79 protein-coding genes, 4 pseudogenes and 1 riboswitch are annotated in these 83,401 nt (G+C 36.7%); of the genes and pseudogenes, 40 read left to right on the forward strand and 43 right to left on the reverse strand.

Features of this window, described 5'->3' with window-relative positions; translation table 11 throughout:
- Window positions 1-376: 376 nt before the first annotated feature.
- On the reverse strand, window positions 377-2,023 hold the full coding sequence (locus F6K18_RS23070) for a radical SAM protein (protein WP_287524488.1): 1,647 nt from the start codon (window positions 2,021-2,023) through the stop codon (window positions 377-379).
- 514 nt (window positions 2,024-2,537) lie between these two features.
- The gene (locus tag F6K18_RS23075) at window positions 2,538-2,750 is read right to left on the reverse strand and encodes a hypothetical protein (protein ID WP_287524490.1); all 213 of its coding nucleotides are present in this window, start codon (window positions 2,748-2,750) and stop codon (window positions 2,538-2,540) included.
- Between the two features lie 357 nt (window positions 2,751-3,107).
- Here F6K18_RS23075 and F6K18_RS23080 point away from each other — a divergent pair, with 357 nt between their 5' ends.
- Window positions 3,108-3,242: a hypothetical protein gene (locus F6K18_RS23080; RefSeq protein WP_287308824.1), complete on the forward strand. Its 135-nt coding sequence runs from the start codon at window positions 3,108-3,110 to the stop codon at window positions 3,240-3,242.
- 656 nt (window positions 3,243-3,898) lie between these two features.
- On the opposite strand, the gene F6K18_RS23085 is transcribed toward F6K18_RS23080, so the two are convergent.
- The 11 genes from F6K18_RS23085 to F6K18_RS23135 all read right to left on the reverse strand — a co-directional run bounded on the left by F6K18_RS23085 (window position 3,899) and on the right by F6K18_RS23135 (window position 10,109).
- A complete protein-coding gene (locus F6K18_RS23085; RefSeq protein ID WP_287524493.1) occupies window positions 3,899-4,153 on the reverse strand; it encodes a SemiSWEET transporter in 255 nt (84 codons plus the stop codon).
- Window positions 4,154-4,614: 461 nt separating this feature from the next.
- On the reverse strand, window positions 4,615-5,262 hold the full coding sequence (locus F6K18_RS23090) for a fumarylacetoacetate hydrolase family protein (protein WP_287524495.1): 648 nt from the start codon (window positions 5,260-5,262) through the stop codon (window positions 4,615-4,617).
- Window positions 5,263-5,317: 55 nt separating this feature from the next.
- On the reverse strand, window positions 5,318-5,740 hold the full coding sequence (locus F6K18_RS23095; RefSeq protein WP_287524497.1) for a hypothetical protein: 423 nt from the start codon (window positions 5,738-5,740) through the stop codon (window positions 5,318-5,320).
- On the reverse strand, window positions 5,715-6,335 hold the full coding sequence (locus tag F6K18_RS23100) for a hypothetical protein (RefSeq protein WP_287524500.1): 621 nt from the start codon (window positions 6,333-6,335) through the stop codon (window positions 5,715-5,717). Before F6K18_RS23100 ends, F6K18_RS23095 begins: the two co-directional genes overlap by 26 nt.
- Complete coding sequence (locus F6K18_RS23105) at window positions 6,332-7,057, reverse strand: class I SAM-dependent methyltransferase (RefSeq protein ID WP_287524502.1); 726 nt, start codon at window positions 7,055-7,057, stop codon at window positions 6,332-6,334. The genes F6K18_RS23100 and F6K18_RS23105 overlap by 4 nt, the downstream gene beginning before the upstream one ends.
- Before the next feature lie 406 nt (window positions 7,058-7,463).
- A complete protein-coding gene (locus F6K18_RS23110; RefSeq protein ID WP_124147169.1) occupies window positions 7,464-7,586 on the reverse strand; it encodes a photosystem II reaction center protein J in 123 nt (40 codons plus the stop codon).
- A gap of 166 nt (window positions 7,587-7,752) precedes the next feature.
- Window positions 7,753-7,878 (reverse strand): photosystem II reaction center protein L, encoded by a 126-nt coding sequence (locus F6K18_RS23115; protein WP_124147170.1) that lies wholly within the window; start codon window positions 7,876-7,878, stop codon window positions 7,753-7,755.
- Between the two features lie 9 nt (window positions 7,879-7,887).
- On the reverse strand, window positions 7,888-8,022 hold the full coding sequence (gene psbF / locus F6K18_RS23120; protein WP_094677274.1) for a cytochrome b559 subunit beta: 135 nt from the start codon (window positions 8,020-8,022) through the stop codon (window positions 7,888-7,890).
- A gap of 24 nt (window positions 8,023-8,046) precedes the next feature.
- Window positions 8,047-8,298, reverse strand: coding sequence for a cytochrome b559 subunit alpha (gene psbE, locus F6K18_RS23125; protein ID WP_287524506.1), 252 nt, complete (start codon window positions 8,296-8,298; stop codon window positions 8,047-8,049).
- A gap of 422 nt (window positions 8,299-8,720) precedes the next feature.
- The gene (locus tag F6K18_RS23130) at window positions 8,721-9,737 is read right to left on the reverse strand and encodes a photosynthesis system II assembly factor Ycf48 (RefSeq protein WP_287524508.1); all 1,017 of its coding nucleotides are present in this window, start codon (window positions 9,735-9,737) and stop codon (window positions 8,721-8,723) included.
- Between the two features lie 33 nt (window positions 9,738-9,770).
- Complete coding sequence (locus F6K18_RS23135) at window positions 9,771-10,109, reverse strand: rubredoxin (protein WP_287524511.1); 339 nt, start codon at window positions 10,107-10,109, stop codon at window positions 9,771-9,773.
- Between the two features lie 941 nt (window positions 10,110-11,050).
- Between F6K18_RS23135 and ndhC the strand changes: the two genes are divergently transcribed.
- The 4 genes from ndhC (at window position 11,051) to F6K18_RS23155 (ending at window position 18,230) form a co-directional block, all read left to right on the forward strand.
- Window positions 11,051-11,413, forward strand: a complete 363-nt coding sequence (gene ndhC, locus F6K18_RS23140) for a photosynthetic/respiratory NAD(P)H-quinone oxidoreductase subunit C (RefSeq protein WP_287243474.1) — start codon at window positions 11,051-11,053, stop codon at window positions 11,411-11,413.
- On the forward strand, window positions 11,404-12,126 hold the full coding sequence (gene ndhK, locus F6K18_RS23145; protein ID WP_287524513.1) for a photosynthetic/respiratory NAD(P)H-quinone oxidoreductase subunit K: 723 nt from the start codon (window positions 11,404-11,406) through the stop codon (window positions 12,124-12,126). The genes ndhC and ndhK overlap by 10 nt, the downstream gene beginning before the upstream one ends.
- The gene (locus F6K18_RS23150; RefSeq protein WP_124143450.1) at window positions 12,119-12,622 is read left to right on the forward strand and encodes an NAD(P)H-quinone oxidoreductase subunit J; all 504 of its coding nucleotides are present in this window, start codon (window positions 12,119-12,121) and stop codon (window positions 12,620-12,622) included. The genes ndhK and F6K18_RS23150 overlap by 8 nt, the downstream gene beginning before the upstream one ends.
- Before the next feature lie 808 nt (window positions 12,623-13,430).
- A complete protein-coding gene (locus F6K18_RS23155) occupies window positions 13,431-18,230 on the forward strand; it encodes an SdrD B-like domain-containing protein (protein ID WP_287524515.1) in 4,800 nt (1,599 codons plus the stop codon).
- Window positions 18,231-19,316: 1,086 nt separating this feature from the next.
- On the opposite strand, the gene F6K18_RS23160 is transcribed toward F6K18_RS23155, so the two are convergent.
- Entirely contained in the window at window positions 19,317-19,442 is a 126-nt protein-coding gene (locus tag F6K18_RS23160) for a hypothetical protein (RefSeq protein WP_287524517.1), read from the reverse strand.
- Between the two features lie 177 nt (window positions 19,443-19,619).
- Here F6K18_RS23160 and F6K18_RS23165 point away from each other — a divergent pair, with 177 nt between their 5' ends.
- Window positions 19,620-20,888 carry a pitrilysin family protein gene (locus F6K18_RS23165; RefSeq protein WP_287524520.1) on the forward strand — a complete coding sequence of 423 codons (1,269 nt, stop codon included), beginning with the start codon at window positions 19,620-19,622 and terminating at the stop codon, window positions 20,886-20,888.
- 209 nt (window positions 20,889-21,097) lie between these two features.
- Window positions 21,098-21,733: a hypothetical protein gene (locus tag F6K18_RS23170; RefSeq protein ID WP_287524522.1), complete on the forward strand. Its 636-nt coding sequence runs from the start codon at window positions 21,098-21,100 to the stop codon at window positions 21,731-21,733.
- Between the two features lie 190 nt (window positions 21,734-21,923).
- Here the strand turns inward: F6K18_RS23170 and F6K18_RS23175 are convergent, their stop codons facing one another.
- The 3 genes from F6K18_RS23175 to F6K18_RS36785 all read right to left on the reverse strand — a co-directional run bounded on the left by F6K18_RS23175 (window position 21,924) and on the right by F6K18_RS36785 (window position 22,754).
- The gene (locus F6K18_RS23175) at window positions 21,924-22,259 is read right to left on the reverse strand and encodes a XisI protein (RefSeq protein ID WP_287524524.1); all 336 of its coding nucleotides are present in this window, start codon (window positions 22,257-22,259) and stop codon (window positions 21,924-21,926) included.
- Window positions 22,247-22,528, reverse strand: a complete 282-nt coding sequence (locus F6K18_RS36780; protein WP_353735144.1) for an element excision factor XisH family protein — start codon at window positions 22,526-22,528, stop codon at window positions 22,247-22,249. The genes F6K18_RS23175 and F6K18_RS36780 overlap by 13 nt, the downstream gene beginning before the upstream one ends.
- A gap of 115 nt (window positions 22,529-22,643) precedes the next feature.
- Complete coding sequence (locus F6K18_RS36785) at window positions 22,644-22,754, reverse strand: element excision factor XisH family protein (RefSeq protein ID WP_353735142.1); 111 nt, start codon at window positions 22,752-22,754, stop codon at window positions 22,644-22,646.
- A 137-nt stretch (window positions 22,755-22,891) separates the two neighbouring features.
- On the opposite strand from F6K18_RS36785, the gene F6K18_RS23185 reads away from it, so the two are divergent.
- The 4 genes and pseudogenes from F6K18_RS23185 to F6K18_RS23200 all read left to right on the forward strand — a co-directional run bounded on the left by F6K18_RS23185 (window position 22,892) and on the right by F6K18_RS23200 (window position 25,118).
- A complete protein-coding gene (locus F6K18_RS23185; RefSeq protein ID WP_287524527.1) occupies window positions 22,892-23,794 on the forward strand; it encodes a MoxR family ATPase in 903 nt (300 codons plus the stop codon).
- Between the two features lie 60 nt (window positions 23,795-23,854).
- A pseudogene (locus tag F6K18_RS23190) lies at window positions 23,855-24,640 on the forward strand (IS1 family transposase).
- Complete coding sequence (locus F6K18_RS23195; RefSeq protein WP_287524530.1) at window positions 24,637-24,957, forward strand: hypothetical protein; 321 nt, start codon at window positions 24,637-24,639, stop codon at window positions 24,955-24,957. The pseudogene F6K18_RS23190 and the gene F6K18_RS23195 overlap by 4 nt, the downstream one beginning before the upstream one ends.
- Window positions 24,954-25,118: a hypothetical protein gene (locus F6K18_RS23200; RefSeq protein WP_287524533.1), complete on the forward strand. Its 165-nt coding sequence runs from the start codon at window positions 24,954-24,956 to the stop codon at window positions 25,116-25,118. The genes F6K18_RS23195 and F6K18_RS23200 overlap by 4 nt, the downstream gene beginning before the upstream one ends.
- A gap of 86 nt (window positions 25,119-25,204) precedes the next feature.
- Here F6K18_RS23200 and F6K18_RS23205 read toward each other — a convergent pair whose 3' ends face one another.
- Together F6K18_RS23205 and F6K18_RS23210 are read right to left on the reverse strand one after the other, a co-directional pair.
- Window positions 25,205-26,743, reverse strand: a complete 1,539-nt coding sequence (locus F6K18_RS23205) for an AbgT family transporter (RefSeq protein WP_287524535.1) — start codon at window positions 26,741-26,743, stop codon at window positions 25,205-25,207.
- A 224-nt stretch (window positions 26,744-26,967) separates the two neighbouring features.
- A complete protein-coding gene (locus tag F6K18_RS23210; RefSeq protein ID WP_287524538.1) occupies window positions 26,968-27,120 on the reverse strand; it encodes a hypothetical protein in 153 nt (50 codons plus the stop codon).
- Between the two features lie 347 nt (window positions 27,121-27,467).
- Between F6K18_RS23210 and F6K18_RS23215 the strand changes: the two genes are divergently transcribed.
- On the forward strand, window positions 27,468-27,989 hold the full coding sequence (locus tag F6K18_RS23215; protein WP_287524541.1) for a pentapeptide repeat-containing protein: 522 nt from the start codon (window positions 27,468-27,470) through the stop codon (window positions 27,987-27,989).
- 84 nt (window positions 27,990-28,073) lie between these two features.
- Here F6K18_RS23215 and F6K18_RS23220 read toward each other — a convergent pair whose 3' ends face one another.
- Window positions 28,074-28,310 carry a hypothetical protein gene (locus F6K18_RS23220; RefSeq protein WP_124146874.1) on the reverse strand — a complete coding sequence of 79 codons (237 nt, stop codon included), beginning with the start codon at window positions 28,308-28,310 and terminating at the stop codon, window positions 28,074-28,076.
- A 396-nt stretch (window positions 28,311-28,706) separates the two neighbouring features.
- A riboswitch (cyclic di-AMP (ydaO/yuaA leader) is annotated at window positions 28,707-28,889 on the forward strand.
- Between the two features lie 108 nt (window positions 28,890-28,997).
- Between F6K18_RS23220 and F6K18_RS23225 the strand changes: the two genes are divergently transcribed.
- The 11 genes and pseudogenes from F6K18_RS23225 to F6K18_RS23275 all read left to right on the forward strand — a co-directional run bounded on the left by F6K18_RS23225 (window position 28,998) and on the right by F6K18_RS23275 (window position 37,603).
- Entirely contained in the window at window positions 28,998-29,360 is a 363-nt protein-coding gene (locus F6K18_RS23225) for a hypothetical protein (RefSeq protein ID WP_124155865.1), read from the forward strand.
- Between the two features lie 434 nt (window positions 29,361-29,794).
- Window positions 29,795-29,983, forward strand: a pseudogene (locus F6K18_RS23230) (element excision factor XisI family protein); the annotation flags it as partial.
- Window positions 29,984-30,080: 97 nt separating this feature from the next.
- Window positions 30,081-30,398 carry a hypothetical protein gene (locus F6K18_RS23235; RefSeq protein ID WP_287275827.1) on the forward strand — a complete coding sequence of 106 codons (318 nt, stop codon included), beginning with the start codon at window positions 30,081-30,083 and terminating at the stop codon, window positions 30,396-30,398.
- Window positions 30,399-30,773 carry an aspartyl protease gene (locus tag F6K18_RS23240; protein WP_287275828.1) on the forward strand — a complete coding sequence of 125 codons (375 nt, stop codon included), beginning with the start codon at window positions 30,399-30,401 and terminating at the stop codon, window positions 30,771-30,773.
- A 262-nt stretch (window positions 30,774-31,035) separates the two neighbouring features.
- The gene (locus tag F6K18_RS23245; protein WP_375341342.1) at window positions 31,036-34,590 is read left to right on the forward strand and encodes a tetratricopeptide repeat protein; all 3,555 of its coding nucleotides are present in this window, start codon (window positions 31,036-31,038) and stop codon (window positions 34,588-34,590) included.
- A 515-nt stretch (window positions 34,591-35,105) separates the two neighbouring features.
- Window positions 35,106-35,330 (forward strand): hypothetical protein, encoded by a 225-nt coding sequence (locus F6K18_RS23250; RefSeq protein WP_287524547.1) that lies wholly within the window; start codon window positions 35,106-35,108, stop codon window positions 35,328-35,330.
- Entirely contained in the window at window positions 35,327-35,590 is a 264-nt protein-coding gene (locus F6K18_RS23255; RefSeq protein WP_287524549.1) for a hypothetical protein, read from the forward strand. The genes F6K18_RS23250 and F6K18_RS23255 overlap by 4 nt, the downstream gene beginning before the upstream one ends.
- A gap of 95 nt (window positions 35,591-35,685) precedes the next feature.
- Complete coding sequence (locus F6K18_RS23260) at window positions 35,686-35,919, forward strand: hypothetical protein (RefSeq protein ID WP_287524552.1); 234 nt, start codon at window positions 35,686-35,688, stop codon at window positions 35,917-35,919.
- The gene (locus F6K18_RS23265) at window positions 35,919-36,050 is read left to right on the forward strand and encodes a hypothetical protein (RefSeq protein ID WP_287524554.1); all 132 of its coding nucleotides are present in this window, start codon (window positions 35,919-35,921) and stop codon (window positions 36,048-36,050) included. The genes F6K18_RS23260 and F6K18_RS23265 overlap by 1 nt, the downstream gene beginning before the upstream one ends.
- A 111-nt stretch (window positions 36,051-36,161) precedes the next feature.
- A complete protein-coding gene (locus F6K18_RS23270; RefSeq protein WP_287524558.1) occupies window positions 36,162-36,455 on the forward strand; it encodes a type II toxin-antitoxin system death-on-curing family toxin in 294 nt (97 codons plus the stop codon).
- Between the two features lie 71 nt (window positions 36,456-36,526).
- A complete protein-coding gene (locus F6K18_RS23275; RefSeq protein ID WP_287524561.1) occupies window positions 36,527-37,603 on the forward strand; it encodes a caspase family protein in 1,077 nt (358 codons plus the stop codon).
- Between the two features lie 732 nt (window positions 37,604-38,335).
- Here F6K18_RS23275 and acs read toward each other — a convergent pair.
- Window positions 38,336-40,303, reverse strand: coding sequence for an acetate--CoA ligase (gene acs, locus F6K18_RS23280; protein WP_287524563.1), 1,968 nt, complete (start codon window positions 40,301-40,303; stop codon window positions 38,336-38,338).
- Between the two features lie 682 nt (window positions 40,304-40,985).
- On the opposite strand from acs, the gene F6K18_RS23285 reads away from it, so the two are divergent.
- From F6K18_RS23285 to F6K18_RS23295, 3 genes are all read left to right on the forward strand, one after another.
- On the forward strand, window positions 40,986-41,681 hold the full coding sequence (locus F6K18_RS23285) for a hypothetical protein (protein ID WP_287524565.1): 696 nt from the start codon (window positions 40,986-40,988) through the stop codon (window positions 41,679-41,681).
- 70 nt (window positions 41,682-41,751) lie between these two features.
- Window positions 41,752-41,961, forward strand: coding sequence for a hypothetical protein (locus F6K18_RS23290; RefSeq protein WP_287524567.1), 210 nt, complete (start codon window positions 41,752-41,754; stop codon window positions 41,959-41,961).
- A 748-nt stretch (window positions 41,962-42,709) separates the two neighbouring features.
- The gene (locus F6K18_RS23295) at window positions 42,710-43,270 is read left to right on the forward strand and encodes a peroxiredoxin (RefSeq protein ID WP_287524568.1); all 561 of its coding nucleotides are present in this window, start codon (window positions 42,710-42,712) and stop codon (window positions 43,268-43,270) included.
- A gap of 582 nt (window positions 43,271-43,852) precedes the next feature.
- Here the strand turns inward: F6K18_RS23295 and F6K18_RS23300 are convergent.
- Window positions 43,853-44,710 (reverse strand): alpha/beta hydrolase, encoded by an 858-nt coding sequence (locus F6K18_RS23300; RefSeq protein ID WP_287524570.1) that lies wholly within the window; start codon window positions 44,708-44,710, stop codon window positions 43,853-43,855.
- A gap of 1,368 nt (window positions 44,711-46,078) precedes the next feature.
- Between F6K18_RS23300 and F6K18_RS23305 the strand changes: the two genes are divergently transcribed.
- Window positions 46,079-47,557, forward strand: a complete 1,479-nt coding sequence (locus tag F6K18_RS23305) for an ATP-dependent DNA helicase RecQ (RefSeq protein WP_287524572.1) — start codon at window positions 46,079-46,081, stop codon at window positions 47,555-47,557.
- Between the two features lie 251 nt (window positions 47,558-47,808).
- On the opposite strand, the gene F6K18_RS23310 is transcribed toward F6K18_RS23305, so the two are convergent.
- The 4 genes from F6K18_RS23310 to F6K18_RS23325 all read right to left on the reverse strand — a co-directional run bounded on the left by F6K18_RS23310 (window position 47,809) and on the right by F6K18_RS23325 (window position 50,960).
- Complete coding sequence (locus F6K18_RS23310; RefSeq protein ID WP_287524575.1) at window positions 47,809-47,946, reverse strand: hypothetical protein; 138 nt, start codon at window positions 47,944-47,946, stop codon at window positions 47,809-47,811.
- 38 nt (window positions 47,947-47,984) lie between these two features.
- Entirely contained in the window at window positions 47,985-48,680 is a 696-nt protein-coding gene (locus F6K18_RS23315; RefSeq protein WP_287524577.1) for a YdcF family protein, read from the reverse strand.
- Window positions 48,681-48,943: 263 nt separating this feature from the next.
- Window positions 48,944-49,666, reverse strand: coding sequence for a Uma2 family endonuclease (locus tag F6K18_RS23320; RefSeq protein ID WP_287524579.1), 723 nt, complete (start codon window positions 49,664-49,666; stop codon window positions 48,944-48,946).
- A 487-nt stretch (window positions 49,667-50,153) separates the two neighbouring features.
- Entirely contained in the window at window positions 50,154-50,960 is an 807-nt protein-coding gene (locus F6K18_RS23325; RefSeq protein WP_287524582.1) for a hypothetical protein, read from the reverse strand.
- Window positions 50,961-51,668: 708 nt separating this feature from the next.
- On the opposite strand from F6K18_RS23325, the gene ctpB reads away from it, so the two are divergent.
- Entirely contained in the window at window positions 51,669-52,976 is a 1,308-nt protein-coding gene (gene ctpB / locus F6K18_RS23330) for a carboxyl-terminal processing protease CtpB (protein ID WP_287524585.1), read from the forward strand.
- Between the two features lie 74 nt (window positions 52,977-53,050).
- On the opposite strand, the gene F6K18_RS23335 is transcribed toward ctpB, so the two are convergent.
- Window positions 53,051-53,977: a transposase gene (locus F6K18_RS23335; protein WP_287524587.1), complete on the reverse strand. Its 927-nt coding sequence runs from the start codon at window positions 53,975-53,977 to the stop codon at window positions 53,051-53,053.
- Between the two features lie 148 nt (window positions 53,978-54,125).
- Here F6K18_RS23335 and F6K18_RS23340 point away from each other — a divergent pair.
- A pseudogene (locus F6K18_RS23340) lies at window positions 54,126-54,221 on the forward strand (transposase); the annotation flags it as partial.
- Window positions 54,222-54,361: 140 nt separating this feature from the next.
- Here the strand turns inward: F6K18_RS23340 and F6K18_RS23345 are convergent.
- The 4 genes from F6K18_RS23345 to F6K18_RS23360 all read right to left on the reverse strand — a co-directional run bounded on the left by F6K18_RS23345 (window position 54,362) and on the right by F6K18_RS23360 (window position 57,867).
- Window positions 54,362-54,883 carry a MogA/MoaB family molybdenum cofactor biosynthesis protein gene (locus tag F6K18_RS23345; protein WP_287524589.1) on the reverse strand — a complete coding sequence of 174 codons (522 nt, stop codon included), beginning with the start codon at window positions 54,881-54,883 and terminating at the stop codon, window positions 54,362-54,364.
- A gap of 100 nt (window positions 54,884-54,983) precedes the next feature.
- On the reverse strand, window positions 54,984-55,634 hold the full coding sequence (locus tag F6K18_RS23350) for a hypothetical protein (RefSeq protein WP_287524591.1): 651 nt from the start codon (window positions 55,632-55,634) through the stop codon (window positions 54,984-54,986).
- Between the two features lie 93 nt (window positions 55,635-55,727).
- Window positions 55,728-56,063: a photosystem II reaction center protein Psb28 gene (psb28, locus tag F6K18_RS23355; protein ID WP_287524593.1), complete on the reverse strand. Its 336-nt coding sequence runs from the start codon at window positions 56,061-56,063 to the stop codon at window positions 55,728-55,730.
- Between the two features lie 787 nt (window positions 56,064-56,850).
- Window positions 56,851-57,867: a M48 family metallopeptidase gene (locus tag F6K18_RS23360; RefSeq protein ID WP_287524595.1), complete on the reverse strand. Its 1,017-nt coding sequence runs from the start codon at window positions 57,865-57,867 to the stop codon at window positions 56,851-56,853.
- A 280-nt stretch (window positions 57,868-58,147) separates the two neighbouring features.
- On the opposite strand from F6K18_RS23360, the gene F6K18_RS23365 reads away from it, so the two are divergent.
- Together F6K18_RS23365 and F6K18_RS23370 are read left to right on the forward strand one after the other, a co-directional pair.
- The gene (locus F6K18_RS23365; protein ID WP_287524598.1) at window positions 58,148-59,245 is read left to right on the forward strand and encodes an ABC transporter ATP-binding protein; all 1,098 of its coding nucleotides are present in this window, start codon (window positions 58,148-58,150) and stop codon (window positions 59,243-59,245) included.
- 549 nt (window positions 59,246-59,794) lie between these two features.
- Window positions 59,795-60,595, forward strand: a complete 801-nt coding sequence (locus F6K18_RS23370) for an ABC transporter permease (protein ID WP_124144457.1) — start codon at window positions 59,795-59,797, stop codon at window positions 60,593-60,595.
- Window positions 60,596-60,756: 161 nt separating this feature from the next.
- Here the strand turns inward: F6K18_RS23370 and F6K18_RS23375 are convergent, their stop codons facing one another.
- The 5 genes from F6K18_RS23375 to F6K18_RS23395 form a co-directional block, all read right to left on the reverse strand.
- A complete protein-coding gene (locus tag F6K18_RS23375) occupies window positions 60,757-60,966 on the reverse strand; it encodes a hypothetical protein (RefSeq protein WP_124144456.1) in 210 nt (69 codons plus the stop codon).
- Window positions 60,967-61,155: 189 nt separating this feature from the next.
- On the reverse strand, window positions 61,156-61,353 hold the full coding sequence (locus tag F6K18_RS23380) for a hypothetical protein (protein WP_287524603.1): 198 nt from the start codon (window positions 61,351-61,353) through the stop codon (window positions 61,156-61,158).
- Between the two features lie 81 nt (window positions 61,354-61,434).
- Window positions 61,435-61,653, reverse strand: a complete 219-nt coding sequence (locus F6K18_RS23385; protein WP_287524606.1) for a hypothetical protein — start codon at window positions 61,651-61,653, stop codon at window positions 61,435-61,437.
- Between the two features lie 436 nt (window positions 61,654-62,089).
- On the reverse strand, window positions 62,090-62,260 hold the full coding sequence (locus tag F6K18_RS23390; protein ID WP_161564459.1) for a hypothetical protein: 171 nt from the start codon (window positions 62,258-62,260) through the stop codon (window positions 62,090-62,092).
- An 840-nt stretch (window positions 62,261-63,100) separates the two neighbouring features.
- Window positions 63,101-63,559, reverse strand: coding sequence for a hypothetical protein (locus tag F6K18_RS23395; RefSeq protein ID WP_287524609.1), 459 nt, complete (start codon window positions 63,557-63,559; stop codon window positions 63,101-63,103).
- Between the two features lie 496 nt (window positions 63,560-64,055).
- Here F6K18_RS23395 and F6K18_RS23400 point away from each other — a divergent pair, with 496 nt between their 5' ends.
- On the forward strand, window positions 64,056-65,798 hold the full coding sequence (locus F6K18_RS23400) for a Gldg family protein (RefSeq protein WP_287524611.1): 1,743 nt from the start codon (window positions 64,056-64,058) through the stop codon (window positions 65,796-65,798).
- A 432-nt stretch (window positions 65,799-66,230) separates the two neighbouring features.
- Here F6K18_RS23400 and F6K18_RS23405 read toward each other — a convergent pair whose 3' ends face one another.
- Window positions 66,231-67,562, reverse strand: a complete 1,332-nt coding sequence (locus tag F6K18_RS23405; RefSeq protein WP_287524613.1) for a cytochrome P450 — start codon at window positions 67,560-67,562, stop codon at window positions 66,231-66,233.
- 572 nt (window positions 67,563-68,134) lie between these two features.
- On the opposite strand from F6K18_RS23405, the gene F6K18_RS23410 reads away from it, so the two are divergent.
- From F6K18_RS23410 to F6K18_RS36795, 3 genes are all read left to right on the forward strand, one after another.
- Window positions 68,135-68,896, forward strand: a complete 762-nt coding sequence (locus F6K18_RS23410; RefSeq protein WP_287524615.1) for a DUF4340 domain-containing protein — start codon at window positions 68,135-68,137, stop codon at window positions 68,894-68,896.
- A gap of 362 nt (window positions 68,897-69,258) precedes the next feature.
- Complete coding sequence (locus F6K18_RS36790; RefSeq protein WP_353735143.1) at window positions 69,259-69,585, forward strand: hypothetical protein; 327 nt, start codon at window positions 69,259-69,261, stop codon at window positions 69,583-69,585.
- A gap of 100 nt (window positions 69,586-69,685) precedes the next feature.
- Window positions 69,686-69,874, forward strand: a complete 189-nt coding sequence (locus F6K18_RS36795; protein WP_353735145.1) for a hypothetical protein — start codon at window positions 69,686-69,688, stop codon at window positions 69,872-69,874.
- A gap of 354 nt (window positions 69,875-70,228) precedes the next feature.
- Here F6K18_RS36795 and F6K18_RS23420 read toward each other — a convergent pair whose 3' ends face one another.
- Window positions 70,229-70,351, reverse strand: a complete 123-nt coding sequence (locus F6K18_RS23420; RefSeq protein WP_287524617.1) for a hypothetical protein — start codon at window positions 70,349-70,351, stop codon at window positions 70,229-70,231.
- A gap of 142 nt (window positions 70,352-70,493) precedes the next feature.
- On the opposite strand from F6K18_RS23420, the gene F6K18_RS23425 reads away from it, so the two are divergent.
- The 5 genes and pseudogenes from F6K18_RS23425 to F6K18_RS23445 form a co-directional block, all read left to right on the forward strand.
- A complete protein-coding gene (locus tag F6K18_RS23425) occupies window positions 70,494-71,642 on the forward strand; it encodes an ABC transporter ATP-binding protein (RefSeq protein WP_287524620.1) in 1,149 nt (382 codons plus the stop codon).
- A gap of 212 nt (window positions 71,643-71,854) precedes the next feature.
- Window positions 71,855-72,961 carry a spermidine/putrescine ABC transporter substrate-binding protein gene (locus F6K18_RS23430; RefSeq protein ID WP_287524634.1) on the forward strand — a complete coding sequence of 369 codons (1,107 nt, stop codon included), beginning with the start codon at window positions 71,855-71,857 and terminating at the stop codon, window positions 72,959-72,961.
- A gap of 373 nt (window positions 72,962-73,334) precedes the next feature.
- Window positions 73,335-74,249: an ABC transporter permease gene (locus F6K18_RS23435; RefSeq protein WP_124144447.1), complete on the forward strand. Its 915-nt coding sequence runs from the start codon at window positions 73,335-73,337 to the stop codon at window positions 74,247-74,249.
- Between the two features lie 299 nt (window positions 74,250-74,548).
- Entirely contained in the window at window positions 74,549-75,352 is an 804-nt protein-coding gene (locus F6K18_RS23440; RefSeq protein ID WP_375341343.1) for an ABC transporter permease, read from the forward strand.
- 161 nt (window positions 75,353-75,513) lie between these two features.
- Window positions 75,514-76,017 (forward strand): annotated as a pseudogene (locus tag F6K18_RS23445) (Rpn family recombination-promoting nuclease/putative transposase); the annotation flags it as partial.
- A 345-nt stretch (window positions 76,018-76,362) separates the two neighbouring features.
- Here F6K18_RS23445 and F6K18_RS23450 read toward each other — a convergent pair.
- From F6K18_RS23450 to F6K18_RS23470, 5 genes are all read right to left on the reverse strand, one after another.
- Entirely contained in the window at window positions 76,363-76,725 is a 363-nt protein-coding gene (locus F6K18_RS23450; RefSeq protein ID WP_124144442.1) for an STAS/SEC14 domain-containing protein, read from the reverse strand.
- 381 nt (window positions 76,726-77,106) lie between these two features.
- Window positions 77,107-78,735 (reverse strand): response regulator, encoded by a 1,629-nt coding sequence (locus F6K18_RS23455; protein ID WP_287524624.1) that lies wholly within the window; start codon window positions 78,733-78,735, stop codon window positions 77,107-77,109.
- Window positions 78,736-78,964: 229 nt separating this feature from the next.
- A complete protein-coding gene (locus F6K18_RS23460) occupies window positions 78,965-82,108 on the reverse strand; it encodes a hybrid sensor histidine kinase/response regulator (RefSeq protein ID WP_287524626.1) in 3,144 nt (1,047 codons plus the stop codon).
- A gap of 415 nt (window positions 82,109-82,523) precedes the next feature.
- Window positions 82,524-82,835 (reverse strand): hypothetical protein, encoded by a 312-nt coding sequence (locus F6K18_RS23465; RefSeq protein ID WP_287524628.1) that lies wholly within the window; start codon window positions 82,833-82,835, stop codon window positions 82,524-82,526.
- Window positions 82,836-82,878: 43 nt separating this feature from the next.
- The coding region (locus F6K18_RS23470; RefSeq protein ID WP_287524630.1) for a HEAT repeat domain-containing protein at window positions 82,879-83,401 on the reverse strand (523 nt) is incomplete at its 5' end.

Below are 83,401 nucleotides of genomic sequence, written 5' to 3' on the forward strand. Positions count from 1 at the left end.
ATTGACAAAGACTTAAATGTAAGTATAGAGTGTAGAGATGCGGTTGGCTTGACCGTTAATGCCTGTGGATGAGTAACCGCCGACGGCCTCAGCAGTTTGCGTAGCATTCCGTAGGAAAGCAGGAAGTCAACATCAATTTGTCACGTTATGTGACGCTTTGTATCAGTTTTATGAAGCAGTCTTGTTACGCTCAAGCTGACAGCTAATAGCTGAATTATCATTTTCTTTGTGGGTTTAATACTCCACCGTCTACACGGTGTTCAAAATTACTTGGGGGAGCGAATCCCCATGTAATTTTCCTCCTGTCTCCTGTCTCCTGTCTCCTGTCTCCTTCTTCAATACAACTCAGTCAGGGATTACTTCTAACTTCTGACTTCTAACTTCTAACTTCTAACTTCTGACTTCTGACTTCCCCTATTGCCTCTGCCAAATGTTTCTTTAAAGTTGTTATTGGTAGAGGACCTTGAATATGATTCCAAGGCAAAATTTGCTCTAACTTCCAATCATCAAAAACATAAAAATCCAACTCTGGTAACTCCCCACGCAACTCCTTAAAAGCTCTCTTATAACTGCCCAAAGAATCCCCATAATTTCTTACTAATTCTAATAAATTAGATAACCTTCTATCTCCCCTAGAAATTAATCCCTGTATCACCGACCATTTATAACTTTCTGGGCGAAAATCTATCCCTTTTGACCGTAGTTGTTTCTCCAAAAACTTCAGCCTTTTTTCTGATTGAGAGTTGACTCCAAACCATTGAAAAGGTGTGTGAGATTTCGGTACAAAAGTGCTACATCCCAAACTTAATCTTAAACCAGGAGCAGCTTTTTTCAAAGCCAACATCATTTCTATCGTAGCATCCAAATCTTCTACTTCCTCTCCAGGTAAACCCACCATTCCATAAAACTTAATAGCTTTTAAACCACCAGCTTTAGCATTAACAGCAGCTTCAATAATTTCCTCATTTTCCAACTTTTTATTTATAATTTTTCGCAGGCGATCGCTCCCACTTTCTACAGCAATAGTAATTGATTTTGTATCCCTATTACTTAAAATTTTTGCTAATTTTTCCGTCACCGTATTTGTTCTAACCGATGCAATACTCAATCGCACATCATCATATTTTGGCTGATTCAAATAATTCAATAAACTATCAAATTCAGGATGTTGAGTTACCGAAGCTCCCAATAAACCCAAACGTTTTGTAACAGTTAATCCCTTTTCAATAGCAGGAATTAGAGACCCTTCTAAACTAGCACTTCTAAATGGTAAAGTCAGATAACTTGCCAAACAAAAACGACACATTTCCGGGCAACTTCTCACCACTTCTACCATAAAAATATTTTCCCAAGCTGCCTTTTCAGTCACTACGGTAGAAGCAGATAAAGTATTACCCCGATAAGTTTGTTTTTGCACCACAGGCGGAATATCTTTATCTATAGGTTCAATAGATTTAATAGCACCATCAGCACTTTCATAAGTTACTTCATAAAGACTCGGAATATAAATTCCTGGCACTTGAGATAAATGTCTCAATTGTACTTGTTTATCCGCTCCTCTAACTTCTTGATAAGCATCAATAAAATCTCCTAATAAATTCTCCCCATCTCCCAATAAAATTACATCAAAAAAATCAGCAAAAGGTTCAGGATTTGCCGTTAAAACAGGTCCGCCACCAAATATTATTGGATAATTTTTTCCCAAACGATTTTTAGCTCTAATAGGAATTTCTAAAGACTCCAGAATCTGGAAAATATTCACATAATCAAGTTCCCAAGAAACAGAAAAACCAAATAATTCTGTTTGCTGTGGAAGAGGTTCATTAATATCAGTAAATAAACGACTAACTTGTAGATCGGAACGCATTACCAAAGTTGCCCAAACAATCTGATAACCAAGGCTAGTTATTCCTACAGTATATTCATTAGGAAAAGCAAAAATAATTGGTATGGCACTAGATTCCGGTATTGCTGGAGTGAAGAGTAAACGTTCAGTATTAAATATATTAGTATTAGTAGACATATTTTAGATTATAAATAAGTAGGTAGGCGATAAAAATTACCGTTATGGTTCAACAATCAATAATTAACAATTAATAATTAATAATTACCTCTTTTTATAAAGAAGAGAATTGCCTCAAAGGATTTTTTTCTTTTTTCTCCATGAATGGAGAGGCTTTATACTTTAATTTTTCGGTAAGGAGAAAGCAGAAGGAAAAAGGTTATTGATTTATATATTTTTGTGGGCACAACTCTGATATACCTGTGAAACAAGCAATGCCTGCTAAAGGGAGTTTTTCCAAAAATAGCAGATCGAGTATTGTAAAGTTTAAACATACATAAATATATAGCCATCCTAGTATAGATATGAACATTAGCTTTAGGGTTAGTGTTTACTGATGCTGGAATTAATATGGTTTCTAACGTGTTAGACTTTGGACAAAAACGGAGTAGTTAGCGTAATATTTATTTACGCTAACTACTGGGATTAGGGTTTAGAAACAGAATCAAATCTGGAATTATCTTCGTTTCTCACATTATTGATTATCCTGAAGAGCATAGGATGGGTCTGGTTCAATTTCTCCACCGAAACAAATATCTAAATAACTTTCTAGAAGAGAATAAATAACCCTCTCCAACTCATCAATAATATCCCTTCGAGTCATTTTTTCAACTGCATCAATATCAGCTTCACTTCCTGGTTTTCCTAAATATTTATATTGAGTTTTTTTCTGACTATCAGTAGCCATAGGAAAAATCGGTGAAGCAGATTGTAATCTATAATAATAGTACAGTTTCTGATTTCTATCTCGTCATCAAGTTATCACAAAAGGGAACAAAAATTCTCAAAAATAACTAAAAGTTGGCATTTGAGTCGGCGACAACTCTTAATTATTTCTATTTTTCAGTGATTATAGCGGTTTTCATTAACATAGAATACAGCTATTAGATCTGTAATTATTAAACTTCAAACATACTTATATTTTGTCTGTAGTCTACCTTTGTGAAAACCGCTATAAATTCACTGGGGACAGAGGGATATTGCCCTGTTTAGTTAGCGTAATTATTACGCTAACTATTTTTTCGTTTTGTCCAAAGTCCAAAACGTGGGAAAGGGTAGTTCATTTGACAAATTTAATTATGATGGTAAAGCCACTCAAATGAATGTTTTGTCTCGTTATAAAGCTTTTTTAGACCACCCAGTGATTTTAAAGATACTTGCCAACAAAGAATTAAATTAACTCTCTCAAGAAATATTTGGCTTAGTTATCTAGTGTAATGTAGAACACTAATACCAGTAAATAATTGCTAAAGTTTCCTAAACAATCTGATAACCAAGGCTAGTTATTCCTACAGTATATTTATTAGGAAAAGCAAAAATAATTGGTATGAAATTAGATTCAGGTATTGCTGGAGTGAAGAGTAAGGATTCAGTATTAAATATGTTATATCATGTCCGGATAATTGGTGATGAAAAAAACTTCCTCATTCTTCCTTCTTCCTTCTTCTTTCTTCCCTCCTGACCCCTCCGTCGTTTATTTATAAGTATTCAACTGGACATGATATTAGTAGGAATTACACAAAATAGAAGTATAAAATAGGCTCAAATATAGACAGGAAAAGACTTTTACCTCAAAAAGACATAAATCCTTAATTACCAAGGGTTCTAGGCATTTTTAGGGCATTGACCTAATTTCCTGATCTAGACTGACTCTTAGTCATTTTTCAACCATAAAATGTTTAAATCCCATTAGTAGATATATTAAGTTATAAGTAATCATAGAATATAGTATTTCTCAAGAAGTGTAAGATAGATTTACACTGATATATTTTATGTTATCTGTTACCTAAAAACTCCAATTTTGTATCTCATTGAAGCTAAAATTACTATATTGAGTTATTTATACTTTAATTTAAACCACAAAATCGGGGAAGCTAAAGTCAGTGTAGCAACGTTAGTAAAAATAACTGGTGTATCTTTAACCAGAATGCCATAAATTATCCAGATCAATACACCAGAACAAAAAATAGCAAACATTTCTAGGGAGATATCTTTTGTGGAGCGAGTGCGCCAAGTTTTGATAACTTGAGGTAAAAATGAAATAGTTGTTAAACTGCCTGCTAGTAATCCTAAAACTGTTACTAAGTTCATAATAGATGCTGATAATTTTAATACTTGTGCTTGAAACTTATCGGTTTTTTTGTTAACTACAAGACTTATGTCGCACTGCTATATATAGCGTATAATTTCCCGATTATTTTGGTATTGTAACTATAATTATTGCCGTTACCTAAGTCCTGAATTCATATAGTATTAATTACTTAAATTCAACTAAATTTATCTTGATATCTTCAACATAAATATCTCGTATTTGAAATTTGTGGTATCGATCGATATGTAGCCTTCGTTCAATTTATCTAATTTTTTAATGCTGAAAATATCGTCAACTTATTAAATATTATACCAATCAACAAAATTATTCATAATCAGACAATTTAACTTAAAATTCAACTATAGTAACTGCCAAGGCGGTTAGAACTTATGCGGATAACGAACCTCAGACAGGAAAATGTTTTTCCTTCTGTTCCCTGTTCCTTGTTCCCTACTATACATCAATTTCTAATAATCTCAGCCTCCGCAATAACTTCCCCATTTAGAAAAGCAACTAAATAATCATTATTATTGAGAGGCCCAACATTAGGTGGAGTCCCAGTTAAAATAACATCCCCCGAACGTAGCGGTATCTGCTGACTAATGAAACAGAGCAGGTCTTGAATGGAAAATAACATTTGTTTGGTAGACCCTTGTTGGCGAACTTCACCGTTGATTTCAAGTCTGATTTCAAGTTCTTCTATTTCTGTAACATCATTCAACTTCCTAAACTGTGACAACGGACAAGCATTGACAAAACTTTTGGCTAGATCCCAAGGATACTTTTTGGCCCTCAACTCATTTTGTCGATCGCGAAGAGTCAAATCTAGAGCAATACCAACACTACTAATTGCCTGTAAAACCTGATTTAGATCCGCCTGATACAAATCAGTGCCAAGTTGGATAGCAATCTCTGTTTCATAATCGCATCGTCCTAAATTAAGTGGTAAAAATATCTTTCCTTCAAATGGTACAACACAACCAGGGGACTTTGTGAAAATTATCGGTTCTTTCGGAACTGGGTTGTTTAGCTCTTTTGCATGATCGGCATAATTACGACCTACACAATAAATTGAACCAATTGTTTTAGCTAAAGTAAAAGAGTTCATTGTTAAAAATTTAGGACTCGCTACCTAATCATATCATACAGAAATAGCAAAAGTATCATCCAATGCTAAACATTTCGATGTTTTTTCTGAGCTGTGACAGGAACTTGTTCGAGGTGATTCTCACTAGAATTGAGGCAACCGTGTCTCGATGTACTGTTTTCTCTTTAGCATAGAGCATCGTCTTACATTTTTTATGCTCATGCTTAAGGTAAGTCAGACAGTCAGCATATACACCCTTGTTGACCAGTATCTCTAGAATTTCGCGATAGGAATTATCATCAATAGTATTAGACCTTAATTCTTCGAGTCGCTCCCGCTCTTGCTCGTTGGATCTTTGGGTCATCAGATACACTGCCAACGTTAGTTTTCCATTTATGAAGTCCGAAAATTGATCCTGATAAGGTTTCTCCAGCTTTGATAGACGCTCGACAGGCAATGCAAAATCACCAAAATCAAGCCGCCTGAGTAGCTGCACCATAGATAGCACCCATCTCATACAGCAATTTGTCAGGTTGCTCTGCAACAATCGAACCTGCAAAGAAGCAACTTCCATAGAACACACCTGAAAGCAATCTACATCGCTGCTGATACGCTGCTAGGAACTGGTCGTAGTCTGGATAATCACTCACTCTAGAAACCTGTAGATCGTGAATGTCCATCCTCTGACCAAGATAGACTTGGTGGTTGATTTTGCTGAGGAGTGTTAAGAGCGAAGTCATGCCATAATCCTCTAAGATTTGTTGAGCAATTTCTCTCAGTTGAAAGCCTGCGATGACTAGCTTTCGCTTACTATCGGTACTATCATACCCATTTTTCTCATCAAGAAACCAGTTGATAACATAAGTCGAGCAGTTTAGGATCTCAAAGCTTGCACAGACGGGAATAATCTCCTTCCAGTTTTGACCTCCATTAATCTCATAACCTGTTCGGATCTGGAGGTCTCGTAATCGAGGATGACCATGACGTTTCATCGGAAGCTGCTGCACTTCTGGGCTTAACTTCTCTGTATAGTCAGCGCTCAGTACATCCGTTGCTTGGGATGTCTCTTTCATAAGATTGAAGTACTCACTCATTCGGAAACCTCTTTTTGATAGATATGATACTGGTTATCTCGAACGGAGACAAAACGCAAATTTGCCAATTTCAGCATTTCTTCGATAAGATCGGTCTCGAGTAATCGCATTCGCAGCTTTTGCTGTCCGAGAAGACTCCCTTGCTGATGACAAGTGTAATCAATGGTAATATATTGCTCTCCATCAATCCAATTCTTGGTAACGGTTCTCTGGAATGATACTTCCTCATCCAAATTCTCACATTTGCTATGATTAGAATTTGATGAGATGATAATCAATCTCCCTCTGTCTCGTAAGTGTGCGGCAATACGTTCAAAGCTCCTCTCAATAGCATCAAACTCAAGGATGTGGCTGGCAAGTAAAATGGTATGGCCATCATTCACAAAAGCCCATGCACCACCACGAGAATAGGCCAGGTCGAACATCTTGTTGAGCTGCATATCGACGACATCTTGGCAGTAGAGATCGACTCGAGTCCCTAAGCATTCTTGAGCTTGAGCAAGTAGAGACGCACTCGTGTCCACCCCGGATATCTGGAGTTCAGGTCGCAACAGAAGAATTTGCTCTACAAGCAAACCAGTCCCAATTCCTACATCCAAGATGTCCTTCTGATCGCCGAAAATTTCGATCAGCTCCGTGGCAATTGCTTTGTAATCCCGATTCTTTTGCACAAAGCTATTATAGAAATCGGACATACCTTTATACAAATCCATAGATATCATTAATGTTTATCAATCTTTAAATAATTGCCTAAATATAGCGCTGTGCGCAGGCAACAGGCAACAGTTCCGGAAGGGGGAATAAAAAACCGATAATATCAGACTTTTAGCTATTGGACAGTTCTTATAATATCATCCGGATAGGAACTGCCAGGTTGTTGTTTGACAATTAGTGCGAGCATCTTGCTCGCGTCATAAATCATCATAATTACCTGATGTCCTAACTATATAATTACCCGATGTCCTAACTATAGTTATAGTGGCGACTGCCATACCTAACTATCCTAAAAAGTGGGTAACTTGTCACTAATGATTGTGAAATTTAACTTCATCTATGAACCTCAAAAAAAAATAATCCCACTTTCAAAGATAGTGAGATTATTCAAAAAAATCAAACTTCAAGTCTTTCTTATAAAGAAGAACCTACACCAACATAGGCACCATAAAAGAAAAGACCCACAACTACAAGTACGCCAGTTCCGGCAACAGTAGCAACCAACCATAAAGGAATTCTACCTGGTTCGGACATCATAATATTTCACCTCATTATTTCAAAACTATTTCGTACTAAAAAAATTTTACCTACTAGGTAATTAAGTCAACTATATACTTGTTAACTTTCTACTCAATATTACTAGCAATAGGTCACCCCTATAGGGTGACTTAATATTAGTAATTTCTCTGTTTTATTTCCCGAATTAATTAAAGAAATAACTGGAAAACAGAATACCAAGAACAAACACTAATAACAAACCAAGGTAGAGTGAAGTTCGGTTTAATTCTACTGGTTGTTTATTAGTATTTTCGCTACGATCTAAAGGCATAATATACTCCTATCTTTGAATAAACTGCATAGCTGCGATCGCACCTAAAAAGAAAACTGTAGGCACGCCAAGGGTATGAACTGCTAACCATCTAACTGTAAAAATTGGATAGCTAACTGGTTGATTTGGATTTCCGCTAGTCATAATAAAAATCTCCTAAACTTTCAACTATTCACCAATAAATTCATCAATTTGTTTTTTAGCTTCAAAACGGTCTGATACAACTGGTAATTCTTGTCTTTGCTCAGTATAATACTCGTTAGGTCTAGGTGTACCAAAAACGTCGTAAGCCAAACCTGTACTTACAAATAGCCAACCTGCAACAAACAGAGCTGGAATAGTGATACTGTGTATTACCCAATAACGAATACTTGTGATGATATCTCCAAAAGGACGCTCACCTGTACTGCCACCAGCCATCTAATTTTATCCTCCAAATTTATTTCTAACCATCATCTCAATATGATAGTTTTAAAACCTTTCTAAACACCTCATCCCATCACTAATTAATGGTTTGAGTTTTTTGTCTTTGTTAACAACTAAAGATAGACTAACTTTTTGCCTTCTTTAAAATCTGTTATTTTTATCTGTTAGTTAGACGGGATCAATTCTAACACATTCAGTCTAAATTTTCAGTAACTCAAACAACATCAAGAAATTACCTTTTCCCATCTGAGTAATACTACCCAATTCTTATTATTAGGAATATTTCTCCAATATTGTATAGCAAGGAAAGAGTTGGTGTTTGATAGAGATTGATGATGAACCTAAGACAGAGAAAAGCTTTTGCCACTGTTCCCTGTTCCCTGTTCCCTGTTCCCTGTTCCCTGCTATAGTAAATTTCAAGCTGCTTCTGAAACTGCTGAACTATTGTATTTCAACACAGTTCCTCTTTGACCAAGAATAAAACCTTTTTCTTGGTTAATAAAAACAATTTTGTAGAAATTTTCTGGAACATTCTCTACATCACGGTCCTTTTCCCAAGTCTGACCGCCATCAACACTGCGAAGTAAATTACCACTACCACCAGAAACCCAAATTTCATCAGGAGTTCGATAAGCCAAATCTAATAAACCCCAACTTGTGGCATATTCTGGGGCAATAGCTTCTCCCCACTCTTCAGGATTTTCTGGATCGCTAAACCGCAGTTGGCCTCCTCGTGCTAATAGCCATAAACCACCATCATCACTGAACCCCATATTTTCCAAACGGCGAGAGTCTTGACGATTATGAGGAGTCCAAGCTCTTTGGCCTGGTTCCCAACTAGAGTAAAAATTACCCTTAGCCGAAACAGCAATATACTTACCATCAGGAGAACGGGAAATATTTCTCACTACTCCCACAGCATCCTCTACTTGAGCGCGCCAATGTTGGCCAACATCTTCTGTGCGATAGATAGCTCCCACATCAGTAGTCATCTCCGCAGAATTTGGCCCAAGAGCAATAATAGAATTAGGAGCACCTGGTAATTTAGAGCTTAGAGAAATCTTAGTCCAAGACTCTCCTTCATCATCTGTGTGTAGAAGTAAAGAAGGCTGTCCTAAAATCCACCCTTCCTTACCATTAAAACTTACTGAAGTCAAGCGATCTTTTTCTTCTACTATATCAATACTTTTAGGTTGCCAAATATTACCACCATCAGTAGTTTCTAAAAGAGTAGCATTACCACCGACAATCCAACCATGGTCAGGATTGCCTGTAAATCCGATATCAAACAACTTAGCCTCAGTTGGTAGTTGAATTACTTCCCAGGGATTGTAACTCATTGCAGGTAAAAAGGCATTTTTGCAGCCACTACAAAGTATAACTGCTGCTAGTATGATGAAAATTTGTTTCCAGGACTTTACTATTGAGTGCATCACATTAAATCATTAATAAGCCTTTAGGCCATCTTATCGTAAACCATATAAGCTCAAGAAAAACAAAAATCCTGCGGCTAAAGCGCCGAAAATTAGAATATTTTTCTGGCTTGGTGTGAGTGTATTAACACCAAAACCATATCCAAGGTTTTCTTTGAATCCGGAAGGACCTTCAGCTGGTCCAACATTCACAAATTGAACCTTAATCGCTCCACAAACAGGGCAGCGCCAACCAGGGGGCAAATCTGAAAAAGCAGTTCCGGGCGGAATATTACCAGTAGAACTTCCCTTCTTCGGTTCATATATATATCCACAGGCTCGACATTCATACCGATCCTGTTCATCTTTGGCCTCAGTGGCTTCCTCGCTCATAGTTCCAAAAAATTGAATAGCTATTATGAGAACATCTTTAATTATTATTACAGAATTGTTGTGATTCGAGGAGATGGGTATTGAAAAATGATTGTAACCCGACTGGTTCGAGCTACTTTTAGCTCTTTTATTTTGACATTTGACTTAAAAATTCGACTGGCAAAAGCTTGTCGATCTGGTCTGATGAGGGTGATAGTTAGGGTTTGCGTATGGAAAGTCTTTTTGCTGGGGTAAGAGACAGGAGACAGGAGACAACCCACCCCTCGCCCCTCCCCCTCCCAGGAGGGGAGAAATAGGAATTTAGAAGAGGTAGGAGTAAGAATTGTCAGAATGAGATTTTTCTGCCCAACTATGAGCCTAAAATACTAACTTTTTGAGCGTGAAGAGCTGAAAACCAGGTACTTTTTTTGAACGAAAAAAGGCTAAAGTCTTTATATTTCAATGCTTTTAGATTAGTTCGGTAAGCCCTAGTTACGTATTAATTTGTGATTTATTCCTACTGGACTAACACAACTAAAACTGTGTATTAGATTATTGGGTTGGGGGCGGGTTCATCTGAAATAATTTGCAGGACCATTAACTTAACACGGAACTCGCCTCTACTATTAAACATCTCCAATCATAAAAAAGAAAATTAATTTATGAAATTGGTATTAAACAGCACAGTTGTAACAACCGCTAAAAAAATAATCTCTCGTTATAATCTGTAATCTAACTAGGGGTGCATCTCATATTTTATTTGCAAGAATACTTTTTTTCTTATTTATTCCCTCACAGGAGTGCGCATTCCCTTGCATCTGTCGCCGAGGCGAGTTCGCACCGCTGTTTCCTAAAAGCGATAAATTTTTGGCTTTATTCAAAATTGAGATGCACCCTTAACAAGAAAGTGTCAAAATGTTCACAGATAAAAGTCCTAGTTACTTAGGAAATGTAGGTTAATTGTGTTTACTCTTAGTGGTTACGAATATTTTCTAGGCTTCCTACTAATTAGCAGCCTAGTTCCAGTTATTGCCTTAACTGCATCTAAACTACTGCGGCCTAAAACTCGTGGCCCAGAGCGACGAACTACTTATGAATCGGGTGTAGAACCAATTGGTGGAGCTTGGATACAATTCAATATCCGTTATTATATGTTCGCCCTGGTCTTTGTCATCTTTGATGTAGAAACAGTATTTTTATATCCTTGGGCAGTGGCCTTTCATCAATTGGGACTTCTAGCATTTATAGAAGCCCTAATTTTCATCACAATATTAGTTGTTGCTTTAGTCTACGCATGGCGTAAAGGAGCTTTGGAATGGTCTTAAGTCCTAATCAAAACCAAAAAATTATTAATCCCATTGAGCAATCTCCCCAGGTTACTCAAGAACTATCAGAGAATGTTGTGTTAACTACAGTTGATGACCTTTACAACTGGGCACGACTTTCTAGCTTGTGGCCTCTACTGTATGGTACAGCCTGCTGCTTCATTGAATTTGCAGCTCTAATCGGCTCTAGATTTGACTTTGACCGCTTTGGCTTAGTGCCAAGGTCTAGCCCTCGGCAAGCAGACTTACTAATTACTGCAGGTACAATTACCATGAAGTATGCCCCAGTCTTGGTGCGTCTTTATGAGCAGATGCCAGAACCTAAATATGTAATTGCTATGGGTGCTTGTACAATTACTGGCGGGATGTTTAGTATGGATTCACCTACAGCAGTTCGTGGGGTAGATAAATTAATCCCAGTAGATGTTTACATTCCTGGTTGTCCACCACGTCCAGAAGCAATTATTGATGCTGTCATTAAGCTGAGAAAAAAAGTTGCTAATGAATCTTTGCAAGAACGTGCTCAACTACAGCAGGTACATCGCTACTACACTGTTAAACACAATATGAAAGTGGTTGAACCAATTCTGAATGGTAAGTATCTCAAGACATCAGACCGTGAAACACCACCAAAAGAATTGACAGAAGCAATAGGTATGCCTATACCACCTGCACTGCAAGCTGCACAAAAAGAGGAGGTAAATCGTGGCTGAATCAGAAGCTCCAATAGTTGAAGCAGGTCAAACTTCAAAATGGCTGACAGAAAATGGCTTTGAGCATGAGTTTCTAGAACCCGATCATCTGGGAGTAGAAATGATCAAAGTTGACAGAGAATTTTTAATTCCCTTAGCTACAGCTTTATACGCTTATGGGTTTAACTATCTACAATGTCAATGTGCTTATGATGCAGGTCCCGGACAAGACTTGGTAAGTGTTTATCACTTAGTTAAGGTAAAGGACGATGTAGACCAACCAGAAGAATTACGTTTAAAGGTATTTGTGCCCAGAGACGATCCTAGACTTCCTTCAGTTTATTGGATCTGGAAATCGGCTGATTTTCAAGAGCGGGAATCCTATGATATGTATGGCATTATCTATGAAGGACATCCTAATCTCAAACGCATTTTGATGTCTGAAGATTGGGTGGGCTGGCCATTGCGTAAAGATTATATTTCTCCAGAATTCTATGAATTACAAGATGCCTACTAAATTTTAGGTTGAAACTTTGACCTTTTGACCTAAGTAGTATTAGTAATAATAGCCTTTAGACAATTGGTAAAAAAACATTAAACAGAGAAAATTAGCTTGATTTGATATTTACATTCAAGTCAATTTCTATCTATTTTCTTAAGGTTTCAGGAAATAGGAGAAAATTTTTCTGGAATTGGAACTTGTCATAGATTAATAACGTCCCGACACCATAGCACCCCCCTATTTTTTGATTAGGTGGGTGCTTAATATTACTAAAAGATTCAATAATTAAATTTTGTTTATGGGCTCAAAAATAAAGTATTCTAGTCTATTTTCTAATCTAATTGTCACATTCTTGTCAACCTGATATAATCCTCAGCGTCCGCGCTTTAGCTTTACTCGTTATTGGGTGATAAGCATTATATTGATTTAAGGTATATCTGTATTATTGGTGTAGTGGTTTTTAGCCATTAGTTAAATACAAATCGCTATCAAAAAATCTTGAAAGATTACTCCTGCTATAATCGCGAGATTTAGCTATGAGATGAATTTCAAAGTTGTAAATTAATTGAGTGGTAGCGAATTAGTAAAGGGTTAATAGCGGTGGGGCACACCGTTCAATAAAAGCGCACCGCCTGCGCTGAGGTTTCCTCAGCGTAAAGACGGAGCAAGAAAAGCTTGTGGAGACGGTCTGGCGGGGATACAGCTCAACTTGTTTGATTTGTTATCTAGTTAAGAGTTTGTGAAGCAAGAATCCCCCGTTATAATCAAGCGATTTAACGCTGGGAGTGTCAATAGCATAAATTTACGGTGGAGGAGTTAGAACGTGAGTGATGAAACAAGAATAGGCTCCCAACTTGGAGGGAGCGGTAATATAGTAGGTGTCACATTTAATGATACAGATAATGATGGTATTTTTGATACATCAGAACCAACAATACCTAATGTTACAGTCTATCTTGACCAGAATAATAACGGTATTCAAGACCCCAATGAATTATCTAACATTAGTCGTTCAGATGGTGTCTACAACTTCTTGGGATTAGTAGATGGTGAATATTTTGTCAGACAGGTTCCACCCAGTGGCACTGTTTCAACTACACCACTGCCAGTTCCGGTGAGTATAGTCGGTGGGAGTATGGTCAGAGAGAGCAGGATAGCTCTTGGTAGTGGCATTGCCCCACCACCACCACCAGTTCCCACTCCAGAACCAACTCCAATTCCCACTCCAATTCCCACTCCAGTTCCCACTCCAGTGACAGGACCAGGTAGAGGTAATATTAGTGGTGTATTATTTGAAGACTTAAATATTAATGGTGTCCGTGACTCTGGGGAACCAGGAATTTCTAACAGCCAAGTATTCCTTGATGCCAACCGAAATGGTATTTTAGAGGAGGGGGAAGCCAGTACTTTTACAGATGAATTTGGTTTTTATTCATATGTAGACGTATTCCCTGGCCAATACAACATTGATGTGATTAGGGAACTAGACGAAGCAAGAACAACTCCTAATTCAGTAATTATAATTACTGGTCTAGAAGAAGAACAACCAAATATAGCTCTAGATATTGGTATAGTTACTCCTAGCGGGACTGGTAATGTTGAAGGAGCGAAATATCTCGATCTTAATGCTAATGGTATTTTAGACCCTGACGAGCCTGGAATACCAAACTTTACTATCTATGCAGATCTCAATAGTAATCACATTCTAGATGTGGGTGAACCATTTGATATCACTGATACTAATGGTGTTTACTTCTTACCTAATCTTCCAGCAACTCGCCTGACTATTCGGGAAGCAGAGCAACAAATAGGATTCAATCTGACAACTGATTCTCAGACTGTTGATGTACCTGATGGGGGAACTTTATTAGGTGTTAACTTTGGTAATGCTGAAAGAAATGTAATCGCTGGTGTCAATTTTGTAGATAACAATAGCAATGGTGCTATTGACCCAGGAGATGTAGGTTTATCAAACTCTACTGTATATCTAGACCTGAATGAAAATGGTATCTTTGACCCAGAAGAACCATTTAGGATTACTAACAGTGAAGGTGAGTACAGCTTTAATACTTTACCCCCAGATACTTATGTTGTCAGAGTAGTACCTCAACCAGGATTTACTCAAACAACACCAGATCCAGTTATTATTGTCACTAGTGGGGACGATTCTAACTTCGTAAATATTGGTACTGCTCCTGACACCCCTTTACTTCAGGGTGACTTAATTGGGAATAAGTTCAACGATTTTAATTCCAATGGAGTTCTAGATCCAGGAGAACCTGGTTTAGCTAACTTCACTCTCTACTTAGACCAAAACGGCAACAATATACTAGACCCTACAGAACCTGCTGCAATATCAAATGTTGCTGGTGACTTTAGCTTTACTAATCCTCCTGTAGGAACTTACTTTCTGCGAGAAATACCCCAACCAGGTTTTGTGCAAACTACTCCAGATCAAGAAATTACTCTGAATGCACCTATTAACGTTTTGCAAGGTGATGCTCCCATTATCTTGAATGTTGGTAATGCTGTAATTGTAGATCCAGTTCCAGTTCCAGAACCAGTTATAGAACCAGTTCCAGAACCAGTTATAGAACCAGTTCCAGAACCAGTTCCAGAACCAGTTCCAGAACCAGCACCAGAGGGAACTACTGATGCTGGCACTGCTGCAGAAGTAACCACTGATGCTGGCACTGCCACAGCAGAAGTGACCACTGATACTGATACTGCTACAACAGAAGCTACCAGAATTAGTAGTCAAGTTACATTAACAGGCAGAATCGCTGGTACTAAATTTAGTGACAATAATGGCAACAATATAGTAGATCCAGATGAACCTGGTCTTGGTGGATTCACTATTTACCTAGATACCAATAATAACCAAGTTCTAGATCCCGATGAACCTACATCTATTACAAACGTAGATGGTAGCTATAGCTTTGAAGGTTTACCACCGAATAATTATGTAGTCAGGGAAGTTCAACAACCAGGTTTTACCCAAATTACTCCCGATCCAGTAATTACCATAGTTGGGGGTGACGACGTTAATTTCGTGAATATTGGCAACCAACCTGATGTAACAATAGTTCCCCCTCCTCCAACTCCTATTCCTCCCCCAGGTCCTACCCCAGTTCCTCCTCCAGTTCTTCCCCCAATTGTAAATACTGATAGCACGGGTACAATTGCTGGTGTTAAATTTGACGATCGCAATGGTGATGGTTTAGCCGGCCCAGATGAACCAAGACTTATAGGTGTCGAAATCTTTGTAGACCTCAATAATAATGGTTTAGCGGAAGCTAATGAACCATTTACGCTTACAGATGCTCACGGGGAATATCGGTTTACCTTGCCACCAGGTAACTACAGAGTACGAGAAACACCACCTGCTGGTTTTGTCAACACTACTCCTACTCCTATTGTTCCTGTTGTTCCTGGTCAGACTGTCGTTTATAACTTCGGTGATAGTAGTATCTTTGACCCCAACACCAGCATTAGCGGTGTAATCTTCACTGATAGCGATAACAGTGGTTTTCAAGAGTCTGGGGAAGCAGGTATTCCAACTGCTCAAGTTTTCCTAGATATAGACGGCGACGGAAACCTGGATAGCAGCGAAGACCTCAACCTGAACGGTGTGTTGGATGATGGCGAAGACTTAGACGGCGACGGAAACCTTGATACAAGTGAACCTGAAACTTTCACCGATCCTGATGGTCGTTATGTCTTTAATGGTTTAACCCCAGGGAATTACACAGTTGATGTTGTTCTGCAAGAAAACTTATTCCTAACTAGCAGTAATCCCATTATTAGTGTTACTGTTGGTCAGGTACCACCAGACCTCAATATCTCACCCACTCCAATTAATCTTCCAGTTGGTCAGAGTCTCAATGATATTGATGTTGGTGTTAACGTCACATCACCAGATGAAGATACTGTTAGTGGTATTGTATTTGCTGACAACAATGGTAACGGACTATTTGAACCTCTAAAAGGGGAAGTTGGTTTGCCTGGTGTTGAGGTGTTCCTAGATGTGCACCGAGATGGACAAATACAAGGATTTGAACCAAATCAAATTAGTGGTCCTGGTGGTACTTATGGTCTAGATACATCAGATGTATCAGGCTCATTTCCGCTTCTACAAATTCTTGATCGCACAGGGTTCAAGCAAACTACTCCACCACCAGTTGTATCAGCTGACGGTAGTGTTGTTTACAACTTTGGAAACCAACCAGAAACCTTAATTACTGGAATTGTTTTTGAAGACTTTAACAGTAACGGTATCCAAGACTTTAACGATACTAACGGTAATGGCATCCTTGACCCTGACGAATTTGTAGAAAGGGGTGTTCCTGGTTTCCGTATCTATGTCGATATCAATGAAAATGGCATTCTTGATAATGACGATATTGAACCTAATACCTTTACAAACACAGACGGAGAATATGCAATTGTTGGTTTGTTGCCAGGTACTTACACACTACGTCTGATTCCAAATCCGGACAACTTTACTTCTACTACTCTAACAGACCTCACAATTACTGTTGATGAGTTTGAAAATTCCAATCTGGAAATTGACTTTGGCCAGTCTCCGATAATTCCTCCTCCTGGTCTTGCTAATATTTCTGGTATTGCATTCATAGATGAAAACGGAGATGGTTTAGCAGATGCAGGTGAACCTCAACTACCTGATGCTGTTATCTATATAGATGCCAACGATAATGGGGAACGAGATGATGGCGAACGATTTGCACTTACCGATGAATTTGGTCGCTACGATATTCCCAATGTGTCTCCAGGAACCTATGTTATTCGTCAGGAACCACTGCCTGGTTTCACTGACTCTACTACTCCAGAACCAGTTATTATCACTTTGATAGAAGGGGATAACGCTGACTTTGTTAACTTTGCCAACGATCCAACAGGGTTACCAAAAGCTGTTCTTCCTGTTGTTAGTATTGGTGGTATTGTTTTCAATGATATCAACGGTGATGGTCTGTTAGATCCAGGAGAGAATGGTATTCCTGGTACTACAGTATTTCTAGATCGCAACGATAACTCAATTCTAGATAATGAGGAACGTACTGCGATTACTGATTCACTTGGAGTATACGACTTTGATGAGTTACCTCCTGGCACTTATACCATCCGCCAAATTCCGCCACCAGGTCTATTCCAAACTAACCAAGACCCAACTCTAACTCTGTTTGCAGGTGATGATGCTAACTTTGTCAACTTTGGCAACAGTGCTAACCCACCAGTTATACCACCTCAACCACCCATACCACCTAGTGGTACTGGTAGTATTAGTGGGATAACTTTTGAAGACCTCAATGGTAATGGTTTCCTAGATGCTGGCGAACCTGGTATTGGCGGTGTTGTTATTTACTTCGACCAAAACAACAACTCTGTTCGAGATGCTGATGAAATATTCGTTGCTACTGATGTCAACGGTAATTACGGTTTCTCAAACTTAGCAGATGCTAGTTATACAGTTCGGCAAGACCTAAACCCAGAGCAGGCAGCAATCTTTACTCAAACTGTTCCTGGTCCTAATGAACCAGTATTTATCAGCACTTTTGGTGGTGCTAATGTACCTAGTGTTAATATTGGTAATATTCGTCTATAAATATCTAGATTTATCTCGATATTTAGATAGCAACAAAACTCAGGGTGGAAACTGAGATAGAACTATAAAATTAAATTTTTAGCGTAGTCAATCATTTTAGGAAATTTGACTACGCTTTTGTTTTTTTGACCTGTTATATCATGTCCGGATAATTAGGGTTTGCGCTCAAAAGTCTTTTAGTAGGGGTAGGAGAAACCCACCCCTAACCCCTCCCCCTCCCAGGAGGGGAAGACAGGAGAAATGGGAATGAGCCAGGAGGTAGGAGTAAGAATTGTCCCAAGATTGTTCTGCCCAACTATGCGCCTAAAATACGCTCCTTTTTGAGCGTTTTATATCATGTTCCCCTCCGGGGGAGCTACGCTAACGGATAATCAGTTATAATAAACCTTCTGCCTTCTAACCTTGCTCTTTCCCTTCAGCATAGCTGCCCTCTGCCTTCTGCCTTTGGTCTACAGATATTATAAGTATTCAACCGAACATGATATTAGACGTGATACCAGGCACTTTTTTCGACCCCAAAAAGTACGCCTGTTTCAATTCATTTACCCTTTAAAAGTGAGAATTTTGGGGTGAGGGGGGCATAAAAATCAAAGAACCATTATTCCTCCTACTTTCCCTGTCTTCCCACCCTCCCCACACTTCCCACCCTCCCCGCACTTTGCTTTTTTCAGCTACGCGATCGCACTCCCACTCACTAATCCTCTTTTCATTTTAATCAGCACCTACGCAGAGCGAATCACTTACCTCAAAAATACACGAAAATTTCTTGACAAGCAACTACCCTGTATTTCTTACATATCAATACTTTTAAAAAATGGCCAACGAGAAGCGATAACTACGTTTAGCTGTGCTATCACAGCCCAAATTCCCCCATTTTTTCCCCTAAATAGCTCATTTCAACTTTTTTGGCAAAAATCAGTTTAAATTCCAAATATATTTGAGACTATTTCATAAATTTAACTAATATAAATATATTTTACCGAATAATTAAGTCCAGTAGTAGACTGACACGCCTAAAATAGTGCATTAGGCTTTTTGATAATCACCGCATCACCCGGTCATTACAATCCCCCACCCCCCCATTTTCTAATGCACATTTTTAGCTGTGTCGGTCCAGTAGGGTGCGTTACATTTCATTAATGCACCATAATCAAAGAAAGAAGAAACAGGGCGATCGCTCTGTGCTCCTAAGAGAAAACCAAAACCAACCAATCAAGTACTCCAGTAGTGAACTGACACACCTAATTTTCTGCAAAATTTGTAGGGTGCATACTACTTACGGTGAAAATTCAATTGTATTAAATATTACAAATCATCTTATACAAAAGTTATATAATTTTAAAATTCAATGCAAATAAAATTTCAGCCCAAATTTAATTATTAAAAGAATTGTCTGTAGTAATTTCTACTCCTAATTTTCCAGCTAACGTTTTCAAGCTGGATAATGGTCTAACAATTATTCATCAATATATTTCAGTCACTCCAGCAGTGGTGATAGATGTGTGGGTAAGAGCAGGTGCTAGGGAGGAACCCGATAAATGGTCAGGTATGGCTCACTTCCTAGAACACATGATTTTTAAGGGAACAGAAAAATTAAGTCCTGGAATCTTTGATCAAATAATTGAAAATCGTGGCGGAATAGCAAATGCTGCTACAAGTCACGACTATGCTCATTTTTTTATTACAACTGCTGCCCAATATGTAGAAGAAGTAGTACATCCATTGGCAGAATTATTGTTGCGTGCCTCCATACCAGAATCAGAATTTGCTAGAGAGCGGGAAGTGGTATTAGAAGAAATTCGTCAATCAGAAGACTGTGTTGATTCGATAGGTTTTCAAGCATTGATGGAGAATGTTTACAAATATCATCCCTACCGACGTTCAGTTATGGGTACGGCAGAACTTCTGAGAGAGCGAGAAGTTGATGAAATGCGTTGTTTTCACAATCATCACTATCAACCAGAGAATATGGCAGTGGTAGTTATTGGGAGAGTAGAGGAAACCCAGGTAATAGAATTAGTCAATGCAGCTTTTGCCAATTTTCCCGAAAAATCTTCTCATTGTCCGCGAGTCGAGATAGCAGCAGAGCCGTTAATAACTGAAGTTCGTCGCCAGGAAATATATTTGCCCAGATTAGAACAAGGTCGTCTAACAATGGCTTGGCTCGGACCTGGAGTCGAACAACTAGATGATGCTTATGGATTAGATTTACTGTCAATATTATTAGCCGATGGTAGAAATTCTAGATTGGTTCGAGAATTGCGCGAAGATTTAGGTTTAGTGCAAGGAATTGTTAGCAGTTTCTCTTTGCAGCAAGACTCAAGTTTATTTACAATTAGCGCCATGCTAGAACCGAAAGATATTCCAGAAGTAGAAGCACGAATTGGCGATCAGCTTTATGAGTTATTAAATCAAGAGATTTCAGAGGTAGAATTAGCTAGGTGTCAGCGTTTATTATGTAATGATTATGTGTTTTCCATTGAAAGTCCAGGACAGCTAGCAGGTCTTTATGGTTATTATTTTACTATAGCAAATCCAGAGTTAGCAATTAGTTATCCAGAAAAAATAGCAGCATTTCAACCACAAGAATTACTCAATTTAGCTAAAAAATATTTATCTCCAAATCGCTATGCAGTCACAGCATTAATACCTATTTAGGGTTTGCATAAGCAGTTAGGAGTCAGGAGTCAGGAGGAAATAAAGAAGAAGAAAGAAGAAATAAGAATAGTTTTTTGATCCCGCTATTATCCGGACATGATATAATTTCATATTAATTTAATGGACATACACTTATTTGAGTTGTTACTATTGTGATTATAAGTACAAAAAACTATATTGCTCCCAACTAAAATTCTAGGTAAAAGTTTATGTCTGATAATCTTTCATTACTAAAAAATCGAGACTACACATTTATTTTTGCTCGAAGTTTTGAAAGCTGGTCTGCTTCTAATTTGTATTATGAAGATTGGATTGCAGCACAAATAAAAATCATTGATTTAGCCAAGCATTGTCAATCATTAGATGATGATGGAATTACTGTTTACCTTGCTTCTAGTCCTTTTATCAAGCATATAAACACAGAAGTAGTAAAATTAGCTCAACTATTTCAGCTAAAAAATCCTCCAGAAATAATAGATGTAGTAAGTAGTCTGGAAGATGCTCTGGATGACTATTTTCAACGCCGAGATGCAAAGAAAACTAAAAATGGGGATATTATTCTAGTATTAGTAGATAAAATTTCTGATGAACAAGAAGCTTTGGTAAATTTAATTATTAATGCTACTGAAAAAATCGACCTAATTCCAGGTACAGAAAATAGTTATGAACTAGGAATTAGTTTTTTACAAATTGGTGAAGATCCAGAGACAAAAGAATGTTTGACTTTCCTAGACGATCATCTCGTTAAAGCTGGTGCAAAATGTGATATTGTTGACACGAAGTTTTGGTATGAAATTAAGCAAAAATCTCTCACAGATATTCTGATTCATGCTTTAGTTGATTAGCAAAGTACTAGTATTAGAAGTATAGGAAAAAGTGATAAGAATTTGACTTAATTAAAAATTTAGAGAATGGCGGTAAAAAACGACAAAAAAGCTTACTATTTGGGGTGCTTAACTGTTGAGCTTAAGCGGAGCAAAACCCAACTTACTGTGTGAATGATTGGCGATCGCTCCACATTAGTAATATGGACTACTATTTAACTGCAAATTCAGTATAAGGACGAATATGTTCCGGTTTAAATGCCAGAACAATTTGCTCTTTAGGAATGCCAGCTTGCATTAAGTCCGTCGCAATACCATACTCTATTCCATCTCTTTGTATCCAGATTTTATGATCTATAATTTGCAAATGAACTAAACAACCATGTACTCTTTCTCTATTTTCCCATCCCTCTAAAAAAATGAGATAATTATCAGAATCTTGATCGACAATTAGTAACCTCTTCACTTCACCTGTTGCATAACGTAAATTAGCATAATAACCCAGAGATTCAATAATAACTTTTCTCAAGTTGTCTAAGTTATCCATTTTAATATTACCTCCTGAAGTTCATCGAAAACTAATAATTTAAGTCGTTTATTTTCTAATAAAACTTGACCAATAGGGTCTTCAAAAACGTCAACATAAGCTTCTTGATGAATAGCTAAATATCCAGTCATTTCTGGTTGCGTTCTTACTAATAAATCATAGTAAAGAATATATTGACCTAACGCTTTCTCTAAATCATCTATAGCAGATTTACCAACAAAAATTTTAACTTCAACGGCAATTTTTTGACTATCTTTTTCAGCAGCAATTAATTTTTATGCACCTAAATCAACATATATGGTCATTCCAGTTAAGATTGAGACAAGGGTTTCTTACCTGGAAAGAGTTTCAGCTAAAAAAGTGTTCCAGTCTTATTCAGAATGACTATAAATCTCTTTTTCCCCAGCGAATAACTAGGGGGTCATTGGTAACAATCCAGTCATCTTTCTCTAGGGCAGTTTTCACAGTATTATGATAAATATCTTTAGCTGGCATTTCTAATAATTTTTAATAATTATTATATTGTGTTTTGTGGAATGGGCATCTTACCCGTTCCTAATATTTTCACCGCAGGCAGGATACCCACCCCACTTATATTCATCTCGCCCCTCAGCAATGCCCAAGATACTTAAATGAAAAGCGCTGTCAGAAATGCTATATGCTTTAATAAAATAGTAGTTAAATTTAGCAATAGCAAAGAACAACGGGGTGCTACTTATAAACCCAAGGGAGAAGAAATAGACCTGGTTAATGCTGCTCTTTACCTGCGACGTCCTCTATTAGTTACAGGTAAACCAGGTACTGGTAAAACTTCCTTAGCTTATGCTGTGGCCAAAGAATTGCAACTAGGAGAAGTATTACGTTGGAATATTACTACTCGTTCTACTCTCCAGGAAGGATTATACCGATATGATGCTATTGGTAGATTACAAGATGCTCAGGGAAAAGATAATTTATCTGAGATTGGCAAATATATACAATTAGGACTTTTGGGCACAGCTTTCATTTCTAGCGAGCATCCTCGGGTACTAATAATTGACGAAATAGATAAAAGTGACATTGACCTACCCAATGACTTGTTAAATATATTTGAGGAAGGATGGTTTGAAATTCCCGAATTGGCACGCATCGCCGATCGCCTACCTCCAGAAGTTACTGTGAGAACCAGTGACCAAAAGTATGCTAAAATCACTTTAGGAAATGTAAAATGTGGGGCTTTTCCTTTCGTAATTTTGACCAGTAATGGAGAACGGGAATTTCCCCCTGCTTTTCTGCGACGATGTTTGTGTTTAGAGTTGAAAGAACCCGATAAAGATGAGTTAACAGCGATCGCTATAGCTCATTTAGGAGAAGATATTGTTGAGAAGGCAGAAGATATAATTGAAATATTTCTCAAACGACGGAACAAAGGACAGTTAGCGACAGACCAATTACTAAATGCTATCTATCTATTGAGCGGTGAAAAATCTCCATCTGATTCTAAACGAAAAGAGTTGGTAGAAAAAATACTCCAATATTTGGGCGTTGGTAAATAGAAAGATGAATTGAACGCTCCAAGAGCTATGGATTGGATCAAATATCTAAGTACCATAGAGTTGGAGTTTCATTTTCCATGCAATGTCGGTGAGTGTCTTAGCAAACATATCCGCAAAAATGGCCATCGAAGCCAAAAGCAAAACTACATTTGTGTCCAATGTGGTCGCCAGGCAAGTTGATTTGTATGATCCACCTGGATATAGTCAAGATATTAAGGCTCTGTGTCTCAAAATGTACGTCAATGGTATGGGTTTCCGGGGGATTAGTCGAGTAAAAGAGTGTAGCCCATACGACCATTATTAATTGGGTGAAACAGGTGGGAGAGCTTTTGCCTGATACCTACGACGCAGAAGACACACCTCAAGTGGGAGAGGTTGATGAATTGCAGACTTTTATCGGTAAAAAAAAACAAAGTCTGGATTTGGACAGCGGTAGATCATTTTCGGTCAGGAATTCTTGGCTGGGTAGTAGGAGACCGCAGTGCTAAAACTTTCATCATTCTTTGGCAAGCGATTGCTAACGCAAAGCTTCGCTAACGCTTATTGGCAGTGTTACTTTTGGGTAAGGGACGGTAATCCTGTCTATGGACAATTTATACAGCCATGAAGATCGTATAGTTAGCAAAACCTACATGACGAGGGTAGAAGGAGAAAATACTCGCTCTTTGGCATTACTTGGCAAGACTTGATCGTCGAACCTGATGTTACTCCAAATCCCTAGATCTGCTCAAGCATTCCCTCAGACTTTTAATTCATGATCTCAAGTTCGGCGCTCTACCTATTCGGTGCTTGATTCATCTTTTAAATTACCAACGCCAATATTTGACCTACTCTGAAGAGCTATGACACAAAACAATGATTCTCGTTCTGATATATCTCTAGAGGAAAAACTACAACGACGTCTGCAAAATATCCTTCAAAAAGTAAAGTCTGACTTAACGGGTAAAGAGTTAGCAGAAATTCTGTGGTTTGCTGTGCAAATAGAAGGTGGAAAACCACTACAAACATCTACATCTACTCAATTTCAAGAATCATCATTTCCTGAACACCAAATAGAAGTGCCATCTTCTCCAAGCAAAGACATCCCAGAAACTTCTGCTTCTCAGACAAAAACAGAAAAAGCTGCTGAAGTATATTCTCCCAAAACCAGCACTAAAAGATGACGGAGGAGTCAGGAGTCAGGAGTCAGAAGTCAGGAGGGAAGAAAGAAGGAAGAAGCAAGAAAAAAGAAGAGGAAAAAGAGAAAGTTTTTTTATCACTAATTATATTGAGCCAGAATTTATACTTACTGTCAAAGCTGTCTGAAACAGTTTATATTCATTAAAACCCCTTCATGAAAGCTGAAAGCTCACAGCTAATAGCTGAATGCTTACCTTATGTCTTTTCACCCTACTCCCTCTTTTCCAAAGATTAAAGTCTAATTGCTGCTCCAGGTCCAATGGGAATTCCGAAAATAAACCAGAAGATAAATAAAGCTGACCAAGATATTAGGAAAGCTAAAGAATAAGGCAGCATTGTGGCAATTAAAGTTCCCATTCCTGTATTTTTATCGTATCTCTGAGCAAAGGCAACAATAATTGGAAAATAAGGCATCAGAGGCGTAATAATATTAGTTGTAGAATCTCCAATTCTATAAACCATTTGTGTCAACTCTGGTGTATAACCAACTAACATTAACATTGGCACAAATACCGGAGCCATAATATTCCATTTAGCTGATGCCGAACCAATAAATAAATTAATAAAACCACTAACAATGATAAAACTTATGAGCAAAGGCAACCCAGTAAAACCAGTAGCTTTGAGAAAATTTGCACCATTAATAGCTAAGATAATGCCTAAATTACTCCAACCAAAATAAGCGACAAATTGAGCAGCAAAAAATGATAAAGCAATATAATAACCCATTAAACTCATAGCCTGAGTCATACCTTGAGCAATATCTTTATCGCTCTGAATTGTACCTGCTGCTTTTCCGTAGATAATACCAGGCAGAATAAATCCTACCATTATTATTGGTACAATTCCCTGGAAAAAAGGAGAAGGAATAATAGTTAAAGTTTCCGGGTCGCGCAAAATTCCTTCGGGAGGTAAAACTAATATTAATAAAAGCACTACAAAAGCCAATAAAGAATATCCAGCCCAACGCAAACCTTTTCGTTCAGCAGCAGTCAATTCTGGAATTTCTTCTTGATTAATTTCCCCATCATATTTACCAAGACGAGGCTCTACAATTTTATCCGTAATATACCAACCAACTAAAGTAATAACAAATGTAGAAACTACCATAAAATAATAGTTTACTGCTGGATTAACTGTATATTCAGAATTAATTAATTTAGCCGAATTTTCAGTAATTCCTGCTAATAAAGGATCGATAGTTCCAATTAATAAATTAGCACTATAACCTCCAGCAACTCCAGCAAAACCAGCAGCTAAACCTGCTATGGGATGACGTTTATATGCTAAAAATACTAAAGCAGCAAGAGGAGTTAAAACCACATATCCAGCATCAGAAGCAAGATTAGACATTACCCCACAAAAAATAATTGCTGGAGTAATAAACTTTGCCGGAGCAACTAACACTACCTGACGCAATAGAGCAGAAATTAACCCTGTAGACTCTGCGACTCCTACCCCTAACATTGCTACAAGTACAGTACCCAGGGGAGGGAAATTAACAAAATTACTCACCGCTTCAGTAATTATTCTACGGATACCTTCAGGAGTAAATAGAGAGACTGCTTGAATAGTTTCTTTAGTTGCAGGATGTACAACAGATAGATTTGTCAAATTAGCGATCGCGCTAATCAAAATTACTGCTATAGAAAGATAGAAAAATAATGTAATGGGGTCTGGCAGTTTATTGCCAACTTTTTCAATAAAAATAAGTGCTTGATTAACTATGCCCAACTTTTCAGACTTTTCTGGGGGCGGTGTTTCTGTCATCTTGACTGTTTCCTTTTAAGATGAAAAATACAATTTCTCATCATCATACTATCGGAAGGAGGAAGGAAGAAGCAAGAAGGAAGAAGGAATAAAATCAGCATAAAACTCTATTGCGCGATCGCTTCCCACTCCTCATAAAAATATTTTTGTCCCATTGGGGAATTTGTATATTATCATTTTCTTTGTGGGTTTAATACCCCACCGTCAACGGTCGTGTTCACGCATTACTTGGGGGAGCGTAGACGCGGAGCGGCCCTTCGTTGACTATCCCCATGTAATTTTCCTCCTGTCTCCAGTATAGCTGTCTCCAGTATAGCTGTCTCCTTCTTCAAATTACTAATCAAGTGTACTACATAATTATGTTTTGGCCTAGTCAAGAGTAATTGCCTCAAACTTAAATCAGTTAAAAAATTTTTTTTCCTTCCAACCCTTGAAATTTTTGTCTTATATTATTTATGTAGTATAAAAATATAGATCAAAGCAAACCAAGTCATCTGTACCTTAAAAACAAAATAGATACTACATAGTTATTCATAGCCTTGTGGACGACTAGATAAGTCACTCTGATTCTCAGTCAGAGACAAGAGCATGGAAACTAAAATGTCTTGAGATAGGGTTGCTATGAAAATCAGCAAAAATGATGATGTAATTTTTATGATATGATGTCAACAAAATTAAATATCTAAAATAACATTAAATTCAGTAATTTATTAAGAAGTAAAATATGAAATTTTTATACCCATTAACAGCGACATTATTAACAGTATCCTGGTTAACTATTCCAGTATTTGCTCAATCTAAATCTAATTCAATGGAACGCATCAAAACTATTCAGCGTTTATTAAGTACTTATGAGTGTCAAGGTTGTGATTTGGGCCAAGCGGACTTAAGCGAAGCGGATTTAAGTGAAGCCAATTTATTAGGAGCTAACTTACAAAAAGCAAATTTAGCAGGAGCTAATTTAAGAGGTGCTATTCTCAGCGGTGCTAATTTGATTGAAGCAAATTTAGCAGGGGCTAATTTATCAGGTGCAATTATGCATGGTACAACTATGCAAAAGGCAGATTTGACAGATACTAATTTATCTTGGGCTGATTTGTACCAGGCATATATGGAGGAAGCTAAGTTAAACAGAGCTAATTTATCTAATGCAAATCTTAATCAAGCAAAATTAGAGCAAACAGATTTTTGTGGAGCTACCCTACCTAGTGGTAAAAAAGGAGATTGCTCTAATGACAAAAAATAGAGATTGCTCTAATGGCAAAAATATAGAGGTTGTCGATTGGAGTTTTTATGCAAAGGTTTTGATACAGTTGAATTTACTATTTTGTTAAGTATAATTTAATACTACAGCAGATATTTCATCAACTACTTTAATTCGTCCTCTATAAATTGAACGAATTAGTCGGTCTATTGAGCGTTTTTCATATTCTTGTAAAGATTCATCAAATATAGCAGCCATTAATCCATAGCGGTCAGCTAGGGTAATGTAGCCGTTTTCATTGGCTTGAGCAAAAAGGTCTCCTAACGCACATGGAAGAAGATGGACAGGAGGATCTACAGACATAAGAATCACCTTTAAATTTTAGAGTTATAGTATTAATAATTTTCCATTGTTACATCATTGTTACATACTGATGCAACATTAATATAGTAAGTGTGATCACTTACTATATTTAGTGATTTTAATCACTATTAGTATGTGACAACTAACAATGGGCTTAGTGACTTATGTATGTTGCAAATCACTAAATTTAAAATTTTGCGGAAAACTGTACTAAGTATTAGGAATATATTAGGTGTACCTTAACCTTAGTGGGAGCAACAGTATAACCAAAGTTCAATACTTTACTAACCATATTCTCAAATTTCAGGCTGAAAATTTTGATAAAATTTAAAAAAAAATTCTGTAAAAAAGTGTTGACAAAGCTGATAGAAAAAAGTTAACATAATATTAAAAGCAAAAGACAGTCAGCCTAATCCGGCAAGAAAGACACAGTAAGAGTGTAGCTGGAGCGGAGGAACCAAATACAGGGGGCTTATCTCTGATTAGAAGTCTTTGAATGTAGAAAAACAAAGATACAGAGAAGGGAATCTCTCAGCCCTAGCCCGTCAGCTAACTTCGTAGGCATTGAGAGGAGAATGAAGAGCCAACTTTCTATGAAAATTTAGACAGATTGTCAATTCAGTATCCTTGGTTTGTATAGGTCTGATTTGTTGCGCCCGATAAACCTGACTCTGACGATCTAAAATAATGTTAGAAAAACTGAATATTCCCTTTTTTGCGACGCTTGCCGTAGTTATTGTAATACCTCAACAAGCTGTATGGAAGCGCATCTGTCGCTTCGTCACGCCTGAATTAGTTTTATTACCGGCATTAGGATTTTTTTGGACTATAGTGTTGTGTTCTATGGTTAATACCTTTTTAACAACCTTCATACCCAGTCCTTGTTTACCAACAGTTATCAGCACAGCTATAAATGTTTCTAAAGTTTCCAGAGGATACTTAGGAGTAGCTCAAGCTTTCTGGCAGTGTTCTGGTAAAACTCAGAATGTAAATGCTCTGTCTATTCCGCAAGTTGGTTCTCAACTAGAACAAGCTTACGCATCTGTTTAACAGATATTATTGCAACATTATATTTAATAGGTACTACCTTACATGATAAAATCATTGCAAGGTAGTACTTGTCATTTGAAAAATCGGTGTTGGTAAATTATAGCGCTGTGCGCAGGCAACAGGCAACAGGCAACAGCTCTTCTGGGGGAATAAATTGCCGATAATATAGACTTTTAGCTATTTAGCCCCTCCTGCAATTTGTAAATATACCAACGCTCATTGCTATACAAGATGAAAATTGTAGGGGCAATCCCCCAATGATTAACCGGGATAGGTTATATCATGTTCCCCCTCCGGGGGAGCTACGAATTGCGGTTGAATACTTATAAATGACTGTTGTGAGTCCTCAGGAGTCAGGAGGAAATATTGGAGAAAAAGAACAAATATTGGTATTGGGGGTATTGATAATTTAAGTATTTGTTTGGTACTGTCAATACCCGGTTAGAGGAAATATTATTTATATTACTCTAGGAGAGGGAACAGTTTATGTTGAATATGATGGTATAGAACAGGGTATTACTCAAGATTTAATCGACCAAGGCATTCCTCAGAATAATATAATTTTAGGACATTTATGGGAAATGAATGCTGAAAATTTCAGGGAAGTTGAGTCAAATTATTAGCAGCAGCAACGGAACGAGTTAAGGAGATATTGGCAAATTTGACAAATCACTAATTATAACTTTAATATTACAATAGCAGGGCTATTCTCAAAAAAATATGACACAATTAATCAAGAATTCTCGGCCTAAAAAAAATAACATATTTTCTACAAATTCTCTTTCTGCTGAAGAATTAGAACGACGAGCAATTGAAAGAAAAAAGCGTGGAGAAAGCTGCTTTAAAATATTTGAAAAAATCCGACCGCGACTGATTAAAAATTATTACAATTGGTTCATTGCTATTGAACCAGAAAGTGGTTATTATTTACTTGACAATGACTTGAAAAATTTGATGAAAAGATTAACGATATATTGTCCTACAAGTCAGTTAGTAACTTATCGGATTAATGAAACAGGAGCTTGTGGGAAAATCTAAATGATTTCTGGGAGATTTGGAGAGGAAGGAGAGCTAATATTTGAGATTGAACTAATTGCTAAAAATGGTGAAATTATTCCTGTTGATACTATTTTAGACACTGGATTTACGACAGGTTATTTGGCAATCCCGACTCAAGATATAGAAGTTTTGGGGTGGGAAAAAATTCGTTCAAATATAATGTTAAGTACAGCCCAAGGGATGGCATATTTTGATATTTATGAAGGTCGGATGATAATGGACGAACAAGAATTTACAATTCCAGTTCATGCAGGGGATAATTTACCAGAAATATTGATAGGTGTTCTTTGGTTAGATGCAGTACGAATAGTTATAGATAAAGGGGCGGGAATTTTAACTCTGGAAATCAAATAGTTAGGTGATTTGAAAGATTGCCACGGGGGGTTTAACGTTGAGCAGACAAAAATAATTGCTTTTCCCGTCCCCCTCGCAATGACGTAATTAAGTAACTGATAACTGAAATAACCTGCATATCTTCCTTAAAACTAGAAATATAATAGTATTGAAAATTTCTAGTTGTGAGGCAAGGGTTAAGTTTATGGTTTCTCCCAAGAGGTGGTTGTCTATTCTCAGTGTTAATAGTCTGATGTTATTTAATGTCAGTTTGCCTGTATTAATGTTGCCCAATATTGTCAATGGGGGAGAAGTTATAGCTCAGACAGACCCCAATGCAGAGGCAGAAAAATTATTGAGGCAGGGATATGAACTACTTAAACAAGGAACAGCAGAATCTAAAAAACAGGCAATAGAAATATCGGAAAAAGCACTGCAACTTTATCGGGAAGCTGGTAACAAAACCTGGGAAGCTTTGACGCTTCTAGGTATTGGCCGTGTCTACAGTGATTTAGGAGAAAAACAAAAGGCACTCGATTACTTCAATCAATCCCTGACTCTATGGCGAGAAGTGAGAGATCAAACAGGGGAAGCTAGGACTCTCACTGATATTGGCCGTGTCTACAATGATTTAGGAGAAAAACAAACAGCACTCAACTACTACAATCAATCCCTACCACTATTGCAACAAGTAAGAGATCAAACAAGGGAAGCTGCCACTCTCCATAATATTGGCCGTGTCTACCATGATTTAGGAGAAAAACAAACAGCACTCAACTACTACAATCAATCCCTACCACTATCACGACAAGTGGGAAATAAATTTGGTGTTGCTACAACTCTCTATAATATTGGCCGTGTCTACAATGATTTAGGAGAAAAACAAAAGGCACTCGATTACTTCAATCAATCCCTACCACTATGGCAAGAAGTGAGATATCAAACAGGGGAAGCTAGGACTCTCACTGATATTGGCGGTATCTACGATGATTTAGGAGAAAAACAAACAGCACTCAATTACTACAATCAATCCCTACCACTATCACGACAAGTGGGAAATAAATTTGGTGTTGCTACAACTCTCTATAATATTGGCGCTGTCTACAATGATTTAGGAGAAAAACAAAAGGCACTCGATTACTTCAATCAATCCCTACCACTATCACGACAAGTGGGAGATCAAACAGGGGAAGCTAGGACTCTTACTGATATTGGCCGTGTCTACAATGATTTAGGAGAAAAAAAAACAGCACTCAATTACTACAATCAATCCCTACCACTATGGCGAGAAGTAAGAGATCAAACAAGAGAAGCTGCCACTCTCCATAATATTGGCCGTGTCTACAATGATTTAGGAGAAAAACAAACAGCACTCAATTACTACAATCAATCCCTACCACTATCACGACAAGTGGGAAATAAATCTGGTGTTGCTATAACTCTCTATAATATTGGCGCTGTCTACAATGATTTAGGAGAAAAACAAAAGGCACTTGATTACTACAATCAATCCCTACCACTATCACGACAAGTGGGAGATCAAACAAGAGAAGCTGGCGTTCTCAATAATATTGGCGGTATCTACGATAATTTAGGAGAAAAACAAAAGGCACTTGATTACTGCAATCAATCCCTGACTCTATCGCGACAAGTGGGGGATAAATCTGGTGTTGCTACAAGTCTCAATAATATTGGCGGTATCTACGATAATTTAGGAGAAAAACAAAAGGCACTTAATTACTACAATCAATCCCTACCACTATGGCAAGAAGTAGGGGATAAATCAGCGGAAGCTGCCACTCTCAATAATATTGGCCTTGTCTACGATAATTTAGGAGAAAAACAAACAGCACTCAATTACCTCAATCAATCCCTGACTCTATCACGACAAGTGGGAAATAAATCTGGTGTTGGTACAAGTCTCAATAATATTGGCGGTATCTACGATAATTTAGGAGAAAAACAAAAGGCACTTAATTACTACAATCAATCCCTACCACTATTACAACAAGTGGGGGATAAATCAGCGGAAGCTGCCACTCTCAATAATATTGGCCGTGTCTACAATGATTTAGGAGAAAAACAAAAGGCACTTGATTACTACAATCAATCCCTGACTCTATCGCAACAATTGGGAAATAAAGCAGGGGAGGCTACCACTCTCTATAATTTCGCACTCCTAAAGCGCAGTCAAGGCAACCTCACCGCAGCATTAACAGACATGGAATTATCCATCAACATCATCGAACAACTCCGGAGCAAAATCATCGCAACTGACCTCCGCACATCCTACTTTGCCACAGTTCAAAATTACTATCAATTCTACATCAACCTCCTAATGCAACTCCACAAACAAAACCCCAACGAAGGTTATGACAGCAAAGCATTAAGCGCCAGCGAACGCAGTCATGCTAGAAGTCTACTAGACATCCTAGCAGAATCAGGAGCTGACATCAAAACTGGAGTAGACCCCAAACTTCTCACCCAAGAAAAACAACTACTACAAAAACTCAACACCTTAGATCAAGCGCGACAACTCAATACCCCTGGATACAACCCCGACGAACTCAAACAACAAATTGAAACCCTAACCAACCAACTCCAACAATTAGAAGTAAAAATCAAACAAAACAGTCCTCGTTACGCCAACCTCAAATATCCAGAACCCCTCACTGCCTCAGAAATTCAACAACAAGTTATCGACCAAGACACTATACTTTTACAATATTCTCTGGGAGAAGACCGTAGTTATTTATGGTTAGTAACTCCCACAGAAATTAGCAGTTATGAATTACTTCCAAGAACGGAAATAGAAGAATTAGCTAAACAATTTAGAGAAGAAATAACCTCTCTTTCCCCAGTACCAGAAACAGGAAATAAATTAAGTGAAATATTATTGTCGCCTGTAGCAAATAAATTAGAAAATAAACGACTATTAATAGTAGGAGATGGAATATTACAGACCATTCCCTTTGCAGCATTACCACTACCACAAAATCTCAATCAAACCAACTATCAACCCCTAATTGTCAACCATGAAATAGTCACCTTACCTTCAGCTTCAAGTATTTCTATTCTCAGAGAACAAGTTAAAGGCAGAACCCCTGCACCGAAAAAAGTAGCCGTTTTTGCCGACCCAGTATTTGCAGATAATGACCCCCGATTTCAAACAACTTCTCAAACAAAAAAAGAAACCGAAACTAAGGATTTAATTGCAATGGCATTAACCCGTTCTCTAGAAGATTTTCTTGGTTTATCATTCTCTCGCTTAGAAGGAACCCGTCAAGAAGCAGAAGCAATATTAGCATTAGTACCTGATAATTTAGAACAACTATCTTTAGACTTCGATGCCAATCGAGAAAGCGCAATAAATCCCGATTTATCCCAATATCAAATAGTACATTTAGCTACCCACGGATTATTAAATGAAACTCAACCAGAATTATCAGGATTAGTGCTTTCTTTGTATGATAAAACTGGCAAAGGAAAACCAGGATTTTTACAATTAAACGATATATTTAATTTAGAAATGCCAGCGGAATTAGTGGTATTAAGTGCTTGTGAAACGGGAGTTGGGGAAGAAATTAGAGGGGAAGGATTAGTCAGTTTAACCAGAGGATTTATGTATGCGGGAGCTAAAAGAGTAGTAGTAAGTTTATGGAGTGTGGCAGATAATTCGACTGCTGAATTAATGGAAAATTATTATCAGAAAATATTAGAAACAGGAAAAAATCCTGTGGAGTCAATGAGAGAAACTCAATTAGAAATGTTGAATTCATCAAATTGGAAAGCACCCTATTATTGGGCAGCATTTGTTGTGCAGGGTGAGTGGAAATGAATTCAAAATTCAAAATTCAAAATTCAAAAGTAAGAATAAATAGGGTTTGCTGAAAAAGTTTGTTAGTGAAGGAAGGGAACAGGGAACAGGGAACAGGGAACAGTTTAAACTATCTGCTACGGTCAAATTTTGGGCATTGTCAGGGTCAAAACTTTACCATTTTGAGACAACAATAGCCAAAAACTAGGTACTTTTTCATAACTGAAAAAGGCTCAAACCAATATCAGTCAATACTTTGATATTTAATCAGCAAACCCTAAATAAAGTTAAAAGTTAAAAGTTAAAATTAATCTCTGACTGAGTTTGAACATTTATCAATGTAGGTTGGGTTGAGGTCGGAAACCCAACAAATTGCTTGAATAAAAAACAACACCTAACAAAGATAGGTATCTGTTGGGTTGCACGATAGAACATCCGTTCTGCTCCGCTATCGCTTAACTCAACCTACTAGACCGACTGTATATTTTCCTTGAAATTGAAACTATAATAGTATTGATTATATCAAGATTATGATAATGATAAAGCGTAGAAAATTTTGTCGTTATATTGCTCTGAGTTCAGCTTGTTTTGCTGGTGCTTTAGAGCAAAAATTAGTTCTTTCTACTACTTCCAAAATTTCCCCAACTAAATCATTTCATAACTGGGTAGTTCTGTCAAACAATCAGAACTCTCAATTTTTCGCTATTTTAGCGAACAGTGTTGTGATGCTCTTGTATTTTTTGGTTATCTCTCTAGTTTGAGCAAGAAAGGATATCTAGAGTTTACTGAGTTTGCTAATTTTCTGCGTCAAAGGGTGATTACTTTCCATAAAATAGGGGGAGAACTTTATGGTGTAAGTCCTCGTGACAATAAAAACTTAGAGGGATTATGTGGTTTGAGTTTATATCTTCCAGAAACTCAAAAGGATACTTCTCGCTATAGTTCACTTGCTTTGTATCAAAAAGTTGATCTAGTCAACTTATACAGAAGGATACAGGACTTACGCAAAGGCACTACATAAGGGGTATTGCTCAGTTACGAAGTGCGCTAACACACCCTACCAATAGCGTTCATGCGTAAGTCCTAAGATAGTTAACATTTAAAGGGTTGAAGTTAATGAAAGCAATAGAAATTAACGGAAAAATTGACGATAAGGGAAATCTAATTTTAGAACATCCTCTAGAAATAAATACTCCTACAAATGTACGAATTATTATTCTTGTACCAGAAGATTCTGAAACTCAAGAAATACAAGCTAATCAAACTAACAAAGCTAATTTTGAAAAAGCTATGGCTATTTATAAAAAAGGAAGTGAAAAATATAAAAATGCGTTGCGAGAATTAGCATAATGAAAGAACCTATTTGGATAGATGAAATTATTGCTAAAGCTATTCATGCAGACCAAATTATTCAACATGGAGGAAGTCCAGGAATTAGAGATGAAAATTTATATCATGTCCGGTTAAACAGTGATAAATAAATAACTGCGGAGTCCTCAGGAGTCAGGAGTCAGGAGTCAGGAGAAAAGAGGGAAGGAAGAAGAACAACAGGAGAAGAAGGAGAAAGTTTTTTTATAACTAATTATCCGGACATGATATTACTTGCTGCCAGTTTAGCTAGACCTCGACATTTGTTTACTTATGGTCAACCAAACTTATTTGAACTTGCAGCAGCTTATGGTTATAGTCTAGCGAAAAATCATCCATTTATTGATGGGAATAAAAGAACAGCTTTTATGGTTATGTATACTTTTTTAGGGCTAAATAATTATTTGTTAGAAGTTCCCGAACCAGAAGTTGTAAAAATGATGGAAAAACTAGCAAGTGGAGAAGAAAATCAAGAATCTCTAGGGAAGTGGTTAGCAGCAAATTCTATAGAGATTTAAACATTGAAATAATATTTAGTTTAAATTAGTTTAAAATTTTAGCAAAACCGAGAAATAAGGAATAATTCAAAATGCCTCTCATCTCTCGTCGTCATTTTTTCCAATTTGCCAGTTCAATACTTGCCACTCTTGGTATAAGTCAATTGAAATTTATATCCCAAGCCGAAAATTATGGCAAAGTATTAGCTCAAAGTACTCCACGCAAACTTGCTTTATTAGTAGGAATTAATAAATATAAAAAAGCCCCTTTAAGAGGTTGTGTATATGATACAGAAATGCAACGTCATCTATTAATTCACCGCTTTGGTTTTAATCCAAAAGAGATCTATATTGTTACTGATGAAAAAGCAACTCGCCAAGGTATTTTAGAAGCATTTGAAGAACACCTAATTAAACAAGCAAAACCAGGAGATGTAGCAGTTTTTCATTATTCCGGCCATGGTTCCCACGTCAAAGATCCTAATCCTATTGTCAAAACTTCTTTGATGGATGGTAGTGGTTTAAGTGGTACATTAGTTCCAGTAGATAGTTCTCTGCCTCAAGGATATCCTAATGTTGGTGGTACTGTTAATGATATTATGGGGCATACTTTATTTTTACTTACTTCAGCTTTAAAGACAGATAATTTTACCGGAATTCTTGATAGTTGTTTTTCGGGAATGACGACTAGAGATTTTACTGTTCGTTCTCGTGCAGGAGGGGAAAAAATAGAAATTGTCTCCCAAGAAAAGGCTTATCAAGAAAAATGGTTATCTCGGCTCGATATGTCTGAAGATGAATTTGTGAAAGGTTATCAAAGTGGTGTAGCAAAAGGAGTAGTTTTTGCTTCTGCTAAACCTTTTCAAACTGCTAAAGATGTGAAAATTCTTGATTTTCATGCTGGAATTTTTAGTTATTTATTCACACAATATTTATGGCAAGAAACAGCTACACCAAAAGAGGCGATCGCTTATATTAATCGACAAATTCCAGTTAGGTTAAAACAAAATCCACTTTATGAAGTTAAGAAAGATACTAAATTAGACAGTAAAGCTATATATTTGACTGAATATTCTAGTCCTGTTGCTAATGCAGTAGTTACAGAAATTAAGGGCGATCTAGCTCAAATTTGGTTAGGAGGATTAGATATAAAAAAATTGCTGAATTAACAACAGGTGCTGTATTTAATGTTGTAAATTCAAAAGAAAAATCCGCTGCTAAATTAATTTTTGAATCTCGTGATGGTTTATTGGGAACTGCAACAGTTAAAGGTATTGTTAAGCCTGGTTCTCTATTACAAATTTAAAAGGAGTCAGGACTCAGGAGTCAGGAGGCAAGAAAGAAGAAGAAAGAGAAAGTTTTTTTGATCACTAATAGACATCTCCAATAATAAAAAATCAAATCAATTATCGCACATAAATTATCAATTATCATTTTCTTTGTGGGTTTAATACCCCACCGTCTACACGGTGTTCAAAATTACTTGGGGGAGCGAATCCCCATGTAATTTTCCTCCTGTCTCCTGTCTCCTGTCTCCTGTCTCCTTCTTCAATTCCCCCTACCCTCTACTCCCTCTTTACTCCCTCTTTTCTGGAGATATCTAATTATCCACACATGATATAACTTCTGACTGTCTTGAGTGTGTCTTATAGCAATGAGCGCTGGTATATTTACAAATTGCAGGATGGGCAAAATAGCTAAAAGTCTTATATTATTCCTTCGGAATGCTGCGCAAACGGCAATTTATTCCCCCTTCCGGAGCTGTTGCCTGTTGCCTGTTGCCTGCGCACAACGCTATAAATTCTGGAGGCGATGTGTGCGGAAACATTTCCGCACCAGAAAAGCGCCGCAGGAGACCTCAGAATTACACACTCACTTCTAACTTCTGACTTCTGACTTCCCTACGCTCCACCCCGTAACTTATCCAATACACTCTTGTCCTGTAACGTTGAAGTATCCCCAGCAATTTCCTGACCTGCCGCCAGAGACCGTAACAACCTTCGCATAATCTTACCAGAACGAGTTTTAGGCAAATCCTCAGTAAAGCGAATCTCACCAGGACGAGCGATCGCTCCAATCTCCTGGACAACGTGCTGCTTCAATTCCTTCTCCAAAATCTCACTTGCTTCGCGATCGCCTTCTAAAGTCACAAAAGCCACAATATCCTCACCCTTAACCTCATCAGGTTTACCAACAACTGCAGCTTCCGCCACAGCAGAGTGAGACACCAATGCCGACTCTACCTCCATAGTACCCAGACGATGACCTGCCACATTAATCACATCATCAACACGACCCATCACCCAAAAATAACCATCCTCGTCTTTGCGAGCACCATCACCAGCAAAATAAAGATACTCACCATTCTTCGGACTCAGATACTCCCAATAAGTACGACGGAAGCGATCGTCATCACCATACACAGTTCTCATCATTGAAGGCCAAGGATGCTTAATCACTAAATAACCGCCACTGCTACCATCCACTGGATCTCCTTCCTGGTTGACAATATCAGCAATAATGCCAGGGAAAGGGAAAGTTGCCGAACCTGGTTTAGTCGGAGTTGCACCGGGTAGAGGAGTCAGCATAAATCCACCTGTTTCAGTTTGCCACCAAGTATCAACTATTGGACACTTACTGTCACCAATGACACGATGGTACCACATCCAAGCTTCTGGGTTAATCGGTTCTCCTACTGTTCCCAACAAACGTAGAGAAGTTAGATTTCTGGAGTTGGGATGTTCTTCTCCCATTTTCATTAATGCCCGGATAGCAGTAGGAGCAGTGTAGAAGATGGTAACACCATATTTTTCTACTACATCCCAGAGACAACCAGGATTAGACGCTCTAGGTGCGCCTTCATACATGAGGCTAGTGGCACCGTTGGAAAGGGGGCCATAGACAATATAACTGTGACCTGTAATCCAACCTACATCCGCAGTACACCAATATACATCCGTGTCTTGGAGGTCAAATGCCCATTTATTGGTAACGTGGGTATAAAGATTATAACCGCCTGTAGTGTGTACGACTCCTTTGGGTTTACCTGTTGTGCCACTTGTGTACAGAATAAATAGCATATCTTCACTATCCATCGGTTCCGCTGGACATTCACCAGAAGCACCTTTTTGGAGTTCATGCCACCAATGGTCCCGTCCTGCTTCCATGTGAATTTCTTGGCCAGTGCGTTTGACAACTAGGACATTTTCCACGGTAGGGGCACCTGCTGTTAGTGCTTTGTCTACTTGGTCTTTAAGAGGAACAATGGCATCTTTGCGCCAACCTCCATCAGCAGTGACGACTAATTTAGCCTCAGCATCGACGAGGCGGTTTTTTAAGGCATCAGCACTGAATCCACCAAACACAACAGTGTGGGGAGCGCCTATTCTTGCACAGGCCAACATAGCGATTGCTGCTTCAGGAATCATCGGCATATAAATACCCACGCGATCGCCTTTTTTCACTCCCAATTGTTTAAATACATTTGCCATCTGGCAAACTTCCCGATGGAGTTGGGCGTAGGTTAGGGTGCGAGAGTCTCCGGGTTCTCCTTCCCATATTAGGGCTGCTTTGTTTCGTCGCCAGGTGTTAAGATGACGGTCAAGGCAGTTATAGGAAATGTTAATTTTGCCATTAACAAACCATTTAGCAAAAGGTGGTTGCCAGTCGAGAACTTTGTCCCATTTTTGGAACCAGTCTAATTCTGTTTCGGCTAGTTCTGCCCAAAATCCTTCTGGGTCATTTCTAGCTTTTTCGTAGAGTTGTTTGTATTCCTCTATGCTTTTAATATGGGCTGCTTGGGCAAATTGTTCCGGTGGTTGGAAAAGACGTTTTTCTTCTAGGATTGATTCGATAGTTGATTCTGACATTTGTTTTTTGTATTTTATAGTTACTTCTAATAATTATTGTGAACCTAGAATGAACATCAGAATCTTTATTTTTTTTAAGCTAGCTTTAAGATTTGTAGGGGGTAATACCCATCTGTCTTGTGTTCAAGAATTAATACCATTTAGAAAGAAATTAGTCAATAGATGAAAGTATTTTAATCTCAATATTTGTAGAAATATTTTGAGTAGTTTTGAAGAAGGCAGCTATGCTGAAGGCAGCTATGCTGAAGGCAGAAGGCAGCTATGCTGAAGGGAAAATTGCATGGGGATAGTCAACGACCTGCCGCTCCGCGTCTACTAACCCCAAACAATTTTGAGCACCCCCGTTGACGGTGGGGTATTAAACCCATAAGGGAAATGATAATACAGGAGCCATAAGTCAGAAGAGAAATTAGGATGGGAGTGAGAATCTCAACCTATTTCTGTCAACTGGTAGAAGATGGGGTATTTAACCCAACATCAGCAAGGGCCTGATCAAGAAAATTCAAAAAACATTCTGATTAATTCTGGCTCCTGACTCCTGAGGACTGACTCCTTAGCCCGAAGGGGCGATAATATCCTAATAGTTAACCCTTTATACTGTTAATCAAGCGCTACAATATTTATAGTGATATAAAAAAACTTTTTTACAGATTCTAAGATGGGTCTTAATGTAGGAGGATGATTGCAAGCAAGAGAAATCGAGCCTAAGCTAAAACAACTTAGCAATCTTGCCTGGTCAACTGAACCTGCGTTAGCCCAGAGGTTAGATGAAGTAACACGCTGGATTAAGGATATTAGGCCAGGGTTGCTAATGCAAAAAGGAGTCTTAGTAGGATTTTTGTTAGAATTAATCAAGGATGGAGAATTTTGGTTGAAATTGCAATCCTTAACAAATGAAGAAAGGCAACTATTTTTAAAACATCTTCCATCACCAGTAAGGTACTGGTATGAAAATCTTTTTCCAAAATGGTTTAATGAAAATGATCATAAATTTTATATATGGAAACAAAAGTTAAGATCGGGGGAATTTAATCAAGAAGATGCTGAAATACTAAAATCTGTCTCTCGTCAGATTAAAAGTCGTGACGGGTGTGTTGTTCATCGTTATATAGCAGACTTGTCTATGGCAACAGATGTAATTGTGAGTAGTAGCACAGGTAAGCCTCTCTGTGTTCAACTTACTACTATGTCCGGAGAATTATGTAATCATAAGTATAAGGAATGGAAAGATACACTACAGCAATGGAAAATTAGAAGGGGTATTTTTGTTAGTTATAATCCCGGACAGGACCGCTCAGTTATTCAATTAGTAAATCTTGTTCTGCATAACAGCAGACATTTAACTGAGGCTAAATATATTAAATTTTGTTTTAGATAGGAATTGAGGAAATTCCTATTACATTTCAACTTGCACATCAGACTACACATTTTAATACTAGGCAGGATACATGGTAACAATTAGCGAAACTCTGTCAAATAAAGAACGTTTAGAAAAAGTTTGGCACGCTCTCCAAGCGGCTCAACAATTACAAGAAGACCGACTAACTTGGGGAATAAATCATGTCGATTTATACGTGGAAAATATTGATGGAGATTGGCTGGAAAAATGGGGTGAAGATGAAGAGGAATTAAGTGAAAAGTTACCAATCAATTCATAAGTTTCCAACAAGTCAAAGGTTAAAAGACAAAAGTCAAAAATAATTGGAGAAACAGTGACAATGACTGAACTAAAAGTTTAGGATGGTATGAGCGATCGCCTTGATATTTTGCGATGGAGATGAAGAGCGATCGCTAGGAAAACTCAAGAGATACTTGGCTAAAAAGCAGAAGTTATATTATGTCCGCTTGAACAGTTATAAATAAACGACGGAGGAGTCAGGACTCAGGACTCAGAAGTCAGGACTCAGAAGTCAGGACTCAGGAGGAAATAAAAAAGAAGAAAGAGGAGGAGGAGGAGAAGGAGAAAGTTTTTTTATCACCCTCTTATCCGAACATGATATTAAAATTATCCAACACTCTCAGTTTTAGGCTTTTTATATGTTCTATAGCAGAAGGAAGAAAGAAAAATTGGCGTTGCTTAAATGTAATGATAATTAGACATCTACTCCACCCATAGGCATTAGGGAGTAGGCAGCTTTGCTGTAGGGGTAAAGAATTGATAATTTCTTTGGGATATAGATATTGATTTTTGATTCTTGGAGATGTCTATTAGCTAAAGGTAAAATTGAAAAACTGATGTTTTGCACCCAAAGTTAATCTCAAAATCATTACCACTCAGCAACGCCGAAAAATTTGCTGTCGTTTGATTTTTAAGCTGTTAGTATGTCCTAACCATTCCTTAGACCATTCTAACAGCTATAGCTACTGCTGTATGTAAAAAATGTCACGCCTAAAATGGAGATTTTTATGAGCAATTTTACAGAATTACCTGCAAATCTTCCTATCCCAGTAGATGATGGAACTTGTAATCACCTACAAGGTTTGTTTTTGCCATCACTTACTTTACCTTCAACCCATAACAGATATGTAGATTTATCTAAAATTTCAGGTTACGTCGTTATTTACTGTTATCCCATGACTGGTCAACCAGGTATTCTACTACCCGAACAATGGGACAAAATTCCTGGAGCAAGAGGATGTACCCCTCAATCATGCGCTTTTCGAGACCACCACCAAGAAATAACAGAGTTCAAAGTGCAAGTATTTGGCCTCAGCACACAAAAAATTGAATATCAGAAAGAAGCAGCGAAGCGACTTCATTTACCTTTTGAACTTCTGAGTGATAGTGATTTAAACTTTTCCCAAGCGTTAAAATTGCCAATATTTGAAATAGAAGGAAAGCAACTACTCAAAAGAGTTACATTAATTGCACAAGCAGGAAAAATTCTCAAAGTTTTCTATCCAGTATTCCCGCCTGATAGAAATCCTGATGATGTAATTGATTGGTTACGAAATAATCTCGTGTAATAGTTAGTCAATAATCAGCTTAACAGACATAGCAATTACATATTTTAAAAGCTCATTATTTATGCCCAAAACGAATTTAATATTTAAAAAAGATAGGATATTTGATTATAGATTTTCACCCTAGTTATATTATTTTTGGATAATGAGTTATATCATGTTCCCCCTCCGGGGGAGCTACGCTAACGGTTGAATACTTATAAATAACTTAGTGAGGAGTCAGGAGTCAGTCCTCAGAAGTCAGGAGGGAAGAAAAAAGGAAGGTAGAAAAGTAAAAACAATTTCAGTATTTCTTCGGTACTGTCAGTTCTTAAATTTTATTTATAACTGACAGGTCCGAAGATGGTATTATAGCACTACGCATTAAGATGAGGACAGCTAAGAAACTTCAAAACATTACAGTTAAAAGTTTTGACTCTAGCTGATAGCTGTTTGTGTAGCATTCCGTAGGAAATGCTTATAGCTATATAATAAAATTTCTCTCTGTAGTTTTGTTCTATCCCTTTAAATACTTGTCTTAGGGCTAAAGCCAAACTACAAACATAATATTAGACACTATGCTACCTCAATTTACTGCTGATTTTTTCAGATTTCAAAAAACTCTAAAAAATGCCCAATTGTCTGATTAAATTTTTCTGGATCTACCAAAAATGCCCAATGATTTCCCGGAACTTTTTCCATTTTCAAATTCCTTAGATATTTCCGATAAGGCTGAATTTGAAACTCACTTCTATTTACACCTTTTTCCGGTTGAACAAATAAGGTTGGCACATCAATATATTCTGTTAAACCAGCAACTTGCATCACCTCTTCAAATATTTCATCCCGTGCCGGTACAACAAATTTACTTCCCCACTTACCATCAGCTTTTTCCTCCATACTTTCCTGAAAAACCATCTGTTGAAATTCGCTCCAACCTGCATATTTTCCTAACTTCTTTGCCTGAGCTTCTGCCTCAGCAAAACTATCAAATGGACCCATGCCTTTGAGAGTTTCTAAAGTCCGATAAAGAATAGGAAAAGTAACTTTAATTAATCCTGGCATTTTGCCAATAAAAATCGGGTCTATCAAAATCATACTTTTAAATATTTCTGAATTTTGTCTTGCCCAAATACAAGCTAATTTTCCTGTCCAAGAATGACCTAAAATATGAACATCAGACCAGTTTAAATGCTCCATGAGCGCTTCTAAATCAGTAATTGTTTTCTCAAAAGTATACCCACTTTCTGGTTTTCCACTTTCTCCATGACCGCGCATATCTGGCGCAACAATATGATATTTATCCGCTAAATACTCTCCTAAACTTGACCAAACTAAAGCCACATCTGCCAAACCATGTAATAGCAAAAGTGGCTGTTTTTTCTCTTGACTTTCCTCTGACTGCCACTCCAAGTAAGAAAGTTGAATATCAGGTAAATTTAAAGTTTTGCGAGTATAAACCATAATTAAAAGTGTTTCTCAAGTTACTGTAGCTAGCTTTGGCTTTTTATTTTATCTTCCGAAGCAATCTCAATCTTACTTAGTAATTACACTTTAAACAAAGGGAGTAGAGTCAACCATCACCTACAACATAATTTTTCATTTTATGAAGCACCAGAAAGCCGAATCAAAAAAAGAGCTTGCATATTCAAACAAACCTTGATAGTGTAGTGTTAGTGGTAGTTGTTCGCCCCTGCACATGACGTTTTATTCAACACAGTCTAAAGCCATTTTGTAGTAGACTCACACATCTAAAATGGTGCAATAAGTGTAGTAGACTGACACAGCTAAAACTGTGCATTAGCTTTTTCGTATAATTTCTGTGATGGCAAGGTTTGACCGATTTTTTCTAATGCACCATTTAAGGTGTGTCAGTGCAGTAGGTTGGGTTGAGGGACTATCTTCGCAGCTTATCGGTTAGGATAAACCCAACAGCAATCTTTCTCCCCCACTCCCCTACTCCCTAATGAACCATTTAAGGTGTGTTAGTCCAGTAGGGTGCGTTAATGAAATGTAACGCACCGCCTATCCCAACAAGTAGGAGAGAAGTAAACATAACAATAGCCATTTTGTTTGGTGTTAATCAATGTAACGCACCACCATCCCAAGAAATATTTCGGTGTGTTAGCAAAGCGTAACGCACCCTACTGGATTGACTTTCAGACCTAGTGGCGATCGCTGTCTAACATACCTACTCAAATCTATATTGTTGGGTTTATCCTAACCGATAAGCTCCGCTAACACTATCGTTCTACCCAACCTACATTTAAACCTACATTTATAGGTGTGCCACTCCACTACAACATATTTTCATTTTATGAAGCACCAGAAAGCCGAATCAAAAAAAGAGCTTGCATCCTCAAATCAAACTTGATAGTATACTGTTGGTGGGTGGGCTTCGCCCCTACGCATGATGTTTTATTCAACATAAATTGACAGCTAGGCGATCGCCAATCTCCAGAAAAACCACCCCAGGGTTAACGAAGTCAGAACTCAGAAGTCAGTAGGGGGGGGGAACGGCCGTTCCCCCCTACAGAAGTTATTTTTGTAACGGGGATTTGAGCTTCGCTCCAAAAATATTTCGCCGATCAAGGCGGGGTTGCGCGACCCATATTATTTTAATCAAAAATTATCATTTTATGAAGCACCAAGAAAGTCGGCGGGGAGTCAAAAATGAGCTTGCATCCCCAAACAAATTTTGATAGTATAATGCTATTGGGTGGAGCTCGCCCCTACGCATGATGTTTTATTCAACATAAAAACCCTAGAATAAAGAAATTAATATTTATTAACTCTACAACTTCAAACATCAGAAAAAAACAATATTAAACCATGAATAGTTCCGAACAAACCTCTTGGAATAACATCAGCGAAGCCTTCCGCCAAATCTGGGGATATGATAATTTTCGACCACAACAAGGAGAAATAATTAGTTGCTTATTAGAAGGAAAAGACGCCTTAATAATCATGCCAACTGGAGGGGGAAAATCAATCTGTTTTCAACTACCAGCTCTACTAAAAACAGGCTTAACTTTAGTAATATCCCCCTTAGTTGCCCTGATGGAAAATCAAGTGCAAGAATTGCGCGATCGCTCACTTCCCGCCTCCCTTCTCCATAGTCAAATTCCCAACTCCCAAAAACAAAAAACCCTCCAAGCATTACAACAAAATAAACTAAGATTACTTTATCTTTCCCCAGAAACATTATTTAATAAAAAAGTTTGGAACTTACTCTGCCAACCCCAGATAAAAATCAACGGTTTAATATTAGATGAAGCTCATTGTCTAGTACAGTGGGGAGAAACTTTTCGTCCTGCTTATCGTCGTTTAGGAGCAGTACGTTCAGCACTAATTAAATCTAAAGCTCCAAGTACTAAAATTGCTATTGCCGCCTTTACCGCTACTGCCGACCCCCAAGCCCAAAATATCATTAAAACAACTTTACAACTGCAAAACCCACAACCATTTTTACTTAGTCCCTACCGAAATAATTTATATTTAAAAATTCAAAAAATTTGTACTCCCAGAAGTCGCCGTCAAGAGTTATTTAAGTTTATCAAAACTAGAGAAAAACAAGCAGGTTTAATTTACGTTAGAACTAGAAAAGACAGTGAAAAATTAGCAGAAATATTACGACAAAAAGGTTATCAAACTACAGCTTATCACGCAGGTTTAAGTGCTGAAGAAAGAAGAAATATTGAGGAAGCTTGGATAGGTGGAGAAATAAACTTTGTGGTCTGTACTTCTGCCTTTGGCATGGGAATAAATAAACCAGATGTACGGTGGGTAATACATTTTCAAGCACCATCACTTTTGTCTGAATATATTCAAGAAGTCGGTAGAGGAGGTAGAGATGGGAAACCTGCCGAAGCTTTAACATTAGTCAGCGAACCTACTGGTTGGTTAGACCCAGAGGATAAACAAAGACAAAAATTTCTAGTAGAAAAGTTGCGATCGCAATATCAAACAGCCCAAAAATTAATCAAACAACTGCCAACTACGGGAAATATTAATGCTGTAACAGATGAATTTCCTGATGCAGCGATCGCCCTATCTATCTTGCACTCTTCCGGAAAACTGAGATGGCGCGATCCCTTTAACTATATTATGAATAAATCTGCTACTGGCAAAACAGCATCCTTAGATTACAATTCCGGTATTCAGGAAATGAATCAATATTTCACCACTAGCAAATGTCGATGGCAGTTTTTACTACAAGCATTTGGCTTTTCTAAAGAAGCTCAGAATATGCGTTGCGGTCACTGCGATAACTGTATTCGGAGAGGAAGAGGAAAAATATTCAACAATTGATAATTAGGGTTTGCTGAAAAAGTCTTTTAGTAGGAGACAGGAGACAGGAGACAGGAGAAATGGCTTGGGAGCGAGGAGGTAGGAGCTAAGTTTTGTCCCAAGATTGTTCTCCCCAACTCTTGCACAAAATGCTAGTTTTTTCAGCTTTACTGACCGAAAAGCTGGCACTTTTTTTCAACCTAATAAGGCTGAAACCTTAAATCTTAATTATTCAGGACTTACGCAAAGGCACTATGTATAGATTCAATTAACTATTGGACAATAGTTTCGACTGCTATATATAGCGTATCTGCGTAAGTCCTATTATTATTAGGTAAAGCACAAGATTTTTCCTTCTTCTTCCTTCTTCTTCCCTCCTGACTCCTGAATCCTGACTCCTGACTCCTCAATCGTTATTTATAAGTATTCAAACGAACATGATGTAAAGCTATTTCCGACAAATTGACTCAGACTTCAATTTTGCTTGATGCTCGCAGCGAAAACCATCCTTGCACCATTGCGTCATATTTACCTGTGTAAGTTTGAGCACATCAGCGCATTTTGGTTCTATTATCTTACTTCCCACAGCCCAAAATAAACTACGAATTACATCTAAACTAGTCTTGAGATGAGATTCTCTATTACCAGGCACCCCTATTTCCTTAACAATATCAGTTTCTACCCATATTCCATTAGCACCCAGAATAATCTGTGCTAACCATTTAGCTCTGGGTAAATGAGTAGGAGATGTTACCAGTTTAATATGCTCCACTCCCCATTTCTTGAGAATTGGCAAAGTAAAATAGAAATTACCAAAAGTAGATTTAGCACAATGTTCTAACCAAACCTTCTCTACAGGAGCATTTTCCCGTTGAAATAATCCCACAAGACAAGGATCTTTAGATCCAGCAGAAATTAATATTGGGGTCTGAGGATATTGTTTAGCCACTTGAGCAATATAAATTTCCCGTTTAATACTCCCACCTAAAACTAAATAAGTATCTACAGGAGATTTTGCTGCTGACTGGAGTGAAATAGTATTTCCCACCAACCACACTAATAGACTAGAAAGTATAGAAAAAAGCAAAAACAGCAATATTTTCCTGATTTTCTGATTGCCACGAATGTTTGGATTTCCTGTCATAGAAATTATAGCGGGTTATTTGAGCTTACCTCTAATCTGCCCACTGCTCCTCCTGTTTCCTATTTTTTATATAACCCTTATGGCATCTTTGCATGCGGTATGTGCTTTTGGCATAGAAGTCAGGAAATTCAGAAATAGAATAGGGAAAAAAGGTAGAAAAATGCTCCCTATTCCCCTATTCTCCCACTTCCCCCACTTCCCCATTCCCTCACTTCCGTCCCATAACGCTATAACTATTGATGAATCAGATATAATTTCCTATATCAGAGCGAATCTGGATCGACACCCAAATCGCGTAATTTAGCAGCTAATTTTTCGGCCCGTTGCTTTTCCTGTTCGGCTTGTTCGCTACTCCACAACAACAAATTTTCGGACTTATCCCACCATCTAAGCCAGCTAATATTTTGCCCTAGTCTTTCCCCTGGCCAAATTCCCAAGAACAAGTCTAATTCCGGTATCCAAAAATGTCCATTCTCATTAGCTGACTCGAAGCAATACTTTCCATCCTGCAAACTGCGCACCTCTAAACTCCCTTCGTAGGGGTCATAAGTTACATAGGTTGGTACTTTGAGGATATGTTCATAAAAGTAAAGTTTGCCGTATGGTGGAGTCGAACGCACTGATAGTTCCCCACATTCTCTTTCTGAGAGGAACTCCATCACTACAGCTACAGGAGCGCCTTCATGATGGGGAGTGTAACTACGGCGAATTACCCCCTCTGGCACTGGTTGTACTTGGGGGACATAAAACCAATCGGGAGCCTTGACAACTATTTTTTTGTTGACAGTGGCTACTAATCCGAAATTTGAACCAATGAGCATTTGAGGTTGAATGAGCAATGCAGCTCCCAAAGCATCAGTCAGAGCAGCAGCAAGGATAGGTTGTTGAACATTTTCCACTGGGTCGTCTGGTAAGGTAAAGTCTGCTGGTAGTGCTTTCCAAGTTATGGTTGGTTCTGGTTTAGTGGGTTTTATTTGTAGAACCATTTTTAGTGTCTATCTTATGGCTAAGGGTGGACTGTATTTATAGGCGTTGGTGAAAAGAGGTATGATATCTGTCCGGATAAGAGCGCGATAGAACGACCTTCCGCTTGCCTGACCAAAAAACTTTCTCCTTATACTCGGGATTTCTTCTTCTTTCTTCCCTCCTGACTCCTGAGTTCTGACTCGGTCCTCCTAAGTAATTAAGATTAGTATCATACCCGCGCTTCACCAACGCCTATTTATAATTATTATAGAACCCCTTAGATATCGAGAATTGATGATGTACAAAACTATAACGTCTTAGTTTTTGTACGGTTAAAACCCAAGGTAATTATCAATTATCCACGATCAATTATCAATTAATGAACTCTTACCTCCTGTCTCCTGTCTCCTGTCTCCTGTCTCCTAGAATGATCAATTATTTCCCCCTACTCTCTACTCCCTACTTCCTACTCTCTCTTGATCCAGAGATGTCTATTAATCACCACAATCAATCAGAAGTTTCTGGCAAAACAAAACGCATTTCTCCATTTTGATCGATTTCTACTTTCCCTCCAAGCTTGAGAATTTCTTGTTGAGCGCGATCGCGTACTCTTTGGTCTCTTGTTTGACCGTATACCCACAACCAAGCATTAAACTTGATTAATTTACTATCGGGGTCTCGCTTCAGAAATTCTGCTGTTTGTCTAAACAGAGATGTTAAGCTTTGATATGATGTATTTTCAGCCCATTCAGCTGCCATTTCGTGAGAATCAATTGCTCCAGGAATATCACCTACTAACAGTAATTGATCTATACCTTTCCATCTCCATACTTGCCAAGCTTTAGGATCTATTTCTGGAGAAAGTACATCGGTACCGCGAGTCATATATTCTACCGCGACTTCTGGTTTACCTTCATATATAGATAAAGAGTTAGACACAAATAGATATGTATCAACCCATCTTGGATCTAAGCGGGTGATGATATCAAAGTAATCTTCACTAAGAGAATAACCTGTTTGATTTCTGGCAGTGTCGTCCCCGAAATATTGCAGAAATTGGAGAAACACCCAGTCTGCAATCAAATTATCAAATCCAAAAGTTGGAGATGCTTTTAATAATTGTAGCTTTAGAGCTTCTTTTTCTTCAGCTTCTACTGCATCTGCTTGGTCTAAAACGATTTCTTTTTTTAAGGGAGAATTTTCTGATGGCCAGAATACTTGTAAAATGATGATACTTCCTAAAGCTGTTATAAAAACTGCTAGATTTACGAATGAACCTAGGCAATTTGAGGTTTTGGCTTTTGTTTCCATCATGTCTTAAATTTTTTTTGATCTAAAGAAAACTAACGATCTAGAGAGCCTAAATTACAGCAGTTTTCGACTTAGTTGATTACAAGTCCATTCTGACTTTCGGCAATAGATAATATCAAATCCGGTTAAACAGTTATAGATTAGTTAAGTTGTAAGGATTCAGGAATCAGGAGTCAGGAGGAGAGAGAATCACAAAGATTTATTAGTTCTGACGATTCGAGATTTTTTTTTATGTCCAATCAAAGGGATTTGATATAATAGGAAGAAAAAAGCAGGAAAATTAATCATCTTTTTTCCCTATTCCTTCTTTACTTCAAGTTAAACTGTACCTCTTCATCCTAAAAATTACTTTCAACAATTAATAATTAATAATTACCTCTCCTTTAAAACAGATAGGATTGACTCAAAGGAAAATTTTTCTTTATTATCCCCTTAAAAGGGGAAGCTTTAAACCACAATTTTTCGGTAAGAGGATTATCAGTTAATTTATTTTAATTACTTAACTCTTCTCAAATATAGAGTTAGAGACAATAGTCGTAACGGTACAATTTGACTAGACAATAAATTCCCTTGTCACTATAGATACAATAATAAATATATTCAGCTAATATTGTAGTATATTAGACTTCTTTCAAAAAAATACTATCCCATATATCATAAATTAGTGGGAATGTCAATATCAATAAATGTCCAACTACTAAAAAAAATTCAATGAACTCAGCCTCAAAACGCAACTCCATCCTTCAAGCCATTTTGTACAGTGGAGCGATCGCTACAACCACAGCTTTATCTTTATTGGCCCCTACCCTGAGTAAGCCTGCTGAGGCAAATTTAGAAAATAGCCCGAAAGCAGTTCTGGATGAAGCATGGCAAATTGTCAATCGAGACTATGTTGATGGTAGTTTTAATCAGACAGATTGGCAAGCGACTAGGCAAACTTTGTTAGAGAAAAACTATACTTCTAGCGAACAAGCTTATGAAGCATTACGTCAAGCATTAGATCAACTTAATGACCCATATACTCGTTTTCTAGACCCGCAGCAGTTCAAAACTTTGACTAATCAAACATCAGGGGAAATGTCTGGAGTGGGAATGCAGCTAAAGGAGGATGAGCTGACCAAAGTAATTACGGTAGTGAACGTTGTAGAAAATTCTCCAGCTATGAAAGCAGGTTTATTACCAGGAGATCAAATTCTGGAAATTGACGGCAAACCTACTGCTAGTTTGAGTGTATCAGCAGCAGCAAAACTAATTCGAGGTGATGTGGGTACAGATGTTGTACTGCAAGTCATGCGTTCTGGAGAAACAGAATTTGATGTGACTTTAACCAGGGCAAGAATAGAATTACAAGCAGTTCGTTACGATCTTAAGCGTGAAGGGAATAAACGTATTGGCTATATTCATTTACAAGAATTTAGTGCCCACGCTGGAGAACAAATGCAGAAAGCGATCGAAAATCTGGATAATCAAAATGCTGATGGTTATGTTTTAGATTTGCGGGGCAACCCAGGGGGTTTATTGCGCATTAGTATAGATATTGCTCGGATGTTAATGGATAAAGGTGCTATTGTTAGCACAGTTAACCGTAATGGAGAAAAGCAAGAATTGCGGGCAAACCGTTCAGCTTTAACTGATAAACCAATAGTCGTTTTGGTAGATGGTGACTCAGCGAGTGCTAGTGAAATTTTAGCAGGAGCACTTAAAGATAATGGTCGTGCTGTGATTATGGGAGACCAAACTTTTGGGAAAGCTTTGGTACAGTCAGTACATTCTTTATCAGATGGTTCGGGTTTAGCAGTAACTATTGCTCACTATTATACTCCTAAAGGAACTGATATTAGTAAAAAAGGTGTTACTCCTGATATAAGTATAAATTTGACAGATTCTCAAAAACGGCGTTTATATCGACAACCAGGCGCGATCGCTACTATATCAGACCCTTATTATTCGAGAGCGGTAAATTTATTAAAAAATCAAATTTTGTTACGTCCGTTAGTATTGCGGGAACAACAAAATTGAAGTTAGGAATGATGATTTTAGGTATTGCTGAAAATGTTTATGAGAGCTGGAACTAGATTGACATACTCCCGACATCATAATCTGTGATTTGATGCGGGATTCTCATCGTTATTGATGATTCTACGCTTATAGAGACAACTTAAATTAGAAATATTGCTATTACTAATCCAGAGGTCGGACTCTCCCGTAGCTTTTCCTTCGGAATGCTCCGCAAACAGGTTTCTCCAAGGTTCCGAGTGCCGCTCGGTACTGTTGACTATTGCTCCCAACATTTCTAAACCTTTAGCTAGAATGTTTCTTGCTGCATTATGGTCTCTGTCAGCAGTATAGCCACAATGCGGACATTTGTGAGTTCTTACTGACAATGATTTCTTAACTGTCTGCCCACAATTTGAACAATTTTGGCTAGTGAAATGTGGAGGTACTGCTATGCAAGCAATTCCATGCAACTTAGCATAATATTCTAGCCATTCTGTGAACTGATACCAGCTTGCATCAGATATGGACTTAGCTAAACGATTATTCTTAACTAGGTTAGCAATCTTCAAATCTTCATAGACTACCAAATCGTTAGATTGGATTAACGCCCGTGCAGTCTTTACTGCATGGTCTTTATGTTGTCTACTGATTTTGAAATTTGCCCGCGCTAATTGAATTCTTGCTTTGTGGTTAGGGGAGCCGTCGGATTGGCGACGTATATTTGACTGAGGTTTCTTACCTTTCTCGTGGCAACGTGATACTCTACGTTGTAGCTTTTTTAGTCGTTTTTCCGACTTCCTCAAATACTTAGGATTTTCTACAACATAACCATTACTATCAGTATAAAAAGCATTTAAACCTAAATCTATTCCTACTACATTGCCTCCAAAATTATGAGTTTCTTTTCTTTCTATATTTACTAGAAATTGACAATAATAACCATCGGCTCGTCTCACAACTCTTACACGGCTTATTTGTTTTTCTGAATACCAGACTAAATCGCGGCTAGGGCGTGTTTTCAAACTCGCGGTATCTTAAATGTAGAAGCGATCGCTAAACTAAAAGGCCAATGAATCAAGGAGACTTAAGTAATCAACAGTGGCAGAAGTTAAAACCCCTACTTCCACCATTTAAACCCCGAATAAGTAAGCCCAATCACGACCACCGAAAGTGGTCAACGGCATTCTCTGGATACTCAGAACCGGAGCCCCATGGCGAGACCTGCCAGAACGCTATGGAAAATGGCAAAGCGTGGCAACACGGTATTGTAAGCGCGAAGGTAAGGAAGAAGGAAGGAGGAAGAGGGAAGAAGGAGGAAGGCTATTGGGCAAGAAAAAAACCTAAATTTCCTGTAGATCTTCACCCTTGGGTTTACACAAACGATTGCCTTCGGACATGATATTAATTCATATTCCATGCAACTGCGATATTAAGTGAACTAATTCTGGTAAAATTAGTTTTTCTATCCCTAGTTTGACTGCATTGCTAGAACCTGGAAGTGAAAATACTAATTTACCTTGATAAGTTCCAGCAACAGCACGAGAAGCGATCGCCCTGGAACCAATTTCTTGATAACTCAGCCATCTAAATAATTCTCCAAAACCAGGTAAAGTTTTTTCCAATAAATGTTCAATAGCATCATAAGTAGTATCTCTGGAAGCTATTCCTGTTCCGCCATTAAAAATTACAGCATCTATATCTTCTCGGTGACATAGAGATTCCATTTCTGCGATGACTGCCAATTTTTCATCTTTGATAATCTGATATGCTGTTATAGAATGACCTGCACTTCCAAGCATTTCCTGAAGTAACTGACCACTTTTATCTGTTTCTGTTGTGCGGGTATCACTAACCGTAATCACAGCACAACGGACAGTAATATCTGGGGGATTAGGATGAGGAATTTGTCTATCCGTATTTGTTTCCATTCTATCAATAGTTATAATACTCCTTAGGGTTATTCTGATGACTTTAAAAGTGAATTCCTCACCATCAGAAGATGATATAGTGAAGCGTCAAAACTTTAGACTACGAGCAAGATTTAACAAATTCCCAAGTAAAAGGATTCTCCTCTTTGTCTTTGTTTGCTGTTAAAAAAGGAGGATCAAATGTTGCCATAACATTACCATTACGACCATTAGTAATGTAAACTTCCTCATTATATTGAATCGGCCTTGCTTTACTTAAATTGGAGGCTGGTTTGATCAACCATTTAGTACTATCAGGATAATCCTGATCCCTGCTGCTATAACGATAACCGGAATCCCTCCAGTAGTAAAGGCAGTCTCTGTCTCTAAATTTTCCAAGTCGATCACGAGTCAACCTACTCCTACTCAAATTTTCTTGCTCTATAGTCTCTTTATCTATAGTCTGAAGACCAATATAGTCATTTTCAAATATATTACCAAAAACAATAACTTTAAATCTTACAGCCATTGAGGAATCCAATGTTATTGTCGGGTATTCATAATTCCCTGAGTCAGACCTTCCGATATAGATATATATATCTTCGGCATCTTCCTTCTGCTTACTTCTTAAGAAAATAACATCACCACCTTTAATGTTTCGAGTATTTTCACAGTCTGCTGCCAGAGTAGAACGCCCAGTTGTCAAGAAAACCGAGAACATCATCAAAGCAAAAGAAGAAAGCACAGGGATGAATTTTTTTTGCTGGAACATCTGCATTAGTCAAACTTTTTTATAGATGTCTTTTGGGCACTTCACTTTTAGCTGTTAACCCCAGGCTCAAAATTTACTGGCCTGGGGAAACAATTAAGCCTCGCTAAATTCTAAACCATACTTTTCAGCATAACGCTTCATAAACCGCATAAAGCGATCCCAATCTTCTTTAGACTTCATCACATAAAATCCCTCAAGGAATTTAGGCTCACCATTAATAAATTTTGCCTTAACTTCGCGACTGGTCATTTGGCCTTCTTCATCAATCATATACATCCCTGTAATTTCTTGAGTAATATCTTGGCCTAAAGCCTTGGGATCTTCAAAAATAAATGTAGCTGTTCCCTGATTACCACTACGAGAACGAGTTAAACGTACTTTTTCAGTACCTTCTTCATCAAGACCTTGAATAAATTGAATTGCAGTCATCAGTATCTTTTTAATCCTTAAGAAATCGTTAAAATATTATTATAAACACAATCCGATCAAGTTTCACAGAACTGAGTATATAAAAAAAGTCAAGAAAAACATGGATTTGGCTAAAAACTTTAAATAACAATAATTTTAGATAAATTATTTAACTCTTATTAAAAGAAAGAATTTATGACACTATTTCTGTTCATTGGTATTAATAAAATTCCGATTTAATAACTCTAAATATTTACCCAATTCTAGATGAGCTATAAATGGTATAAATATCTTGATATTTCACTTGAAATATAGTGTTTTACAGATACATTAATCATAAATTTTATATAGACAAAGATGCCAATTAATATCTAAATTTAATCATATAGCAAGGAACGAGTTGGTGTTTGACATAAATTGATGATGAACCATAAGCAGAGAAAAGCTTTTACCGAAAAATTTGGGTTTAAAGCCTCCCCTTTTAAGGGGATAATAAAGAAAAATTTTCCTTTGAACCAATCCTCTTCTTTTCAAGGAGATGTAATTAATAATTATTAATTATTAATTATTAATTGTTGAACACTGTTCCCTATTCCCTATTCCCTGCTATAATTAATAGCTAAATTTGAATCTAAATCGCTATTTTAGCTATTGATTTTTCAGGTTTTCCACAAAACTTAGATATTTTCACTTAATCAAGTTACTAGCGACTATCTCTTCAAATACAATTATTTCATAGGCATAATTATCATCAAATAAACATAAGAATATCTATAAATATACACCTTATTAAAATTGAGAATTTTCACTAATCAAATAAACGTTCTATATCATCTCCAGAGGAACCACCACGGCTAGAATTAACTCTCAAAGATGCTCCATCTTTAGAAAAATCATAACTCAAAGGTTCAGTTTGAGAAATAAGGGCTTTACCCTCTTCTACTAGAGATGTTGCTGGAGATTTTACCATTAAATCTTTTAGAGCTTCAATACGTTTAGGTACGGCGGGATGAGTAGTATCAAATTCAGCACCTGGAGTTTGCAGCAAAACATTCATTGCTCTTAAACAACCTTCTGGTTCAAAACCTGCCTTTGCTGAATACAAATATCCCTTTTCGTCAGCCTCCAATTCTCTTTTACGGCTTTCTTCAGCCAAAGTTTGTTCTAATTCTTCTTTTTTCTGAGCAACAATTTCATTTATTTTTTCTTGGCTTGCTTTAGTGCGTTGACGACTAGCATTGCCCAAAACAGCACCACCAACTCTCCCTGCTCTGCCTCCAAATACTCTAGCTGCAGTACCTCCGATAGACATACCAGTTGCCTCTGCTTGAGCATCCTGTTTTTCTGCTAAAACTTCTTGTTGAGCCTCTTGTTCAATTTTTTCGATCAAAGCAAGTTTTTCTACTGGGGCTAAAGCTATGTGCCTTTCAGTATGATGTGCCATTTCGTGGGCAACTATACAAGCTATGGCAGAGGCATCGCCTACAAGTTGGTCTAGGATACCATTGTACATCGCAATGAGATTAACTTCTGTAGCAAAGGCATTGATTTCATATTTGGGAAATATGATGATTCGCCAAGGTTTTTCGTCTAGTCCATTTGCTCTAGCAATACGGTCAACGATTCGATACAGTGCGTAAAGGTCATCAGGTAGTTCTTGTTTGGCCTGTTCGTATATATTTTTTGGTTGTTCGGTGTCTTTTGTCTGTTCTGTTGGGGTAGAATTTTCTGAGGTGGTAGGGTTGGCCTTAACTGATAGTTGATTGTTTGGTAGTAGAAATGTGGCTACTGCTAATGTGGCTAGTATGGTTTTAATTTTTAACATGATATTTTCACCTAAAGTTAAAGTTAAACTAATTTTTTATTAACTAGCGATCGGTATTTTTCGTATCGGAATGCTTTTTAAAGTTAAGACAAACAATATTGATAGCTAGTTTTGTCTTGAAAAATTTAGAATAAACTCACTGGTATAAAATGGTAAATGATGATTTGATCGGATTTATAGTCAGTTAGCAAAGCTATATTTTTACCCAATATTTGAGGTAATCTACCTATTAATAGTTTATCATTAAAAGTTTAGACTTAATCGCTTATTTAAGGTCATAATGATTGAAGTTGAGAAGTTAAGCAAAATTTATGGTTCAACCTCAGCAATTAAGGAGGTATCCTTTGCTGTACAACAAGGAGAAATATTGGGATTTTTAGGTCCGAATGGTGCAGGTAAAACTACAACAATGCGGATATTAGCTGGATATTTGCCTGCTACGAGTGGCACGGCTAAAATTGCTGGTTATGATGTCCATGAAGATTCTATGGCAGTACGACAATTGATTGGTTATCTACCAGAAATTCCGCCATTGTATCCAGAAATGACTGTGGAAAGTTTTTTATTTTTTGTCACAAGAATTAAACGAGTTCCTGCGGGCGATCGCTCTGCTAGAGTTAAGTTGGCAATGAGAAGATGTGGGTTATTAGATAAGCAGAAAGTTTTGATTAGAAAACTATCAAAAGGATATAAACAAAGGGTTGGAATTGCTCAAGCTTTGGTACACGATCCGCAAGTAATTATATTAGATGAACCTACTGTTGGTCTTGACCCTAGACAAATTATTGAAGTGAGAAATTTAATTAAAAGTTTAGCTAATGACCATACAATTATTTTATCTACTCATATTTTGCCTGAAGTTAGTATGACTTGTAATCGAGTGACGATTATTAACTATGGTGAAATTGTCGCTACAGGTAGTCCTGAAGAAATGAGTAATAAATCAGCAAGTGGCTGGGGATATGAAGTAGAAATTGAGGGAGAAAATCTGGCAATGGAAACAGGATTAAAATTATTAGCTGAAGTTCCGGGGGTTCAATCTCTAGAAAAAATTAAGTCAGATAATAAAAGTCGTTTCAGAATACAAATAAAATCTCAACCAGATATGGAACCAGGGAAAGAAATTGCTAATACTATAGTTACAAATGGTTTGAGTTTATGCGAGTTGCGCCGAACTCGTGCTAGTTTAGAAGATGTTTTCTTAGGGTTAACTACAGGTGATATTCCTAAAAATTCATCGATTGAAGCATCGGCAAATTCTGTCATAGATAAAGTGAATAATGACCGAAATATTGAACTTCAGAAAAATCAAAATCCTCTTCCCGATCCTTGGCAAGATGTGACAGAAACAGATGCTCAAGAAGAAAAGAAAAATTGAGGCGATAACCTACAATAAATTTGATAAATATTTGCTACAAATAACTAGGCTATTTATTAGGAGTCAGGAGTCAGAATGAATGGCTTTAATAACAGTTTTTAGGTCGGAAATTCTCTTTCTCTCTTGGTGCGCGTTCCCTCTCTTGGTCGGGGTTCCCATGGCGAGGAGACCTCGCCGGGTTCCGAACGCTTGCGACTGGAGTCGTCGCAGGGTCTCACCGCTTTATCAAAGGGATATCTCCTGCACCTCCCTTTTAATCAAACTTATTATTCGTAACATTATTTGTAAGCATTCAGTAGTCAGCTATCAGTTATCATTTATCAGTTATTAACTTATTATCTAAGAAGGAGAATTTAAAATTATGTTTATGCAGCATTCCGCAGGAAAGAAAAAGGTAACAAGCTAACTTTAGTAAGTCTTGTACGTTCATGCATCTGAATGCTGAATGCTAATAGCTGTTTGCGCAGCATTCCGCAGGAAATGCTTACCATTATTTTTTCAAAATGGTATCACTTCCAGACCACAAAAAAATCAAAAGGATATTAAGCAATGCTAGTAGTAATTAGCAATATTTTGGCAATTTACAGAAAAGAGTTACAAGGATATTTTGCATCACCATTAGCTTATGCAATTACAGGAATATTTTGGTTATTGGCAGGATATTTTTTAGTTGCTATTTTATTAGGACCTGATGGAATTATTCAACAAATTGCGACTAGAGACCAATTAGGAATTACTGAACCGCCAGTCGATGCGCCCTACGAATTTTTGAAGGCTTATTTGGGTATTATGGGTTCTCTTTCTTTGTTTTTACTGCCGATGTTATCCATGAGTTTATATGCAGAAGAAAGAAAACGAGGCACTTTAGAATTATTAGCAACTTCACCTATAACTAACTGGGCAGTAGCAACAGGAAAATTATTAGCTGTATTAACATTTTATATTTCTATGGTATTGCCATTGTTAGGGTTAGAAGCTATTGCTATTGGTGCTGCTGAACCACCTATTTCGCCAGTTTTACTTTTGTTAGGACATGGAGGTTTAATTTTACTAGCTGGAGCAGTATTATCATTAGGAATGTTTATTTCTTCTTTGACAGATAGTACAATTTTGTCTGCCATTCTTACTTTTGCTTTAGTATTATTTTTGTGGGTAATTGATGTTGTAGCAAATAATGTTAGTGGTCCTTTAGCAGAGGCATTAAGACATCTATCAATGCTAACACATTACACTAATATTATTCAGGGGCTTGTGGATACTAGCAGCATAATTATGTTGTTGAGTTATCTTGTTTTGGGAGTATTTTTAACTGCTCAATCAATTGATGCTTTACGGTTCCAGCGTTCTTAATGAGCAAGGAGGAAGAAAGAAGGAAGAAGGGAAAGAAAGGTTCATAAGGGAGAAGGTTTTTTTATGACTGTACTGTGGGAATCTTGTCTGCTAGTAGTGTATTTGACTGATAGGAAAAAATCAGAGAGTGTGTGTAAATAAAGCTGAAGATAAGTGTCTTGTTATTGATTAAGTAGAAAGTCTTGAAACGGATCTACTATTTCTCTTTTATATTTCTCCAAATACTTCTTCTCTTCCAGAGAAAAATTTTTCACTCTGTCATCTAAATTGGTTAATGGTAACAATAATGTATTTGCACCTAAATACCTGTGAACATTTATTAACTTCAGACAATCTTCATTGCTCAACTTTGATAATACACCTTCAGACATTAACAAATTCTATAGACTTTCATCAATTGATTTTTACCGACACCAGATTTCAGTGATGTACTCAATAAGTCCTCCACTAATTAACTCAACAGGAGTATCATTAGTTAAATCTAAACGCTCCTGTTTATTTGCCCACTGAATAAATTTGCCTACATATTTTTTGTAAGTGTCTGTTAGATTCTATCGCATTTATCTGAGTGTTTTATGATTTAGAAAATACCAAGCTTTACTAATCATAAATTCTGCTTCTACCTCTTGACTTTCTGAGTGAGTATTCAATAGTTTGAGCCATGTTTCTAGAATCTCAACAGGAAAACCTTTTCCTATAGTTTTATCCAGAAAAATCTTCCGTTTTATATCGTCCTCGTAAAGAAAAAAGGAACTCAACTTTCTCTAGATAAGTCTCTAGATAATCTTTCAAGCTATTATTTTGGACTTTCCTTGAGGTTAAAAATAATTCAAACGGATCTAGAGGTTTATCTGAAAATTTGTCAGAGACTTATCCGTAAATTTGCTTGGGGATTTATCTTGAAAATATAGAGAATTAAACCATTGATAAACTGCCATAAAATTATCTGTCTGAAACTTAACTCTCTCTTCTAGAAAACTGATGCTCTTTTCAATCATAGATTTCAATAGTGGCAAACTTTGTTCATAGGTTGATGAGTGTAATTCTAGACAAGTCATATAAAGCTTACTAGCTTCATAATTAGGGTTTGCTGAAAAAGTCTTATGGGTAAGGGTAGGAGACAGGAGACAGGAGACAGGAGACAGGAGAAATGGGAATTATAAAGGAGGTAGGAGGAAGAATAATCAAGGGATTATTCTGCGCAACTATGAGCCTAAAATGCTAATTTTTTGAACCATTACGACCATTAAGCTTGGACTTTTTTTTACTAAAAAATGCGCTCAACCTTTATATATCAATGCTTTTAGATTTATTCAGCAAGCCCTAATTAGTAATATCATGTCCGGTTGAACAGTTATAAATAAACGACTAAGGAATCAGGAGTCAGGAGGGAAGAAAGAAGAAGTAAAGAGAAACTTTTTTTTATCACTAATTATCCGGACATGATATAAGTTCTAAACTATTAGCAATCTCAGGAATATGGAAAATACCTCTCTATTTTTCTAATAAATATAAATTCAAAGAATCTAGTGCATCAGGAAAATTTTTCTGCCAATATTGCTTTAAATTACTTTGATTAAAAGTTTCTATATCTAGAATAGGAAAAAGTTGTTCGATCAACAGATTTTTAAAATTATCCCTCGTGATTTCTCCAACTAATGCCAAACCCGTAAATGTATTGAAGAACTATCTAGCTTAACTATTATTTGTGCCCACTTACAGTATTCAGGGTCAACCGAACCTATAGCTAAAGATATTTTATTATGTGCATTAGTAGGGAGGAAAAGGAAAATACTATAGAGAATTATAAGTAATTAGTCTTTTTCCTCTTGTTCGCCAGTAAGCAATAGTCTTTTACCATTCAAAATTACTGCTAGTGCTTGAAGCGAAATTTTTTTCACATATTCGGGAAGCTCTTCACAAAATTTTTCTATTGGAATCTTTACTTTTTCATCTTTTGGTAATAAGTTAAAAAAGCTTTATTTTCCCAAAATTCAGTAATTTTTCTCATAATGATCAGGCAAATTTACATTACTGAAAGTTGGTATTGATATATCATTCAAAGCTACTAATAACCAAAAAAATCGATTGTTAAATTCAGCCATTTCTGCTTCAGAAAAAAAATATAACGGTGCTGGAAAAATGAGAGGTTTCCATTCAACAAAGGTGTTTTTTTATCCCGACTACTAGCAAGAGCAGCTTGAGTAAGTATAATTTATTTTTTTGGCAAAATAGAAGTATTATTCCTACAAATTTCTACAGCTTGGCGATTATGATCGCTACTTTAAATTCCCCAAAAGTAATAATTTTTTTCATGTATATCTTCCAGCTCTGAGATATTATTCTTTAAACTTTCACTGTGCGAAACTAGACGGTATTCACTTTCATTTTCTACAAAATTGCCATAGATAAACTGGTCAAATTTAGATGCTTGAAAAGTATTAGGAATGTTTGACAGACAACTCTTAATTCCTCTCGCTAACCATTCAATAGGCGAAATTATATTTATTGGCTTGAAGCGTCATAACTTTGTGAAACAGATTTTCTAATTTCACGTTTTGGAACTTTAAGAAAACGCTTTTCCGACTGCAATAAATCGGAATATTTATTTAGATGAACATAATAATCCTGTCGTAAATGTTTATAAATAGACTCAGCTTTAGCAGGATGCTGAGGATTAATAGGCTGAGGAGGAAATGGCAAATTAGTAAACTCATGGAAATTTTTCGGAATATTTTCAAAGCCTAATTCTCGATAATAAGGTGTAATAATCTCTTGAATAAAAGAAGATTCAGAGTGAAAAAAAACCTTAGCACAAGCATCCCCTTCGTGATGATAAATATTACTTTGAACAGTAGTACAAGGCAAGCGATCGCTACTAGGAATAATTTCTTGATCCTCTTCATCTGTTAGTCCAGCTACATTTTGTAGAAAGGTACTCTTACCTTGACGTGCTAACCCCACAACACCAATATTAATTGTGTCGCGATTAAGTCTTTGCCAGAGATTTTCCCAGACCTTACGTTAAAGAAGAGAATTTACTAAAAGAAAAAAAAATCTTCTCTTGGTCGATTATGGGGAGGAGACCCGCTCTGATCAGAGCCGCTCCGAAGTACGCCATCCCACCCTACGGGAAGCTCCGAAGATCGACCGCTTTTTTCTCCTTTAAAGGAGAGGCTTTAAACCTTAATTATTCAGTAATGAAAAACAAAGGGAATAAGTAAATAATTCATTGCATAAATCCCTAAATTTATTCATAATATTGTTTCTGTGTTATACTAACTTGAAAAAAGAGTGTTACAAAGAGTTTCAAACTTTAGATGTGAAATAATTTCCTGAAATTAGTTTAGCATTAGAGTTTTGAGCCTATAAAATATTACTTTTGACTTTTAACTTCCGTAAAACTTTATTATTCCTGATTTCCTATTCAAGACAATTTACAGATAGAAAAAAAGATAATATGAACAGTATCAAAAGTACTTGGACTTATATATTTTGGCTAGGACCAATTTTAACTATTATCGGTGTATCAGCAGGTGTTGTTTCAGGAACTTGGGAACCTATACCATTAAGTTTAATCACTACTGGCATAGTCATAATTGGTTTGTGGATTTTTTATCAAGCTTATTCTGTAGAACAAAACTCAACTACAACTTGGTGGAGTGGTCGAGCAACCGAAGCAGGCACAAACGCAATTTTTGCTACTATTTCAGTATTGATTATCTTGGCACTAATTAACTTTCTAGCAGTTCGTTATCAAACTAGAATAGACTTTACTGAAAATCAAAAATTTACATTATCGCCTCAAACAATTGAAGTATTAGAAAATCTCGAACAACCAGTTAAACTTTGGATATTCGATCGAGGAGAAAATCCTCAATATACTCAACTAATAGAAAACTATCAAAGACAAGGAAATGGTAAATTTAATTTTGAGTTAGTAGACCCCCAGAAACAACCAGGAAAAGCTAATGAATTTGGGGTACAACAATTAGGAGAAATTTATCTCGAAGCAGGAGAAAGAAAAGAAGTTATTATTAGTAGAAAACTAGAACCTCTCACAGAATCTAAACTAACTAACAGCATAGAAGAAATACTCGGTGGCAAAATTTTAACAATATACTTTATTCAAGGTCACGGTGAAAGGGAATTAGAAGAAGGGGAAAGAGGTTTTTCCGAAGCTCTAAAAGCTCTTGAAAATAAAAAATATATAGTAGAGTCGATAAATTTGGCAAGTATTTCTCAAGTGCCAGAAGATGCAGATATGATAATTATTGCTGGTCCGCAAAGAGAATTTTTAGAGGCAGAAGTTACCGCTTTAAAAGAATATTTAGATGGAGGTGGTGGTGTGTTTATTATGTTAGACCCAAGCACCGACCCAGAATTAGATGATTTATTTGAAGAGTGGGGAGTATTAGTTGACGATCGCCTGGCAATAGATGACCCAAGTATTGGTCGGTTAGTAGGTCTTGACCCTTGGGTGGTATTAGTTAGTAGCTACGGAGAACATCCTATTACTGATGATTTTAGTAATGGTATTTCATTGTATCCTTTTGCTCGACCCATAGAAAGTCAAACCGTGGATGGAATAGTAGAAAGTCCTCTAATTTGGACTAATGACCAAAGTTGGGCCGAAACAGATTTAAGGGGTCAGTTACAGTTTAATGAGGGTCGCGATCGCCTTGGACCATTATCAATAGGTGTAGCTTTTACTCGTTCTTCTACTGTAGAAAAAAGTGATGAAACAGGATTAGACCTTACTCCCATTCCTCCACTTCCTGGTCAACCACCGAATGAACCAGTGGCAACTTCTACTTCAGAGTTAGAAGAGCAAAAAGAGATAATTTCTGCTGAAGTTATTCCCCCACTTCCTGGTCAACCACCAGATGAATTTGACCCTACAGAAACAGTAGAAAAATCAGAGAATACATCTGAAGAAGCACGTTTAGTAGTGTTAGGAAATTCTCAATTTGCGACAAACGGTTGGTTTCAACAACAATTAAATAAAGATGTTTTTCTTAACTCAGTTTCTTGGTTAGGTAAACCAGAAGAAAAAATACTTTCTATTAGTCCGAAAAAAACCACAAACCGTCGTATTGCAATGAGGTTAGTACGAGCTAGATTTTTAAGTTGGATGGCAATAGTAATTTTACCATTTTTAGGCTTTACAATTGGTGGAATTATATGGTGGCGAAGACAATAAATTAAAATTTATAGTAATAGAAAGTTGAAAAAGATTAATATTTGAGAGAAAGGGAGACAGGTAAAAGGTAAGCATTCAGCAGTCAGCTATCAGCTATCAGCCATTAACTCATTATTTTGGAACGATAAATTAGACTCCAAGGAGAATTAAAAGTTATTAAGAAAAAGGTCATCAACTAACCTTAGTAAGTATTAAGTTCAAAAGCTATTTGCGCAGCATTCCGCAGGAAAAGCTGAATACTAATAGTTGAATCCTTACGGTAAAAGTGAAAAGTCATAAGAGATTTCAGCAAGAGAAAAAATTACAATCTAGTGTGACAAATCATTTATAATTGGAGTTTAGGGTCTTTAAAGGCATCAGAAGTCTACGGTGATGCATCGGTTTTCACAGTAGGTAAGCAAGGCCATTTCATTGTAGATTTTGACAGTTAATTTACTTTTGCGTAAAGCAAACTTCTATTTTATTTGCTGGGCGAGCAACAGGAAATGTATTAATTGTCAAATCTTGATTCTCTTTAAATTTCCAACTACAATTATCTAGTAGGGCAGATATAAAAATTTTGATGACCAAATAAGCAAATTCTTTGCCTATACACTCCCTTACACCACCTCCAAATGGGATATAACAAAGAGGTTTCTTTTGATCTTCAGCATTTACAAGATTAAACCGTTCTGGATTAAATCTTTCTGGTTGCTCATATATTTCTGGGTCTTGAAGAACTGAACTAATTCGATAACCTACATTCCATCCTTTAGGAATTCGGAATCCCTGAAAAGAGCAATCTTGAAGAACTTCTCGAAGTCCACCACTCACAGGAGGAGCTAGCCGTAATACTTCTTTGATAACTTGTTCTAGATCAACCATTTTCTTTAATTTAGCGAAAGATAGTGGTTCTGATTTATCCAATTTTTCATGTTCTATTTGAAGTAAGTTTAAAACATCTAAATGCTCTGTTGTTAAGATCAAAAAAGAAGTTAATGCTGAACTTAATTCCTTTTTTCCTAATGATAAAAGATTAACCATTTGTTCTACTATTTCTGTTATAGTTATTTGGTTATGCGTTTGTTCTCGAACTGTAAGTAATATACCTAATACATCTGAACCAAAATCACTCTCTTTCTGTCTTTTTACAATGATTTGTTCAAATTGATTAAATAATTTATCCTTACTTTTTAAAGCACAACCTAATTTAGTCCAAGGAAAAGCTAACGGAATGGTATTTAATCCTGACATCATGTCTTTTAAATAATTACCGATTTCACTTTCTGAAGCAGAATCTATACCTAGCAATAATTTCAAAACAAGGTCTAAAGTATAATTATTTATTTCAAAATATAAATCTACAAAATCAGATTTTATCCATTTTAAAAAATAGCCTTGACTCAAATTATGAATGGTATTAATATAGTTATTTAGCGCTTGCTTCTTGAGAACTTGAGCTAATAGTTTTTGTCTATCTCTATGTTCTTTACCTACCAACCTAGTAATATCAGTTTTACCAAAAATTATTTGAGAATTTTTGAAAATGATAGGTGATGTAAAGTATTTGTTTTCATTAGTTAAAACAAATTTTACAGCTTCATATCCTTGAAAGTAAATAAATTTTTTACCTCGAATTCTGGTTTTATAAATAGGACCATATTTTTCGTACATTTCTTTTATATAGTCTTGATAATTCTTGGGAAATATTTTGTTTTTTCCAATAAAAGGTAATCCTAAATTACCAGGTGGCAAAGGCAAAGAAGAAGCTGGATTAATATTCATAAATATTGAAATTTCCTCATTAGATTTGTGACTCTTTCAAAAAAGATTAAACATACTGTATCACTATACTATATTATTACAAAAAACAACTTTGACACAGTGTTTAAAGACTTGAGTTTAGACTAAGTAGGTAGGCTAGGCGTTAAAGTTTATTTTTAGACAAAGGCAGTAGGCAGAGGGCAGCAGGAGCTGTTTGCGCAGCATGACCTAGGAAAGGAAAGAGACTTATGAGCTACTTGACTTTTTATTACATACTTTGTTTTTTTCGTTCCTACCTACTTAACTTACCCCAAGAACAGGCAAAAGATTTTTTCTTCTCCCAGTCCTTATTTAACTGTTGCCTGTTGCCTATTCCTTCTCCCGAAGGGAGTTGAACTTTTTCAAACTCAAATTATCAGAAAAATATTAAACATAAATACTTAATTATTTATTTGTTTTATTTCTATTGGCAACCGTTATTTTCTCCTGATTCCTGACTCCTTATTCTTTCTACTACGTTTTGAAGTTCAAAATGTAGGATTGAAATTTAATTTACTTCGAGAATAAAACTTTTTTCAGAACTCGTAAATGTTATGAAAATCAAGAAAACAACTTTAACGTTAATATTAACAGCACTTGCTTTAGGTGGGTTTGTTTATTTTTATGAAATTAGAGGTAAGCAACAACAAGCTGAATTGCAAGAACAACAAAAACAGGTGTTTAATTTTCAGTCAGAAGAAATTCAGGCTATTACTATCAAACAAGAATCAGAAATATTAACTTTAACAAAGGATGAAAATGCCGAAGAAGCAACTTGGAAAATAACTGCACCTACAGAAAAAGAAGCTGATTTACTAACAGTAGAATTTTTGTTAGACCAAATAACAGGATTAAAAAGCGATCGCTCTATTAATACTCCTGTTTCTCAGTTATCTGAATATGGTTTAGAAAAACCAGAAATTACTGTAGAAATTAAACTTCAAGATGAGCGAACTAGGAGATTGTTTTTAGGAAAAGCAGATTTTGATGGTACTTCTATATATTCTCAAGTAGAAGTTGAAGGAGAACCGCCAAAAGAGGTGTCTGTTTTGTTATTATCTGTCAATTTCAAAAATGTTTTAACTAAACCAGTTGCAGAATGGGAAAAACAAGAAAAACCGGAAGAATCATCTGCTGAAACAGAAGAATCTACTGAAAAAAAAGATGAACCGGAAACAGCTAAACCATCATCTGAAAAATCTCCCGAACAATTAGAAGAATCTACTGAGAAAAAAGATGATGTGCAAATAGAAAAATCATCTCCTAAACCGGAGGGGTCTCCTTCACCTACTGATGATTATTTACTGACAGAATAACTAAATTGATAGGTGGAATTATCCAATAATTAACAATTACAGCAAATTTGAGGATAGTGAGGTAAAGTTTAAGACTAATCTATAATTTTTATTCATTCCTTGTTCCCAGAACACAGATCCTGTGTTCCCTAAAAACATAAAATTTTGTACCTTATCAACTCGAAAACTGCTGTAATAATTAATAATTACCTATCCTTAAAATAATAGGATTGACTAAAAGTATTTTTTTCTTGTATCTCCTGAAAATGAGAAGCTTTAAACCTTAATTATTCGATAAATTTTCTAGAAATGAGAGCTAAAATGTAACGCTCAATTAATATCGTAGAATAGAACTAATATAAAATTACATAAAAGAGATTAATATGATTGTAGAAGCTACCCCACAATTAATGACCTTAGACGAATTTTCAGATTGCTATCCAGATGGTTATGGTACTGATGAATTACACAATGGAGTTGTTTTTGAAATACAGTCTACAGGAACTCACGAACAAGTAGCAGGTTTTCTCGCCCTTAAACTAGGAGTACAAATCGAACTTCTTGAACTTCCTTATATTATTCCCAGGCAAGCAGTTGTTAAACCGATAGATACAAATAAATCTGGTGATAATCCAGACGTAATTTTTCTGGATGAATCTGCTTTAAAAGATGAGCCTTTATGGAAAAAACGTTCCACAATTACTCAATGAAAAACAATTAAGCTAATTATTGAACTTGTGAGTACAAATTGGCGTAATTTATGGTCATAAATTAATTGATTATGAGGGTTTAGAAATACCAGAAGATTGGATAGTTGATTATTTAGGATTAGGGGGAAAACATTATAGAGGCAACCCAAAACAACCTACTTTGTCAATTTATCAGTTAATTGACGAAGAATATCAAGTACAACAATTTAGAGGAGATGAAAAAATTATTTATCCTACATTTCCAGAGCTTAAATTAATCGCCCAACAGATTTTTGCAGTAGGAGATTAAAAATATGAAAAATCTTATTTTTCATTTCCTAGACAAACAACTAAAAAGCAGAACAATTCAAAATTTGTAGGGGTTAACGGCCGTTAACCCCTACTATATTTAGTGGTTATGCGTAATACCATGCATGAAAAAAGAATGTTACGAATAATCAGCATGATTATAAAGATATTTGCAGGAGATGTCCCTTTGACAAAGCGGTCGTTAGCGTAGCTTCCCGTAGGGTGGGATGGCGATCTTCGGAGCGGGTCTGCAAGAACGGGTCTCCTCGCCATATCCAATCGACCAAGACAGCGGTGCGACCCCGCGACGACACCAGTCGCACCTAGTAGCGCAACAAGAGAAAAAGAGAATTTCCTAGCTAAAAACTGGTATTGAAACTATTCCCGTGTGACTCAGTCCTCCTGACTTCCTCTCCTGGGAGGGGGAGGGGCGAGGGGTGGGTTGACTTCTAAGAAATATCCTAGCTATTTGTAGCAAACATTTATCAAAATGGTATAAGTCCTGACCCAAATAGATGAAGCGCAATAGCCAGAACTGCTAAAATACTGAAAAATATTACACTTAAATTCAATAAGACCCAGATTTCCAGAGTAACTTTCCCACTTATGACATAGCAACCATGACTCAAACTGCACTAAATATAGGGACAACAGTAACCGACACCCAAAATGACGTTGAACTGCGTAAAGTATTCAAAGTGTTTGAAGGCCATACAGCAGTAAGAGGTGTGGACCTGAATATCCGTCAAGGAGAATTTTTTAGTATTCTTGGCCCTTCTGGCTGTGGCAAGACTACAACATTACGCTTAATTGCTGGGTTTGAATCCCCATCAGCAGGTGAAATAATGATTAGGGGAGTATCCATGAATCAAACTCCTCCTTACCGTCGCCCTGTAAATACTGTTTTCCAAAGCTACGCTCTATTTAATCATCTCAGCGTCAAAGATAATATTGCCTTTGGACTACGAATTAAACGTGTAGGAAAAACTGAAACCGAAGAAAAAGTGGCACAAGTTTTACGACTGGTGAAAATGGAAAAATTTGCCGATCGCTATCCCAATCAAATATCTGGTGGGCAACAACAAAGGGTAGCTTTAGCAAGGGCGTTGGTAAATCGTCCAGCAGTATTATTATTAGATGAACCTCTTGGTGCCCTAGACTTGAAACTACGCAAACAAATGCAAATGGAATTGTCTAGCTTACATCAAGATTTAGGCGTTACATTTGTGATGGTAACTCACGACCAAGAAGAAGCTATGAGTATGTCTGACCGTATTGCCGTGATGCACGAAGGTAGAATAGAGCAGATAGGTTCTCCTCAAGAAATTTACGAGCACCCTGAAAGTCCTTTTGTCGCAGATTTTATTGGAGAAACGAATTTATTTCAGGGTAGAGTTGAATTTATCGATCATTCAAATATAGTAGTTAAGACAGATCGTGGTATTAAAATTGTTGTACAACAATCAACAGTTAGTGAAGAGGCAAAAAACGGAGAGATTTATGCAGGTGCTACCGTAGTCGTCAGTGTGCGGCCAGAAAAAATAGAGCTAAGTCTTTATTCCCTAGATATATCAGAAAATTGCTTTGAAGGTAGATTAATAAATGTTATGTATATGGGGACTCATGTATATTATCATGTAAATTTGTTGTCAGGCGATCGCATGACGATCAGGCAGCCCAGTACACAAGGAACTTTGCCCAGCGCAGATACCCCTATCTATCTTTATTGGGCAAAACAAGATTGTTTGGCTCTAAGCGAGACAAGATAACAAAAACGTAAACTAAATTTTCACTATTGAAAAATTACCGAATAATTAAGGTTTAAAGCCTCTCCTTGAAAGGAGAAAAAATTTTCCTTAAGAGTCTAATCCTCTCCTTGAAAAGAAGAGGTAATTGTTAATTATTAATTATTAATTATTAATTATTGAAAGTGCCTCCAACTAATTTCGAGAAATATCGGGGAAATGTTATTGCTGCATCTATTAACAAGCAAGATGCTCGCACTTCTAGACGTCAATTTCTCAAAACGTCAGCAGCTACCATCGCAGCTTCAGCTCTTTCTAGCTGTGGTTGGAGATTAGCTGAAGTAAAATCTAACCCCCGAATGCAGGGAGATTCAGATTTACTCTATATATATACTTGGGCAGGTTATACAGACCAAGATTTGCTAGACCGCTTCTACGATGAAACAGGTATCAAAGTAGTTGCAGATGTGTTTGACTCTAATGAGTCGATGCTAGCTAGAGTGCAAGCTGGAGGAGGTGGAGCATATAGCATCATCTATCCATCTGATTATATGGTGCAAAAAATGGAATCCCTGGGTTTGTTGACAGAGTTAGACCATTCTCTAATTCTTGGTTTAGACGATCTGTTCCCAGAATTTCAAGACCCTATATATGACCCTGGTAATGTCTATAGTGTACCCATAAGTTGGGGTACTACTGGTTTAATTTACAATAGCAAACTGTTACCCACTGCGCCCACTGACTGGGAGTATCTCTGGGAAAATAAAAATTTAATATCAAAGCGCCTGACTCTAGCTAATGACGTGCGCGAGGTGATGGGGTGTGCTTTGCGAAAGCTGGGATATTCCTACAACTCTACTAATGTTGAAAGTATCAGGGAAGCTTACCAAGAGTTACTCATACTTAGACCAGCGATCGCCTCTTTTACTACAGATGGTTGGCGGTCTCAAATTTTGGTAGAAGATTTGTTGATAGCTATGTGTTATTCTTCTGATGCTGCAGAAATTAAACCAGAAAATGAAGATTTAGAATATATTACTCCCCGCAGTGGTTCCTCTCTGTGGACGGATACATTAGTGATTCCCAAAAATGCTCCTAACCCTGATGGTGCCTATCAGTGGATTAATTTTATGTTACAGCCAGATATAGCTGCTGAAATTGTGGAGAGACTCAGTTTTGCTACACCTTCTCGTGAAGCTTATCGAAGATTATCAGAAGAACTAAAAGAAGATCCTACTTTATTTCCCCCAGAATCAATTATTGAAAAGTGTGAAAGTTTAGTTCCACTGGGTAAATATGAAGAAGTTTATGATGAATACTGGACGAAATTAAGAAGTGGTTAACGAAGTCAGAAGTCAGAAGTCAGAAGTCAGAAGTTATTTTTTGTAACGGGTATTTGAGCAACCCTCATTATTATTATTTTGATAATTGAAAGAAGGAGCAAGGAAGAAGGAAGAAAAAAGAAGGAGGAAGGCAAATTCCTGAGTAGATTTATATATGGAATTTTTCTACTAACTTTTTTTAGTAATTAAATCCTATAGCACTATAGAACCCAATCCTTGAATAATTTTCTAATTTATATAATATTATTTTTGAATTTTGACTTTTGAATTTTGACTTGACAAAATAGCACTATAGAACCCAATCCTTGAGAAATGTTCCAATTTCTACAATATTATTTTTGAATTTTGACTTTTGAATTTTGACTTTACAAATATGACTACACCTACTAAACCGTCTGCTCCAGCTTTCCCTAATTCTCAGTCAAAACATGGTATAAGTCAAACATTTTCTAAACTGTTAGGTCCTCTAGCTTTATTAGGTCCGGCAGGTTTATGGTTACTGTTGATATTAGTGTTGCCGACTTTAGTAATTTTCCAACTGAGTTTAGTAGAAAATATTCGACCTGGAGATTTAGTAAACCCTGATGGCATTGGTAACTATTTACGAGTATTTGACCTGATTAATTTAAAAGTAATTTGGCGTTCAATTTATTTTGCTACAGGTACAACAATTTTATGTTTATTATTGGGATTTCCTGTAGCTTATTGGATTGCTTTAATGTCACCCAAACGGTGGCGAAATTTACTTTTATTAGGTTTTGTCTTGCCACTTTGGACTTCATCTTTATTACGTTCTTATGCTTGGATTACAATTTTACGACCCACTGGCGTATTAAACTCAATTATTGGAATTATTGGATTACCACCTTTAGAAGTATTGAATCGAACTCCCGCTGTTTTGATTGGTATGAGTTATAGTTATTTACCCTATATTGTGACTATTCTTTATGCTTCTTTAGAAAAGTTAGACCGAAGATTATTAGAAGCATCGGCAGATTTAGGAGCAACCCCTATACAAACTTTTTGGAAAGTGACTGTTCCTCAAAGTTTACCTGGTATTGCTGCAGGTTCTTTATTAGTTTTTATTAGTTCTTTAGGAGATTTTGTTGACCCTGAATTATTGGGTGGTGCTTCTAGTATGACAGCTGCTCGATTAATTTATAATCAATTTTTAGGAGCTACTCAAAATTGGGGGTTTGGTTCAGCTTTGAGTATGGTTATGATTTTGGGGGTGAGTATAGCGATCGCTCTTTTACTAAAATTTGGCGATGGTAAACCCTCTAAGTAAAGGAAGAAGGTGTTAGGTGTTAGATTGTAGGTAGTAGATGATAATTCCCTGCTCCCCTGTGGCCTAAAAAAAAATTCTAGCGTTCGTCCTGTATATCTAAATTAAATTATAAATAGACATCTCCAATAATAAAAAATCAAATCAATTATCCCACAAAAATTATCAATTATTTCCCCCTACTCCCTACTCCCTACTCCCTGCTCCCTCTTTTTCGGAGATGTCTAATGAATAAACATTAACTAATTAAGTTAAAGATGACAAATAGTTTAATAAATCCAGAAGATAATATCCCAATAGATATGTCTAAATCTCAATCAAAAATTCATATTTCTTGGCAGGTAATATTTACAATTTTAATGTTTTTGTTTATGTACTTGCCAATTTTTGTCTTGACTTTTTATAGTTTCAATAAATCTAAATATAGTGCAGGATGGGAGGGCTTCACCCTGCAATGGTATGTCAAGCTTTTTCAAGATACTAGAGTTTTAAATGCTTTACAAAATAGTTTAACTGTAGCTATTTGTGCTGTGGCTATTTCAGCAATTATTGGTACTTTAATGGCAGTAGGTTTAGCAAAATATAAATTTCGAGGCAAATCTTTATACTTAGGTGTTTCTTATTTACCATTAATTATTCCTGATATAGCGATCGCTGTTGCGACTCTAGTCTTTTTAGCAGCATTGGCAATTAGATTAAGTTTATGGACAATAATTGCAGCTCATATTGTTTTTTGTCTAGCTTATGTGGGTTTAGTTGTTTCCACAAGATTAGCAGATTTAGACCCTAATTTAGAGGAAGCTGCCCTTGACTTGGGAGCAACTCCAGTACAAGCTTTTTTGCAAGTATTGTTACCCCAATTAATGCCAGGAATTATATCTGGATGTTTGCTAGCTTTTGTATTAAGTATGGATGATTTTTTAATTGCTAGTTTTACTTCAGGAAGTGGGGCAACAACTTTGCCAATGGAAATTTTTAGTAGGATTCGTACAGGGGTAAAACCTGATATTAATGCCCTGAGTGTAATTTTAATTTTAGGCTCAGGAGCGATTGCAATTGTTGGAGAATTTTTGCGGACTAGAAGTGAGAAAAAAAGTATTAAGTAGTTCAGGAGTCAGAATAGATTAATTGTGGTTCAACAATTAATAATTAACTAGCTATCAGCATTTTCCGTACCGGAATGCTCTGTAAACATAACTCAGCTTTCAGCGCGCTAAAAGCTTGGGTTTAAATCCCCATAACTGGAGTTGATAAACAAAGTAAAACTATGAGATTTATTAGTCCTAAAACAGATTTTGCTTTCAAAAAAATATTTGGCTCAACTGAGAGTAAAGATATTTTGATTAGTTTCTTGAATGCTCTAATATATGGTGGTGAATCTATGATTCAAGATTGGGAAATAATTGACCCATATAATCCAGGAGATACGATTAGTTTGAAAGATAGTTATCTAGATGTGAAAGCTATCTTAAATGACGGCTCCAATTTGATTATTTAAATGCAGGTATTGAGTGTTCTGGCTTTTGAAAAGCGAGTAGTTTATAATTTGTTTAAAACTTATGGCAATCAATTAAAAACTAGGGAAGGATATCGGAAATTAAAACCAGTAATTGCTTTAACGATTACAAATTTTGAGATGTTTGAAGAAACCGCCAAATATATTAATCATTTTGTGTTTAAAGAGAAAGAGCAATTATTTGACTATAGAGACGAAGAAGTAGCAATGATATTTGTAGAATTACCGAAGTTCCCCAAAGAGTTAGAAGATTTAGGAGGAGCAACTTTAAGTTTTAGTAGTTTGGAAGATTTGTTGAATTGGTTGAAATAATTGGATAGGGAATAGAGCGATCGCTCCCTTAATCTGACCTCTCCCACATCTATAAAGCTAGACGCGCTACCAGTTTGGGTTAAGCGTATCTCGCAACCCAATAATAATAAATAAAGATTAAGTTGAGCAAATCCCAAGAAGTTGAATATAAATATATATAGCAGTAGAAGAAAAGGGCGCAGATATATCAAACAAAAGCCTAAAACTCCGACAACGCAAAATTTTTCTAACTTCAGTCCCTCAATCGTTCCTTCTTCTTTCTGCTATACCAATTACTACTTGTTTAACCTACGAATTAATCCATTCAGTGGCTCCCACTAATTGATTATTGTCGAATACTTTTACAGGGCAAGGAATAATAAATCTAAACAGTTTTGTTGCTCCGACAACCCATTTATTATCGGACACAACTGCAATTTTTTCCCAAGCAGTTGGGTGTTGAAGACCTACTTTTGCATCATCCCATAAAGCTTTAGCTTCAAACCCTGAAAAATCACTGCCCAAATTATAAAGCAAGCGAATTTTGGGTTTTTCTTTTAACTTAGCCTCTATGGCGGGAATCAAAACAGATTCGTAGTCCTCTCCAGTGACTCGACCATGAGCAGTAAAGGCAAGAACGTTATCCTGTTGATTGGAACTGATTTCAATCATAATGGCCCTCCTAGATTTCAATCTATATCAGAGCAGTTTGTAGAGTTTTTTTCTTCTTTTATTATAGCAATAGAAATTGAAAATGATCTTCACGCACAGTAGATGGGGTACAAAGTTCTAGGATTTTCACTAAACAGAGAACATAAATTAAAATTATAGTGGTTTTCATAAAAATAGACTATAATTCACAATTCTGTGACTCCTCAATATTTAGGCATACTCACTGCTATTCGAGACTAATATCATGTCAGGATAAGAGCGCGATAGAACTCGGTTCTGCTTACGCGACCAAAAAACTTTCTCCTTTTTCTCCTCTTCCTTCTTCTTCTTTCTTCCCTCCTGACTCCTGACTCCTGACTCCTGACTCCTTCTTTATCTTTTTTAAATTTTTCTACTGTTATTAAGAGTCAAATAAAAAGTTGTGCCTTTTTCCACTTGAGAAGTACACCAAATTAAACCTTGGTGACAATTAATAATTCTTTTCACAATTGATAAACCAATACCAGTTCCTTCAAACTCATCATCTGAATGGAATCGCTTAAAAGGAGTAAATAATTCTGTGAATATTTCCATATTAAAGCCAGCACCATTATCTTTAATAAAATAAATTACATCTGATTTTTGTACACATAAGCTTTTGTCTTTGTAATATAAAGAGCATTGATTAATGATTGAATCTAATTCTTTTTGTTCTGCGGATAAAACTCCAAATTCAATCTGAGTAACATCTTTTTTAGATGAATATTTCCAAGCATTACCAATTAAATTTTCTAAAGCAATTGTTAAAAATCTTTGATCCCCTTGAGCTGTAACATTGGGCTGAATTAATAATTCAACTTTTCTTTGTGGTTCTTTTATTTGAAGTTTCATTAGTATTTCTTGAACTATATTACTTAAATGCACTAATTCAAGAGTTATTGGACTTTTTTTTACCTTGGACAACATGAGTAAATCTTTAATAATCTGCTGCGTTCGAGCAGTTGATTGAAACATTAAATCAAAATAATCTTGAGCATTTTGATTGGTATAATTATCATCTCCATATTCTTCTTTGAGAAAATGAGTTAATGACTCAATAGTTTCTAATTGGTCGCGGAAATCATGAGCTATACTATAACTAAAAGTTTCTAATTCTTTATTAGTTTCTTCAAGGGTTAATTCTAAGTTTTTCCTTTCTGTAATATCTCTTACTGTAATAGCAAAACCATCCCCTAATTTAACGGCGATGAAATGATACCATTTTCCTTCTTCTTGGTTATTATAATAAATATCCTGCTCTAAAGATTTTCCAGTTTCTACCACATTAACTAAATCTGTAAATAAATCATAATGAATTCTATGTAAGAACTTTTTCAGCACTAATTTACCAATTAAATCTTGTGGTTCTTGATTAAAAGCTCTAGCAATAACTGGATTAACAACTAAACAAGAAAAATCAATAATATTTCCTGTTCTCTGGTCTCTCAATGCTTCCATCGCTGCAATACCATCAAGAGAGGAATTTAAAATACCAGAAATTAATGCCCTAGATTGATATAAAATCGCTTCTGCTTCTTGGCGTTGTTTAATTTCTTGTTTTAGACTTTCTCTTTCTTTTTCTAATAACTGTTTTTGTTTTTGAATAATTAACTGACTTTTAACTCTTGCTAAAACTTCTTCTTCTTGAAAAGGCTTAGTAATATAGTCTATTCCCCCTACTTCAAATGCTTTTACTTTATCAAAAACTTCATTTAAAGCGCTAATAAAAATCACTGGAATCTCCTTAGTTTTAGGATGATTTTTTAAACGTTCACAAACTTCATAGCCATTCAGATCGGGCATTTTTATATCTAGTAAAATTAAATTGGGACTGTCTGTTTCTATAGAAATTAATGCACTCTCTCCATCAATGGCTTTTTTTACCTTATAATTATTATCTTTTAAAAGAGTAGCTAAAATTTTCAAATTAGAAAGTTGATCGTCAACGATTAAAATAGTTCCTTCTGATTTTTTTTCTGATATATTATTCATATTTTTATGATTTATCCTGATTTAAGAGATTCGTAAGCATTCAGCATTCAGCATTCAGCATTCAGCATTCAGCTTTATTAATTTTAGTGAACAATTTAAGCTTGCTGTTCTTGTGCTTCAATTCTTTGTTTAAAAATGTTGTAGAAGTTAAGTAAATGCTTGCTTCATTTATTAAAAAGCTGTTTGCGCAGCATTCTGTAGGAAGAGCTGACCGCTAATAGCTGGATGTTTACAGAGATTCAATTAATTGTCTAATGGTTTTAAATTGATAATCATTGACTAAATTAGTTAATTTTTCCGCTAATAAAGATTGTTCAACCGGAATTTTTTCTATTAATTCTAAGCTCAGATCGTCATCTAAAGCTTTCGCTGCATCATACAGTTCTTCTAACCATTCAGTAGGCATTTTCTCTAAATCTTCTACTGTTAAACTTGGTAATTCACTGGCAGTTTGATCTGGAGTTTCTTGTTGATAAATATATTCCACTCCTAAATACTTTTTCATTGTCTCAAAAATCATTGATTCTCGGAAAGGTTTTCTGACAAAATCATCACATCCTGCTGATAAAATAATTGACTTTTCTTCTTCTAATACACTTGCTGTTAAGGCAATTATTGCTGTGGCATTTCCTTTAGTTGTGCCTTTAATTATTTGAGTTGCTTCGTAACCATCCATTACTGGCATTCTCATATCCATCCAAATTAAATGAGGTTGCCATTTTTCCCAGATTTCTATTGCTTGTTTTCCATTTTCTGCTTCTTTTAATTCAAATCCTAATGGTTGTAATAGCTTAATTAATAATAAACGATTAGTAGGCCGGTCATCCACTATTAATATTTTATAACGGGGTTGATTGGGTTTTAAAGCAATAACATGACGAGGATGTTCTTGAGTTTCTATATCTGCTTTTTGGGCAACATTTACTTGAATTTCAAATCTAAAGGTTGTACCTTTGCCTACTTGAGTGTTAACGGTAATATCTCCTCCCATTAACTGTACAAATTTACGACTAATAGGTAATCCTAATCCTGTTCCTTCTTGACTATTTTTGCCTGTTTCTGTTTGGACAAATGCTTCAAATAATTTGGGCATTTCAGCTTCAGCTATTCCTGCTCCTGTATCTCTGACTTCAAAAATAATTGTGGCTTTTCCATGACTTTTCCCCCATTCCAAAGAGGGATTTTTTTCAGAACTCCTTTCTAAGGGAAGGGGGGATTTTTTCTCCCTTTCTAAGGAGGGATTTTTTCCAGAACTTTCCCCCCTTTCTAAGGAGAGATTTTTTCCAGAACTTTCCCCCCTTTCTAAGGAAGGATGTTTTCCAGAACTTTCCCCCCTTTCTAAGGAGAGATTTTTTCCAGAACTTTTTCCCCGTTCCAAGGAAGGATGTTTTCCAGAACTTTTTCCCCTTTCTAAGGAAGGATGTTTTCCAGAACTTTTTCCCCTTTCTAAGGAGAGATTTTTTCCAGAACTTTTTCCCCTTTCTAAGGGAGGATTAAGGGGAGATTCTTTTTGCCTTTCCAAGGGGGAATTAAGGGGGGATTCTTTTTGACTCACAACTGTAACACTCACACCCCCTTCAGATGTAAATTTAATACCATTATTGATTAAATTAATTAATACTTGACGGAGCTTAGTTTCGTCAGTATAGATATATTGAGGTACATCATTCTGGCGGTAAAAAATTAATGTTAATCCTTGATTTTCTGCCGTTATATGTAATAAGTCTTCCAGTTCGTTCAACAATGAATAAAAGTCAAAGGTTTTCCCATTGAGGGTCATTTTCCCAGCTTCGATTTTGGATAAGTCTAAAATATTGTTAATTAAGGTTAATAAATAGTTGCCACTCTTATTAATAAGAGTTATATTTTCTTTCTCTTCTAGAGATAAGGTTTGAGAACGCATCATAATTTGCGAAAAGCCTAAAATGGCATTTAAAGGAGTGCGTAATTCGTGACTCATATTGGCAATAAAAGTGCTTTTTGCTTGATTTGCCACTTCCGCTTTTTCTTTAGCTGTTTCTAATTGTTGATTCGACTCAGTCAGTTCAATTGTTCGCTCTTCCACTCGTTGTTCTAAAGTTTCAAAGGAAGCTTGTAATTCTGTTGCCATGCGGTGGAAAGACTGAGCTAATTCTCCTACTTCATCGCGCCGATCGCTCTGTAGTTCTGTCTGTTGATGCCATTGTCCTTGACCCATACTTTTTGCTGCTTGGTTTAATTTTAATATCGGTTGTGTTATCCAACGAGCTGTCAAAATACCCAATATTGTGGCAATAACCAACGCCAAAAGACAAAAAACGACTGTGATTTTTGTATTGGCATTAATCTCTGTCATGAATTCCGACTGGGGAACAATGATAGCAATTGTCCAGTTAGGATGGAGTATTTCTATATCCAAAGGTGCCAGTTGTAACCAATATTTTTCTGGTCCCAAATCAAATTGCGATCGCGTCACAGTATTTTTGTCTGTGGCTAAAGTTTGCCAATGGGTAGCAGCAGTCGCGATAACGGAGTCCTTACTCTCCATGGGTTTTAACCGCTGTAAAGCCCCATCATAGTTACCATCTTTATTTACTCGTCCGGCAGTAGTCAGGAATGGTTTCTCATCAACGGAACTGGCAAGCAACCAGCCATCTTCATCAATAATGGCAATTCGACAACCATCGCAAATATCTAGAGATTTCAAAAAATCTTGGATTAGTGTTAAACCCACATTGACGGCAAATATTCCTTCCAACTGCCCTTGGGAATTGAAAAACGGGGCATAGTTGTTAACTGCTAGGACTGGAAGTATGCCTACTTGGAAAGGTTTCGTCCAACCAGGAGCGAGATTACTGACAGCGCCTCGATACCAAGGAGTTTCTTGGATGACGAATGGATCGAGAGAGAAAAGTTCTTGAACACGATGTCCCTGTTTGTCCAAAAGATACATTGTCAAGCGCTCCGGGCGTTTGGGATCGGAAATCATTCCTTCAATTCGTTCTTTAGTTCTGCGGTGAGTCACTCGAAACCTACCGTCAGGGAAACCCACGAAAATGCCAGTCACGGTTTCAAATTGCTTGATGCGTAACCATAGAAGTTTTTCCACCTCGGCTAAATTGTTTAAATCTAGGGTTTGATTTCGGACTGCTTCAATATTCATTTTATTGATTTGGATCGCTTTGTGAAGATTCTGCTGAATATACAAATTCACTCGCTCTGCTACTTCTGTCATCAAGCGCTCTGAGAGATTCTGTACCGCCTGTTGACCACTGCGATAGGACAAATAGCCGACGAGTCCCACAGTTGCTAACAGTTGTATGAGAAATGGTACGATTAGTATTGTCCGAATAGGAATTCTATGGAATATTGAATTCAGGTGTTTGTTTGGCATTTTTTCTTTTTTAAGGAAGGCAGAAGGCAGAAGGCAGAGGGCAGAAGGCAGAAGGGAAAGAAAGGTTTCAAGGGAGAAGGTTTTTTTAGCTGATTATTCGGACATGATATGACTCCTGATATCGAGCCTCATTAATTAGCCATAATAAATTAGATATCTTTAGTCATCTAAAGATGACTTCTGCTATGCAGCCCAGAAATAAATTTCTGGGCGGATGACATGGCTCGCCAAGGTTGCCAATTCGCTAAGGATTGAAATCCTTGGCTAATAGTTTAAGTCATCTTAAGATGACTCTTGAGGAGTATGCCATCTTTTTCATCTTTATTGTATTGTGGCTAATCAGTGCAACTTGATATTACTCTATATTCAGGTTATTTAATGTTACTTGATATGACTCCTTATGTATCCCGCCATCTCAATTTTTCTCACCTACGACTAAATACCACAACACATCAATACCTCTGCCGACATATTCTGAATCTTGATGTTGTTGAATCCATTGAACAATAGTGGAGAGGAAAATTGAACTCAAGTGTTTGTTTGGCATTTTTGAGCGATCGTCCTTACTATTGTCCAATAGTTTTTTTTCCATTTTTGAGCGATCGCCCTTACTATTGTCCAATAGTTTCTTTTCCATTTTTGAGCGATCGCCCTTACTATTGTCCAATAGTTTCTTTTCCATTTTTGGGCGATCGCCCTTACTATTGTCCAATAGTTTCTTTTCCATGACTCACCTTTTGAAATTGAAAATCTAAATGTCTCTCACCATCTCAATTTTCCTCGCCTACAACTAAATACCACAACGCATCAATACCTCTACCGACATATTCTGAATCTTGGTGTTGTTGAATCCATTGAATGATAGTGGGGAGGATATTGTTGGAACTGTTACCCAATTTGCCCAAGGCATCGGCTGCCCTCCCAGGCACATCAGAATTCTCATCCTGAAGTAGAGGTAGTAGAGAGTTAATTACTGTTTCGGAACTGTTACCCAATTTGCCCAAGGCATCGGCTGCCCTCCAACGCACAATAAAATCATTATCCTGAAGTAGAGGTAGTAGAGAGTTAATTACTGTTTCGGAACTGTTACCCAATTTGCCCAAGGCATCGGCTGCCCTCCAACGCACACTAGAATCCTCATCCTTTAATTGCCCTAGTAATATTGCAATTACCTCATCCTTTTCCCCTAATTCTGCTCGATATTTCAGCAACTGCCACTTATCAATCAAATCTGCCCGCTTTTTCAACATCTCCAGAGCTTGCGCCTCAAAATCTGTTTCATATAAACGACAA

Source organism: Okeania sp. SIO2C2, assembly GCF_010692625.1.
GTDB lineage: Bacteria > Cyanobacteriota > Cyanobacteriia > Cyanobacteriales > Microcoleaceae > Okeania > Okeania hirsuta.

Excerpts from the sequence above, each read along its gene's own strand:
- F6K18_RS23185 (WP_287524527.1), top strand. The coding sequence starts at position 22,892 with ATGAAAAGCGCTGTCAGAAATGCTATATGCTTTAATAAAATAGTAGTT.
- F6K18_RS23410 (WP_287524615.1), top strand. The coding sequence starts at position 68,135 with ATGAAAATCAAGAAAACAACTTTAACGTTAATATTAACAGCACTTGCT.
- psb28 (WP_287524593.1), bottom strand. The coding sequence starts at position 56,063 with ATGACTGCAATTCAATTTATTCAAGGTCTTGATGAAGAAGGTACTGAA.
- F6K18_RS23425 (WP_287524620.1), top strand. The coding sequence starts at position 70,494 with ATGACTCAAACTGCACTAAATATAGGGACAACAGTAACCGACACCCAA.
- F6K18_RS23370 (WP_124144457.1), top strand. The coding sequence starts at position 59,795 with ATGCTAGTAGTAATTAGCAATATTTTGGCAATTTACAGAAAAGAGTTA.
- F6K18_RS23315 (WP_287524577.1), bottom strand. The coding sequence starts at position 48,680 with ATGACAGGAAATCCAAACATTCGTGGCAATCAGAAAATCAGGAAAATA.
- F6K18_RS23095 (WP_287524497.1), bottom strand. The coding sequence starts at position 5,740 with ATGGTGCAGCTACTCAGGCGGCTTGATTTTGGTGATTTTGCATTGCCT.
- F6K18_RS23400 (WP_287524611.1), top strand. The coding sequence starts at position 64,056 with ATGAACAGTATCAAAAGTACTTGGACTTATATATTTTGGCTAGGACCA.
- F6K18_RS23250 (WP_287524547.1), top strand. The coding sequence starts at position 35,106 with ATGATAAAGCGTAGAAAATTTTGTCGTTATATTGCTCTGAGTTCAGCT.
- F6K18_RS23405 (WP_287524613.1), bottom strand. The coding sequence starts at position 67,562 with ATGAATATTAATCCAGCTTCTTCTTTGCCTTTGCCACCTGGTAATTTA.
- F6K18_RS23275 (WP_287524561.1), top strand. The coding sequence starts at position 36,527 with ATGCCTCTCATCTCTCGTCGTCATTTTTTCCAATTTGCCAGTTCAATA.
- F6K18_RS23365 (WP_287524598.1), top strand. The coding sequence starts at position 58,148 with ATGATTGAAGTTGAGAAGTTAAGCAAAATTTATGGTTCAACCTCAGCA.
- F6K18_RS23090 (WP_287524495.1), bottom strand. The coding sequence starts at position 5,262 with ATGAACTCTTTTACTTTAGCTAAAACAATTGGTTCAATTTATTGTGTA.
- F6K18_RS23245 (WP_375341342.1), top strand. The coding sequence starts at position 31,036 with ATGTTGCCCAATATTGTCAATGGGGGAGAAGTTATAGCTCAGACAGAC.
- F6K18_RS23290 (WP_287524567.1), top strand. The coding sequence starts at position 41,752 with ATGGTAACAATTAGCGAAACTCTGTCAAATAAAGAACGTTTAGAAAAA.
- F6K18_RS23270 (WP_287524558.1), top strand. The coding sequence starts at position 36,162 with ATGATATTACTTGCTGCCAGTTTAGCTAGACCTCGACATTTGTTTACT.
- F6K18_RS23070 (WP_287524488.1), bottom strand. The coding sequence starts at position 2,023 with ATGTCTACTAATACTAATATATTTAATACTGAACGTTTACTCTTCACT.
- F6K18_RS23260 (WP_287524552.1), top strand. The coding sequence starts at position 35,686 with ATGAAAGCAATAGAAATTAACGGAAAAATTGACGATAAGGGAAATCTA.
- F6K18_RS23350 (WP_287524591.1), bottom strand. The coding sequence starts at position 55,634 with ATGTTCCAGCAAAAAAAATTCATCCCTGTGCTTTCTTCTTTTGCTTTG.
- F6K18_RS23115 (WP_124147170.1), bottom strand. The coding sequence starts at position 7,878 with ATGCCTTTAGATCGTAGCGAAAATACTAATAAACAACCAGTAGAATTA.
- F6K18_RS23385 (WP_287524606.1), bottom strand. The coding sequence starts at position 61,653 with ATGACTTGTCTAGAATTACACTCATCAACCTATGAACAAAGTTTGCCA.
- F6K18_RS36785 (WP_353735142.1), bottom strand. The coding sequence starts at position 22,754 with ATGCCAGCTAAAGATATTTATCATAATACTGTGAAAACTGCCCTAGAG.
- F6K18_RS23435 (WP_124144447.1), top strand. The coding sequence starts at position 73,335 with ATGACTACACCTACTAAACCGTCTGCTCCAGCTTTCCCTAATTCTCAG.
- F6K18_RS23300 (WP_287524570.1), bottom strand. The coding sequence starts at position 44,710 with ATGGTTTATACTCGCAAAACTTTAAATTTACCTGATATTCAACTTTCT.
- F6K18_RS23465 (WP_287524628.1), bottom strand. The coding sequence starts at position 82,835 with ATGGAAAAGAAACTATTGGACAATAGTAAGGGCGATCGCCCAAAAATG.
- psbF (WP_094677274.1), bottom strand. The coding sequence starts at position 8,022 with ATGACTAGCGGAAATCCAAATCAACCAGTTAGCTATCCAATTTTTACA.
- F6K18_RS23105 (WP_287524502.1), bottom strand. The coding sequence starts at position 7,057 with ATGATATCTATGGATTTGTATAAAGGTATGTCCGATTTCTATAATAGC.
- F6K18_RS36790 (WP_353735143.1), top strand. The coding sequence starts at position 69,259 with ATGATTGTAGAAGCTACCCCACAATTAATGACCTTAGACGAATTTTCA.
- F6K18_RS23265 (WP_287524554.1), top strand. The coding sequence starts at position 35,919 with ATGAAAGAACCTATTTGGATAGATGAAATTATTGCTAAAGCTATTCAT.
- F6K18_RS23075 (WP_287524490.1), bottom strand. The coding sequence starts at position 2,750 with ATGGCTACTGATAGTCAGAAAAAAACTCAATATAAATATTTAGGAAAA.
- F6K18_RS23135 (WP_287524511.1), bottom strand. The coding sequence starts at position 10,109 with ATGAGCGAGGAAGCCACTGAGGCCAAAGATGAACAGGATCGGTATGAA.
- psbE (WP_287524506.1), bottom strand. The coding sequence starts at position 8,298 with ATGGCTGGTGGCAGTACAGGTGAGCGTCCTTTTGGAGATATCATCACA.
- F6K18_RS23200 (WP_287524533.1), top strand. The coding sequence starts at position 24,954 with ATGACGGAGGAGTCAGGAGTCAGGAGTCAGAAGTCAGGAGGGAAGAAA.
- F6K18_RS23295 (WP_287524568.1), top strand. The coding sequence starts at position 42,710 with ATGAGCAATTTTACAGAATTACCTGCAAATCTTCCTATCCCAGTAGAT.
- F6K18_RS23375 (WP_124144456.1), bottom strand. The coding sequence starts at position 60,966 with ATGTCTGAAGGTGTATTATCAAAGTTGAGCAATGAAGATTGTCTGAAG.
- acs (WP_287524563.1), bottom strand. The coding sequence starts at position 40,303 with ATGTCAGAATCAACTATCGAATCAATCCTAGAAGAAAAACGTCTTTTC.
- F6K18_RS23360 (WP_287524595.1), bottom strand. The coding sequence starts at position 57,867 with ATGTTAAAAATTAAAACCATACTAGCCACATTAGCAGTAGCCACATTT.
- F6K18_RS23455 (WP_287524624.1), bottom strand. The coding sequence starts at position 78,735 with ATGAATAATATATCAGAAAAAAAATCAGAAGGAACTATTTTAATCGTT.
- F6K18_RS23100 (WP_287524500.1), bottom strand. The coding sequence starts at position 6,335 with ATGAGTGAGTACTTCAATCTTATGAAAGAGACATCCCAAGCAACGGAT.
- F6K18_RS23235 (WP_287275827.1), top strand. The coding sequence starts at position 30,081 with ATGACACAATTAATCAAGAATTCTCGGCCTAAAAAAAATAACATATTT.
- F6K18_RS23225 (WP_124155865.1), top strand. The coding sequence starts at position 28,998 with ATGTTAGAAAAACTGAATATTCCCTTTTTTGCGACGCTTGCCGTAGTT.
- F6K18_RS23215 (WP_287524541.1), top strand. The coding sequence starts at position 27,468 with ATGAAATTTTTATACCCATTAACAGCGACATTATTAACAGTATCCTGG.
- F6K18_RS23325 (WP_287524582.1), bottom strand. The coding sequence starts at position 50,960 with ATGATGGAAACAAAAGCCAAAACCTCAAATTGCCTAGGTTCATTCGTA.
- F6K18_RS23440 (WP_375341343.1), top strand. The coding sequence starts at position 74,549 with ATGTCTAAATCTCAATCAAAAATTCATATTTCTTGGCAGGTAATATTT.
- F6K18_RS23460 (WP_287524626.1), bottom strand. The coding sequence starts at position 82,108 with ATGCCAAACAAACACCTGAATTCAATATTCCATAGAATTCCTATTCGG.
- F6K18_RS23205 (WP_287524535.1), bottom strand. The coding sequence starts at position 26,743 with ATGACAGAAACACCGCCCCCAGAAAAGTCTGAAAAGTTGGGCATAGTT.
- F6K18_RS23195 (WP_287524530.1), top strand. The coding sequence starts at position 24,637 with ATGACACAAAACAATGATTCTCGTTCTGATATATCTCTAGAGGAAAAA.
- F6K18_RS23240 (WP_287275828.1), top strand. The coding sequence starts at position 30,399 with ATGATTTCTGGGAGATTTGGAGAGGAAGGAGAGCTAATATTTGAGATT.
- F6K18_RS23085 (WP_287524493.1), bottom strand. The coding sequence starts at position 4,153 with ATGAACTTAGTAACAGTTTTAGGATTACTAGCAGGCAGTTTAACAACT.
- F6K18_RS23170 (WP_287524522.1), top strand. The coding sequence starts at position 21,098 with ATGTCTGATAATCTTTCATTACTAAAAAATCGAGACTACACATTTATT.
- F6K18_RS23175 (WP_287524524.1), bottom strand. The coding sequence starts at position 22,259 with ATGGATAACTTAGACAACTTGAGAAAAGTTATTATTGAATCTCTGGGT.
- F6K18_RS23345 (WP_287524589.1), bottom strand. The coding sequence starts at position 54,883 with ATGGAAACAAATACGGATAGACAAATTCCTCATCCTAATCCCCCAGAT.
- F6K18_RS23320 (WP_287524579.1), bottom strand. The coding sequence starts at position 49,666 with ATGGTTCTACAAATAAAACCCACTAAACCAGAACCAACCATAACTTGG.
- F6K18_RS23305 (WP_287524572.1), top strand. The coding sequence starts at position 46,079 with ATGAATAGTTCCGAACAAACCTCTTGGAATAACATCAGCGAAGCCTTC.
- F6K18_RS23110 (WP_124147169.1), bottom strand. The coding sequence starts at position 7,586 with ATGATGTCCGAACCAGGTAGAATTCCTTTATGGTTGGTTGCTACTGTT.
- ctpB (WP_287524585.1), top strand. The coding sequence starts at position 51,669 with ATGAACTCAGCCTCAAAACGCAACTCCATCCTTCAAGCCATTTTGTAC.
- F6K18_RS23130 (WP_287524508.1), bottom strand. The coding sequence starts at position 9,737 with ATGCACTCAATAGTAAAGTCCTGGAAACAAATTTTCATCATACTAGCA.
- F6K18_RS23450 (WP_124144442.1), bottom strand. The coding sequence starts at position 76,725 with ATGATTGAAATCAGTTCCAATCAACAGGATAACGTTCTTGCCTTTACT.
- ndhK (WP_287524513.1), top strand. The coding sequence starts at position 11,404 with ATGGTCTTAAGTCCTAATCAAAACCAAAAAATTATTAATCCCATTGAG.
- F6K18_RS23220 (WP_124146874.1), bottom strand. The coding sequence starts at position 28,310 with ATGTCTGTAGATCCTCCTGTCCATCTTCTTCCATGTGCGTTAGGAGAC.